The sequence below is a fragment of the Herbaspirillum sp. ST 5-3 genome, from assembly GCF_004804275.1.
In the GTDB taxonomy this organism is placed as follows: Bacteria; Pseudomonadota; Gammaproteobacteria; order Burkholderiales; family Burkholderiaceae_D; genus Noviherbaspirillum.
Genome location: NZ_STGI01000002.1, coordinates 453,919 through 569,261 on the forward strand (window position 1 = coordinate 453,919; position 115,343 = coordinate 569,261).

106 protein-coding genes and 1 tRNA gene (2 of these 107 only partly in view) are annotated in these 115,343 nt (G+C 59.0%); 75 read left to right on the plus strand and 32 right to left on the minus strand.

Annotated elements, in window-relative coordinates; genetic code table 11:
- The 5 genes from E6W33_RS05720 to E6W33_RS05740 all read right to left on the minus strand — a co-directional run.
- Positions 1-311: the beginning of a helix-turn-helix domain-containing protein gene (locus E6W33_RS05720; protein ID WP_136415741.1), read on the minus strand. 502 nt of this gene lie to the left of the window's left edge; only the first 311 of its 813 coding nucleotides appear in the window; its start codon is at positions 309-311; its stop codon lies beyond the left edge, outside the window.
- Positions 312-784: 473 nt separating this feature from the next.
- Positions 785-1,429 (minus strand): response regulator transcription factor, encoded by a 645-nt coding sequence (locus E6W33_RS05725; RefSeq protein WP_136415241.1) that lies wholly within the window; start codon positions 1,427-1,429, stop codon positions 785-787.
- The gene (locus tag E6W33_RS05730; RefSeq protein ID WP_136415242.1) at positions 1,426-2,595 is read right to left on the minus strand and encodes a PAS domain-containing protein; all 1,170 of its coding nucleotides are present in this window, start codon (positions 2,593-2,595) and stop codon (positions 1,426-1,428) included. Before E6W33_RS05730 ends, E6W33_RS05725 begins: the two co-directional genes overlap by 4 nt.
- A gap of 637 nt (positions 2,596-3,232) precedes the next feature.
- A complete protein-coding gene (locus E6W33_RS05735; protein ID WP_168798543.1) occupies positions 3,233-4,813 on the minus strand; it encodes a PAS domain-containing protein in 1,581 nt (526 codons plus the stop codon).
- A 242-nt stretch (positions 4,814-5,055) separates the two neighbouring features.
- Positions 5,056-6,750, minus strand: a complete 1,695-nt coding sequence (locus tag E6W33_RS05740) for a PAS domain-containing protein (protein ID WP_168798544.1) — start codon at positions 6,748-6,750, stop codon at positions 5,056-5,058.
- 455 nt (positions 6,751-7,205) lie between these two features.
- On the opposite strand from E6W33_RS05740, the gene E6W33_RS05745 reads away from it, so the two are divergent.
- The 18 genes from E6W33_RS05745 to E6W33_RS05830 all read left to right on the plus strand — a co-directional run bounded on the left by E6W33_RS05745 (position 7,206) and on the right by E6W33_RS05830 (position 32,775).
- Entirely contained in the window at positions 7,206-7,673 is a 468-nt protein-coding gene (locus E6W33_RS05745; RefSeq protein WP_136415245.1) for a DUF2721 domain-containing protein, read from the plus strand.
- A 233-nt stretch (positions 7,674-7,906) separates the two neighbouring features.
- Entirely contained in the window at positions 7,907-12,391 is a 4,485-nt protein-coding gene (locus tag E6W33_RS05750) for a PAS domain S-box protein (protein WP_136415246.1), read from the plus strand.
- Positions 12,392-12,454: 63 nt separating this feature from the next.
- Complete coding sequence (locus tag E6W33_RS05755) at positions 12,455-13,090, plus strand: response regulator transcription factor (RefSeq protein WP_136415247.1); 636 nt, start codon at positions 12,455-12,457, stop codon at positions 13,088-13,090.
- Between the two features lie 466 nt (positions 13,091-13,556).
- Positions 13,557-14,534: a methyl-accepting chemotaxis protein gene (locus E6W33_RS05760; protein WP_168798545.1), complete on the plus strand. Its 978-nt coding sequence runs from the start codon at positions 13,557-13,559 to the stop codon at positions 14,532-14,534.
- A 10-nt stretch (positions 14,535-14,544) separates the two neighbouring features.
- Complete coding sequence (locus tag E6W33_RS05765; protein WP_136415249.1) at positions 14,545-14,913, plus strand: response regulator; 369 nt, start codon at positions 14,545-14,547, stop codon at positions 14,911-14,913.
- Complete coding sequence (locus tag E6W33_RS05770) at positions 14,910-15,224, plus strand: STAS domain-containing protein (RefSeq protein WP_247869535.1); 315 nt, start codon at positions 14,910-14,912, stop codon at positions 15,222-15,224. The genes E6W33_RS05765 and E6W33_RS05770 overlap by 4 nt, the downstream gene beginning before the upstream one ends.
- Before the next feature lie 31 nt (positions 15,225-15,255).
- A complete protein-coding gene (locus tag E6W33_RS05775) occupies positions 15,256-17,454 on the plus strand; it encodes a chemotaxis protein CheA (RefSeq protein WP_211097238.1) in 2,199 nt (732 codons plus the stop codon).
- Between the two features lie 60 nt (positions 17,455-17,514).
- The gene (locus E6W33_RS05780) at positions 17,515-19,146 is read left to right on the plus strand and encodes a methyl-accepting chemotaxis protein (RefSeq protein ID WP_136415252.1); all 1,632 of its coding nucleotides are present in this window, start codon (positions 17,515-17,517) and stop codon (positions 19,144-19,146) included.
- Positions 19,147-19,240: 94 nt separating this feature from the next.
- Entirely contained in the window at positions 19,241-19,813 is a 573-nt protein-coding gene (locus E6W33_RS05785; RefSeq protein WP_136415254.1) for a chemotaxis protein CheW, read from the plus strand.
- 58 nt (positions 19,814-19,871) lie between these two features.
- Entirely contained in the window at positions 19,872-21,737 is a 1,866-nt protein-coding gene (locus tag E6W33_RS05790; protein ID WP_168798546.1) for a methyl-accepting chemotaxis protein, read from the plus strand.
- Between the two features lie 19 nt (positions 21,738-21,756).
- Positions 21,757-22,569, plus strand: a complete 813-nt coding sequence (locus E6W33_RS05795; protein WP_282183680.1) for a protein-glutamate O-methyltransferase CheR — start codon at positions 21,757-21,759, stop codon at positions 22,567-22,569.
- On the plus strand, positions 22,566-23,108 hold the full coding sequence (locus E6W33_RS05800) for a chemotaxis protein CheD (RefSeq protein WP_136415258.1): 543 nt from the start codon (positions 22,566-22,568) through the stop codon (positions 23,106-23,108). Before E6W33_RS05795 ends, E6W33_RS05800 begins: the two co-directional genes overlap by 4 nt.
- Positions 23,093-24,175 carry a chemotaxis response regulator protein-glutamate methylesterase gene (locus E6W33_RS05805; RefSeq protein WP_136415260.1) on the plus strand — a complete coding sequence of 361 codons (1,083 nt, stop codon included), beginning with the start codon at positions 23,093-23,095 and terminating at the stop codon, positions 24,173-24,175. The genes E6W33_RS05800 and E6W33_RS05805 overlap by 16 nt, the downstream gene beginning before the upstream one ends.
- 19 nt (positions 24,176-24,194) lie before the next feature.
- Complete coding sequence (locus tag E6W33_RS05810) at positions 24,195-26,816, plus strand: EAL domain-containing protein (protein ID WP_136415262.1); 2,622 nt, start codon at positions 24,195-24,197, stop codon at positions 26,814-26,816.
- 1 nt (position 26,817) lies between these two features.
- A complete protein-coding gene (locus E6W33_RS05815) occupies positions 26,818-27,672 on the plus strand; it encodes a PAS domain-containing protein (protein WP_136415264.1) in 855 nt (284 codons plus the stop codon).
- Between the two features lie 9 nt (positions 27,673-27,681).
- A complete protein-coding gene (locus E6W33_RS05820) occupies positions 27,682-30,693 on the plus strand; it encodes a PAS domain S-box protein (RefSeq protein ID WP_136415266.1) in 3,012 nt (1,003 codons plus the stop codon).
- A gap of 54 nt (positions 30,694-30,747) precedes the next feature.
- Entirely contained in the window at positions 30,748-31,053 is a 306-nt protein-coding gene (locus E6W33_RS05825) for an STAS domain-containing protein (RefSeq protein ID WP_136415268.1), read from the plus strand.
- 18 nt (positions 31,054-31,071) lie between these two features.
- Entirely contained in the window at positions 31,072-32,775 is a 1,704-nt protein-coding gene (locus E6W33_RS05830; protein ID WP_136415270.1) for a fused response regulator/phosphatase, read from the plus strand.
- Between the two features lie 435 nt (positions 32,776-33,210).
- Here E6W33_RS05830 and E6W33_RS05835 read toward each other — a convergent pair.
- Both E6W33_RS05835 and E6W33_RS05840 read right to left on the minus strand, forming a co-directional pair.
- Positions 33,211-33,286, minus strand: a tRNA-Asn gene (locus tag E6W33_RS05835).
- A 105-nt stretch (positions 33,287-33,391) separates the two neighbouring features.
- Positions 33,392-34,606 (minus strand): amino acid aminotransferase, encoded by a 1,215-nt coding sequence (locus E6W33_RS05840; RefSeq protein ID WP_136415272.1) that lies wholly within the window; start codon positions 34,604-34,606, stop codon positions 33,392-33,394.
- A 122-nt stretch (positions 34,607-34,728) separates the two neighbouring features.
- On the opposite strand from E6W33_RS05840, the gene uvrB reads away from it, so the two are divergent.
- The 12 genes from uvrB (at position 34,729) to iscX (ending at position 45,633) form a co-directional block, all read left to right on the plus strand.
- Positions 34,729-36,834: an excinuclease ABC subunit UvrB gene (uvrB, locus tag E6W33_RS05845; protein WP_136415274.1), complete on the plus strand. Its 2,106-nt coding sequence runs from the start codon at positions 34,729-34,731 to the stop codon at positions 36,832-36,834.
- Positions 36,835-36,902: 68 nt separating this feature from the next.
- Positions 36,903-37,694 (plus strand): uracil-DNA glycosylase, encoded by a 792-nt coding sequence (locus E6W33_RS05850; RefSeq protein WP_136415276.1) that lies wholly within the window; start codon positions 36,903-36,905, stop codon positions 37,692-37,694.
- 203 nt (positions 37,695-37,897) lie between these two features.
- Positions 37,898-38,395 carry a low molecular weight protein-tyrosine-phosphatase gene (locus tag E6W33_RS05855; protein ID WP_136415749.1) on the plus strand — a complete coding sequence of 166 codons (498 nt, stop codon included), beginning with the start codon at positions 37,898-37,900 and terminating at the stop codon, positions 38,393-38,395.
- A 334-nt stretch (positions 38,396-38,729) separates the two neighbouring features.
- Entirely contained in the window at positions 38,730-39,695 is a 966-nt protein-coding gene (locus tag E6W33_RS05860) for a hypothetical protein (protein ID WP_136415278.1), read from the plus strand.
- A 267-nt stretch (positions 39,696-39,962) separates the two neighbouring features.
- A complete protein-coding gene (gene iscR, locus E6W33_RS05865; RefSeq protein ID WP_136415280.1) occupies positions 39,963-40,436 on the plus strand; it encodes a Fe-S cluster assembly transcriptional regulator IscR in 474 nt (157 codons plus the stop codon).
- Between the two features lie 17 nt (positions 40,437-40,453).
- Positions 40,454-41,707: an IscS subfamily cysteine desulfurase gene (locus tag E6W33_RS05870; RefSeq protein WP_136415282.1), complete on the plus strand. Its 1,254-nt coding sequence runs from the start codon at positions 40,454-40,456 to the stop codon at positions 41,705-41,707.
- A gap of 36 nt (positions 41,708-41,743) precedes the next feature.
- A complete protein-coding gene (gene iscU / locus E6W33_RS05875; protein ID WP_136415284.1) occupies positions 41,744-42,145 on the plus strand; it encodes a Fe-S cluster assembly scaffold IscU in 402 nt (133 codons plus the stop codon).
- A 53-nt stretch (positions 42,146-42,198) separates the two neighbouring features.
- The gene (iscA, locus tag E6W33_RS05880; RefSeq protein ID WP_136415286.1) at positions 42,199-42,522 is read left to right on the plus strand and encodes an iron-sulfur cluster assembly protein IscA; all 324 of its coding nucleotides are present in this window, start codon (positions 42,199-42,201) and stop codon (positions 42,520-42,522) included.
- Positions 42,523-42,608: 86 nt separating this feature from the next.
- The gene (hscB, locus tag E6W33_RS05885; protein ID WP_136415288.1) at positions 42,609-43,124 is read left to right on the plus strand and encodes a Fe-S protein assembly co-chaperone HscB; all 516 of its coding nucleotides are present in this window, start codon (positions 42,609-42,611) and stop codon (positions 43,122-43,124) included.
- Between the two features lie 38 nt (positions 43,125-43,162).
- Positions 43,163-45,028 (plus strand): Fe-S protein assembly chaperone HscA, encoded by a 1,866-nt coding sequence (hscA, locus tag E6W33_RS05890; RefSeq protein WP_136415290.1) that lies wholly within the window; start codon positions 43,163-43,165, stop codon positions 45,026-45,028.
- A gap of 57 nt (positions 45,029-45,085) precedes the next feature.
- Positions 45,086-45,424: an ISC system 2Fe-2S type ferredoxin gene (gene fdx / locus E6W33_RS05895; protein ID WP_136415292.1), complete on the plus strand. Its 339-nt coding sequence runs from the start codon at positions 45,086-45,088 to the stop codon at positions 45,422-45,424.
- 14 nt (positions 45,425-45,438) lie between these two features.
- Positions 45,439-45,633 carry a Fe-S cluster assembly protein IscX gene (gene iscX, locus E6W33_RS05900; RefSeq protein ID WP_136415294.1) on the plus strand — a complete coding sequence of 65 codons (195 nt, stop codon included), beginning with the start codon at positions 45,439-45,441 and terminating at the stop codon, positions 45,631-45,633.
- A 17-nt stretch (positions 45,634-45,650) separates the two neighbouring features.
- Here iscX and E6W33_RS05905 read toward each other — a convergent pair whose 3' ends face one another.
- From E6W33_RS05905 to E6W33_RS05935, 7 genes are all read right to left on the minus strand, one after another.
- Entirely contained in the window at positions 45,651-47,216 is a 1,566-nt protein-coding gene (locus E6W33_RS05905; RefSeq protein WP_168798547.1) for a PAS domain S-box protein, read from the minus strand.
- A gap of 220 nt (positions 47,217-47,436) precedes the next feature.
- Positions 47,437-48,117 (minus strand): glycine zipper 2TM domain-containing protein, encoded by a 681-nt coding sequence (locus tag E6W33_RS05910; RefSeq protein WP_136415298.1) that lies wholly within the window; start codon positions 48,115-48,117, stop codon positions 47,437-47,439.
- A gap of 223 nt (positions 48,118-48,340) precedes the next feature.
- A complete protein-coding gene (gene lysS, locus E6W33_RS05915) occupies positions 48,341-49,873 on the minus strand; it encodes a lysine--tRNA ligase (RefSeq protein ID WP_136415300.1) in 1,533 nt (510 codons plus the stop codon).
- A 31-nt stretch (positions 49,874-49,904) separates the two neighbouring features.
- Positions 49,905-51,009, minus strand: a protein-coding gene (prfB, locus tag E6W33_RS05920) for a peptide chain release factor 2 (protein ID WP_136415302.1) whose coding sequence is annotated in 2 segments (ribosomal slippage) — positions 49,905-50,927 and positions 50,929-51,009 — 1,104 coding nt in all. Because the reading frame shifts where the segments join, the coding sequence is not laid out codon by codon here.
- Positions 51,010-51,095: 86 nt separating this feature from the next.
- A complete protein-coding gene (gene recJ, locus E6W33_RS05925; protein WP_136415304.1) occupies positions 51,096-52,790 on the minus strand; it encodes a single-stranded-DNA-specific exonuclease RecJ in 1,695 nt (564 codons plus the stop codon).
- Entirely contained in the window at positions 52,787-53,839 is a 1,053-nt protein-coding gene (locus E6W33_RS05930; RefSeq protein WP_136415306.1) for a hypothetical protein, read from the minus strand. Before E6W33_RS05930 ends, recJ begins: the two co-directional genes overlap by 4 nt.
- Before the next feature lie 73 nt (positions 53,840-53,912).
- Positions 53,913-54,770 carry an IclR family transcriptional regulator C-terminal domain-containing protein gene (locus tag E6W33_RS05935; RefSeq protein ID WP_136415308.1) on the minus strand — a complete coding sequence of 286 codons (858 nt, stop codon included), beginning with the start codon at positions 54,768-54,770 and terminating at the stop codon, positions 53,913-53,915.
- 263 nt (positions 54,771-55,033) lie between these two features.
- Between E6W33_RS05935 and E6W33_RS05940 the strand changes: the two genes are divergently transcribed.
- The 9 genes from E6W33_RS05940 to E6W33_RS05980 all read left to right on the plus strand — a co-directional run bounded on the left by E6W33_RS05940 (position 55,034) and on the right by E6W33_RS05980 (position 62,428).
- Entirely contained in the window at positions 55,034-55,705 is a 672-nt protein-coding gene (locus E6W33_RS05940; RefSeq protein WP_136415310.1) for a 3-oxoacid CoA-transferase subunit A, read from the plus strand.
- Positions 55,702-56,355: a CoA transferase subunit B gene (locus tag E6W33_RS05945; RefSeq protein ID WP_136415312.1), complete on the plus strand. Its 654-nt coding sequence runs from the start codon at positions 55,702-55,704 to the stop codon at positions 56,353-56,355. Before E6W33_RS05940 ends, E6W33_RS05945 begins: the two co-directional genes overlap by 4 nt.
- A 77-nt stretch (positions 56,356-56,432) precedes the next feature.
- Positions 56,433-57,794 carry a 3-carboxy-cis,cis-muconate cycloisomerase gene (locus E6W33_RS05950; protein ID WP_136415314.1) on the plus strand — a complete coding sequence of 454 codons (1,362 nt, stop codon included), beginning with the start codon at positions 56,433-56,435 and terminating at the stop codon, positions 57,792-57,794.
- 11 nt (positions 57,795-57,805) lie between these two features.
- A complete protein-coding gene (gene pcaD, locus E6W33_RS05955) occupies positions 57,806-58,597 on the plus strand; it encodes a 3-oxoadipate enol-lactonase (RefSeq protein WP_136415317.1) in 792 nt (263 codons plus the stop codon).
- Positions 58,590-58,979, plus strand: coding sequence for a 4-carboxymuconolactone decarboxylase (pcaC, locus tag E6W33_RS05960; protein WP_136415319.1), 390 nt, complete (start codon positions 58,590-58,592; stop codon positions 58,977-58,979). Before pcaD ends, pcaC begins: the two co-directional genes overlap by 8 nt.
- Before the next feature lie 105 nt (positions 58,980-59,084).
- A complete protein-coding gene (locus E6W33_RS05965) occupies positions 59,085-59,951 on the plus strand; it encodes a branched-chain amino acid ABC transporter permease (protein ID WP_136415322.1) in 867 nt (288 codons plus the stop codon).
- Entirely contained in the window at positions 59,948-60,973 is a 1,026-nt protein-coding gene (locus E6W33_RS05970; RefSeq protein WP_136415324.1) for a branched-chain amino acid ABC transporter permease, read from the plus strand. Before E6W33_RS05965 ends, E6W33_RS05970 begins: the two co-directional genes overlap by 4 nt.
- Positions 60,970-61,734 carry an ABC transporter ATP-binding protein gene (locus tag E6W33_RS05975; protein ID WP_136415327.1) on the plus strand — a complete coding sequence of 255 codons (765 nt, stop codon included), beginning with the start codon at positions 60,970-60,972 and terminating at the stop codon, positions 61,732-61,734. Before E6W33_RS05970 ends, E6W33_RS05975 begins: the two co-directional genes overlap by 4 nt.
- A complete protein-coding gene (locus E6W33_RS05980; protein WP_136415329.1) occupies positions 61,727-62,428 on the plus strand; it encodes an ABC transporter ATP-binding protein in 702 nt (233 codons plus the stop codon). The genes E6W33_RS05975 and E6W33_RS05980 overlap by 8 nt, the downstream gene beginning before the upstream one ends.
- Before the next feature lie 20 nt (positions 62,429-62,448).
- On the opposite strand, the gene E6W33_RS05985 is transcribed toward E6W33_RS05980, so the two are convergent.
- A complete protein-coding gene (locus E6W33_RS05985; protein ID WP_136415331.1) occupies positions 62,449-62,895 on the minus strand; it encodes a CopD family protein in 447 nt (148 codons plus the stop codon).
- A 99-nt stretch (positions 62,896-62,994) separates the two neighbouring features.
- On the opposite strand from E6W33_RS05985, the gene E6W33_RS05990 reads away from it, so the two are divergent.
- The 5 genes from E6W33_RS05990 (at position 62,995) to merP (ending at position 66,867) form a co-directional block, all read left to right on the plus strand.
- Entirely contained in the window at positions 62,995-64,251 is a 1,257-nt protein-coding gene (locus E6W33_RS05990) for a metal-dependent hydrolase (protein ID WP_136415333.1), read from the plus strand.
- Positions 64,252-64,352: 101 nt separating this feature from the next.
- Entirely contained in the window at positions 64,353-64,913 is a 561-nt protein-coding gene (locus E6W33_RS05995) for a TlpA disulfide reductase family protein (RefSeq protein WP_168798548.1), read from the plus strand.
- A gap of 241 nt (positions 64,914-65,154) precedes the next feature.
- Positions 65,155-66,114 (plus strand): transglutaminase domain-containing protein, encoded by a 960-nt coding sequence (locus E6W33_RS06000; RefSeq protein WP_348983149.1) that lies wholly within the window; start codon positions 65,155-65,157, stop codon positions 66,112-66,114.
- Positions 66,115-66,198: 84 nt separating this feature from the next.
- A complete protein-coding gene (locus E6W33_RS06005; protein ID WP_211097239.1) occupies positions 66,199-66,567 on the plus strand; it encodes a mercuric transporter MerT family protein in 369 nt (122 codons plus the stop codon).
- A gap of 6 nt (positions 66,568-66,573) precedes the next feature.
- Positions 66,574-66,867, plus strand: a complete 294-nt coding sequence (gene merP, locus E6W33_RS06010; RefSeq protein ID WP_136415339.1) for a mercury resistance system periplasmic binding protein MerP — start codon at positions 66,574-66,576, stop codon at positions 66,865-66,867.
- Between the two features lie 158 nt (positions 66,868-67,025).
- Here the strand turns inward: merP and E6W33_RS06015 are convergent, their stop codons facing one another.
- The 5 genes from E6W33_RS06015 to pcaH all read right to left on the minus strand — a co-directional run bounded on the left by E6W33_RS06015 (position 67,026) and on the right by pcaH (position 71,636).
- Positions 67,026-68,201, minus strand: a complete 1,176-nt coding sequence (locus E6W33_RS06015) for an ABC transporter substrate-binding protein (protein ID WP_136415341.1) — start codon at positions 68,199-68,201, stop codon at positions 67,026-67,028.
- 198 nt (positions 68,202-68,399) lie between these two features.
- Entirely contained in the window at positions 68,400-69,581 is a 1,182-nt protein-coding gene (gene pobA, locus E6W33_RS06020) for a 4-hydroxybenzoate 3-monooxygenase (RefSeq protein ID WP_136415343.1), read from the minus strand.
- A gap of 41 nt (positions 69,582-69,622) precedes the next feature.
- Complete coding sequence (locus E6W33_RS06025; RefSeq protein WP_136415345.1) at positions 69,623-70,219, minus strand: hemerythrin domain-containing protein; 597 nt, start codon at positions 70,217-70,219, stop codon at positions 69,623-69,625.
- Positions 70,220-70,269: 50 nt separating this feature from the next.
- Positions 70,270-70,896, minus strand: a complete 627-nt coding sequence (gene pcaG / locus E6W33_RS06030; protein WP_168798549.1) for a protocatechuate 3,4-dioxygenase subunit alpha — start codon at positions 70,894-70,896, stop codon at positions 70,270-70,272.
- Positions 70,896-71,636 carry a protocatechuate 3,4-dioxygenase subunit beta gene (gene pcaH / locus E6W33_RS06035; protein ID WP_136415349.1) on the minus strand — a complete coding sequence of 247 codons (741 nt, stop codon included), beginning with the start codon at positions 71,634-71,636 and terminating at the stop codon, positions 70,896-70,898. Before pcaH ends, pcaG begins: the two co-directional genes overlap by 1 nt.
- A 103-nt stretch (positions 71,637-71,739) precedes the next feature.
- Here pcaH and pcaQ point away from each other — a divergent pair, with 103 nt between their 5' ends.
- The 12 genes from pcaQ to ftsB all read left to right on the plus strand — a co-directional run bounded on the left by pcaQ (position 71,740) and on the right by ftsB (position 84,922).
- Positions 71,740-72,681 (plus strand): pca operon transcription factor PcaQ, encoded by a 942-nt coding sequence (pcaQ, locus tag E6W33_RS06040; protein WP_136415351.1) that lies wholly within the window; start codon positions 71,740-71,742, stop codon positions 72,679-72,681.
- Between the two features lie 186 nt (positions 72,682-72,867).
- The gene (locus tag E6W33_RS06045) at positions 72,868-74,133 is read left to right on the plus strand and encodes a lipoprotein-releasing ABC transporter permease subunit (protein ID WP_136415353.1); all 1,266 of its coding nucleotides are present in this window, start codon (positions 72,868-72,870) and stop codon (positions 74,131-74,133) included.
- Positions 74,134-74,145: 12 nt separating this feature from the next.
- Complete coding sequence (locus E6W33_RS06050; RefSeq protein ID WP_136415355.1) at positions 74,146-74,754, plus strand: glutathione S-transferase; 609 nt, start codon at positions 74,146-74,148, stop codon at positions 74,752-74,754.
- Between the two features lie 2 nt (positions 74,755-74,756).
- The gene (gene lolD, locus E6W33_RS06055) at positions 74,757-75,443 is read left to right on the plus strand and encodes a lipoprotein-releasing ABC transporter ATP-binding protein LolD (protein WP_136415357.1); all 687 of its coding nucleotides are present in this window, start codon (positions 74,757-74,759) and stop codon (positions 75,441-75,443) included.
- On the plus strand, positions 75,433-76,230 hold the full coding sequence (locus E6W33_RS06060; RefSeq protein WP_136415360.1) for a TatD family hydrolase: 798 nt from the start codon (positions 75,433-75,435) through the stop codon (positions 76,228-76,230). Before lolD ends, E6W33_RS06060 begins: the two co-directional genes overlap by 11 nt.
- Before the next feature lie 3 nt (positions 76,231-76,233).
- Positions 76,234-78,654 carry a DNA internalization-related competence protein ComEC/Rec2 gene (locus E6W33_RS06065; RefSeq protein WP_136415362.1) on the plus strand — a complete coding sequence of 807 codons (2,421 nt, stop codon included), beginning with the start codon at positions 76,234-76,236 and terminating at the stop codon, positions 78,652-78,654.
- A 110-nt stretch (positions 78,655-78,764) separates the two neighbouring features.
- Complete coding sequence (locus E6W33_RS06070) at positions 78,765-79,562, plus strand: alpha/beta hydrolase (RefSeq protein ID WP_136415364.1); 798 nt, start codon at positions 78,765-78,767, stop codon at positions 79,560-79,562.
- 7 nt (positions 79,563-79,569) lie between these two features.
- Positions 79,570-80,511: a lipid A deacylase LpxR family protein gene (locus tag E6W33_RS06075; RefSeq protein WP_136415367.1), complete on the plus strand. Its 942-nt coding sequence runs from the start codon at positions 79,570-79,572 to the stop codon at positions 80,509-80,511.
- Positions 80,512-80,633: 122 nt separating this feature from the next.
- Positions 80,634-82,292 (plus strand): CTP synthase, encoded by a 1,659-nt coding sequence (locus E6W33_RS06080; RefSeq protein ID WP_136415369.1) that lies wholly within the window; start codon positions 80,634-80,636, stop codon positions 82,290-82,292.
- Entirely contained in the window at positions 82,289-83,143 is an 855-nt protein-coding gene (gene kdsA / locus E6W33_RS06085; protein ID WP_136415371.1) for a 3-deoxy-8-phosphooctulonate synthase, read from the plus strand. Before E6W33_RS06080 ends, kdsA begins: the two co-directional genes overlap by 4 nt.
- A gap of 121 nt (positions 83,144-83,264) precedes the next feature.
- On the plus strand, positions 83,265-84,548 hold the full coding sequence (gene eno / locus E6W33_RS06090) for a phosphopyruvate hydratase (RefSeq protein WP_136415373.1): 1,284 nt from the start codon (positions 83,265-83,267) through the stop codon (positions 84,546-84,548).
- 53 nt (positions 84,549-84,601) lie between these two features.
- Positions 84,602-84,922 (plus strand): cell division protein FtsB, encoded by a 321-nt coding sequence (gene ftsB / locus E6W33_RS06095; RefSeq protein WP_136415375.1) that lies wholly within the window; start codon positions 84,602-84,604, stop codon positions 84,920-84,922.
- 39 nt (positions 84,923-84,961) lie between these two features.
- Here ftsB and hslO read toward each other — a convergent pair whose 3' ends face one another.
- Both hslO and E6W33_RS06105 read right to left on the minus strand, forming a co-directional pair.
- Positions 84,962-85,888: an Hsp33 family molecular chaperone HslO gene (hslO, locus tag E6W33_RS06100; RefSeq protein ID WP_136415377.1), complete on the minus strand. Its 927-nt coding sequence runs from the start codon at positions 85,886-85,888 to the stop codon at positions 84,962-84,964.
- 118 nt (positions 85,889-86,006) lie between these two features.
- Positions 86,007-86,534, minus strand: coding sequence for a gamma carbonic anhydrase family protein (locus tag E6W33_RS06105; RefSeq protein ID WP_136415380.1), 528 nt, complete (start codon positions 86,532-86,534; stop codon positions 86,007-86,009).
- 56 nt (positions 86,535-86,590) lie between these two features.
- Here E6W33_RS06105 and E6W33_RS06110 point away from each other — a divergent pair, with 56 nt between their 5' ends.
- The 3 genes from E6W33_RS06110 (at position 86,591) to E6W33_RS06120 (ending at position 89,100) form a co-directional block, all read left to right on the plus strand.
- Complete coding sequence (locus E6W33_RS06110) at positions 86,591-87,421, plus strand: ferritin-like domain-containing protein (RefSeq protein ID WP_136415382.1); 831 nt, start codon at positions 86,591-86,593, stop codon at positions 87,419-87,421.
- Positions 87,422-87,632: 211 nt separating this feature from the next.
- On the plus strand, positions 87,633-87,911 hold the full coding sequence (locus E6W33_RS06115; RefSeq protein WP_136415384.1) for a hypothetical protein: 279 nt from the start codon (positions 87,633-87,635) through the stop codon (positions 87,909-87,911).
- 163 nt (positions 87,912-88,074) lie between these two features.
- Positions 88,075-89,100, plus strand: a complete 1,026-nt coding sequence (locus E6W33_RS06120) for a patatin-like phospholipase family protein (protein WP_136415386.1) — start codon at positions 88,075-88,077, stop codon at positions 89,098-89,100.
- A gap of 6 nt (positions 89,101-89,106) precedes the next feature.
- Here E6W33_RS06120 and E6W33_RS06125 read toward each other — a convergent pair whose 3' ends face one another.
- Positions 89,107-90,789 (minus strand): AMP-binding protein, encoded by a 1,683-nt coding sequence (locus E6W33_RS06125; RefSeq protein ID WP_136415388.1) that lies wholly within the window; start codon positions 90,787-90,789, stop codon positions 89,107-89,109.
- A 108-nt stretch (positions 90,790-90,897) separates the two neighbouring features.
- Between E6W33_RS06125 and E6W33_RS06130 the strand changes: the two genes are divergently transcribed.
- The 10 genes from E6W33_RS06130 (at position 90,898) to E6W33_RS06175 (ending at position 99,926) form a co-directional block, all read left to right on the plus strand.
- A complete protein-coding gene (locus E6W33_RS06130) occupies positions 90,898-91,773 on the plus strand; it encodes an alpha/beta hydrolase (RefSeq protein ID WP_136415389.1) in 876 nt (291 codons plus the stop codon).
- A 103-nt stretch (positions 91,774-91,876) separates the two neighbouring features.
- Positions 91,877-92,713, plus strand: coding sequence for a 3',5'-nucleoside bisphosphate phosphatase (locus E6W33_RS06135; protein WP_136415391.1), 837 nt, complete (start codon positions 91,877-91,879; stop codon positions 92,711-92,713).
- 106 nt (positions 92,714-92,819) lie between these two features.
- On the plus strand, positions 92,820-93,701 hold the full coding sequence (gene htpX / locus E6W33_RS06140) for a protease HtpX (protein WP_136415392.1): 882 nt from the start codon (positions 92,820-92,822) through the stop codon (positions 93,699-93,701).
- A 52-nt stretch (positions 93,702-93,753) separates the two neighbouring features.
- Positions 93,754-94,377, plus strand: a complete 624-nt coding sequence (locus E6W33_RS06145) for an L-threonylcarbamoyladenylate synthase (protein ID WP_136415394.1) — start codon at positions 93,754-93,756, stop codon at positions 94,375-94,377.
- 145 nt (positions 94,378-94,522) lie between these two features.
- Complete coding sequence (locus E6W33_RS06150; protein ID WP_136415396.1) at positions 94,523-95,182, plus strand: site-2 protease family protein; 660 nt, start codon at positions 94,523-94,525, stop codon at positions 95,180-95,182.
- 6 nt (positions 95,183-95,188) lie between these two features.
- Positions 95,189-96,391 carry a tryptophan--tRNA ligase gene (locus E6W33_RS06155; protein ID WP_136415397.1) on the plus strand — a complete coding sequence of 401 codons (1,203 nt, stop codon included), beginning with the start codon at positions 95,189-95,191 and terminating at the stop codon, positions 96,389-96,391.
- Between the two features lie 19 nt (positions 96,392-96,410).
- Entirely contained in the window at positions 96,411-96,995 is a 585-nt protein-coding gene (locus tag E6W33_RS06160) for a class I SAM-dependent methyltransferase (RefSeq protein WP_247869536.1), read from the plus strand.
- A 70-nt stretch (positions 96,996-97,065) separates the two neighbouring features.
- Positions 97,066-97,944, plus strand: coding sequence for a 4-hydroxy-tetrahydrodipicolinate synthase (dapA, locus tag E6W33_RS06165; RefSeq protein ID WP_136415399.1), 879 nt, complete (start codon positions 97,066-97,068; stop codon positions 97,942-97,944).
- A gap of 52 nt (positions 97,945-97,996) precedes the next feature.
- A complete protein-coding gene (bamC, locus tag E6W33_RS06170; RefSeq protein WP_136415401.1) occupies positions 97,997-99,142 on the plus strand; it encodes an outer membrane protein assembly factor BamC in 1,146 nt (381 codons plus the stop codon).
- Positions 99,143-99,152: 10 nt separating this feature from the next.
- Positions 99,153-99,926, plus strand: coding sequence for an MBL fold metallo-hydrolase (locus E6W33_RS06175; RefSeq protein WP_136415402.1), 774 nt, complete (start codon positions 99,153-99,155; stop codon positions 99,924-99,926).
- A gap of 79 nt (positions 99,927-100,005) precedes the next feature.
- Here the strand turns inward: E6W33_RS06175 and E6W33_RS27455 are convergent, their stop codons facing one another.
- On the minus strand, positions 100,006-100,254 hold the full coding sequence (locus E6W33_RS27455) for a hypothetical protein (protein ID WP_136415404.1): 249 nt from the start codon (positions 100,252-100,254) through the stop codon (positions 100,006-100,008).
- Between the two features lie 216 nt (positions 100,255-100,470).
- Positions 100,471-101,604 (minus strand): cupin domain-containing protein, encoded by a 1,134-nt coding sequence (locus E6W33_RS06185; RefSeq protein WP_136415406.1) that lies wholly within the window; start codon positions 101,602-101,604, stop codon positions 100,471-100,473.
- A gap of 94 nt (positions 101,605-101,698) precedes the next feature.
- Here E6W33_RS06185 and E6W33_RS06190 point away from each other — a divergent pair, with 94 nt between their 5' ends.
- Positions 101,699-102,247: a peptidylprolyl isomerase gene (locus tag E6W33_RS06190; protein WP_136415408.1), complete on the plus strand. Its 549-nt coding sequence runs from the start codon at positions 101,699-101,701 to the stop codon at positions 102,245-102,247.
- Positions 102,248-102,413: 166 nt separating this feature from the next.
- On the opposite strand, the gene E6W33_RS06195 is transcribed toward E6W33_RS06190, so the two are convergent.
- From E6W33_RS06195 to E6W33_RS06215, 5 genes are all read right to left on the minus strand, one after another.
- Entirely contained in the window at positions 102,414-103,331 is a 918-nt protein-coding gene (locus tag E6W33_RS06195) for a hypothetical protein (protein ID WP_247869537.1), read from the minus strand.
- An 8-nt stretch (positions 103,332-103,339) separates the two neighbouring features.
- Positions 103,340-105,988: a DNA mismatch repair protein MutS gene (mutS, locus tag E6W33_RS06200; RefSeq protein ID WP_136415411.1), complete on the minus strand. Its 2,649-nt coding sequence runs from the start codon at positions 105,986-105,988 to the stop codon at positions 103,340-103,342.
- Between the two features lie 140 nt (positions 105,989-106,128).
- Entirely contained in the window at positions 106,129-107,856 is a 1,728-nt protein-coding gene (locus tag E6W33_RS06205) for a ClcB-like voltage-gated chloride channel protein (protein ID WP_136415412.1), read from the minus strand.
- 370 nt (positions 107,857-108,226) lie between these two features.
- Positions 108,227-109,573 (minus strand): DEAD/DEAH box helicase, encoded by a 1,347-nt coding sequence (locus tag E6W33_RS06210; protein ID WP_136415414.1) that lies wholly within the window; start codon positions 109,571-109,573, stop codon positions 108,227-108,229.
- 154 nt (positions 109,574-109,727) lie between these two features.
- Positions 109,728-110,522: an inositol monophosphatase family protein gene (locus E6W33_RS06215; RefSeq protein ID WP_136415415.1), complete on the minus strand. Its 795-nt coding sequence runs from the start codon at positions 110,520-110,522 to the stop codon at positions 109,728-109,730.
- A gap of 152 nt (positions 110,523-110,674) precedes the next feature.
- Between E6W33_RS06215 and E6W33_RS06220 the strand changes: the two genes are divergently transcribed.
- The gene (locus tag E6W33_RS06220) at positions 110,675-111,430 is read left to right on the plus strand and encodes an RNA methyltransferase (protein WP_136415417.1); all 756 of its coding nucleotides are present in this window, start codon (positions 110,675-110,677) and stop codon (positions 111,428-111,430) included.
- A 91-nt stretch (positions 111,431-111,521) separates the two neighbouring features.
- Here E6W33_RS06220 and lexA read toward each other — a convergent pair whose 3' ends face one another.
- Positions 111,522-112,184, minus strand: coding sequence for a transcriptional repressor LexA (lexA, locus tag E6W33_RS06225; RefSeq protein WP_136415418.1), 663 nt, complete (start codon positions 112,182-112,184; stop codon positions 111,522-111,524).
- Positions 112,185-112,419: 235 nt separating this feature from the next.
- Between lexA and rpsF the strand changes: the two genes are divergently transcribed.
- Genes rpsF through rplI form a run of 4 tightly spaced genes read left to right on the plus strand, consistent with a single transcriptional unit; the run spans position 112,420 to position 113,889 of the window.
- On the plus strand, positions 112,420-112,788 hold the full coding sequence (gene rpsF / locus E6W33_RS06230; RefSeq protein WP_136415420.1) for a 30S ribosomal protein S6: 369 nt from the start codon (positions 112,420-112,422) through the stop codon (positions 112,786-112,788).
- Between the two features lie 18 nt (positions 112,789-112,806).
- Positions 112,807-113,109 carry a primosomal replication protein N gene (priB, locus tag E6W33_RS06235; protein WP_136415422.1) on the plus strand — a complete coding sequence of 101 codons (303 nt, stop codon included), beginning with the start codon at positions 112,807-112,809 and terminating at the stop codon, positions 113,107-113,109.
- 15 nt (positions 113,110-113,124) lie between these two features.
- Complete coding sequence (rpsR, locus tag E6W33_RS06240; RefSeq protein WP_007882558.1) at positions 113,125-113,409, plus strand: 30S ribosomal protein S18; 285 nt, start codon at positions 113,125-113,127, stop codon at positions 113,407-113,409.
- 27 nt (positions 113,410-113,436) lie between these two features.
- Positions 113,437-113,889 (plus strand): 50S ribosomal protein L9, encoded by a 453-nt coding sequence (gene rplI, locus E6W33_RS06245; RefSeq protein WP_136415424.1) that lies wholly within the window; start codon positions 113,437-113,439, stop codon positions 113,887-113,889.
- Between the two features lie 82 nt (positions 113,890-113,971).
- On the opposite strand, the gene E6W33_RS06250 is transcribed toward rplI, so the two are convergent.
- On the minus strand, positions 113,972-115,343 hold the 3' portion of the coding sequence (locus E6W33_RS06250) for a DHA2 family efflux MFS transporter permease subunit (protein WP_136415426.1). 209 nt of this gene lie beyond the right edge of the window; only the last 1,372 of its 1,581 coding nucleotides appear in the window; its start codon lies off the right edge, out of view; the stop codon is at positions 113,972-113,974.

Below are 115,343 nucleotides of genomic sequence, written 5' to 3' on the forward strand. Positions count from 1 at the left end.
ACCGCTTCGGATGCATAGCGCTTGGTATGGATGCCATCCACGCCGAACAGATCGCCTTTCATCGGGAAACTGAGCACTTGCTCGTTACCGAATTCGTCGATCAGAACGGTTTTCAGAAAACCGGAATGAACGATATACAAGGTATCGAAGGGCTGCCCAATCGTATGGATACGCTGGCCGGTCTTGAACTGGACGTGCTGGAACAGCAACTCTTCGTCGGTATGGATCGCTGCCGAAGGAATGCGGAGGACATCACACAGTTCCTTCAGGTTCGACCAGAGTTTTCCCTGACGTTGCCATCCTGCTTCCAGAGAAGATGAATGCAGGGCAGAAGCTGATGAATCGGAACGGATGTCAGGCATTTGCGAGGACAACATGGTCATCTCCTAATTCAGATAATTCGACACATTCATCGTGCGTCAGCTCAACCTGCTCGCACGAACGTTAAATTCGTCTCCGCCGATTTTTGGAATCGCCTCCTTGGGCGTTTAAACATGCTCAGGCTAGATAGCGAGTTGCTTGCCTGGCATGCATCATGCGAAGTGCTCAGTATCGCAATCGCAACAAGCAATTGCTATCGGTGCGGGCTGAATTGGAATGTAGGGGACAGTCAGCTGTTGTAGGATTATTCCTACAGCGCGATGCTGAATTTTCCGAATTACAGTCTTTCCACGCAGGAATTATCGGAGTTAAGCATCACGTTTTTGATGCGCAGCCCAACAGCCTCTCGGCGAGGATTGCGAGAGCTCATCATAGGAGAAAGTGGGAAAAGAAACTGCTGCGCTCAGTTCTTCATTGGCCCGAGCAGGCGATGCTGTACCGCGTACTGCACCATCTCCGCCAGCGAATTCATATTCATCTTGGTGAGAATGCGCGTTTTGTGCGTACTGACGGTTTTGGCGCTCAAATGGAGGAAGTCGGCGATTTCGGTGATCGACTTTCCGCTAACCAGGAGCGTGAACACTTCAAATTCCCGGTTGGACAGCTGTTTGTGGGGCAAATCCTCATTGGCCGGCATGACATCCATCGCAAGCTGCTCGGCAACTTCGAGGCTGATATAGGGACGTCCGGAAGCCACCTTGCGGATCGCGCTGACCAGCTGCGTCCCGGCGCTTTCCTTGGTGAGGTAGCCGCGCGCGCCGGCACGAATGGCACGTACGGCGTACTGCTCTTCTTCATGCATGGTCAGAATCAGGATCGGAAGTTTTGGCACCTCGTCCTTGATCTGGCGAATCAGTTCCACGCCACTGCGCCCGGGCATCGACAGGTCGAGCATCAAGAGATCAAATCCGCCCTTGCGTACATGGGCGAGCGCCTCGAAGCCGTCGACGGCTTCACCGACGACTTCAATGTCATCGGCACCATCGAGAATGCGCTTCAAACCTTCGCGCATAATAGTGTGGTCGTCAGCGATTACGATACGGATCATAGGCGTTTCGTTGGCGTATGCGGAATAGGTTCAGAGTAAAAAATCGGTTCTATCGGAATGGTGGCGTGAATGGCGACACCGTGCGACTCAAGATTCCGGATGCTGATTGTACCGCCTAACATGAAAATCCGTTCCTGCATTGCAATCAGGCCGTAACATCCTGGTTTTCCCTCGCAGCCTGATGCCATGCCGATTCCATCATCCTGAATCATAACATCGACCTGATCGTCGCTCCGGACAAATGCGATACGGGCGTGACTGGCGTGCGCGTGGCGCTCTATGTTCGACAATCCTTCCTGAATGACGCGGAAGATCGCCGACTCGATCGGATCGCCAAGTTTTGCCATCATGCCGTGCGTTTCAACCGAGCATTTGACCTGGGTCTTTTTCTGAAAATTTTCGGCCATCCACTCGACGGCGGGCAGCAGCCCGAAGTCATCCAGCAAGGGAGGCCGCAACGCGGATGCCATGTTTTTCGTCATGGTGATCACGTTGTCGAGCAGGCCTTGCATCTGCGCCAGACGGGCGGGCAAGCCTTCGTCGGTGCTTGGCAGACTGTTCTCAAGCCAGTCGAGATCCAGTTTCAGAACGCTCAGGCGCTGGCCAATGTCATCGTATAGTTTTTTCGAGAACCGCCTTTTCTCCACTTCAGTTGCCTGCTGTGAAGAAACCGCCCATTTGCGCAGTTCGGAAGGTCTAATTGAACGCTGGCTGCCTTCGGACGAGGCTTCGGGATGCAGCCTTGAATCATGCAGGATCAGTGCGAGAAACAACTCGCCATGCACGGTAATGCGGGAAATGCTGGCGTCGAGGGACAGGTGCGCTCCGTTGGAATGCACGCCTTTCAGCTCAAGCTTGCTTCGCCGGCCGTGCATCCGTATCGCGGCCAGGCGATCCATTCGGCGCTTCTGATCGCTGCTGATACGCGGCGGCATGAGAACATCGAGTGATTGCTCCAGCAACTGCTTGGCGGGATAGCCGAACATCCGCTCCACCTTTTGATTCACCAGCACGATCTGTCGCGCCGCGTCCACAATGATGACGCCATCCATTGCGGACTGAATGATCGACAGCAATGACGGCCCGACTTTGCTGGCAGGGAATCGGGACAGCGTGGTGATGAAGTTCGGCAGCTTGCCGGTGTTGTATTCCAATTGGATGGTCATCACAATTCTCTATTGCCAGAGCCTGTTTGACGGTTACTCGTAAGCGCCCCCGGGCGCGATTCGATCGCAAGAAGCCGCAGGCAAACCTGTCTTTGCAGACAGGTCCACGGTGCTATATCGGCAGTTGATATAAAAGGGGCGCTCATACACGTGGTTTGCCGCATTTCTTAAAAAAATATTCGCATCATCTTCGTGCCCCGCCTGCACGAATCCGCCTGCTGTTGCAGTCGCCGGCGTTACCTTGGTGCGCTAGCCGCGAGAAGCGCCGGTGCTGTCTTGGGTGTCGATTGAAAAATGATCGCTATTTTCGATCGTACTGGCCGCTGTAATGGTTCGCTTTGCGCTAACCGATATCCGACGGCTTTTGCCGGTTGGCATATGGCGCGAGCTCCCGCTATTGCGAATATGCACTCTTCCGGATCTGAAATTTCATATCGAAACATCGGATGGAAGTTCATGCATACCTGCCTATGACCGTCGCAAATTCAAATTAACAGACAAAATCGAAAGCAGATTGAGAAATCACAATCGGCCCCTTGCTGAAAGACAAGTGAAGGCCTTGGCTGGAGCGAGTCACTCTGTATACGCATGGCGAGCAGTGCCGATTCAAGGTCAAGCGATCAGAAAGAGCGATGCATCAACAGGTCGGCGCAGCTTGAGCGTGGATGGGAATAACGATCTTGATCGTCGTCCCTTTTTCGTTCCCGCTCTCGATTTTCATTTCTCCGCCAAGTGCGCTCGCCCGTTCCCGCATGCCAATCAGCCCGAATGAACCAAGCTTGTGCAGGCACTCCTTCTGCAAGCCTCTTCCGTTGTCACCCACGGTCAGTGCGATGGACGTCGTGTTGCAATCGATCTGCAGCCGGACCAATGTCGCGCATGCGTGCTTGACGACATTATTGAGCGCTTCCTGCGCCATGCGAAAGAGCGCCGTCGCGACTTTCGGATCCAGCGCCGGCTCCAATCCTGAAAACTCGAGACGGCAGGTCAGCTGATGCCGTTTCTCGAAATTTCTGACCATGGCCCGCAATGCGTTGAACAGGCCAAGATCATCGACCATTTTCGGCGGAAGATCGGCGAGGATGCGCCGTACCGAGATCACCATCGTATCCACAAGGTCGTTGATACTGCCGAGATATTTGACGGCTTCGGAATCCTGGTTCGACAAATGCTGTTTGAGCGTGCACAGGTCCAGCTTCATTGCTGCCAGCAGTTGCCCGAAATCGTCATGCATTTCATGAGCCAGCCTTCGTTGCTCTTCAACGCGCAAGGTATCGAGCGCAGTGATCAGCTCTTGCAGTTCGCCATGCGACCGCTCCAGTTCTTCCTGCGCTTGCTTGCGCTCGGTGATATCGATGATGGCGCCTTGCAGAAAGAGTGGATTGCCATCGTCGTCGACGATCACGCGCCCCTCATCATGAAACCAGCGCATGCTGTTGTCGCGCCTGAATATGCGATAGTCGATCAGATAACCGCTCCTGGTTTCGACGGCGTGCCGAATTGCTTGAAGAACCCGGTCGCGGTCCGCGGGATGCAATTGCCTGATGCGCAGGTCCGGGTTGGAACACCATTGCTGCGGGCTGAAACCGAGTAGTTCTTCAATGCGCGGGCTGACGTAAATGTTTCCGTCGGCATTATTCAGTTGCGCGATGTAAGGCATGCCAGGGAGCTGTTCGACGAATGACTGCAGCCGCGCTACAGACTTGGCACGATTCAGTTCCGCTTGTCTGCGCCCGCAGTTTCTTCGCCTGCGCTCTGTAATGTCGCGCAAGACTCCGGAAAATGTGCGCCTTTGATTGCCGTTCGACATGGACTCGATATAGTCATACAGATAGCCCATGGCATTTTCGGAAGTGGCGCAGCGCGGCTCGACGTTTCTAATGTCTTTTTCGAGGATTGATTTTTGTATTTCAGCGCGGATATGCGTTTGGTCGTCAGGGTCGATGACAGCACTTGCACATGCTTCCCCGCGTAGCGCCTTGGCATGCCTGTTAGCCTTGTTGTCGCATGGCTCCTTCTCGGATGGCTTCGAAAGAATGACAGTCTTGCAGCGCGGAAGATGTAGCGAGAGATAGTCGAACAGCCTGCGTCGGCCATCCCGGTCGGGTGCGGGATTGAGCAGGAGGAGGTCTGGCTTGAGTTCGGCCAGGCTTTGCGGAGGCACAGATTTGCTGCTCGTTACGCCGACAAGTTCGACGACGGGAATATCGTCGAACATGCGCAACAAGCTACGCCTGACAGGGCCTGAGCTGGCCACGACGAAAACCCTGACAGTGTTTCTTGGAGCTTCCATAGCTGGATGCGCTGCGTTTTGCCCGGACGCGCGGTATATTCAGTCGCGCCAAGAATGGAGCATGAGTCGCATAACCGTATCAATATGGTCGCAGAAAACGGATTCGATTCCGTTGACTGTCCAAACTTTGAGCTAGCTCAAATCGCGAGCTTTAGCAGAAGGAATTGTCAGCCTGGTTCCACGGAATGGTGCGTATCGACAGGAAGCAGGATGTGTATCTTTGTACCGTCGCCTGGTTGGCTCTCGATACGAACTTCGCCATTCAGAGTGGCGACGCGCTCACGAATTCCAATCAGACCGAATGACCCGTTTTTCCGCTGCGCACTCGGCGTCATGCCTTTCCCGTTGTCCGCAATGCGCAGCCCGACACTTTCGTTTTCCACTTCAATGCTCACCGCGACCTGTGTCGCTTCGGCATGCTTCGCAACGTTATTGAGCGCCTCCTGGACCATTCGATATAGCGCCGTCGCAATCCTTTGCTCTATAACGAGCTCCTGCTCGGGCAGATCGAGGAGGCAGCCAATCTTGTATCGTTTCTGGAAGTTGGATGTCAGCAATCGAATGGCGTTGATCAGTCCGAGATCCTCGAGGATCTTGGGAGGCAGGTCCGAAATGATGCGACGTACCGAGGTAACCATTGTATTGACCAGATCGTTGATGCCCTCCAGTCTCTGAATTACCTTGGCATTGTTTTGCGGCAGGTATTGCTGCAAGTCCGACAGATCCATCTTCATTGCAGCCAGCAATTGACCCAGGTCGTCATGCATTTCCCTCGCCAATCGCTTTTGCTCTTCTTCTCTCAAGTCATCAAGGACGGAAACCAGTTTTTTCAGTTCGTAATGAGAGCGCTCCAGGTCCTGTTGCGCCAGCTTGCGTTCGGTGATGTCGAACATGACGCCTTGCAGAAACAAAGGCTCTCCGTCGGAATCCGCCACAATGCGCGCTTCATCATGAAACCAGTGCAGGGAGCCATCCTTTGCATAAATGCGATAGTCGATGCTCAGCGGCTCCCGGCTTGCAATCTGTGCAGCCAGCGTTGAAAGGACATCGTCTCTATCGTCTTCGTGCAACTGGCGCATGCGTAACTCGGGGTCCGCACACCATTCCTCGGGCGTGAAGCCGAGAAGACGCTCGATCCGATCGCTGATGTAGACGTTGGCGCCGCGTTCATCAAGACTGCTGATGTACTGCATGCCTCCCAGTTGCTCGATAAAGGTTTTATATCTTGCCGTGGATTCCAGCCGCTCGTATTCAATCAGTTTGCGTTCGGTTATATCGAATGCCTGGCCGAGGAAGATCTTTTCACCATCCGCCGTGGATGCGAACTCAAGGAAGTCGTAGATGTGTTTGATCGTGCCGTCCGAGGAGAGAATGCGGTATTCGGACACCGTGCTTTCGGCATCGCGCAGGGCCTTGCGCACAAGCGTCCTGACATTGGCACGATCTTCCGGATGCACGTAGCTGTCGATATACTCTTCCGTCGATAACGATCCGCATGCAGGGTCCCGACCGACTATCCGAAACATTTCCCGGGACCATTGAGTGGATTCATGGGCAGTGTTCATGACCACATGGATCTCATAGGTGCCGAATTGCGCGATAACCTGCGCACGGTCATACCAGGCGGCGCTCACGCGATGGGATACGGCCGAAGCCTTGATTGAGCCGGACAATCGCCTGTGCCGGGCGGCGCGCACAAGGCAAGACAATGCGATGCCGAGGACCACTCCCGCCGCGAGCGCAATCTGCAAGTCGACAGAGCTTCGCTTGTCTTCGTTCTGTCGGCCAAACGCGAAATAAGCGAGCGTCATGGCGATGATCACGATCAGAGCGGTAGCGCCGCACGCCAGGACGGCATTCATTCTCGATCGGGGCAAAGCAGGAGTCGGGAGCCGCGTTTGTCTCATAAAGTCCTTCCCCCTACGCAAGAGCGCCGATCGGCGCTGAACGAATTCATTATTAGGTAGCTTCGCTTGGTAAGCGGCAAGCTATCGCGGCGCTGTTTTGTTGCACTGCGATGGATAGATAATATTGAATATCAGACAACGTGGCAAGTGGGAAGGCGCGGCAAGCAATGCACGGCACATGGGACGATTTCCCTATGAAAACAGCCCCATGGAATCCTTGTCTTGAGCGAGTAGAGTGCAGGGGCAGGCTTTGCATGGAACCATTGGGGCTGATGCCTGCCGTTTACAATCCATTTACAATCCATTCCTTTCAATCAGGCACGAGGCGGTCTTGCCGGAGATTCTGAAAAGAATGGCCGCCTGATCGACTACCGTCGGAAGCGACACTATCATTGCGGATCACAACATCTATGGACATTCAGCTCGGCGACATCAGCCATATCATTCAGCTTGCCATCGCACCGGTCTTTCTCCTGACCGGTGTAGGCACAAACCTGACCGTGCTGACCAACCGGCTTGCCAGGATCATCGACCGTTCGCGGATACTGGAAGATCGTATCGCGGCTGCGAATGACGTCGATCATTCAGACGCTTATGAAGAGCTTGCCACGCTCTACCGACGAGCGCATCTGATCAATCGCGCCATCACACTCAGCACCTCCTGCGCGCTATTGGTCTGCATCGTCATTGCTGCACTGTTCATTGGCGATGCGCTGAATCTGGAGCTCGCAAAATTCATTGCGCTGTGTTTTGTCCTCGGCATGTTTTCACTGATTGGCGGTTTCGTTTGCCTGCTGCGCGAAATCTTCGTTGCGACAAGAAACCTTTCGATGCGCAACATCGTGGCGCCTCCGCGAAAGGGCGCGTCGGCCGAATAAGGCACTCATGCGAGCCGGCGCGAGTGCTTATGCGCGAACTTGTCGCGCTTTCGAGCCCGCCAGGGTGTGACGGAAAAGCGACCGGTGCTGTTGTTTTCGTCGACGTGCCGATGAAGGTCTGTATCAATTGCGATATGCTCTCAGTCAACAGATTTTGTGATCAGGCTGGCCAGTGAAGCTATTCACTGGCCACTCAATTTGCAACGTGGCGCCTCCGAAATAAGGTCTCCTGAATGAGTGGAAGTCCGTTCCGTGTCTTGCCTGGCGCCGCTGCGCTATTGCTGGGAGGAGGCGTGCTGATTGGGGAAAGGCTATTCTCTGACTGGCTCGATCGGCATGCTGCCGCGCTTTCCTACACTGGACTGAACGCGGCCGTGTGTTTTGTGCTGGCCGGTGTCGCGTTATTGAGTGCCGGCCAGGGGCGGCGGAGTACAAGGACGCTGCAGGCGACTCTGGGCGCCGTCATCTTGCTGCTTGCGCTTGCAGCGTTGATCCAGTGGGCCGTTGCTTACTATCCGTCGGACGCTGCGTGGCGCTATCTCCTCAACATTCAGACGGAGGGGCGGGGGCGCGTTTGGCCTGGTGTGATGGGCGTGGCGACTGCCGCGGCATTTCTGATGTGCGGGATGACGCTGATCATTCTCGCGACGGTTACTGGTGTCGCATCAGGCATTCTTGCACAATGCCTGACGGCCGGGATGATCGGCGTGGCGCTCGTTGGCATGTTCAGCGGCGTGCTAGGGAACATTCTGTTCTATCACCAGGGGGCGGGACATACTCTGATCAATTTGCCGAGCGCTGCCGGGCTCGCCGTGCTGGGCGTGGGACTACTATTCTGGCTGTCGGATACCGAGTGGTACCGTTCGTTCTACCGTGATCGGGAAGATATCAAGATTTTCGCAACGGGCATTGCGCTGTTTGCGTTGATCGCCTTGATCACCGGATTGACTGTGATCGCGATCATCGGGCGCTACGCGATGAACAGTTTTCAGGATTCTTTGCTGGCGTCGTTCAAGTCCAATGTCGAGCTGTTCCAGTCCTCCCTGGAGACGGCGGTGGACCGCAGCACCGAACTGGTCGCGATGTCGAGACTATCGCGTCTGGTGAAGGAAAAAGCTCCGGCAGCGACGCTCCGAAGCGAGATCGATCGCATCTTGAAGGTGGCCGGGGAGATGGACATCAATGCGCTGCGTGTAGTGGGGGCGCATGAAAATCTTCTCGCGGCCCGCAATGACGAAGCCTATTCGGGGGAATTCAGCACGCAGCTTGTGTCGTCTGTGCCGGCCGCGCTGTATTGGCGCGATGGATGGCGCGTGCGGATCCGCATCCCACTCATGGATGACGACAGGGAAGTCGGATCGGCGATTGTCGTCGTCGGCCTGCGCCACTTCGACAAGCAATTCGAACGGATGAATCAGCTTGGCCGTTCAGGTGAAGGCAGGGTGTGCACCGCGGAAGTCGAATGGATGCGCTGTTTCCCCTCGCGTTTTTCCCGTGACGTGACCAGTTATCCGACAGACCTGATGCCGTCGCGCAGCCGGAGTACCGCGATGGCGCTTGCCCTCGCCGGCGAGAATGGCGTTGCCGGTGTTTCCGACTTTCGCGGCAACGACGTCATTGCTGCCTATGGTCAAGTCAACCGCATGGGCCTGGGCTTGGTCCAGAAGATTGACACGGACGAGTTTTATGAACCGCTGCGGCATCAGCTATGGCTTGCCTTGCTCGGCTTGATGGTGCTGATACTGGCGGGTGCCGGCGTGCTGTACTGGCGTACCAGACCGCTGGTCAAGGGCCTGCTGCACACGAGGGCGCGCCTGGATGCGATTCTCAACAACGTACCGGCGGGCGTGGTGATTGCCGATGACCGGGGTCTGATTGAATCGGCCAACCGGACTGCCGAGCAGATGTTCGGATTCGATTCCGGCAGACTGGCCGGCAAGCATGTCGGTGAGTTGCTCCAGTCCGGCACCGACGGCATTCTGCTGCTCACCCCCGGCGTGCAAGTGCTCGACGGACGTCGCAAGGAGGGGGATTCGTTTCCTTCTGAAGTGATTGCCAGCGAATTCCTGCTGGGCAGGGCGCGGCGGCAAATTGCGATCGTTCTCGATATTACCGAGCGTCACAAGATGAGCCTGATGCTGAAGAAGTGGGCGGACATGTTCGAGAGTGTGGATTGGGGCGTCGTCGTCGGGGATGCCGAGGGCAAGCTCCTGGGCCAGATGAACCCGGCATTCGCTCGCATGCACGGCTATACCGTCGAGGAACTGACAGGGCGTGCCATTGCGGAGGTCTTTGCGCATGAGGAACGCGCTACCCTTGCCGACCGTATCCGCGAGGGCAACGAAAAGGGGCGGCATTCCTTCGAGTCCATGCATCTTCGCAAGGATGGCTCCACCTTCCCGGTATGGATCGATGTCACCGCGGTCAAGGATGAGCAGGGGCGCGTGCTGTATCGCGCGGTCAACGTGCTCGATATCAGTGAGCGCAAACGCATGGAGCAGCAGCTTCGCCAGAGTGAGCATTTGTTGCGCAAGGTGCTCGATTCCTTGCCGGTGGGGGTGTGGGTTGTCGATGCGGACGGCAAAGTCGTGATGACGAACCCGGCGGCAGGGCTCATTTGCGACAGGAGTGCGCCGGGGGCAGTGAATGCCGACAGTGAATGCAAGGGTTGGGAGCCCGAAACGGGGGCGCCGCGCACACCTTGCGACTGGAGCATTGCGCGCGCGTTGCACGATGGCGAAACCACGTTGAATGCGACCATCGAAGTCGAATGCGCTGGCGGCTACCGCAAGATCCTCAGCAGCTCGGCGGTGCCGTTGCTGGACGAGCGAGGCAGGATAAGCGGCGCCGTGGCGGTCAACCATGACATTACGCGAGAACGTAGTGCAACGGAGGCGCTGCGGAAGAGCGAGGCCAGCCTTGCCAATGCGCAGCGCATCGCCCAGCTGGGAAACTGGGACAGCGAATTTGCATCGGGGGAGTTGTATTGCTCGGACGAGGTGTTCAGGATCTTCGGTTTGGCGCCTCGGCAAGACAAGCCGCGGCTTCGCGCATACCTGGCGCGCGTGCGTCGGGATGACAAGAACAAGGTGGTGACGGCCATCCGCGATGCGCTTAACGGCAGCGCCCGGCTGGATATCACCTTCCATCTTGCCTTGCCGGATGGCGCGGAGAAAACGGTACAGGCGCAGGCGGATGTGGTGTTCGACAGCGCCGGACAGGCCGCCAGCATGAAGGGCATCGTACAGGACATCAGTGAGAAGATCGCAGCCGAGAAGTTATTGCACAAGCGGGCAGAGCAGTTCCGCGCCCTGGTCGAGAACTCGCCGGATGTGATCGCGCGATTCGACCGCGACTCACATTGTGTCTATGCCAATCCCGCCATCGAAAAGGCGGTCGGGTTGCGCTTTTGCGAGATTGCCGGCAAGGCGCCCGACGAGTTTGGCCTTCATCCGCAGGTTGCTGCCATGTGGATGACATCGATCAAGAAGGTGTTCGTGACCCGGCTCGCGGACAGCTTCGATTTTTCATTGCGCACGATGTCGGGGGAGCGCCACTTCCAGGCTCGACTGGTTCCTGAATTCGGTCCTGACGGGCGTGTCGGCAAGGTGCTGGCGGTAGCGCGCGACATTTCGGTGATCAAAGGCGGCGAGGCGGTGTTGCGAGAAAGTGAACAGCGCTTGCACGGAATCACGACCAACATCCCCGGGATGGTGTTCCAGTGCCAGTTGCGGCTGCGCGACAACGCGCTGCGCTTTACCTATGTGAGCGAAGGCTCGGTGCCGCTGCTCAATCTGCGCCCGGGCCAAGTGCAGTTCGACCGGGATGCCATTCCGAATCTGATCGTGGAACAGGACCGGGCGGCGTTTCACAACAGTCTGGAGCAGTCGGCGAGGACCATGGCGGTATGGAATTGGGAAGGCCGCGTGATGGATGGGCAGGACGAGCGCTGGATCAACTGCCGGGCCACGCCGCGTTTGAATACCAGTGACGAGGTAGTGTGGGAAGGCGTGATGTTCAACATCAGCGACAGCAAGCGCACCGAGGAAAAAATCCGGCAGTCTCGGCAGTTGCTGCGTGAGTTGTCGGCGCACATGGAAAGCGTGCGCGAAGAGGAGCGCAAGCGCATCGCGCGCGAAGTGCATGATGAACTCGGTCAGTCGCTCACGGCGCTACGCATGGATGTGTCAATGCTGCGATTGAACTTCGGCTGGCAGAATCCGCAGTTGCTGGACCGGATACAATCGATGACAGAGCTGGTGGATCGCACGATTCGGATCGTGCGGCATGTCACTTCGACGCTGCGGCCGGCTGCGCTCGACCTTGGGCTGACTGCGGCCATCGAATGGCTGGTAGAAGACTTCATCGGGCGCACCGGGATTGTCTGTATGCTCAATACGGATGGATACGAGGTCGTACTGGACGACAGCCGGGCGACTGCGCTTTTCCGGATCGTCCAGGAGTCTCTGATGAATGTGGTCAAGCACGCCGAAGCGAGCAAGGTGGAAATCTCGATAAAGGAAGAACCGGACCATGTCTGCATCGAAGTAGCCGACAATGGCAAGGGCTTCGCGTCGGAGTCCAGCCAGAAACCGGGCTCATTCGGGCTGATCGGCATACGGGAGCGGGCATTGATGATCGGAGGTACGCTGGAAATTCATAGTGTGCCGGGACAGGGCACCCGAGTCTGGATATGCATTCCGTTCGAGACGCAATGAATTGCCGGTATTGCGGGACAATTCGACACGATAACAAGATGGCAATGAGCTGGGAGACACAGAATGATCAGAATCATCATCGCAGATGATCACAAAATAGTGAGACAGGGGCTCAGGCAATTCATGGCGCTGGCTCCCGACATCACGGTCGTCGGAGAGGCTGCGACGGGACAGGAAGTGCAAGCCCTGCTCGCCGCGCATGAATGCGATCTGCTCCTGCTGGACATGACGATGCCCGGTCCGAGCGGGGTCGAGCTGATCAAGCGGATTCGGCAGACGGAGCGGGCGCCTCTGATTCTGGTATTGAGCATGCACAACGAGGGGCAACTGGTCTCGCGTGCGTTGAAAGGCGGTGCGGCCGGCTACATCACCAAGGATATCGACCCGGAAATGCTGGTGGCTGCGATTCGCAAGGTAGCGCAGGGTGGTCGATACATCGACCCGGTGCTGGTCGACGAAATGGTGTTTGATCAGGGGCTTGAGGGAAACCGTCCGCCGCATGAGCGGCTGTCGGATCGGGAGTTCCAGATCTTTCAGCTTCTGGTCTCGGGCAAGACGGTTACTGCGATTGCGGACGACCTATCACTCAGCGCAAAAACGGTCAGTACGCACAAGATACGCCTGTTGCAGAAGATGCATCTGCAAAGCATCGCGGACCTCACGCGTTACGCATTGGAACACAAGATCATCGCACTCTGACATCCACGTTCATCGATCGCCTTGCATGACTGGCAATCTTGCGTTGCATTTCCGGCAATTCAATGGTGGAAATCGCCGCATACGACACAGCATCAGCCGCCTTGATTCCTTGATGTAAGTCAATTCCTACGAGTGCCTTGGCACTTTTCTGATATCAAAATGCGGCCCCACTGATTTATTTCTTATCGGCAATATCGCCAGAATGCGTCATCAGCTTTCTGGGCGCATGCCGATGACGAACCCGCTCACCCGCTATTCAATTGCCGCAATCCCTGATCGCTTGCCGATAAGCGGTGACGGCACAGTCGCGACAGTTCTCTGCTCGGTGCTTCCCGGTGCGGCGGGAGTGTTTCTGTGCTTTATGCCGGCATCGATCGGAAGCCGCTTGCTCTGGGCGTCGGCGCTTGCATTCCTCACCGCGGTCTGCGCGTGGAGGGCAATTCGGCATCTGCGCATAGAGCGCCGGATGCAAGAACAGGCCGAGGTCGCCCAGTGCAATTTGCGCGAGCTATGCGAGAGCCTGCTGCCGATCTGGAGCCGTCAAATCGATACCGGACGTGTCCAGACTGAAGAAGCGATCACCTCCCTGGCAGGCCGCTTTTCCATGCTGAGCGAGCGGCTGCAGGCAACGGTAGACGCCTCGCGAGAGGCTACCGGCGGAGGCGACGCGCGGGGGGAGCAAGGGATTGTCGCGCTGCTGAACACGAGTCAGCACGAACTTGGGCGGATCATCGAATCACTCAAGTCGGCGCTGCAGGCGCGCGAATCGATGATGGCGCAGATCGCCCACCTGTCCGAGTTCACGGTCGAACTCAAGGACATGGCGGCCGACGTGGCGAGCATTGCAGCGCAAACCAATCTGCTGGCGCTGAACGCCGCGATCGAAGCCGCGCGCGCCGGCGAATCCGGACGTGGCTTCGCCGTCGTGGCCGGAGAAGTGCGCAAATTGTCCAGCCTGTCGGCCGAGACCGGAAAGAAGATCAGCGCCAAGGTTGAGCTGGTGAATGCCTCGATCAGCATGACGCTGGAGCGCGCGCATCAATATGCCGCCCAGGAGGCCCAGACCGTCGGCAGGTCCGAGTCCACCATCATGCAAGTGCTTGACGAGTTCGGGAACGCTGCCGAGCAGCTCGCGCACTCGACCGAGGCCTTGCAGGTGGAGAGCGCCGGCATCAAGCATGAGATCGACGACGTGCTGGTCTCGCTGCAATTCCAGGACCGGGTGGCGCAAATTTTCAGTCACGTGCAAAACGATCTGGAAAAGCTTCGCGCCCATCTGGCGAGCTGCCGGGAAAAAAGCGAGGAAGGCCAGGCCTGCCCGCCGGTGGACATCTCCCGCTGGCTCGACGAGCTGGCGCGCACTTATACCACCGCTGAGCAGCGCAGCCTTCACAGCGGTCAAACATCCACTGCAGCACAGAGTTCCGAAATCACGTTTTTTTAGGGATAAGAGAATGAAAAAAACGATCCTGATCGTCGACGACTCCGCTTCGCTGCGGCAAGTCGTCGGCATTGCACTGAAGGGTGCCGGTTACGACGTGATCGAGGCGAGCGACGGCAAGGTCGCGCTGTCGACGCTGGATGGCCGGAAGATTCACCTGGTCATCAGCGACGTGAACATGCCGAACATGGATGGCATCACCTTTGTCCAGGAGATGAAGAAACTCCCGGCCTACCGCTTCACGCCGGTCATCATGCTCACCACCGAATCGCAGGAGGCGAAGAAGCGCGAAGGGCAGGCCGCCGGTGCCAAGGCGTGGGTGGTCAAGCCGTTCCAGCCTGCGCAGATGCTGATGGCTGTTTCCAAACTGGTGCTGCCGTGATTACGCACGAAACAAGAAGCGGCGTCTGCCATGCCCGGGCGAGCGGTGAAATGACCATCTATGGCGCAGCCGAATGCAGAGACAGCTTGCGCCAGTGCCTGCTTGCAGGCGCCGAGCTGGAGATCGATCTCTCGGGCGTGACGGAGGTCGACAGTGCCGGCGTCCAGCTCCTGATCCAGGCCAAGCGCGAGGGAGCGCGGCTCGGCAAACCGGTACGCCTGGTCTCGCATAGCCCCGCGATCCAGGAAATCATCGACCTGTATCGTCTCGCCTCGGAGTTCGGCGACCTGATGATCATTTCCCCGCGATAAGCATGCTGCGCACACGCACTGGAGAATCGTCATGAACCTTGATCAGGCGCTGCAAACCTACCTCGAAGAAAGCAGGGGCTTGCTGCAGGAGATGGAAAATGCCTTGCTGGCACTGGAGCATGACCCGGGCGATGCAGATCATATCGGCGCCCTGTTTCGGGCCGCGCACACGATCAAGGGGTCGGCCGGATTGTTCGGGCTCGATGCAGTCGTGAGCTTCACGCATGTCATGGAGAGCCTGCTGGACCGATTGCGCGAGGATGAGATTGCCGCCACGGAGGAATTGATCGGAACCCTCCTTGCCTGCTGCGACCATCTTGGCGAGCTGATCGACATCACGGTCGAAGCCGGCGAGAGGCTGTCGGCGGAACAGGCCGCGAACGGCGAAGCCTTGCTCGGAAAACTGCACAAGTTCCTTGGCGGCGGCGATGCCCCTTCCGCAGCTGCTGCGCCAAGCGTCCCGGCTGAACGCGAGGAAGCGGTCGAAAGCGACGGCGGCAGCATGCTCGACCTGGATAACTGGCACATCTCGGTGCGTTTCGGGCCGGATGTGCTGCGCGACGGCATGGACCCGTCTTCGTTCCTGCGCTATCTCGGCACCATTGGCGAGATTGTCAGCCTGCAAACCCGTTGCGACGACATGCCGGGAATCGACGAGATGGATCCGGAGTCCTGCTACCTCGGCTTCGAGATCGACTTCCGCGATTGCCCCGACAAGAGAACCATCGAGGACGTGTTCGAGTTCGTGCGCGACAGCATCCGCCTGCGCATCCTGCCGCCGCCCAGCCATCTCGCCAAATACATGGACCAGATCGGGAAGCTGTCAGGCAATGTGGAACGGCTCGGCGAAATCCTGATGGAAGCCGGCATCCTGACCGATACCGAACTTGCCGAGGCGTTGGAGATGCAGGACCGTTATGCCGCAGACCGCGCTTCGACTGCGCTGGGAGAGCCTCAGCGGCTTGGCCAGATCCTGGTGGAAGAGGGCATGGTGCAGAAAGAAGTGGTCAAGGTCGCCCTCGAGAAGCAGAAACAGTTGCGCGAAACCAAGAGCCAGGAGTCGAAGTTCATTCGCGTCAACGCCGAGAAACTGGACCAGTTGATCAATCTCGTTGGCGAGCTCGTGATTGCGGGCGCCTCGGCCTCGCTGCTTGCGCGCCGCTCAGGGAATGCGAGCCTGTATGAAGCGACCACGGTGATCAGCCGGTTTGTCGAAGAGATCCGCGAAGACGCCTTGAGGCTGCGCATGGTCGAGATCGGCGAAACCTTCAATCGCTTCCAGCGCGTCGTGCGCGATGTGAGCAAGGAGATCGGCAAGGACATCGGGCTCCACATCGCCGGCGGCGACACCGAGCTGGACAAGACGGTCGTGGAAAAGATCGGCGATCCGTTGACACACCTGGTGCGCAACGCAATGGACCATGGCATCGAACCAGCCGCGGCCCGTGTTGCGCGCGGCAAACCGGAACGCGGCATGGTCAGCCTCAATGCCTACCACGACTCTGGCAGCATCGTAATCGAGGTCGCGGACGACGGCGGCGGTCTGAGTCGCGAGCGCATCCTGGCGAAGGCGATCGAGCGCGGCCTGATCAATGGCAGCGAGGTGCTTTCCGACCGCGATGTATTCAATCTCGTTTTCGAACCCGGCTTTTCCACTGCAGACAAGGTGACCAACTTGTCGGGGCGCGGTGTCGGCATGGACGTGGTCAAGCGCAACATCGAGGCGCTGCGCGGTACCGTCGACATCGACAGCAAGCCGGAACAAGGCACGACAGTGCGCATACGGCTGCCGCTGACCTTGGCAATTATCGACGGTTTCCTGGTCGGCGTCGGCAAGTCATCGTACGTGGTGCCGCTCGACATGGTGCTCGAATGCGTGGAGGTGGCGGAAGCCGATCGCCAGGCATCGAGCGAGCGCAACTATATCAACCTGCGCGGCGAAGTGCTGCCGTACATGCGGCTGCGCGAACAATTCAACGTCGACGGCAAGCCGGGGCGGCGAGAGAACATTGTCGTGGTGCAGTACGCCGGTCAGAAGGCAGGGCTGGCCGTGGACGAATTGATGGGTGAGTTCCAGACAGTCATCAAGCCGTTGGGGAAATTGTTTTCCCACGTCAGGGGCGTGTCCGGTTCGACCATCCTGGGAAGCGGCGAAGTAGCGCTGATTCTCGATGTGCCCGCACTGGTGCAGCTTGCCGCCTCGCGGGAGGCGGTGGCCCTGAACGCGTAAGGGATGGCGAAAACGCCGCTTGCAAGGTTGAAGCGGAATCTTGAAACGAGGAGAACAAGAATGCTCAAGAATATGAAGATCGGCGTCAAACTGGGGCTCGGGTTCGGTCTGGTGCTGATGCTGCTGGCATCCATCATCGGCATCGGCATCGCGCGAATGGCCGTCATGAACGAAAACACTGACCGCATCGTCAACAAGGATTGGGTGAAGGCTTCGCTCGCCAATGAGATTGGCGACCTTGCCAACGACAACGCCAAGGCCAGCATGGAGCTTTTCCTGACTTCGGACAAGCAGGCCATTACACGCGTCCAGGAGCGCATCGAGAACGGCAAGAAGAAGATGACCGATACCATCGGACAGCTCGAAGGTCTGCTCTACCTCCCGGAGGGCAAGGCCAGGCTCGCCAGGCTCAAGGAATCGCGCAAGCTTTACGTCGCCTCGTTCACCAAAGCATCGCAACTGCTGCTGGATGACGGGAAACACGATGCCGCCACTGCGGTGATGCTGAATGAGACGCTCCCCGCACTGAAGAACTTCATCGCGGACAGCGATGAGCTCGTGAACCTTCAGAAGTCGATTGTCGACAAGTCCGGCAAGGAGGCTGCGCAAACCTATGAAAGCGCGCGCTCCTTGATGGTCTCCCTGGGCATTGCGGCAATCGTGGCAGGGGTGCTGGCCGCGATCCTCGTGACCCGAGCCGTGGTGCGTCCGATATCCGAGGCGGTTCGGGTTGCGACCAGCCTCTCGGAGGGCGATCTGACGGCGCAGATCGAGGTGCGCTCGCGCGACGAAACCGGGCAGTTGCTCAGTGCAATGAAGATCATGGTCGAAAAGCTCGGCCAGATCATCGGCGAAGTGCGCGGTGCGGCCGACAACCTGTCGTCGGCGTCGGAAGAGGTGAGCGCGACCGCGCAATCGATGTCGCAAGCCACCAGCGAACAAGCCGCCAGCGTGGAAGAGACCTCGGCCACGCTGGAGCAGGCGACTGCCTCGATCAACCAGAACGCGGAAAACGCCAAGGTCACCGACGGCATGGCATCCAAGGCGGCCAAGGAAGCGAACGAAGGCGGCGAGGCGGTGGCGCAGACGGTGACGGCGATGAAGAGCATCGCGGCCAAGATCGGGATCATCGACGACATCGCGTACCAGACCAACCTGCTGGCCCTGAATGCGGCGATCGAAGCGGCGCGCGCCGGCGAGCACGGCAAGGGCTTTGCGGTGGTGGCGGCGGAAGTGCGCAAGCTGGCCGAGCGCAGCCAGGTGGCGGCGCAGGAGATCGGCGAGGTGGCATCGAGCAGCGTGCAACTGGCCGAGCGTGCGGGCAAGTTGCTGGACGAGATCGTGCCGTCGATCAGCAAGACCTCGGACCTGGTGCAGGAGATCGCGGCGGCATCGGAAGAGCAGTCGAGCGGAGTGGGGCAGATCAACACGGCGGTGGTGCAGTTGAACCAGATCACGCAGCAGAATGCGTCGAGTTCGGAGGAACTGGCGGCCACGGCGGAAGAAATGAGCAGTCAGGCGCAGCAACTGCAGCAGGCCGTCAGCTTCTTCAAGGTGGCGAGTGAACCGAAGTCCGCATCGGAGCCGGCCAGGAAAGCGCCGGCCCTGAAGAAGGTCGTGCAGCGGCATACCCGTATCGGCATGCAGCAACCGGCTGCCGCGCATGATGAACATGAATTCGTGCGTTTCTAATGAGCGTTCCTGTTTGGAGCCATGAATTCGATGTTCGTTTCCGGGGTGGCGCCTGCTGGAGCGCACTTCGCGATGCATTAAGGGGGACAAAGATATGAGCGCATTGGTGCAAGAAGGAAGGCGGCGGGCAGGCGTTGCGACAGAGGAGCCATCGACTGTCGACCATGCCCAGTATTTGACCTTCATGCTTGGCGGAGAGTCCTTCGCCATCGGGATCCTGGTCATCAAGGAGATCATCGAATACGGGAATGTGACGGTCGTGCCGATGATGCCGGAGTTCATCCGCGGGGTGATCAACCTGCGTGGCTCGGTGGTGCCGGTGGTCGACCTGTCGGCACGCTTCGGGCGCAAGCCCTCGGAAACGACGAGGCGTACCTGCATCGTGATCATCGAGGTGATGGCAGACGGCGACCGCCAGGATGTCGGGGTGATCGTCGACACGGTCAATGCGGTGCTGGAAATTCCGGGCGACCAGATCGAACCGCCACCGACCTTTGGAGCACGGATTCGCACCGACTTCATCCGCGGCATGGGCAAGGTGAACGGCAAGTTCGTGATCATCCTGAACGTGGACAAGGTCCTCTCGGTCGATGACCTCGCAATGCTGCAGCAGGCGGGCGGCAACGAACGCGAGGCGCGCCTGCTGTCCGCGCCCGGCGACGCCTGAGCGTACCCGTCATGAAGCCATCCTCACTCTCCTTGCCGATCGATACCAGGTCATTCCGATGAATATCTATAACTTCAAGATCCGGGACAAGCTTCTCTTGATGCTGGCCGTGCCAGTTGCGGCGATGGCGTACTTTGGCTGGTTGGCAATGGAGGAGAAGATGCGGGTGAGCGCGCAGATGAGGGAAATGTCCTCAGCGGTCGCTCTCTCCATCAAGCTCGGCAATCTCGCACACGAGATGCAGAAGGAGCGCGGCATGGCGTCCGGTTTCCTGGGAAGCAAAGGAAACAAATTTGCTTCCGAATTGCCGCTGCAGCAGGTCGAGACCGACAAGAAGTTGCGCGAGCTTGGCGATTTTCTTGACGGCGTCGAGACGGCGCGATTCGGCGAGGCCATCCGGACGACGATTGGGGAGGCAATGGATGGCTTCAACGCTTTGAAGGATAAACGCAGGGCGGTGCGCGCCATGGAGATCGCGGCGCCCGAGGCAGCAGGCTACTACAGCGGTCAGATCCGGCTGCTGCTCGAAGTCCCGGCGCTGGCCTCGCGCCGGACGGCAAACGCCGAGGTATCGAAGGGCGGCTCGGCGTACGCCAATCTGCTCAAGGCGAAAGAACGCGCGGGGATCGAACGCGCCATGCTGACGAATGCCTTCAATGCCGACAAGATCACGCAGAGTCTGTTCAATGATGTCATCGCGAATTCCTCGGAACTGAGGATATTCACCCAGCTCTTCGTCGCTCAGGCCGACAGGGAGCAGATCGAATTCTACAAGCGCAAGCTGGCGGGCGAGGCTATCGAGGCGACCGAGAAGATGCGCAAGGCCGCGCTGGAGAAAGGCGTCGGCCAGCCGCTAAAGACCGACCCGGAACTCTGGTTCATGTCAATGACGGAGAAGATCAATTTGCTGAAGGAAGTCGAGGACAGGCTCGCTTCGGATCTGATGAACACGGCCGACGCGTTGCAGGCCGAGGCGCAGAGGCAATTGACCGTATACGTGGCTCTTACAGCGGCATCGCTCTTGATTGGATTGCTTCTTGCCTATTTCGTCGGACGCAACATTACACGTTCGCTGGCACAGGCAGTGCAGGTTGCCACCAGCCTCTCGGAGGGCGATCTGACGGCGCAGATCGAGGTGCGCTCGCGCGACGAAACCGGGCAGTTGCTCAGTGCAATGAAGATCATGGTCGAAAAGCTCGGCCAGATCATCGGCGAAGTGCGCGGTGCGGCCGACAACCTGTCGTCGGCGTCGGAAGAGGTGAGCGCGACCGCGCAATCGATGTCGCAAGCCACCAGCGAACAAGCCGCCAGCGTGGAAGAGACCTCGGCCACGCTGGAGCAGGCGACTGCCTCGATCAACCAGAACGCGGAAAACGCCAAGGTCACCGACGGCATGGCATCCAAGGCGGCCAAGGAAGCGAACGAAGGCGGCGAGGCGGTGGCGCAGACGGTGACGGCGATGAAGAGCATCGCGGCCAAGATCGGGATCATCGACGACATCGCGTACCAGACCAACCTGCTGGCCCTGAATGCGGCGATCGAGGCGGCGCGCGCCGGCGAGCACGGCAAGGGCTTTGCGGTGGTGGCGGCGGAAGTGCGCAAGCTGGCCGAGCGCAGCCAGGTGGCGGCGCAGGAGATCGGCGAGGTGGCATCGAGCAGCGTGCAACTGGCCGAGCGTGCGGGCAAGTTGCTGGACGAGATCGTGCCGTCGATCAGCAAGACCTCGGACCTGGTGCAGGAGATCGCGGCGGCATCGGAAGAGCAGTCGCGTGGCGTAACACAGATCAACACGGCGATGGTGCAGCTGAACCAGATCACGCAGCAGAATGCGTCGAGTTCGGAGGAACTGGCGGCCACGGCGGAAGAAATGAGCAGCCAGGCGCAGCAACTGCAGCAGGCGGTCAGCTTCTTCAAGATGGCTTGACAATCCGGGAGAGGGTGCGGTGGAAGCAGCCAAGTGCATTACCGATCATGAGTTCGCCCAGTTCCAGGCAATGCTGGCGCAGATTGCCGGAATCCATCTGTCGCCGTCGAAGAAGTCATTGGTGAGCGGCCGGCTGGCGAAGCGCTTGCAGCATTTCCAGGTGAATTCCTACGGGGAGTATTTCAAACTGCTTCACAGCGACAAGCAAAAGGACGAATTGCAGATCGCACTCGACCTGCTGACCACTAACGAGACCTATTTCTTTCGTGAACCAAAGCATTTCGACCTCCTGCGCGAGCGCATCGTTCCCGAGCGACGGCCAGGCGTAATGCGGATCTGGAGCGCGGCGTGTTCGACCGGCGAGGAGCCCTACAGCATCGCGATGGTGCTGGCGGACAGGATCGGCGAGACGGGCTGGGAAATTCTCGCATCCGACCTCAGCACACGGGTGCTGGAAAAGGCGCGCAGCGGACACTATGCGATGGAACGCACGGCCAACATCCCGCGCGACTACCTCAACCGCTTCTGCCTGAAGGGAGTCGGTTCGCAGGAGGGTACTTTCCTGATCGACAAGCAATTGCGCGCACGGGTCAGCTTTTCGCAAATCAACCTCAATGCTCCCTTGCCCGGCATAGGAGAGTTCGATGTCATCTTCTTGCGCAACGTGATGATCTATTTCAATCTCGCCACCAAGCGCGACGTCGTGAGCAGGCTGCTACGCGTGCTCAAGCCCGGCGGTTACTTCATTGTCGGCCATTCCGAAAGCCTGAATGGCGTGACTGAAGAGATCAAGGCCGTAGCGCCGTCGGTTTTCCTGAAGCCGATCAAATGAAGGCGCCTGAACATGCTACGGAAATCTACCTGCAGCCGGGGGAAGTGCGCTTCGGCGACCGCCATACGCGCATCCGCACCTTGCTCGGGTCCTGTGTCTCGTTGACCGTGTGGCATCCGCGGCTGCTGATCGGCGGCATGTGCCACTACATGCTTCCCACCCGCAGCGGCGAAGCCCGCGGGGAAGTGCTGAACGGATGTTACGGCGACGAGGCAGTCGACCTGCTGCTGCGCGAGATACGCGCAGTCGGTACGCGACCGGACGAGTATCAGGTGAAGATGTTCGGTGGCGGCAACATGTTTCCGGGAATGAATCGTTCGCGCAATTGCGGTGACGTTCCTTTCAACAACGTGGGTGCCGGGCGCGCGCTGGTGCGCCGCTACGGGTTTCGTCTGGCTGGAGAGCATTTGGGAGGCACTGGTCACCGCACCATCATCTTTGACATCTGGAGCGGCGACGTCTGGCTCAAGCATCGACAGACCCAAGAAACCAATCTCTGCGAAAACTGCGACAGGAGGGCGATATGCGCAGCAGGATAACGGTCCTCATCGTCGATGATTCGGCTGTGGTACGTCAGGTGGCCGCCAGCGTGCTGTCCCGTGAACCAGGCATCGAGGTGATGGGCGCGGCAGCCGATCCGATTTTTGCCATGGAGCGCATGAAGAGCGCCTGGCCGGACGTGATTGTGCTCGATGTCGAGATGCCGCGCATGGACGGCCTCACGTTTCTGCGCAAGATCATGGCGGAGCGTCCGACGCCGGTGGTGATCTGCTCCTCGCTCACCACCAAGGGCGCGGACACCACCATGCAGGCACTCGCAGCCGGAGCGGTCGGCATCGTCATGAAGCCCGGCATTGGCGTGCGTCGCTTTCTCATCGAGGACGCGGCGGCCGACCTGGTTCACGCCGTGAAGGCTGCCGCCATGGCGAACGTGAAGCGGCTGAAGGCTGCGCCGGCCATCCTGCCCGTTGCGGCGAAGCTTTCTGCCGATGCGATCCTGGATGCCGGAATTCACGCGATGGCGCAAACCACCGAACGCATCGTGGCGATCGGCACTTCCACAGGCGGCACGCAGGCGCTGGAGCATGTGCTGACCGTCTTGCCGCGCGTATCCCCGGGCATCGTGATCGTCCAGCACATGCCGGAAAAATTCACCGCCTCGTTCGCCGAACGTCTCGATGGCTTGTGCGCGATCGAGGTGCGCGAGGCGAAGACCGGCGACCGCGTGACGCCCGGGCTGGCATTGATCGCGCCCGGTGGGCGTCACATGCTCCTCAAGCGTAGCGGAGCCCAATACCACGTCGATATCGTTGACGGGCCGCTGGTCAATCGGCATCGACCCTCCGTCGACGTGCTGTTCCGCTCGGTAGCGAAATGCGCCGGCAAGAATGCGGTGGGCGTGATCATGACGGGAATGGGGGATGATGGCGCGCGCGGACTGAAGGAGATGCATGATGCCGGAGCCTATACCGTGGCTCAGGACGAGGCGAGTTGCGTGGTGTACGGCATGCCGAGGGAAGCCGTGAAACTCGGCGCGGTCGCGTCCAGCGTACCGCTTTCCGGCATTGCGCAGGCGATTCTTGCGCACGCGCCGGTCAGCGTCTGAGACGGGTAGAGGGAGAGTCATGTACAACACGCAGCCACTGACGGAAGTAGTGCGTCGCCCTTCTGAAACCGGGTCACGAGATCCATTCCTTTTGCGGATGCGCCGGGCCGCCGCGTTCATTGCCGTGCTCGCCGGCGCGATGGTCCTGCTGATGCTGCACACGCCATCGTATTTCGTGTTGAGAAGTGACATCTATCTTCCCCTGCACATCGCCATGGAGGTGTTCGCGGTTATCGTATCGGCGATGGTGTTCGGCATCGGCTGGCATAGTTTCGACAACAGGATACCTCCGGCGATCATGGTGCTGTCTTCGGCCTTTCTTGCAGTGGGGCTGCTCGATCTCGGTCATCTGCTTTCATTTCCGGGCATGCCCGACTTCGTCAGCCCGAGCAGCGTGGCCAAGGGCATCGACTTCTGGCTGGCTGCGCGGGCGGCCGGGGCGGTGGCCTTGCTCGCCGCGGCGGTGCTCCCCTGGCGCGCAACACCACCCGGTTATCGGCACCTGATGGCGCTGGGCGCATCCGGAGGCTTTACCTGTTTGATGTTCTGGGTAACCCTGTTCCGGCCGGAGCTGCTGCCCGATACATTTGTTCCTGGTCGCGGCTTGACGACGTTCAAGATCGTTTCCGAATACGTGCTTGCTGCCACCTATCTACTTGCTGCAGCGATTCTGCTGCAGCAGGCGCTCGCCACGCGGGCCGAAAAAACGGTGCATCTTTTCAGTGCCGCTTGCATCATGGCTCTGAGCGAATTCTGCTTCACGCTCTATGTCAATGCCACCGATCTGTTCAACGTGCTCGGGCATGTCTACAAGGTACTTGCCTATCTGTATCTGTATCGCGCCATCTTCGTCGAGGGCGTGCATGAGCCGTTCCAGCGATTGAAGGCGTCCGAGCGATCCTTGAAGCTGAGCGAAAGCAAGTTCCGCAAGCTCATGGAATTCGCACCGGAGGCCATCCTGCTGATGGATCGTAGTCATCGCATCCTCATGATGAATGCGCGCGCCGAGAAGCTGTTCGGATATCGGCCCGATGCCCTGGTCGGCATGCCGGCAAGAATGGTGATGGCAAGCGATGCCGACGACAAACAGATGCGTCGGGCGGCGAAGAACAACGGCCACGCGGCAGCGACCAGTATCGAAGCGGCATGTCGCCATCGGGATGGCGAACTATTCCCGGTCGAGATCAATCTCGGCCATCTCGATACCGAGGATCTGCCGCTGGTCATCGCCTTGGTGCGCGACATTTCCGAGCGCAAGCATTTCGAAACGCTGTTGCTGGACCAGCTTACGCACGATGCGCTGACAGGGTTGCCCAACCGGCTGCTGATCCACGAGCGGTTGCGGGATGCCATCAATCGCATGCGAGAAGCAAAATGCATGCTGGCGGTGCTGTTCCTTGACATCGATCACTTCAAGCGCATCAATGACACCTTCGGGCACGCACTCGGCGACGAGGTACTGCGGCAGACGGCGCTTCGCGTGCAACAGTCGCTGCGGAATGGCGATCTGCTGGCGCGACAAGGCGGCGATGAATTCATCATTCTGCAGCAGGAGATCGCCCACGTGCAGGAAGCAGTCACACTGGCCAACCGGTTGCTCGAATGCATGCGCGAGCCGTTTCATGTCGCCGGACGCGAGATCTTCCTGAGCGTCAGTGTCGGAATCAGCCTGTTCCCGAGCGACGAGGCGACAGAGGATGGCTTGCTGCACACGGCGGATATCGCCATGAACAGCGCCAAGGAAAAAGGCCGGAACTGCTATCGCTTTCACACACGCGAGATGGACCTGGCCATTCGCGAACGGCAGGAACTGGAAGGCCATCTTCGTTATGCCGTCGAGAAAGGCGAGCTTTTGCTGCACTATCAGCCGCGCATCAGCATCGCGACCGGAGCGCAAATCGGTATGGAGGCGCTGGTCCGATGGCGTCATCCGGAATTCGGCCTGATCTCCCCGGCCCGTTTTATCCCGGTTGCGGAGGAAAGCGGCCTGATCGAACAGATCGGCTTGTGGGTGCTCAGAACCGCCTGTGCCCAGGCGAAGGAGTGGCAGAAATGCGGGTTGCCGATGATGCGCGTCTCGGTCAATCTCTCCGCGCGCCAGTTTCAGCAAGCCGCGCTGGCGCGCAACGTGCAAGCCATCCTCGATGAATTCGGCCTCGATCCGGCCTGCCTTGAGCTGGAAATTACCGAGAGCACGGTCATGAAAGACACCGAGTTGGCGATCAAAGTGTTGCGCTCGCTGAAACAACTCGGCATCGGACTGTCGATCGACGATTTCGGGACAGGCTATTCGTCGCTGAGCTATCTCAAGCTGTTCCCGATCGATGTGCTGAAGATCGATCGATCCTTTATCAAGGACGTCATTGACGATCCGAACGACGCGGCCATCACCCGCGCCATCATCGCCCTCGCACACAGTCTGGACCTCGTCGTTGTTGCGGAGGGCGTCGAGACGCTGGAACAAGCGATCTTCCTCAAGCAATGTGCCTGTGACGAGATCCAGGGCTTCTACTTCAGCCGCCCGCTGCCGGTTGAAGAAATGGCGGCGCTGCTGCACGAACAAAGAGCGATGAATATTCCGGATCGGGTTCCAATGGTGGGTACGGACTCGGGCGGCGCAAACGTGACAAGCGGGGGGTAACATGGGAAGCATAGCCGCGCCGTCGGGACAGGCCGAAGCGCAAGAGATCCAGAAACGATTCCGCCTCGCGTTCGAAAGGGCGCCGATCGGGATGCTGGTGCGGGGCGCCGACGCGCGGGCCTTGCAGGCCAACAAGGCATTGCAGGACATGCTTGGCTACAGCGTCGACGAGCTGACGCAGATGGACATCGATACATTGATTCACGAGGACGACAGATCTCTTGGCACAGCGCTGAATCGCGAACTGTTCTCCGGCCGACGCGACTCCTATCAGATCGAAAAACGCTTTCGGCACAAGGATGGCCGCGAGCTTTGGTGCAAAGTGGACGCATCGCTGGTGCGAGACAGTCTTGGCCATCCGTATTTTTCCGTCAACATGGTGGAAGACATTACCGATCGCAAGCATTTTGACGAAGCAATCAAACGCTCGGTCAGCCGGTATGAACTGATCTTGAATGCCGCGCGCTGGGGGGTGGTCGGCATCGAAGCCTCACGAACCATTGCATTTGCCAATCCGTCGGCTAACGGCATGCTGGGATGGGTGGACGACGCCCTGATCGGTGAGCCGGTTGGCGCGATTCTCCACGAGCACGGCGGAGGCCGGCTGCTGAACGAGGTGCGCAGCGCGATTTGCGGCGCCATCAGCGACGGATTGATACGCCATGCCGAGAACGGCGTCCTGTTGCGACACAGCGGGGCTTTGCTGTTCGTGGAATATACGGTGGCGCCGATCGTCGAGGAGGGCCGGGTCAGCGGGGTCGCACTGATCTTCATGGATCTGGCCGGACGTGCAGACGCGTCTGATGTGCGCGACGATCGCGGAAGGCCGGACAATACAGCGGGAAAAGATGAATAGGCAACCGTGATGCAGTTTCCGATCTCTTTTCCGAGTGCGGTATGGGCCATCTTCTCTGCGAAGCTGGGCGTGGCGCGCCGCTGCTGGCCATGCGCTGTCGATCACGCCTTGTCGAGCCTGCGAGCAAAATTGGCGATGACGATTGCGATCATTCTCCTGCCCGCTGTCGCACTGATCTGGTATCTCGGCAGCGAATTGCATCAGCACCAGATGCGCCTGGTCACGCTCAACATGGAACAGGTGCTGGACGCGATCAATGCCAGCCAGTTGCGCAGCATGGACGGCGCTGCGCAACTCCTGAAATTGATGGAACGGATTCCTTCCATTCGAGAGCGGCGCGATGGTTATTGCGCGTTCATGCGCGAGCTGCTCGAACACAATAGCCACTACGAAAATCTTGGCATGACCGATGCGAGCGGCAATATGCTTTGTACGGCGGTGCCGATGGACAAGGCGATCAATGTGTCGGATCGGTTGTGGTTCCGGCGCGCCATCGAGACGCGTGAGCTGTCGACAGGTACCTATCACATCAGCAGGCTTTCCGGTTATCGTCCGGTGACCGTGCTGTCCATGCCGATAATGGATGCACAGCAACGCATCAAGTCGGTGCTGTTCGTCACGGTCGATGTCGCTGCCAATATTGCCAAGGCGGTCGCCGAGCGGCGCTTGCCGGCTTCGACCTACGTCGTGCTGTTCCGTCCCGGCAAAGGCGGATGGGCGACGGCGATGGTGCCGATGGTCTGGAGCTCGATGTCGCCCGCGGAAATGGCAAACCTCCCGGTAACGCCGGAGTCGCGTGAGAGCACATGGCCTGACGATGAACGGCGTCTGTGGGCGTTTTCCGCTTTGCCTCGCGCGGTCGACAAGGGGCCGACTACGCTTGGAGTCGGCATACCTGCCGGCGAATTCGCAAAGATGAATGGCATGTTCTTTACCATGGTTACCGCCATCTGCATGAGCGGTGCGGTCGTGCTGTTGCTGGCGTGGGTGAGCTACCGGCGTTTCATTCTGCACAAGACCGACAGATTGGTCGAGGCGGCGCGCCGTATCGGCGAAGGGGATTGGGATGCCAGAAGCGGCATCGGTCATGGCAGCGGCGAATTCGGAATCCTGGCGCGCGCTCTGGACGAGATGGCGGAAGCGGTCCGCAGGCGCGAGCAGGAAATCACCTGGCGCCAGTATGCGCTAGACCAGCATGCGATTGTCAGCATCAGCGATGTCGAGGGAAGAATCACGTTCATTAACGACAAGTTCTGCGAGATCAGCGGCTACTCACGCGAGGAGCTGATCGGTCAAAATCATCGGATACTGAATTCGGGGCGCAATCCGACCGGACTCTTTGAAGACATGTGGCACACCATATCTGCAGGGAAGGTATGGCAAGGCGTCATTTGCAACCTGCACAAGGGAGGAGGCCATTATTGGGTCACCTCCACCATCGTGCCTCGCCTGGACGAATCGGGAATGCCGTTCGGCTACATCTCGATCCGTACCGAGATCACACCACTGGTGAAGGCTGAAGAGGCGCTGAAACGCAGTGAAGAAATGTATCGTCTGCTCGCGGAAAATACGCAGGATGTGGTTTCCTTGCACGACCGGGCAGGGGCGCTGGTCTACGTCAGCCCTGCCTGCGCTCGGGTGCTCGGCTACGACTACCCGGAGATGCGCGGCGCCGTCCCCTGGCCCCTGATTCACCCGAAGGACATCGATACCGTCATGCAGGAGCTGTTCGACCCGGTCCTCAATGGCGCCCACCACGCATCCGCCGTATTCCGGATGCGACATTGCAGCGGCAATTACCTCTGGACCGAAGTGACAGCGACGCCCGTGCTCGACGCTGATGGCCGCCTGACACATGTTCAGTCCACGCTGCGCGACATCACGTTGCGCAAGGAGGCGGAGGACAACCTTCGGCTGCACGACATGGCGATCCAATCCAGCCTGACAGGAATCATGTTGTTCTCGTCCGAGCGCGGCAATCCGATCGTCTACGTCAACCCCGCTTGTGAAACGATCACGGGACGCAGCGCCGAGGACTTTGCCGGCGGTAATGTGCAATGTCTGTTCGATCAGATCGAAGGCGGAGAGAACCTTGCGAAGATCCGCGCCGCGCTGGATCGCGGCATGGAAGGGCGTGCCCTGATCCGGTTCCTGCGCAGGGACGGGACCGCGCGCTGGGCCGATTGCTCCGTCGCCCCCGTGCGCGACGGCGACGAAACCGTCACGCACTTCGTGCTGGCCTTCAATGACATGACCGAGCGCATGCTGGTCCTGGAAGACATGCAGCGGGCGAAAGAAGAGTCCGACAAGGCGAACCGGGCGAAGTCGGACTTCCTGTCGCGCATGACGCACGAATTGCGCACACCGCTGAACTTCATACTTGGCTTTGCACAGCTGCTGGAAACACGGCCCGAGCAACTCACCGAAATGCAATTGGATGGCGTCCGACGCATCATCCGGTCCGGCTGGCATTTGCGCGAGCTGATCGATGAAATACTCGACTTGTCCCGGATCGACGCCGGCAAACTGGAAATTCAACCCGAAGACGTGGAGATTGCCCCGCTTCTGTGCGAGTGCATCAGCGTGGTGGAGCTGATGGCGACCGAGCGATGCATCCGGATCGAGCCGGTATCGGCACAAAGCGGCGCAACTCTTGTCAAGGCCGACCGCACGCGCTTGAAGCAGGTCTTGCTGAATCTGTTGTCGAACGCGATCAAGTTCAACTGCGAAGGCGGCCTTGTGCGCGTCGAGTACCTCCATGCCGCGTCCGGCGCCGTGAGGATCACGGTCTCCGATACCGGACCGGGCATCGACCTTGCGCGCCAGGGAGAATTGTTCCAACCGTTCAGCCGTCTGGATGCCGACCGGGCGGAAATTCCGGGAACGGGAATCGGACTCGCCATCAGCCAGCGCTTCATGCAGCTCATGGGCGGCCGCATCGGCGTGCGCAGCGAGCGCGGAAAGGGCAGCGCATTCTGGATTGAATTGCCGTCGGCGGAAAATGCCTGCCTCCTGATATGACGGCATGCATTGGCAAAAGAACACATATATCGAGGAAACCGAAAGGAAATCAGCATGAAAATCAATGTCAACATCAGCGGCAGCAAAGCCGTCATCGCCTTGAACGGACGCTTCGATTTCAGCACCCATAGCGAATTCAGCGACTGTTATTCGTCGACGATCGCAAATCCACTCGTGACCGACATCGATGTCGATCTGGCCAGTGTCGACTATCTCGACAGCTCCGCACTCGGCATGCTGCTCCTGCTCAGCGAACGCGCGAAGATCGCCAACAAGTCGGTCGCGCTCGTCAATCCGAACGAGATGGTGGCGCAGGTGCTTGAACGCGTCAGTTTCAGCCGGATCTTCACGATCCGGTAACCGGCACAAGGGGGGGACATGGGGCAGAGGCTGAAGATACTCGTCGTTGACGATGAAGAAAACGCACGCGTCATGCTGCAGCACATGGCATCCTATATGGGGCACGAGGCCGTGCTGGCGCGGAACGGATTGGAAGCGGTCCAGCTCTTCAAGAGCGAGGAGCCCGACATTGTCCTGATGGACGTCATGATGCCGGAGCTCGACGGCTTTCAGGCCACCGCCCGCATTCGCCAGATCCAGGGCGAGAAATGGGTGCCGGTGGTGTACCTGAGCGCTCTCCCGCAAAGCGGCAATCTGATGAAAGGCCTCGACGCAGGAGGCGATGATTACCTTGTGAAGCCGGTCAACATGACGGAACTGCGGGCAAAGATCAGGGCGTTGCAGCGGGTCGCCATGATGCAGCGGCATCTGGCAGCCAAGCGTGCCGAGCTTGAATACTATTACCGGCAGGCCGAAGAGGAAGCACGCATCGGCAGTCATTTGATGGCGAGCCTGACAAACATGGCAGGACTGCGGGATGACGCATTGCGGTACTGGAGCCGTCCGGTGCGCCGTTTCAGCGGCGATCTCGTCGCGGCAGCGCGTACGCCTGGCAACGTGTTGCATCTGATGGTGGCTGATGCGGTGGGGCATGGGCTGCCTGCGGCCCTGAACGTCCTGCCGCTTGCCGACACTTTCTACAGCATGACAGCGGAAGGTTTCTCCCTCGCCCGGATCGTGGAGGAGCTCAACAGAAAAATTGCAAACCTCCTGCCTGTGGACCGCTTTGTCGCCGCAACCCTGGTATCGGTAGATGCATACAAGAAGGAAATCCAGGTCTGGAACGGTGGCAATCCACTGCCTTTATTTGTATCGGCGTCCGGCGAGGTGCGTGAATTCGGAACGACCAGACAGTTGCCGCTTGGCCTGCTGCGTGATCCGGACATAGAAGTTCAAGTGGACGTACTGGTGTACCCGGGGCCAGGGCAGCTCGTGATTTTTACCGACGGATTATGCGAGGCTCAGGATGCCGGAGGGTCGTACTGGGGCAGTGCCGGCATCAGTCGCGCCCTGGCAGATGCTCCCATGCAGCAACGATTCCAGCAATTGGTGGATGGTTTCAGTCGGCACGTAGGCGAGGGGCCGTTGCAGGACGATGCTTCGTTCATGCTGGTTGATCTCTCTTGCATATCGACGCAGCTGGCGCACGGGCATGCCGATGCCGTGGGCGCGGCGCATGCAGATACAGAGAGCAAGCCCGGCTGGAAAGTAAAGTTCCACCTCGGCGTCCGGGAACTCAAGGCGCTTGACACGATTCCCTTCCTCACATCCGTGGTGGAGAAGCTGGAGTCAAGCAGGGAACATCGGCGACAGATTTTCATCATTCTGTCCGAACTATTCAACAATGCGGTCGAACACGGCCTGCTGCATCTGGAATCTGCGACGAAATCGAGCTTTGACGGTTTTGAACGCTACATGCGAGAGCGAAAGGAGCGGTTGAGCAAGCTGCAAGACGGTTGCATCGATGTCGCCCTGGAGCGTACGGAAATCGAGGGAAAACCGGCGATCCGTATTCACATCAAGGACAGCGGCAAGGGCTTCGATCACAAGGCGGTCAATGCCCAGGACCCGGAACCCGACATCAAGCTGTACGGCAGGGGAATCATGCTGGTGAATAGTCTATGCCATTCGTTGCAATTCCTCGGCGACGGCAATGAGGTAATCAGTTATTACTGTTTGTAGGCGATGCGCGACATGTCAGAAACAACATGTCGCCGATACGATCCGGTCGTGCAGCGAAGTAACCTCACCGTGCAAGTTTGCACAAGGAATATGGCAAGAGTGGAATCAGTCTTTTTGCGCTTGAGGAAATTCAGGACTGTGCATGCGAAGGGCAGAATCAGCGAGCAAGTTGCACTACCTGCGCGCCGACTTAAGATTGGTGGGCTGGCATTTTTGCTGCCGGCGGTCCGCGGTCGGCCTTAACGGCGCGAGGAAAGGTCACGTTGATCGAATTGATCGTCGGAAGTAACCTTCCAATCAGCGGAAAAGTGATTTGCCGTGGTCAGGATATCCACAGGGGGCAAAATAGGGGTAGCGGCGATTAGCCACTTCTTCTATTGAACAAAAGAAAGAAAAAAGCGGCTGCCTCGCAAGAAGCAGCCGCTTTGAATTCTTTGGCTCCCCGACCTGGACTCGAACCAGGGACCTGCGGATTAACAGTCCGTCGCTCTACCGACTGAGCTATCAGGGAACAGAACCGCTATTATAGGACGATTTTTCTGTCCGTGTCAAAACTTTGCTTGGGGTTTGCCGCCTTTATCAATGAGCCCGAAGGCTCATTGAGGGGTGCGTGTACTTACAGCACTTTGGCAATGGCATCGACGACATTGTCGATATTGCGCGAGTTGAGCGCAGCGACGCAGATGCGGCCGGTATCGACAGCATAGATCGAGAATTCGTCGCGCAGACGCCCGACTTGCTCCTTCGTCAGGCCGGAATAGGAGAACATGCCGCGCTGCTTGATCACAAAGTCGAAGTTGTGTCCCGGCGCTTTTTCCTTCAGCTTCTGCACCAGTGCCTGGCGCATTTCGCGAATGCGAACACGCATGCCTGCGAGTTCATCTTCCCACAGCTTGCGCAGTTCGGGCGTTGCCAGGGCAGTCGCGACCACTTGCCCGCCATGCGTCGGCGGGTTCGAGTAGTTGGTGCGGATCACGCGCTTCAACTGCGACAGCACGCGCGCGGCTTCTTCCGCGCTGGTGGCAACGATGCTCAATGCGCCGACGCGTTCGCCGTACAGGGAGAAGGATTTCGAGAACGAATTCGATACGAACAGCGGGCCGCCGGCTTGCGCGAATTGACGTACAACCTTGCCGTCAGCATCGATGCCGTCGCCAAAACCCTGGTAGGCCATGTCGAGGAATGGCACCAGGCCGCGCTCGGTGACGACCTTGATGATATCGGTCCATTGCGCGTCGGTGAGATCGGCGCCGGTTGGGTTGTGGCAGCAGGCATGCAGCACGACGATGGAGCCTGCCGGCATGGTCTTCAATGCATTCAGCATGCCGTCGAAGTTCACGCCACGCGTTGCCACATCGTAGTACGGATAGTTGTTGACGACGAAGCCGGCGGATTCAAACAGCGCACGGTGGTTTTCCCAGCTCGGATCGCTGATCCACACCTGCGCGTTCGGCGCAAAGCGCTTCAGGAAATCCGCGCCGAGCTTCAGCGCGCCGGTGCCGCCGAGGGCTTGCGCCGTGACAGCACGCTTTTCTTGAATTACGGCGCTGTCGGCACCAAATACCAGTTCCTGCACCGCCTTGTCGTAGGCCGCCAGGCCTTCGATCGGCAGGTAGGTGCGTGGAGTTGCCTTTTCCATCAGTTGCGCTTCCGCCTTGCGCACGCATTCGAGCAGCGGCACCTTGCCGTTGTCATCGTAATAAACGCCGACGCCGAGATTCACTTTGTTCGGGTTCTTGTCAGCGTTGAAGGCTTCGGTGATGCCCAGAATCGGGTCGCGCGGCGCCATGTCGATGGCGCTGAAGAGGGGGGCAGGATGGGATTGGCTCATCGTGATAACATGAAAAGTTGACTGCGGAAGATCGTTCCTGGCAGCGGGTTGTGAGCAGTCTTGAAGGCCGGAAAGCCTCCGACTGACGTGCAACTAATTATTTTACCAAAGGTCGAATCGAGATGGCAGATTTATCCCAGGTTTCCAGCGCGCTTGACGAATCGAAGATCGTCACCTTCCCCGGTTCGCCTTATCGTCTTTACCAGCCTTTCCCCCCTGCCGGCGATCAGCCGGTTGCTATTTCGAAGCTGGTTGAAGGCATCGAGGATGGCTTGTCTTACCAGACCTTGCTGGGCGTGACCGGTTCCGGAAAGACCTACACGATGGCCAATGTGATTGCCCGCCTTGGGCGGCCGGCCATTGTCTTTGCGCCGAACAAGACGCTTGCGGCCCAGTTGTACAGCGAATTCCGCGAATTTTTCCCGCAGAACGCGGTGGAATATTTCGTCAGCTACTACGACTACTATCAGCCGGAAGCCTACGTCCCGCAGCGCGATTTGTTTATCGAGAAGGATTCCTCGATCAACGAGCACATCGAGCAGATGCGTCTGTCGTGCACCAAATCCCTGATGGAGCGGCGCGATGTGGTCATCGTGGCAACGGTTTCCGCGATTTACGGTATCGGTAATCCGAACGAATACCATCAGATGATCCTGACCTTGCGCGCCAAGGACAAGGTCAGCCAGCGCGATGTGATCGCGCGCCTGATCCAGATGCAGTACACGCGCAATGAAGTGGATTTTGCGCGAGGCACGTTCCGCGTGCGCGGCGATACCATCGACGTCTTCCCGGCCGAACATGCCGAGCTGGCGGTGCGCATCGAGATGTTCGACGACGAGATCGACAGCCTGCAACTGTTTGATCCGCTGACCGGCCGCGTGCGGCAGAAGATTCCGCGCTTTACCGTCTATCCCGGATCGCATTACGTGACGCCGCGCTCCACGGTTCTGCGCGCGATTGAAACCATCAAGGAAGAGTTGCGCGACCGGCTGGAGTGGTTCCGCAAGGAGGGCAAGCTGGTCGAGGAGCAGCGGCTGGAACAGCGCACGCGCTTCGATCTCGAAATGATGCAGGAAATCGGTTTCACCAAGGGCATCGAGAACTATTCGCGCCACCTGAGCGGCGCCAAGCCGGGTGAGCCGCCGCCGACGCTGGTCGATTATCTTCCGCAGGATGCAGTCATGTTCCTCGACGAATCGCACGTTCTGCTTGGACAGCTCAACGGTATGTACAACGGTGACCGTGCGCGCAAGACGAATCTGGTGGATTACGGTTTCCGTCTGCCGTCTGCACTCGACAACCGTCCGTTGAAGTTCGAGGAATTCGAAAGCAAGATGCGGCAAACGGTCTTCGTGTCCGCAACGCCGGCAGAATATGAAAACACGCATGCCGGGCAGGTGGTGGAGCAGGTGGTCCGCCCGACCGGTTTGGTTGATCCGGCGATTTTGGTGCGGCCGGCCAGCACGCAGGTGGACGACCTGATGTCGGAGATCACCGAACGCGTGAAAAAGAACGAGCGCGTGCTGGTCACCACGCTGACCAAGCGCATGGCCGAGCAGTTGACGGAATTCCTCGGCGACAATGGCATCAAGGTACGCTATCTGCACAGCGATATCGATACCGTCGAGCGCGTGGAAATCATTCGCGACCTGCGTCTGGGCACATTCGATGTGCTGGTGGGCATCAACCTCTTGCGGGAGGGCCTGGACATCCCGGAAGTGTCATTGGTCGCGATCCTCGACGCCGACAAGGAAGGCTTCCTGCGTTCCGAGCGAAGTCTCATTCAAACCATCGGCCGCGCTGCGCGCAATCTCAATGGCATGGCGATTCTGTATGCCGACAGGATGACCGATTCGATGAAACGCGCCATCGGCGAGACCGACCGGCGCCGCACCAAGCAGATCGCGTTCAACAAGGCGAACAACATTACGCCGGCGGGTATCAAGAAGGAAGTGCGAGAGCTCATCGACGGCGTGTACAGTCCGCAGGAAGCGCGCGAGGAATTGCAGGTCGCGCAGGAGCAGGCGCGATATGAATCGATGTCGGAGAAGCAGGTCAGCAAGGAAATCAAGCGCCTGGAAAAACTGATGGTCGAGCATGCGAAGAATCTGGAATTCGAAAAGGCGGCGCAGGTGCGCGATCAGTTGCACATATTGAAACAGCAGTTGTTCGGGGCGCCGGGCCTGGACAACGTCGTATCCTTAACGGGTAAGCAAGATTCACGCTAATCACGCATGACGCGTTGTCGTGCCGGGCTTGGACAGCGGTACAATCCCGGTTTTTATTCTGATCCGCCATGTCCTCGTCCATTCCAGTAGCCATCCTCGACACGCTTGCATCGGCGGATCCATCCTGGCGCCCGATCCTGCTTCGGGGGCTGGAGGCTATCGCCGAGGCGGACCCGGAATATCTACCTTCACTCGCGATCGATAACTTTCTGCCGACCAACGGCCGCCTGTTCGCAGCGTTTTCGTTGCCGCTGAATGCGGTTCGCTATGTACTGGTCGGCGAGGGGCCATATCCACGCGAGAGGAGTGCCACGGGAGTCTGTTTCATGGATGGCGCCGTCGAATCCCTGTGGTCTGAAAAGGGCTTGTCCAAGGAAGTGAACCGGGCAACGTCGCTACGCAACTTCATGAAGATGCTGCTTGTCGCCGATGGCATGCTGTCGCCGGAAAATGCATCGGGTGACGCCGTTGCGCATATTTCATTGAGAGCGCGGGCGATAGGATCCTCGTTCATTCAGACATTGACCGAACTGCAGGCCAACCTGACCCGGCACGGCTTTCTTCTGCTGAACGCTACGCTGGTCTACCGTCCGGACGTGCCTCCGCTCAAGGATGCAAAAGCATGGCGTCCGTTTTTGCAGGTTGTCCTGAAGGCGCTTGCCGATCACGCCGAGCGGAACACGAGTTCGCCGCCGACCCTGGTGCTTTGGGGGAAGGTCGCCGAGCAACTGAATGCACTGGATGTAACGGCCCGGTTCCCGCGTGCCGTGTCCGAACATCCGTACAATCTGTCCTTCATCGCAAACCGTAGCATGCAAGGTCTGTTCGGACCGATGCGCCTCCTGCAACAGCAAAGCTGAAACGCGGAAAGCCGGCTCAACCCACGTTTGGCAACCAAGGCGGCCATTTCCTCGCATCGCGACAAATCGTTTCCCGGAAAAAAGTCGACGAGCTGTTGCGTCATATCAGGATGCTCGACCGGAAACTTCGTGAAGATGGGATGGATGAGCGGATGGGGTGGAACGCCACTCCCTCGGCTATTCGAATTGCAACGGAAATGGTGATGAAAACAAGTCGTGTGCTATTCGTTTGCATGGGAAATATCTGTCGATCGCCCACTGCTGAAGGGGTGATGCGCAAACTCGTGGCGGACGCGAAGCTGCAGGATCAGGTGATTGTCGATTCGGCTGCCACGCATGATTATCACGTCGGCGAACCACCCGATCCTCGCGCACAGGCCGCGGCGCGAAGACGCGGCTATGATCTTTCTTCCTTGCGCGCTCGCCATCTCGTGGCGGCGGATTTTGATGTTTTCGACCTGGTTCTCGGAATGGATTTCAATAATCTTGAAGTCATGCAGAATCTGTGTCCGCCCGAACATCAATCCAAAATCGGTTTGCTGATGAGCTATGCAGGCAAGCGGAGGGCAACCATCGTCCATGATCCCTACTATCGCGGCGCGAAGGACTTCGATGTCGTGTTTGATTACATCGAGGATGCGTGCCAAGGGCTGCTTCGCTCGATCTCTCAGGGAATCCTGATTCTGGAGCGTGGCGCTTGATCATTGAAGGGAGTGAATAATCATTCCAAATGACCATCGCCGCTTGAACGCCTGCCGCCTGTCGTGTCCTTCAAGCAAGGAGGCGTTCGCCTCGAAGTAAAGCTTGCAGGCGCATGTAAAAATTACGCTTGATGCGGTGACAGGGCTTGCTTTGAAGGCTTGTCGACCGGTTTTTGAAAGGGAACGAATCCCGGCGACAGCGCCCGTTCACGAAGAGGCGTTGCTCGGACGGAATATTGGTGCAAGCTGCGTGTCTTGGTATGGAGATTGCGTGACTTAAGCTGTTGGTGTTTGATGCGTCAATAACCAGATGATGGCACCTTTAACAGCGGCAATGGCATCTGCGGGTTGGTTGATCGCCTGCTCGGCATGCGCGCAGGCGCATCCTGCCGACGTGGAAAACGAATTGACGCCGTCGACGCCTCACTTGGTTGCCAAGGGCGCCGGCGATGTCGAGCAAGCGCGCATCGCGGCCGAGAACACCGGGCCTGATTCTGAATTCACCGATGGCAAGGTTCCATTTCATTTCCGTGCGGGCGAGCGCCATGAGGTATTCGGCTATGCCGATCTTCCGGGCGTATCCTCACTATGGCCGCCTGTTTCCTCTCTGCGCAGTTTCTTCGGATCTGAGCTCTCCGGCCCTGGCGCGCTCAATTACTGGCTGGACGCTGCAAATAACCGCGCTGCGGGGCTTACGCTCGGTTATGCATGGCGCGGGCTGAAGTTGGAAGGCACGGCTGCGTCCGAAGCCTTGAAAGATGAGCGGAAACCGGTAGAAACCGAAGCTCTTCACCTCGATGCCAGATCCACCCGATTGTCCTTCCATCCCTCGGATCACTGGACATTCCAGATCAGCCGCGGCACGCTCGTCGGGCTGGATCAGATCGTGCCGAGCGGAGACGCGCGCCGCGCGACAATCTCGGCAAGCTACTACCGGCCATTTCGCGACGGCGACTGGCAAACGACCATGGCATGGGGCCGCACTGCCAGGAAATATCGCGAGGCCACAACGGGCTATCTGCTTGAGTCGGCGCTCCGATTCGACGTTGTCCATACGGTTTTCAGCCGCCTGGAGCAGGTGGGAAGTGACGACCTTCTGTATGAAAACGGATCACCTCAGCGGATGTTCAAGATGAACAAGCTGACTCTGGGGTACTACAAGGACGTGCAAACCAGCGGCCCGCTCAAATTCGATGTTGGTGCGCTCGTGAGCAAGCACTTCATTCCTGTTGGTGCCATACCGACTTATGGCGCCGAGCCTGTTTCCTACATGTTGTTCGTGCGCCTGAAGCTTCAGTAGCGGCGCTCGGCGGGCACAAATGAAATATGAAATAATAGCGTCCGTTTAAGTTGCAATGCAGCAATGCTGCTTGCCCGTGGCCTTCGGGCGGTCGTCACAGTCCGGGCAACGCTCCGAAGTGCTGAATCATTTCCTGAAAACGATGTAATTCCCTATTTCATTAATACCTGACGAAATCACTCAACTTTGATATACTTGACCAAAATATTCGGGAATCCGGGATATTCGATAGAACTTGGATAAAGTTTCATATTGGAGTTGATGGTTATGCGTCTGACTACTAAAGGCCGTTTTGCGGTGACTGCGATGATTGATTTGGCACTGCGCCAGGACAAGGGACCGGTCACCTTGTCCGCGATCAGCCAGCGGCAGGAGATTTCCCTTTCCTATCTGGAGCAGTTGTTCGGCAAGTTGCGCCGTCACGAGATCGTCGACTCCGTGCGCGGGCCTGGCGGCGGATACACCTTGGCCCGTCGTCCCGAGGACGTGACGGTCGCTGACATCATCATTGCGGTCGACGAGCCTCTTGACGCGACGCAATGCGGCGGCAAGGAAAACTGTCACAGCCCCGGCCATGAGCACGGAACCCGTTGCATGACGCACGACCTGTGGTCCACCTTGAATGCCAAGATGGTGGAGTATCTGGATTCCGTGTCCTTGAAGGATTTGGTGGATCAGCAGCGACAGAGAACTGCTGACCATAACGTGGTGCTGATGCCCCGCACCCACGCTACAGCTTGATTGGAGTTATTTATAGTATGAACGCCCCATTGGAAAAAACACTGATCGATACCATCAAGGCTCCGCATTTTCCGATTTACATGGATTATTCGGCGACGACGCCTGTCGATCCGCGTGTGGCGGACAAGATGATCCCGTATTTGCGCGAGCAATTCGGCAACCCGGCTTCGCGCAGCCATATGTATGGCTGGTCTGCGGAAAAGGCAGTGGAAGAGGCGCGTGCGCAAGTCGCCGCACTGGTGAACGCCGATCCGCGCGAGATCATCTGGACTTCGGGCGCGACCGAAGGCAACAACCTTGCGCTCAAGGGCGCGGCGCACTTTTACAAAACCAAGGGCAAGCACATCATCACCGTCAAGACCGAGCACAAGGCTGTGCTGGACACGGTGCGTGAACTGGAGCGCCAGGGTTTTGAGGCAACCTATCTTCAGCCGCAGGACAACGGCCTGATCACCATCGAACAATTGCAGGAAGCGATTCGCCCGGACACGATCCTGGTTTCCGTGATGCTGGTCAACAATGAAATCGGCGTGATCCAGCCGATTCCGGAAATCGGCGAGCTGTGCCGCTCCAAGGGCATCATTTTCCATTGCGATGCTGCGCAGGCTACCGGCAAGGTGCATATCGACCTGGAAAAATGGAAGGTCGACCTGATGACGTTCACCGCGCACAAGACCTACGGTCCGAAAGGTATCGGCGCCTTGTACGTGCGTCGCAAACCGCGCGTACGCATCGAGGCCCAGATGCATGGCGGCGGTCATGAGCGCGGCTTGCGTTCCGGTACATTGCCAACGCATCAGATCGTCGGCATGGGCGAAGCTTTCCGCATCGCCAGGGAAGAAATGGATACCGAGATCGTCCGCATCAAGGCATTGCGCGACCGCCTCGCCAAGGGCCTGACCGAGATGGAAGAGGTGTACATCAATGGCGACATGGAACACCGCGTGCCGCACAACCTGAACGTCAGCTTCAATTTCGTTGAAGGCGAGTCGTTGATCATGGCGATCAAGGACATCGCGGTATCGTCCGGTTCGGCTTGTACTTCGGCCAGCCTGGAACCATCTTATGTGCTGCGCGCGCTGGGTCGCAGCGATGAGCTGGCGCACAGCTCGATCCGTTTCACCATCGGCCGCTTTACGACCGAAGAGGACATCGACTTCACGATCAACCTCATCAAGACCAAGGTCGCCAAGCTGCGCGAACTGTCGCCGCTATGGGAAATGTACAAGGACGGGGTCGATCTCAATTCGATCCAGTGGGCTGCCCACTAAGCCGTCCCGCACTGTCAAAGTTAAAGGAGCATCAAGATGTCTTATTCGGAAAAAGTTCTCGATCATTACGAAAACCCGCGCAATGTCGGGTCCTTCGAGAAGGGCGATGAAACCGTCGGTACCGGCATGGTCGGCGCCCCGGCGTGCGGCGACGTGATGAAGCTGCAGATCAAGGTGGGTGCCAATGGCGTGATCGAGGATGCGAAATTCAAGACCTATGGCTGCGGCTCCGCAATCGCCTCGTCATCGCTGGTGACCGAATGGGTGAAAGGCAAGACGCTGGACGAAGCGATGTCGATCAAGAATACCCAGATCGCCGAAGAACTTGCGTTGCCCCCGGTGAAGATTCACTGCTCTATCCTCGCTGAAGATGCGATCAAGGCGGCAGTGCAGGATTACAAGACCAAGCACGCAAGCGAATCGAAGGAAGCAGCCTGATTTATTGTCACTCCGGCGCTGGCCGGGTAGAACTGTGAAAGAGATTGAGTATCATGGCAATCACACTAACGGAAAAAGCGGCAAAACACATTTCTCGCTACATTGAGCGGCGCGGCAAGGGAGCTGGCGTACGCATCGGTGTTCGTACCAGCGGATGCTCCGGCCTGGCGTACAAGCTGGAGTATGTGGACGAACGCGTGCCGGAAGACGAAGTGTTCGAGTCGCATGGCGTACGGGTATTCGTCGATCCGAAGAGCCTTCCCTACATCGACGGCACCGAGCTGGACTTTGCGCGCGAAGGCTTGAACGAGGGCTTCAAATTCAATAATCCGAATGTGAAGGACGCGTGCGGCTGCGGCGAAAGCTTCCGTATCTGATCAATACCGCTGCTCCTTCCTGACGAGGGAGCAAATCGCATTATCAAGCCTGTTGATGTACGAACAGGCTTTTGTTTTACATAGTCATGCAAAACCACTTCGAGCTTTTCCAGTTGCCGCAACGTTTCACCATCGACCTGACGGCCTTGGACCAGGCTTTTCGTGAAGTGCAGAGCCGCGTTCACCCCGATAAATTCAGCCAGGCCACCGACGCCGAGAAGCGTGTAGCCATGCAATGGGCCACACGGGCCAACGAGGCATACCAGACGCTCAAGAGTCCCTTCAAACGCGCGGCATACTTGTGCGAACTGAACGGGATAGACCTCCAGATTGAATCCAACACGGCCATGCCGCGCGAATTCCTGATGCAGCAGATGGAGTGGCGCGAAGAGCTGGAGGACGCGAAGCATGACAAGGATATGAATGCGCTGGAAGCCCTGGATGCCGAATTGCAGGTGGTGCGCAAGGCCAAGGTGGCGCATATCGGCACGCTGCTCGATGCACACAATTTCACGGATGCGGCGCTTGGCGTGCGGCAGCTGATGTTTCTCGAAAAATTCGGGGAAGAAGTGCAGGCCGTTTTTGAAAAGCTTGAAGGCTGAGTATTTTGGCAGCCGCTCCCATCGTCTGACAACATAATATGGCTCTACTCCAAATCTCCGAACCCGGCATGTCTACCGCGCCGCACCAGCATCGGCTGGCGGTGGGCATCGACCTTGGCACGACCAATTCGCTCGTTGCGACAGTACGCAACAGTATTCCCGAAGTGCTCAACGATGAAGAAGGGCGGCCGCTGCTGCCGTCCATCGTGCGTTATCTCCCGACTGGCAATGCGCATATCGGCTACAAGGCGCAGGCCGCGCAGACCACTGATCCGAAGAACACCATCGTGTCGGTCAAGCGCTTCATGGGCCGTGGTCTGAAAGATATCGCCTACGCCGAAAACCTGCCCTATGATTTTGTCGACGCACCGGGCATGGTGCAGCTCAAGACCATCGCGGGCGTGAAAAGCCCGGTCGAGGTTTCCGCCGAAATCCTGGCGACTCTGCGGCAACGCGCGGAAGACATGCTGGGCGATGATCTGGTTGGTGCCGTGATTACCGTCCCGGCCTACTTCGACGATGCACAGCGCCAGGCGACCAAGGACGCCGCCAAGCTTGCTGGCTTGAACGTCTTGCGCCTGCTCAACGAGCCGACGGCGGCGGCGATCGCATATGGCCTGGACAACGCTTCGGAGGGTATCTATGCCGTGTATGACCTGGGCGGCGGTACCTTCGATATTTCCATCCTCAAACTCACCAAAGGCGTCTTCGAAGTACTCGCCACCGGCGGTGATTCCGCGCTCGGGGGCGATGACTTCGATCATCGCCTGCTGTGCTGGATCATCGAGCAGGCCAAGCTGGCGCCGCTGTCCGACAAGGACACACGCATCCTGATGGTGAAGGCGCGCGAGGCAAAGGAGTTGTTGTCTTCGCAGGCCGAGACGCACATCGATGCTGCACTGAATTCCGGCGAGGAAGTGCATCTCACCCTGGACGCAGCCACGTTTGCACAGATCACCCAGCACTTGGTGGCGAAGACCATCACTCCTACACGCAAAGCCTTGCGGGATGCTGCACTGACAGTCGATGATGTCGACGGCGTGGTGCTGGTCGGCGGTGCAACGCGCATGCCGCATATTCGCAAGGCCGTCGGCGAGTTCTTCAAGACCATGCCGCTGGCGAATATCGATCCCGACAAAGTGGTAGCGCTGGGGGCGGCGATTCAAGCAAACCTGCTGGCAGGCAATCGTGCGGCCGGCGACGAATGGCTGCTGCTGGATGTGATCCCCTTGTCGCTCGGTATTGAAACGATGGGCGGCCTTGTCGAAAAAGTCATCCCGCGCAACTCGACGATTCCGTGCGCGCGCGCTCAGGAATTCACTACGTTCAAGGACGGCCAGACCGCGATGGCGATCCATGTGGTGCAGGGCGAGCGTGAACTGGTCAGCGATTGCCGCTCTCTCGCAAAATTCGAATTGCGCGGTATTCCGCCGATGGCGGCGGGCGCGGCACGCATTCGTGTGACCTATCAGGTAGACGCCGACGGTCTTTTGTCCGTATCTGCACGCGAGCAGCGCTCCGGCGTGGAAGCATCGATCTCGGTGAAACCCTCGTACGGGCTGGCCGATGAGGAGATCGCGAAGATGCTGCAGGACTCCTACAACTCGGCCGATATCGACATGAAACTGCGCGCCCTGCGCGAGGAACAGGTCGAGGCCGAGCGGATTCTCCTGGCAACGCAGTCGGCGCTCGATGCGGATGGCGATTTGCTGTCGGAGGCGGAGAGGTCGGATGTGGCTGCACTGATGGAAGCGGTGCGGGAGAAAGTGCGGGGTGAAGACCATTCCGCCATCAAGGCGGCGGTTGACGCCCTTGCGCAAGGTACAGAAGAATTCGCGGCTCGCCGCATGGATCGCAGTGTACGGACGGCGCTGGCGGGCAAGAAGCTCGACCAGATCGCATAAAGACAATCGCTGCAACTACAGCAGAATCGACTGCAATTACACATCGAGGTAAACCAAGTGCCCCAAATCGTTGTTCTCCCTCATGCGACTCTTTGCCCGGAAGGCGCCGTCATTGAAGCGCCGGCGGGCATGTCGGTCTGCGATGCCTTGCTTGAAAACGATATCGAGATCGAGCACGCCTGCGAAAAGTCCTGCGCGTGCACGACCTGCCACGTGATCGTTCGCGAGGGGTTCGAGTCGCTCAACGAACCGGAAGAGAAGGAAGAAGACCTGCTCGACCGGGCATGGGGACTGGAAGCGACATCACGCCTGTCCTGTCAGGCCATTCTCGACAAGGAAGACCTTGTGGTCGAAATCCCGAAATACACCATCAATCAGGTCAGCGAAAATCATTGATCGGGAGGCGCATAATGAAATGGAACGAGATCACACGCATTGCCGAAGAGCTTAACGACAAATACCCCGATGTCGATCCCATGGTCGTGCGGTTCACCGATCTGCACAACTGGGTCTGCGAACTGGACGGTTTTGACGACGATCCCAGGCGCGGTGGAGAGAAAGTGCTTGAGGCGATCCAGATGGCGTGGATTGAAGAAGCGAAGTAATCGCCGACGTATACGCTTTATGCAAGCGGTTCGCCGCGAGACATCGGAAGTGAAACGATCAGGGTTGTGCCCTTGTTCCGGTCGGTATCGATCACCAGTTCCCCGCCGAGCGCATTGATCCGCTCCTGAATCCCGACCAGACCGAAGGAGTTCGCCTTCCTTCGGCAATCGGGATAGATGCCGATGCCATTGTCGGCGATCTTCATGATCAGCTTGTTATTTTCGCGATACAAGTCGATCCCTACCTGGCTTGCCTGTGCGTGCCGGATGACGTTGTTGAGCGATTCCTGCAGGATGCGAAACAACGCGGTAGCACGCGTGTCATCCACGCTGATGTCGTCGTCCGTGTTCAATTCGCAGGCAATCCCGCTGCGTCGCTGGAAATCCTGTACCTGCCATTCGATTGCGGCATTCAAACCCAAGTCGAGCACGGTCGGGCGCAGATTGTTGATCGCCGCGCGCACAGCCTTGATGGTCGCATCGATATGACCGAGAGCTGTTTTTACGCGTTCATTGAGCTTGGGATGTGCGGTCCCGGTGCGGGTATGGAGCATGGATACGTCGATGCGCAGTGCGAGCAGGTTCTGCCCCAGGTCATCGTGAATCTCACGCGCGATACGCTTGCGCTCATCCTCCCTTACCCGCTCCTGGTAGGAAACAAGGTGACGGAGAATCTGCCGCGAATGCTGCAGTTCTTCTTCCAGTTTCTTGTGGTCAGAAATATCGGTGCAACTTCCGATATAGCCGAGGAAGCGCCCGGACGGCGAGTGACGCGGCACGCCATGCGCCAGCACATAATGATAGTCTCCCTGGCGACTGCGCAGACGATACTCGATGCTGAAACGCCGGCGTGCCCGGAACGCTGCGGACTGGGTGTCCATGCAGGACCGGACATCATCCGGGTGGATGCCTTCGGTCCAGCCCGTGCCCAATTCCTCCTCCAGTGAACGGCCGGTAAAGCTCAACCAGACCTGGTTGAACCACAGATATTGCTGATCTGGACCGGTGACCCATATCAGCACAGGCGCCGAATCCGCCATGAGCCGGAATCGCTCCTCGCTTTCGATTAACGCGAGTTCCGCCTGCTTGCGTTCGTTGATATCGCAAACGACCATGCGGCAGAGGTTGCTTTTATGGTCGACATTGGCTTCGACATGGGTGAAAAAGATGCGGTCCTGGGCGTGAAGGAAGGGAATCTCCCGGGCTTCCTTGGCCGGGCTGTGGAAAACTCGCTCCAGAAAATCATCGAAGGCGTCGCGCGTTTCCGCCGGAACGAATTCCACCATGCGGCGACCGATCAGCGCCGAGAGGTCCAGTCCCAGCAGGCCGGCCCCCGTAAGATTGGCCTCGTGGATGATGCCGTCACGTCCGAGCGTGAAATAACCCACGGGTGCAAAGTCATAGAGGTCGGCATAGCGTGCGAGCCGCGCTTCATACTCGGTGCGGACCTGTCTGAGCAGTAGGTTCTCGGCCTCAAGCTTGGTTTGATAGAGCTGCAGGTTCGAGGTCGGCTGCCCGGAATCGGCGACGGTCATGCCATCGGACGAGCGGCTATCAAGTTGTTTGATTATGCGCTTACGCATCCACGCTGATGTCAGTTTTCCATTCATATTTCCCGCAACCTGCATTTCCCAAAATGGCTGGAAGTCCGTGGCATGGTGCCAAAAAAACAAGTATGCGGTGCCAGGGGCGCCAAGGCAAGCGGGAATTGCTGGTTCGAGAAAGCGTGGCAGCGCGGAAATCAAAAAAGGCGGCAAACTTGCCGCCTTTGTCGCTGCCATAATTGATTCCAGAAGGAATCGATTATGCGCGTGAGGTGAGATGACCGTTCACGACTCGGACGCGATCGCCCACGCTCCAGCCTGGTTGCTGCGAATACGGGAAGGTGCGAATCTGGCCGTTTTCCATGCGTACTCGAACCTGATATGTGGTCGTTCCGCGCGTGCGCTTCTCGATCTCATTGCCGGCATAGCCGCCGCCGACGGCGCCGGCCACGGTAGCGACCTTGCGTCCGTTTCCGCCACCCACCTGGTTGCCCAGAACACCACCGAGCAGTGCGCCAGCGACCATGCCGACGCCGCTCGCTTGTGCCTGCTGCTGAACGGCGTGCACCGATTCGACACTGCCGCAGCTGGAACAGATCGCCGGTGCTTGTGCCACCGCATAAGAAGCGCCGCTTGTCGCGTGATGCGTTTGCGCGTGGCCGGTATGCGCCGGACGCGGTGCGGCGGCATGTCTTTCAGGTGCAGGAGCCTGAGCGGGCGCATCTGATTCAGGTCTGGATTCCACAAGCGCGGCCGGCGTTGTCGCGGTTGCCGTCGCTGGGCTTGCAGCCGTGGCAGCGGCGGCCGGTGCTGCATTGCTGTAGGAACTCGGAATCAGCCCGGTAATTGCCGCAACACCTGTCAGGCTCACCAGCATCACCGAAACGGCGGCACCTGCGACCAGCGGATGAATTCGTTTGAGCGGGTTATTGTTTTCCATTGTTACCTCCTGTGTCATGGACAACGTGCATTCAATTGCATGAAACGATTATCGAAGGTAACTTCAGCCCAAAAAAGCCGATTAGTGTGTCAGCTGTAAGCCTTTGTAACGCCGCTGATCTTGCTCAAGACAGTGCTGTGAATTGTCACAAAATGCCGTTCAAAACAAACAAAAACGGGACCGTATCGCGGTCCCGTTTTGTCGGTCTGGATAGATTTGGCGATCACTCTTCCCGGCGCAGGTGCGGGAACAGGATGACGTCGCGAATGTTTGGCGAGTCGGTAATCAACATCATCAGACGATCGATGCCGATTCCGCAACCTCCGGTCGGCGGCAAGCCGTATTCCAGCGCGCGAATATAGTCGGCGTCGTAATACATCGCTTCCTCGTCGCCGGCGTCCTTGGCGGCAACTTGCGCCTGGAAGCGTGCGGCCTGGTCTTCGGGGTCGTTCAGCTCGGAGAATCCATTGGCGATTTCGCGGCCGGTGATGAAGAGTTCGAAACGCTCGGTGATGCCGGGCACGCTGTCGGATGCGCGGGCCAGCGGCGACACTTCGATCGGGTAGTCGATGATGTAGGTTGGCTCCCACAGTTGTGCTTCGGCAGTCTCCTCGAACAGCGACAATTGCAGCGCTCCGAGGCCGGAAATGATGTGCGGCTCGACGCCGAACTTCTTCAATTCCTGCTTCAGGAAGGCTGCGTCGTTCAGTTGCGCGTCGGTGTACTGCGGCGCGTATTTCTTGATCGCGTCGATGATGGTCAATCGATGGAAGGGCTTGGAGAGATCCAGTTCGCGACCCTGGTAGGTGAGTGTCGCGGTGCCATGCGCATCGATTGCGGCTTGCCGGATGACTGCTTCGGTGAAATCCATCAGCCACTTGTAATCCACGTAGGCGGCATAGAACTCCATCATCGTGAATTCAGGATTGTGGCGGGGCGAAACGCCTTCGTTGCGGAAGTTGCGGTTGACTTCGAAGACGCGATCGAAACCGCCGACCACCAGGCGCTTCAGATAGAGCTCGGGTGCAATGCGCAGGAACATCTGCATGTCGAGCGCGTTGTGATGCGTGATGAAGGGCTTGGCCGCGGCGCCGCCGGGAATCGGATGCAGCATCGGCGTTTCCACTTCCATGAAGCCGTTGTCGCTCATGAAGCGGCGGATCGAGGACATGGCGGCAGTACGTGCCTTGAAGGCGCGCCGGGTGTCCTCGCTCATGATGAGGTCGACGTAGCGCTGGCGATATTTCATTTCCTGATCGGCCAGTCCGTGGAACTTGTCGGGCAGGGGGCGCAGTGACTTGGTCAGCAGGCGCAGGGCGGTGACCTTGACGGACAACTCGCCAGTCTTGGTCTTGAACAGCAAGCCTTCCGCGCCAAGAATGTCTCCCATGTCGTAATGCTTGAATGCCGCATGCGTGGCTTCGCCGGCATTGTCGTTGGTAATGTAGAGCTGGATGCGCCCATCCGCATTGCGGCCGGACGCATCCTGGATGGTGGCGAACGACGCCTTGCCCATCACGCGCTTGAGCATCATGCGGCCCGCGACCGATACGGGGATCGGTTGCGCCTCCAGTTGTTCGTTGTCCAGCGCGTCGTAGCGCTCGTGCAGGTCGGCGGCCTTGTGCTCCGGGCGGAAATCATTCGGGAAGGCGATGCCTTGCTCGCGAATCGAAGCGAGCTTCGCGCGACGCTCCGCAATGATGGAATTCTCGTCTTGGGCCGGGGCCGCTTGTTCGTTTTGGTTGGTTGTGGACATGGGCGATTTTGAATGGGATGGCGATGAGCGTTTACACACCTTGCTTGAGCGATGCAGCGATGAATTCGTCCAGGTCGCCGTCGAGGACAGCCTTGGTGTTGCCGACTTCGTAATTGGTGCGCAGGTCCTTGATGCGTGACTGGTCAAGCACATAGGAGCGGATCTGGTGGCCCCAGCCGACGTCGGTCTTGGAGTCTTCCAGTTTTTGTTGTTCGCTCATGCGCTTGCGCAATTCCTGTTCATACAGGCGCGATTTCAGCATTTCCCACGCTTCGGCACGGTTGCGATGCTGGCTGCGGTCGTTCTGGCATTGAACGACGATGCCGGATGGCGCGTGGGTCAGGCGCACGGCGGAATCGGTCTTGTTGATGTGCTGGCCGCCCGCGCCGGATGCGCGGTAGGTATCGACGCGTACGTCGGCCGGATTGATTTCGATGTCGATTGACTCATCCACTTCCGGATAGACAAAGATGCTCGAGAACGAGGTATGGCGGCCGTTGGCGGAATCGAAGGGCGATTTTCTGACCAGGCGGTGCACCCCGGTCTCTGTGCGCAGGAAACCGTAGGCATAATCGCCTTCGACTTTGAGGGTCGCGGTTTTGATACCGGCGACTTCACCGTCTGATTGTTCCAGGATTTCCACCTTGAATCCCTTGCGTTCGCAGTAGCGCAGATACTGGCGCAGCAGCATCGAGGCCCAGTCCTGCGCTTCGGTGCCGCCGGCGCCTGCCTGGATGTCGATGAAGCAATTGTTTGGGTCCATCGGATTGGAAAACATCCGGCGGAACTCCATGCCTTCGACGAGTTTCTTCAGTGCTTCGGTGTCGGTTTCGATGGCGAGAAGAGTGTCTTCATCCTGCTCTTCGCGCGCCATCTCGAACAGGTCGCGGGCGTCCGCGAGGTCGGTGTCGATCTTGCTGAGCGTGAGGACAATCGCTTCCAGCGATTTCTTTTCCCGGCCGAGGTCCTGGGCACGCTTCGGATCGTTCCAGACGTTGGGGTCTTCCAGTTCGGCGTTGACTTGTTCCAGCTTCTCTGACTTCACATCGAAGTCAAAGATACCTCCGTAGTTCGGCTGCGCGGGTGGAAAGATCCGCGAGCAGTGAGGAGAGGGTATTGAGGCGTTCGGCTTCCATGGCGGTTTCTATTGCAATCAAACCCTACATTATACTCGACTGCAGGGCTTTCCAGTCGCCGGGAGGGGCTCGCGCGCCGCGCAAGCTCAGGCGGGCTGCGCGTGCTCCACCATCAATTGCACACGCGTCACGCCGTTGTATTCGTTCGCGTCCAGCCGGTAGGCAATCAGGGCGCGTTCCGGCAAGTCGTCGACATGACCGAACCAGATGGCGTCGTAGCGGCGGCCGTTTCTTTCGAGCATCAGCTTCAGGTGTTTTTCCTTGAGGATGCGCTGGTTCAGCACACGGAATTCGTCGCAGAAAACCGGCGGTGCAAAGCCCTGTCCCCACACCTGTTCGTCGATCAGTTCGATGAACTGGGTTGTGAAATAGGCATCCTCCAGCGTTCCGTCAGTTTCGATCACGCGTTCCAGTTGGTTCTGGGTCAGCCACTCGCGGCCGACTGCCTCGAATGCCCTGGAAAAAGCTTCGAAGTTGTCAGCGCCGATCGTCAGGCCGGCGGCCATGGCGTGGCCACCGAACTTTTGAATCAGCGTCGGGGCATGCTTGGACACCAGATCCAGCGCGTCGCGCAGATGGAAGCCCGCGATTGAACGGCCGGATCCCTTGATCAGGCCTTCGCCGCCCGGTGCGAAGGTAATCGTCGGCCGGTAGAACTTGTCCTTCAGGCGCGAAGCGACAATGCCGATCACGCCCTGGTGCCAGGTCTCGTCAAAAACCGAGATGGTGGTGTTGTTGTGTGGATCGAAGCTGTCCAGCAATGCCAGCGCCGTGTCCTGCATGTCCGCTTCGATGTCGCGCCGCTCGCGGTTGATGGTGTCGAGTTGCTGCGCGATCGCCCACGCGCGGCCTTCGTCATCGGTGGTCAGGCATTCGATGCCCAGCGACATATCCGCCAGCCTTCCCGCCGCGTTCAGGCGCGGGCCAAGAGCAAAGCCAAGATCGAAGGGGGTGGCGCGCCGCGCTTCCCGGCCTGCAGCGCGGAACAGGGCGGCAATACCGGGATGCATGCGGCCGGCACGCATGCGCTTCAAGCCCTGCGCGACCAGAATGCGATTGTTCGCATCCAGCTTGACCACGTCGGCAACTGTGCCAAGCGCGACCAGGTCAAGCAGCGTGTCGAGCTTGGGTTGATTCTGTGCATCGAAGACGCCGCGCCTGCGCAGTTCGGCGCGCAACGCAAGCAACACGTAGAACATGACCCCGACGCCGGCGAGATTCTTGCTGGGAAATCCACAGGATGGCTGGTTCGGATTCACGATGACGCGCGCGTCCGGCAGCGCGTCGCCGGGCAGGTGATGATCGGTTACGACCACTTCGATGCCAAGCCGTTTTGCTTCGGCGACGCCGTCGATGCTGGCGATGCCGTTGTCGACGGTAACGATGATGTCCGGCGCCTTTTCTCGCACAGTCAGTGCGACGATTTCCGGCGTGAGGCCGTAGCCGTATTCAAAACGGTTGGGGACGATGAAATCGACATTGGCGCCGAGCGCGCGCAAGCCGCGCAAGGCGACTGCGCAGGCGGTTGCGCCGTCGCAATCGTAGTCGGCGACGATGACCAGCTTCTTGCCGGCCCCGATCGCATCGGCGAGAAACGCTGCAGCGACGTCAATGTGGAGCAGGCCGGAGGGAGCTATCAGCGCGGCGAATTCACTCGACAGTTCACGCATGTCGGCGAGGCCGCGCGCGGCGTAAAGACGAGCCAGTACGGGATGCACGCCTTGCTGACGCAGCATTTCGGCATTGCGGAACGGGTAGGAGCGTGTCGTGATTCTGGTCATGGACGCAATGCTTCCAGGGATGGCTTGACCCAGAATTTTCGCAGGGACGGCCTGGTTGTCGTGGAGTGCGCAATGCGCTTGTCGTTGGTCAGGATCAAGCTCAGTCGATCGAGCGAGCCGGACTTGATCGCGTCGTGCAGAGGAGCAAACCATGCTTTTTCAAGCACGTGCATTGCTTCCAGCCAGCGGCCCCAATCATTGGCCAGTGCATGTTCCTGCAAGGCATCGAGCGCGAGCAGCGCTCTTGCGGGTTTCGCCGCGATCAACGCGTTCGCCGTCGGCGCATGCGCGGTGCGCGTCACCGCGTGCGCAAACGCTTGCAGCCAGCCGGCGAGATTGAACGCATCGGTGTATTCGTTCGGCAGCGGGGAGGGCATCGCTCCGCCCCACAGCCAGACGGAATTGACCGGCTTCGCACTTTGCATTTCGCGTGCTTCATTGATCGGATGGTTAAACCAGTGCATCTGTATCTCATTCTGCAGCTTGCGCCAGTCGCGCTCGCCTTTGCCCGTGGGCATCCAGATATCGATGTTGTGTCCGGATGCCGCGTCCGGGCTGGACGTTTGCAGCGCGTTCCAGTCATCCGCGCGCAGGAACCAGGTGCCGGGATTGCCAAACACGAGGCGCTTGCCGACTTCATCGCAGAGTGCTGCGGCGATGTCGAACAGCGTGCGCGATTCTTCCTCGGACAACATCAATTGACGCGGGTCGGTGAGCACGAGATGGTCGCGTGCGACGTGAATGTGCACGGGTTGCAGAACGAACCAGGTCCCTTCGCCGGGATCGAGCCCGAGCGATTGCATCAATGCATGGGCGATGGGTGGGCTTCCAGTGCCGTCCAGCGCGGCCGCCACGCCGAATTGGCGTGTAATCCAGATTTCGTGCGGAAGTGCCCTGGTGAAACCGGTGAAATCCTCGCGCGAACAGGTCCCCGAGCTGGCGCGGGAAGTCAACATGGCGAGTGCGGGGGATTGCAGTTCCTTCAACAGGTCGGCGGACAGTTCCGCTGGCGGCAAACCGAAGGGAATGAGAATGTCGAGATGAGTCATGCCCGCGATTGTAGGCCAAACGACGCAAGGCCTCCACGCTCATTCGGCGCTACCGCACTGACATGAGGGGCATTCAGGGCAGCAGGACGGCAAGCTCCTGTGCGCCGCGCAACAGCACTGGCAGGAATTGTTCCTTCATCTGCTTGCTGGTCACGCGGGTCGCCTGTGCGCCGACGTTGAGGGCGGCAACGACGTTTCCCGAGGCGCCGCGCACCGGCACCGCGATCGAGCGCAGTCCGACTTCCAGTTCTTCCTCGACGATCACATAGCCGTTTTCGCGCACGCCTTCGAGGATTTCCTTCAGCCGTTCGGCGGAAACGACGGTGCGGTGCGTGTAGGCCTTCAGTTCGACTTTTGCGAGGTAGGCATCAAGGGCGTCGGCCGGCATGTGGGCCAGCATGACCCTGCCGAGCGAGGTGCAATAGGCCGGCAAGCGGCTGCCGGTATTGAGCGCCACCGACATGATGCGCGAGGTCGCCGAGCGCGCCACGTAGAGGACTTCGTTTTCATCGAGTACGGCCAGCGAGCAGGACTCGTTCAGCGCGCGGCTGATCTGGTTGAGATAAGGGAGCGCGGACACCGTCAGCGGCGTCGACGACAGGTAGGAATAGCCGAGCGTCAGGACTTTGGGCTTGAGGGAAAAATTGTTGGAGTCGGAATCGGCATACCCGAGCTGCTTGAGCGTATGCAGGCAACGCCTGACCGCCGCACGCGGGATTCCGGTCTTGTGGCTGATCTGGGCGATGGTGAGACTGCGCCGCTGATCGCTGAATGCCCGGATCACGGCGAGGCCGCGCGCGAGCGAGGTCATGAAGCTCGGATCGGTCAGCGCGTCGATTTCTTCGGCGATGGTCAGGGATTTCTTTGCTGCTGCCGGTACCGTACCGGTTTCATCGGCCGGATTTTCCGTTTTGTTATCGGTTGTCGCCATGAGTTCTCAAAAAGGAAAGTTTGCGCAAGGATCTGCTCCGCTCACGCCGTTTCGGTCTCTGTGCAATGTGTTCGGCATTCGCACACATTTCAAATGGCCGCCTTGACGTCCGGTTTTGCACGTCGATACACTCAATCATGTTCTATAGGCAGACATTAGTTCGTTTATCGAACGAAGTCAAATGGGAATGGCCGGTGTGCCGGCAGCCAAGTCCGGGCAACAAGGCCATCCGTATCCCGAGAAATGCAGAAGAGAGAAACGAAGTGATCGACAAGACATGCGAGTCGCTCGAGGCAGCGGTGGCGGATGTGCATGACGGGGCGACAGTGATGATCGGCGGCTTTGGCAATGCCGGCATGCCGGCCGCCCTGATCGACGCGCTCATCGCGCAGGGGGCGCGTGAGCTCACGATCGTCAACAACAACGCCGGCAACGGTGACACCGGGCTGGCGGCGCTGCTCAAGGCGAAGCGCGTGCGCAAGATCATCTGCTCGTTCCCGCGGCAGTCCGATTCGCATGTATTCGATGCGCTTTATCGCGCCGGCGAGATCGAGCTGGAACTCGCTCCGCAGGGCAATCTCGCGGAACGCATCCGTGCCGCGGGCGCCGGCATCGGCGGATTCTTCACCCCGACCGGCTACGGCACGTTGTTGGCGGAAGGCAAGGAGACACGCCTGATCGATGGCCGCCACTATGTGCTGGAGTCGCCGATCCATGCCGACTTCGCCTTGATCAAGGCACTGCGCGGCGATCGCTGGGGCAACCTGGTGTATCGCAAGGCCGCGCGCAATTTCGGCCCCATCATGGCGACGGCGGCCAAATGCACGATTGCTCAAGTGGCTGAGATCGTTCCGCTCGGCGCGCTCGATCCCGAGGTGATCGTCACGCCCGGCATCTTCGTTCAGCGGGTGGTGCTACAAGGGAATGGGAAATGAAGCGACTGACGCGAGAACAGATTGCCGCGCGTGTGGCGCGCGACATCCCCGAGGGCGCTTATGTCAACCTCGGCATCGGCCTGCCGACGATGGTAGCGAACCACCTGCCGCGCGATCGCGATATCTTCCTGCATAGCGAGAACGGCCTGCTCGGCATGGGCCCCGCACCCAAACCCGGCGAGGAAGATGAAGACCTCATCAACGCCGGCAAGCAAGCGGTCACCCTGTTGACAGGCGGCAGCTTCTTCCATCATGGCGATTCGTTTGCGATGATGCGGGGCGGCCATCTCGACATCTGCGTGCTGGGCGCATTCCAGGTGTCGGCCGGCGGAGACCTCGCCAACTGGCATACCGGCGCACCGGACGCCATCCCGGCCGTCGGCGGCGCGATGGATCTGGCGATCGGTGCCAAGCGCGTCTTCGTCATGATGGAACACCAGACCAGGAACGGCGAGAGCAAGATCGTCGCTCAATGCAGCTATCCCTTGACCGGCATCGGCTGCGTCGATCGCATCTATACCGATCTCGCGGTGATCGACGTGACGCCGCAGGGGCTGGTGGTGCGCGAAATCGTCGACGGACTGGGCTTCGATGCATTGCAGGAGATCACCGGCGTGCCGCTGGTCTATCAACCATTTTCCAAATCATGAATGCGCTGCGTCACAGGTGCAGGGATCGGGTAAAGGGTGTTAAATAGCGCCATGTCAACAACCGGGATGCTGACGCGATGACTTCCAGGCTCACTTCTTCGATGTTTTCTTCCGGAGACATGCTGAATGTGTTTTCGGATCAGGCGGCCATTCAGCGCATGCTCGATGTCGAAGCCGCGTTGACGCGCGCCGAGGCGCAGCACGGCGTCATTCCCGCCACTGCCGTGCACGCGATTTGCGGCTGCTGCGACGCCGCGCTGATCGATTTGCCGGCATTGATGAAAGCCGCCGGACCTGCGGGCAATCTGGCGATTCCGCTCGTCAAGCAACTGACGGCTCTTGTTGCGGCGCGCGATGCGGAAGCGGCCAAGTATGTGCATTGGGGCACGACCAGTCAGGACATCATCGATACCGGTCTGGTTCTGCAGCTACGCGAAGCATTCCGACTCTTCGACGCTGATCTTGGCAAGCTGGCCGGCGTGCTGGCGCATCTCGCCGAGCAGCACCGACACACTCCGATGGTGGGACGAACCTGGATGCAGCATGCACTGCCGATCACCTTCGGCCTGAAGGCGGCCGGATGGCTCGATGCGATTGTGCGGCACATGGATCGGCTCGACGGACTGCGCGCGCGTTCGCTGGCGCTGCAATTCGGCGGCGCTGCCGGAACGCTTGCCAGCCTTGGCGGCAAGGGATTGCAGGTCGCCGCCACACTCGCCGGAGAACTCGGCCTGACGCTGCCGGACACGCCGTGGCATACGCAGCGCGACCGCGTGGTCGAAGCGGCAACCGTCATCGGCATGCTGACCGGCACACTGGGCAAGATGGCGCGCGATATTTCACTCCAGATGCAGACCGACGTGGCGGAAGTGTCCGAGCCGCTTGCCGAAGGGCGGGGCGGCTCATCGACCATGCCGCACAAGCGCAATCCGGTTGGTTGCGCCGCCGCATTGACGGCCGCGATGCGTGTGCCCGCACTCGTGTCGACCATGCTCTCGGCGATGGTGCAGGAACATGAACGCGCCCTCGGCGGCTGGCAGGCAGAGTGGGACACGCTGCCGGAGATCATGCAGCTCGCGTCCGGCGCGCTGGAACAGATGCGCTCGGTCGTATCCGGCCTGGCGGTCGATGCCGCGCGCATGCGAATCAATCTGGATGCAACGCAGGGGCAGATCATGGCGGAAGCGGTCGCCTTGGCACTTGGCGGTCGCATCGGGCGCATGCAGGCGCATCAGGCGGTCGAGCGGGCATGCCATCTCGCGGCCGGGTCGGGACGGCATCTGGGCGATGTGCTGAAAGCGGATCCCGCGATCCGTGCCGAGTTGCAGGAGGCGGACATCGACAAGCTGCTCGATCCCGCCGGCTATACCGGTGAAGCGGAAGCTTTCATCGAGCGCGTCCTGCACACCTATCGCGAACGCGATGCAAACAAACACTGACGGAGACAACAATGCCATTCATGGATGCTGCGAATCTGCGCCTGCATTACCGGATCGACGGGCGCGACGACGCACCCTGCCTCGTGCTGTCGAATTCGCTCGGCACAAACTTCGATATGTGGACGCCGCAAATGCCGGCGCTGATCGAGCATTTCCGCGTCATCCGCTATGACACGCGCGGGCACGGAAAATCGAGCGTGCCGGGCGGCCCGTATTCCATCGAGCAGCTCGGCAATGATGTGGTGGCGCTGCTGGATCACCTGGAGATCGAACGCACGCATTTTTGCGGACTGTCGATGGGCGGCATGACGGGAATCTGGCTCGGCATTCATCGACCGGAGCGCATCGACCGCCTTGTCCTGTGCAATACCTCTGCGCAGATCGGCTCCGCGGAATTGTGGAACGCGCGCATCGACAAGGTGAAGCAGGAAGGCATGGCGTCCATCGTTCCCGCCGTGATCGACCGCTGGTTTACGAGCGACTTTCAGCGCACTGCGCCGGTGCAGGTCAATCTGGTGCGCGACATGCTGCTGGGCGCTTCTCCGGAAGGCTATGTTGGCAACTGCGCGGCGGTGCGGGACATGGACGAGCGAGCCAATGTTCATCGCATCTCGGCGCCGACACTGGTGATTGCCGGCAGGTTCGATCTCGCGACGCCAGCCGCAGAGGGCAAGCGGGTCGCAGACAGCATCGCGGGCGCGCGCTATGTCGAGCTGAATGCCGCGCATTTGTCGAACTGGGAAGCGGCGCAGGCTTTCACGACCCAGGTAGTCGACTTCCTCAGGCAGGGCAGCCATGGATGAAAAACAGCGCCACGACAAGGGAATGGTAGTGCGACGCGCGGTGCTCGGCGACGCGCATGTCGATCGCGCCCAGGCAAATCGCACTGAACTGACGTCGGAATTCCAGGACCTCATCACGCGTTACGCTTGGGGCGAAATATGGACGCGGCCGGGACTGCCGCGCCATACCCGCAGCCTGCTAACGATCATGGCGATGATCGCGCTCAACCGCGAGGAGGAGCTGGCCTTGCATCTGCGCGCCGCAGCCAATAACGGCGTGACGCGCGACGAGATCAAGGAAGTGTTGCTGCAGGCGGCGATATATTGCGGCGTGCCGGCAGCGAATTCGGCCTTCCGCCTCGCGCAGGAAGTGTTTCAGAAAATCGATCAGGAACAATCCTGAAACGGCCATGCAGCGTCCACGCAACATGACGAAAGAAAAACAGGTTTTGGAAGGAGCAGGCATCATGCATCACCACCCGCGCGCAGCCTCGTACCGGAGGTCGCCATGCTAGGCAATCTCGTCGGTGTTCTCTTCGACGGAATTGCTTACGGAAGCCTGCTGTTCCTGATCAGCGTCGGCCTGTCGGTCACCATGGGCCTGATGAATTTCGTCAATCTCGCGCACGGCGCGTTCGCGATGCTCGGCGGCTATGTCAGCGTGGTGCTGATGAACCGGATGGGCGTGCCTTTCCTCCTGTCGCTGCCGTTGGCATTTCTCGCAAGTGCCACGATGGGATTCGTGCTGGAGCGCCTGCTGTACCGTCGTCTGTACAAGGCAAATCATCTGGACCAGGTGCTGTTTTCGATCGGACTGACATTTGTCTCGGTTGCTGCAGCCACCTACATCTGGGGACCGACGCAACAACCGGTGACGTTGCCGGACTGGCTGCGTGGACAGGTATCGCTGCTGGGGCTGGATGTCGGCGCGTACCGGCTCTTCCTGATCGGCGTGGTGGTGGTGATTACCTTCGCGCTGGGCTACCTGATCGAGCGCACGCGTTTCGGCGCACAGATTCGCGCCTCGGTGGACAACCAGCAGGCATCGGCTGGCCTGGGCATCAACGTCAGCCGCGTGTTCAGTTTGACCTTCGCATTGGGTTCCGGGCTGGCGGGTCTGGGGGGCGGACTGGGCATCGATGTGCTTGGCCTCGACCCGACCTTCCCGATCAAGTACATGGTGTACTTCCTGCTGGTGGTCGCAGTCGGCGGTGCCGGCACCATCAAGGGGCCGCTGGTCGCCGCGCTGATCCTTGGCGTATTCGATGTCGCGGGCAAGTATTACGTGCCGGAAGTCGGCGCATTCGTGATCTACGGACTGATGGTCGTGCTGCTGATCCTGTTTCCGTCCGGCCTGCTCGGGAGGCGCGCATGAAACCTTCAACCTTGTCCACCGTGCTCGCCGCTCCGCCCACTCCGGTTCCCCGCGCACGCTTGCCGCATGACCGCTGGCGGCCGCTTGAAATCGTGTTCTGGCTGACGCCGCTGGCCGCATACTTCCTGTTTCCGAATTATCTGGTGCTGATCAGCCAGATCATGATCGTCGGTCTGTTCGCGCTGTCGCTCGATCTGATTCTCGGCTACGCGGGCATGGTATCGCTCGGACATGCGGCCTTCTTCGGTCTTGGCGCCTATACCGCCGGCCTGTTGTCGGTGCACGGCTGGAGCGAGCCCTTCAGCGGTTTGCTGGCGGCGGGACTGGTTGCCGGCTTGCTTGGCTACTGCGTCAGTTTTCTCGTGGTGCGCGGACAGGATCTGACGCGCCTGATGGTCACGCTCGGCATCGGCCTGATGACGTTCGAGGCGGCCAACAAGGCAGCCTTCATTACCGGCGGAGTGGACGGCCTGCAGGGCATGGTTGTCGGCAAACTGTTCGGCATGTTCGAATTCGACCTCTATGGAAAGACAGCCTTCTTCTACAGCTTCGCGGTGCTGTTCCTGTTGTTTGTCTTCCTGCGCAGGCTGGTCAATTCACCGTTTGGTCTCAGCCTGGTCGGCATCCGTGAGGGAGGCAAGCGCATGCCCGCGATCGGCGCCAACGTCAACCAGCGCCTGACAGTGGTGTTCACCATCGGCGCAGTGGTGGCGGGCATCGCTGGCGGCTTGCTCGCGCAAACCACGCAGTTCGTCGGCCTCGACAGCCTGAGCTTCGCGCGCTCGGCGGAGTTGCTTATTATGCTGGTGCTGGGCGGCACCGGGCGACTCTACGGCGCACTGGTCGGCGCCGCGATTTTCATGCTGGCGCAGGACTATATCTCCGGGTTGAATCCGGCCTATTGGCAGTTCTGGATCGGCCTGCTGCTGATGGTGATCGTGCTGTTTGCGCGCGGGGGCATTCTCGGCGGGCTGGAAAAAATTCGAGACCGGTTCAAACCGGCACGAGGAGGAAAGCGATGAGTGCGATGAAAGCGACCACGCTGCGCACCGACGCCCTGTGCAAGAACTGGGGCGGATTTCGCGCCAACAGCGACATCAGCCTGTCGTTCGCGCCGGGTGCGCGCCACGCGCTGATCGGTCCTAACGGCGCAGGCAAGACCACCTTCATCAATCTGTTGACCGGTTCCCTTGCACCGAGCAGCGGCAAGGTGTATTTCGGCGATGAAGATATCACCGCGCTGCCGCAGCATCAGCGCGTCAAGCGTGGCATGACGCGCACCTTCCAGATCAATACCTTGTTCGCCGGCTTGACCGTGCTGGAATCCGTCGTGCTGACCATCTGCGAACGCAAGGGATTGCAATACGTCTGGTACAAGACCGTGGCGCAGCAACACGATGAGATCGAAGAGGCACTGGCCTTGCTCGCGTCGCTCAAGCTCGACCGTGATGCCGATACCGTCACGCGCAGCCTTCCCTACGGCAAGCAGCGCCTCGTCGAGATTGCACTAGCGCTGGCAACCCGGCCGAAAGTGCTCTTGCTCGACGAACCGGCTGCCGGCATCCCCTCGGCCGAAAGCGCCGAACTGTTTGAAGTCATCGCACGCCTGCCGCGCGATGTGACAATTGTCTTCATCGAGCACGACATGGGACTGGTATTCCGCTTTGCGGAGCGGATCACCGTGCTGGTCGGCGGCAAGGTGCTGACCGAAGGCACGCCGGCAGAGATCGCCGCCGATCCGCGCGTCAAGGAAGTTTATCTGGGAGAAGCCGAACATGGCTGAATTGCTCGCACTCGAAAACGTGACCGCGGGCTATGGTGACTCGGTCGTGCTGGAAGATATTTCGCTCGCGATGCAGGAGGGCGACAGCCTGGCGCTGCTGGGCCGCAATGGCGTTGGTAAGACCAGTCTGCTGGTGACTCTCATGGGCCTGACGCAAATGCACCATGGCAGGATTCGATGGCAGGGCGGCGACATTGCACGTGTGCCGACGCATGCGCGTGCGCACGCAGGTCTTGGCTGGGTGCCGCAGGAGCGCTTCATGTTCCCGTCGCTGACGGTGGAGGAGCATCTGACCGTGGTGGCCCGGCCAGGCGATTGGACGGTGCCGAAGGTGTATGAGATCTTTCCTCGCCTGAAGGAGCGTCGCGCCAACATGGGCAACCAGTTGTCGGGCGGCGAGCAGCAAATGCTGGCCATCGCACGCGCGCTGATGGTCAATCCGAAACTGCTGTTGCTGGATGAGCCGATGGAGGGGCTGGCGCCGATCATCGTGCAGGAATTGATGCGCGTGATCCGCAAGCTGGTGCTCGACGGCGGCATGTCGGTGATCGTGGTCGAGCAGCATGCGCGTCTCGCCTTGTCGCTGACCAAACGCGCGATCGTGCTCGACCGCGGCCGGATCGTGCATCAGTCGGACAGTGAAAGCCTGATGAAGGACCCGGAAACCTTGAACCGGCTGGTTGCAGTTGCCTGATCGCCGTTCTGCCGCGTCAGTCAGAGTGTCAGCTGCCCAAGCGCTCCGACACAAACGGTGACGAGTCCGAGAATCAGGTTGGTGCCGATCAGCTTGCGGATCTGCCCCAGCGCCGCCCCGGCAGCCGGCCAGTCATGTTGCGCGACGGTGTCCCTGAGGCGCTTGTAGGGCGCAAAGAAGATGTGTGCGTAAATCAGCATCATCGCAATCCCGATCACGAACATGATGATGACATGCAGCGGCGGCTTGCCCATTCTTGCCATCATGAAGAGGCCGCTCAGAAGCAGCAAGGCGACTGCTACCCATACCCAAGGGAAGAACTTCTGAAACACGCCTTCCCATAATGGCAGCCTTTGTTCCGGCGCGAGCCGCGATGCGGCGACCGGCCGCAAGGCCATGTAGGCGAAGAACATGCCACCGACCCAAACGGTGAAGCCGAGGATGTGAAGGAATTTTGCGAAGATCATTCGAGCTCCTGTTGAGATGGTGTCGCCGAGATTGTAAGGCCGAATGCGATTGTCGTCCGATGGCGCGATGCAATCATGGAAAGCCGGTAAGATCGCGCCATGGATAATCTCAGTCACTCTGTCGTCGGTCTCGCCGCCGGCGAACTGCTGCACCGCTGTCTGCCGCCGGAACCGGATTCGCTGCGCCAAGGCTTGCGGCGCCGCTTTCTTCTGCTTGCCTGCTGGCTTGCCAGCAACTTCCCCGACCTGGATATCGTACTGTCGCCGTTGCTGCCCGCGCCGCTCGGTTACCTGCTGCACCACCGCGGCCACACGCACACTGTGCTGTATGCATTTCCGCAGGCTGTCCTGCTGGCCGGGCTGATGTGGCTCTTGTGGCCTGCCGCGCGTCGCCTGCTGCGCGAAAGCCGAAGCGCGCGTATCGGATTCGGTGTGGCGCTGCTTGTTGGCTTCGGGTTGCATCTGCTGATGGATTACCTCAACTCCTATGGCATTCATCCTTTCCATCCCTTCGATTCGCACTGGCTGTATGGCGACATGGTGTTCATCCTGGAGCCGGGATTCTGGGTCGCGTTCGGCGTCACGATGGCGATGACGGTCAGGCGTCCGGCGTGGCGAATTCTGTTCGTCGCCCTGTTGCTCGGTGCGCCCCTGTACTTCACGATCCACGAGTTCCTGACCTGGACGGGATACGCTGTACTGTGCCTGATCGCCATCGTACTCGGTCTGATGCAGCATCGCGCCGGAACGCATGGCACGAGGGCCCTGGTCCTTGCATTTATGCTGGGCCTCGGCTTCGTGGGTGTGCAGGGCGCCGCGTCGCGGACAGCCAGGCACGCCGTCACGGCGATACTGCAATCAAAGGATCCCGCCAGCCATGTCGCCGATATATCACTTTCCTCGTTCCCGACCAATCCTGTCTGCTGGGCCTTCGTATCAGTCGAGAGCAATGCGGCGGAAGGAAGTTATCGATTGCGTCGCGGAACTGTCAGCGTGCTGCCGGACTTGGTACCGGTTGCTGCCTGTCCCGCCAATTTCCTGGACGGCGCGGTGCCGGAGCAAGGGGAGAGGACAATAGCCTTTGCGCAGGAGGTGCACGGCAGTCTCGCTTTGTTGCGGGACCTGAAAGAGCGCAACTGCCATTTCCGCGCATGGATGCGTTTTGCGCGCGCCCCGATGGTCAGCGACAACGTGGCGAGCGATTTGCGCTTTTCGGCCAGCCCGAGGGGAAATTTCACCGCGCTGGATTTTGAGGAATTCAGGCAGAAGGAATGCCCGAAGCATGTTCCTCGGTGGGATTTTCCGCGCGCAGATTTATTGGACGTGCCGTGGCAATCAACCGCTCGTCGCCACTAACAGGGAACTCGAGGCTTTTCCCGCAGACCAGGAGAGCAAAACCATCCGGGTGCATCTGCTATCATTCGGGTTTCCCGCGTCAAATCCGTGTAAAAAGTGCCATGTCAGCAGGAACCATACGTGGTCGCCGCTTCGTCTTTGCCTTGATGTTCGCAGCGGCTGCGATAACATGGCAGTCCTCATGGGCCGGAGAACCCTCGTTGCGACGCTGGCCGGATCGTTTTCCAACGCCTCAGTTGAGTGCAATCGATCCTGATGGCCGGCAATGGGACATTCATAGCTTGCGCGGCAAGGTTGTTGTGCTGAATTTCTGGGCTAGCTGGTGCGCGCCGTGCGTCGACGAGATTCCGTTCCTGAACGATTTGGCGCACAGTGCGTCGATGGCAGAAGAGGTGGTCGTTCTCGGCGTCAATTTCAAGGAATCTGCCTCGACGGTCCAGCGTTTCGCCGCCGAGCACCGGTTCGACTATCCGATACTGCTGGATAAATCCGGAGAACACTTCAAAAAGTGGACCAATGGTATTTTGCCGACCACAGTGCTGATTGATCGTCACGGGCGGGCTCGCTGGCGTGTTGTCGGAGAGCTGGACCGCAAGGATGGCAGCGTAAAGCAAGCCATTGAAAAGATGCTGGAAGAGCACATGCCGGCCAAGGCGAAATGACGCGCACCATCGTGTACCACCGGATACGCAACAACAAGATGAACAGATCATGGACGATCTAACGATAGGAAAGAAAATGCAAGACAGCAAATCAAAAAACTGGACCCGACGGTCCTTGTTGAAGGCAGCCTCGGGCGCATTGCTCCTTGCCTCGGTCCCGAAGGCCGTGTTGGCCCAACAGAAAGAACGACGCTTTGAGCCTCGTCCAGGCGACTGGCGGAGTCTGGAAGTTGTCACCCGCGTGAATCTGCAAAAAACAGGTGTGCCATCGACTGTCTGGGTTCCGCTGCCGTCCGTGGAAGCCGATTGGCAACGCTCGCTGTCGGACAACTGGTCCGGCAATGCCAAAGCCATGCGCGTCGGAACGGATGCCAAATATGGTGCCAGGTATCTGATCGCGGAATTCGACGGTTCGGCGCAGCCTGTCCTGGAAGTGACATCGCGCATACAGACCAGGGACCGCGCCACTGACTGGTCAACATCGACCGCTTCGCATGAAATTCCGGACGACTTGCGCCAATGGATGAAGCCGACCGACTTGATTCCGCTCGACGGCATCGTTCGTCATACCGCACGGCAGATTGTCGCCGGCGCCAGGTCGGATGTGGAAAAGGTTCAGCGCATTTACGACTGGATCATCGTCACCACGTATCGCGAACCCAAGGTACGCGGCTGCGGCACCGGCGACATCAAGGCGATGCTGGAAACCGGGAATTTCGGTGGCAAGTGCGGCGACATCAACGGTTTGTTCGTTGGTCTTTGCCGCGCCGCCGGCGTGCCGGCGCGCGATGCATACGGCATTCGCCTTGTTCCCAGCGCATTCGGCTACAGGGAACTGGGTGGCAATCCGGCATCGCTCAAGAGCGCCCAGCACTGTCGCGCAGAGGTGTATCTGCGCAAGCATGGCTGGGTCGCCATGGACCCGGCCGATGTCGGCAAGGTGATGCGTCTCGAAACCGGCAACTGGATCAAGGATCCGGATCACCCCGTGGTTGCGCCGGTCCGGAAGGCATTGTTCGGCGGCTGGGAAGGCAACTGGATGGCGTACAATTTCGCCCACGATGTCAGCCTGCCTGGGGCGAAGACGGGAACACTCGGATTCTTCATGTATCCGCAGGCCGAAGTCCAAGGTGAGGCGCTTGATCCGCTGGATCCGGATGCCTTCAAATATGCGATCAGCGCGCGCAGCATTTCCGTCTGATGAAAGGGCGCGCAAGGCTGCATGCAGTGCGCGCTGCGATTTCCGCCAGCCGTATGTGAACCGATGTATAGCAAATCTTCTTCCATGAAACCGAGTGGGATCGCGTCTCGAAAGAACCTGAGCATGGGCCTGATGGGCCTCGCCGTGGCATCGTCGATGATTGCGTCGACCTGCTGCCTGCTCCCGCTTGTGCTGGTCCTGGTCGGCATCACCGGGGCCTGGATGGTGAATCTGACGGCATTGCGCCCGTTGACGCCGGTCTTTACGGGAATCGCGCTCGTCGCGCTCGCATGGGCCGGGGCGCTCATTTTCCGACCGTCGGCGGCGTGTTCCTACACCGAAGGTACCGACTGCGAGAAGACGCGTCCGGTCACAAAAACGATCTTCCTGGTCTGTGCCGTCTTTATCGCGCTGCTCATGCTGTTTCCCTTGATTGCTCCCTATTTTTACTGAACTGTCATGCTGAAAATCCTGGCTTCACCGCTGCTTGCCGCGCTCCTGTGCCTGCCTCAATTCGCATCGGCGAAATCCCGGACGGTGTCGCTCAACGTGCCGACCATGGATTGCGCGACCTGCCCGATCACCATCAAGGCAGCACTGCTCAAAGTCCCCGGCGTATCGCGGGCAAAGGTCAGCTATGAACGGCGCGAAGCGGTGGTTGTTTTCGATGACGACAAGGCGACCGTGGCCGATCTCAAGAACGCCACCGAGAACGCGGGTTACCCGTCGATGCTGAAAGAACCATTGAAATAGGCGGGCCTCTGCGTGGCGTGCTATCCATGCCCAACATGAAAAAAGGCCAACCGAAAAACCGGTTGGCCTTTGATGTTTCATCGGCACGGAGAGCGAGGCAACGCAGGTATCTGCTCAGCTTCCTCTACGACACACTGCCTGCCTGATTCCGCTGTCACTCACTTGCCGGTGTCCTTCATCTCCGGGAACTTGTCGAACTCGACGTTGTACACCTCGCCATCGCGCTTTTCCACCTTGCGCACATACACCGTTTGGATGATGTCGCGCGTGGCGGGATCGATTGCAATCGGGCCGCGCGGACTGACGAACTTCATGGTCTTGAGCACCGCCATCGCCTTGTCGCCATCGATCTTGCCGTTCAGCTTTTTCGCCGTTTCGTAAATCGCGTTGATGCCATCGTAAGCCGCCACGGCCATGAAGTTCGGCCGGCCGGCGCCCGGATTGGCTTCCTTGAAGCTCTTCAGGAAAGCCTTGTTCTCGGGCGAATCATGCGCGGCCGAGTAGTGGAAGGTGGTGATGACGCCGAGCACCGCGTCGCCCATGGCAGGCAGCACATGATCGTCGGTCAGGTCGCCGGTGGCGATCACCTTGATGCCGGCTTCAGCCAGTCCGCGCTCGCGGTATCCCTTCATGAACGCGATGCCTTGTTCGCCGGCCGGAACGAAGATGAAGACAGCTTCCGGCCTGGCATCCTTGATGCGCTGGATGAAGGGCGCGAATTCCGGATTGCGCAGCGGTACGCGGATCGATTCCATCACCTGTCCGCCGCCGCCCAGGAAATTGGTCTTGAACGCGGTTTCCGCGTCGATGCCGGGACCATAATCCGCGACCAGGGTCACGACTTTCTTGATGCCGTTCTTCACCGCCCAGGTCGCCATCGGGCCGGACACCTGCGGCAGGGTCATCGAAAAGCGCGCGATGTAATTGGACTTGGTGGTGATGATCGATGTCGCCGCGTTCATGATGATCATCGGTTTCTTCGCCTGCTCCGCGATCGGCGCCACGGCCAATGCTTCCGGGGTCAGGCCGAAGCCGGCGAGGAAATCCACCTTGTCGCGCACGACCAGCTCTTGTGCGAGGCGTTTCGCCACTTCCGGCACCGGGCCGGTGGTGTCCTTGATGATGATTTCCACTTTCTTGCCGGCGACCTTGTCGCCGTGCTGCTTCATGTAAGCCTTGATGCCGCCTTCCATCTGCTTGCCGTAGTCGGCAAAGGGGCCGGAGAAGGGGGCGATCAGGCCGACCTTGATGGTCTCTTCCGCCAGGGCGCCAGCCGAGCTCAGCGCTAGTGCACCGAGCGCGGCGAGGGATGCCACGATTCTTGTCAGCTTCATGTTTTGTCTCCTATGGTGTCCGGGAAGGCGTGTTCCCGTTTGCTTGTCGACCTTCAGGTCGTGCAATCGATCATAGCGTATAAAAAGTTCGGTAAGCAGATAATCGTGCGGTAATCGAACGGTTTGTATGCTGCAATCTCACATGAAAAACGCCTGCCCGGGTAAGGAGACAGGCGCCATGGTCAATGAAGCGCGTGCCTATTCTATGCGTTCGTACGGTAGCCCGACGTAGTTCTCCGCAATGGTTGTGCGCCCGGCCAGCGAGCCAGTGAAATAGTCGAGATCGGCAAGCTGCATGCGTTGCCCGAAGGGATCGTCGGACAGCTTGTGCAGCAGGGTCGTCATCCACCAGGAGAAGCGCTCGGCCTTCCAGATGCGGCGCAGGCAGATTTCCGAATACCGGTCGAGCAGGTCGCTGCGCCCGTCATGGTAAGCCTTGCGCAGCAGATGATAGAGCGTGTACACGTCGCTGGCGGCAAGGTTGAGGCCTTTTGCGCCGGTCGGCGGCACGATGTGCGCGGCATCACCGACCAAAAACAGGCGGCCGAATTTCATCGGCTCGGCAACAAAGCTGCGCAGCGGAGCGATGCTCTTCTCGATCGACGGGCCTGTCACGAGGCTGGCCGCCACGTCTTCCGGCAGGCGCTTTCTCAACTCATTCCAGAACCGTTCGTCGGACCAGTCCTCGACCTTGTCTTCGTGCGTGACCTGCACATAGTAGCGGCTCAGGTTGTCGGAGCGCATGCTGCACAGTGCGAAGCCGCGGTCATGGTTGGCATAGATCAGCTCTGGCGTCACCGGCGGGGTATGCGACAGCACGCCGAGCCAGCCGAAAGGATAGACGCGCTCGAAATTCCTGATGGCGCTTTCCGGCACCGATTTGCGCGAGATGCCGTGGAAGCCGTCGCAGCCGGCAATGTAATCGCATTCCAGTTCGATGGTTTCGCCGTCCTTGACGAAGCTGACGTGCGGCTTGTCGCCATAGAAATCATGCAGCTGCACGTCGTGTGCTTCATAAATGCTGAGCGCGCCGCTTTCCTTGCGTGCATTCATCAGGTCGCGCGTGACCTCGGTCTGGCCATACACCATCACCGTCTTGCCGTCGGTCAGGGATTTGAGGTCGATGCGCTCGCGCCGTCCGGCGAATGCAATCGTGAAGCCTTCGTGGACATGGCCTTCACGGTCCATGCGCGCGCCCGCGCCCGCTTCGCGCAGGACGTCTACCGCACCTTGTTCCAGCACGCCCGCCCGGATGCGGCTGAGGACATATTCCGGACTCTTCGCTTCGAGAATGACCGTATCGATTCCCTGCAGGTGCAGCAACTGGCCGAGCAGCAATCCGGACGGCCCGGCACCGACGATCGCGACCTGTGTTTTCATGGTTGTCTCCAGTATTCTTGTCATGCGTTTTCCACAGCTGCTCAGGCTTCGGGGCCGAGGCCTACCGGCGGCGGTGCGATATTCGCGATGAGCGAAAACAGCTCCTGCATGTCTTTCTTGTAGTCCGTCCCGGCGAGCGGATTGTCATTGGCGAGGAAGGCAGCATTGATTTCTTCCCAGTCGAAGGAGGTGAGGTATTGCACCGCTGCAGGCAGCACGATGTCCTCCTCAAGGCGCATATGCCCGTGGTAGAACTGGGCGTAGCGCTGCACCTGGTTCTTGAAGTCGCCGAATGCCGAGGCGCCGTGCAGTTCGAGCCGTGTCAATGCATTCTGCAACTGCAGCACCAGGCGGTCGCCGAGTCTGTGTTCCGATTCCAGCGTGTCCAGCACATCGTCGACCGCATTGCTGCGTTCTCGCAAGCGGGCAAACAGGTAGTGGTCTTCCTTCGGATGGTGGACGCGGTCGGGGTATTCGGTGATATACAGCAGCATCGCCCGGAACACCTTGGACTCCGGCGCCTTTCCGCCTTCGGCGACGGTGCGGACGAAATACTCCATCCCGCGGATCATGGCGCTGAGCAGATCGTGCTCTTCCTGGATCACGCGGATCGCAGCTTGGGTTGGAGGCAGTCGCATAATGTGTTCCTTCCGGAAGACGGCCCTTGCGCGACGCGCTGGCCGGACATTCAGATGTCAAAGAAGACCGTCTCGTCCTCGCCCTGTATGCGGATGTCGAAGCGATACACGACTTCATCGTTCAGCTCTTCGCGCTGTGCTACGAGGGTTTTGCGGCGCACTTCCCATTCGATCAGATTGAGCACCGGATCCTTGGCATTTCGTTCCGCTTCATCGGAAAAATACATGCGCGTGTTCAGTCCGATATTGATCCCGCGCGCCACGATCCACAAGTTGATGTGCGGCGCCATTTCGCGTCCGTTGCGGCCGGTGACGGGGCCCGGCTTGATGGTGTCGAACCGGTACACGCCCGTTTCGAAATCCGAGCAGGCTCGCCCCCAGCCACGGAAGTCCTCATCCACGTCTTTGGCTTGCAGGTCTGCCGGATGCTGGTAGCGTCCCGCTGCATTGGCCTGCCAGATCTCCAGCAGCACATCGCGCAGCGGCGTGCCTGAACCATCGATCACACGGCCTTCAATCCGGATGCGTTCGCCTTTGGTAGCGGGGCCGGTCAGCACATTCGCGAAATTCTTCTCGAAGATGTCGAAACCCGCCTGGTTCGGCGCGAGGCCGATATGCACATACGGGCCGGCGGTTTGCGACGCGGTTTCTTTCAAGTGATTGAGTTGATTGAGCATCACTGGGCTCCCTGCAAATGGTTTTCGAACAGCGTGGCGCGCGAGCCTCTCAGGACCATATCGAAACGGTAGGCCAGCGCGTCGAACTGGACCGCGGCGTGCCGGTCGAGCGGCGCGATCAGGCCGCGTATTGCTTCCTCGTTGTTGATCGACCTGAGGATGGGGCAGGTGGCGATCAGCGGGTCGCCTTCGAAATACATCTGCGTGATCAGCCGCTGCGCCCAGCCGGAACCGGACAACGAGTAGTGAATATGCGAGGGACGCCAGTCGTTGACGCGATTGCGCCAGGGGTAGGGGCCGGGCTTGATCGTGCGGTAGAAGTAATAGCCGTTGTCGTCGGTGAGCATGCGTCCGCAGCCGCCGAAGTTGGGATCGATGGGCGCGATGTACTGATCCTTCTTGTGCCGGTAGCGACCGCCGGCATTCGCTTGCCACACTTCGACCAGCGCATTGCGGACCGGGCGGCCGGCTTCGTCACGCACATAGCCGTGCACGATGATGCGTTCGCCGATCGGCAGTCCGTCCTTCGCATAGTTGCGGATCAGGTCGTTGTCGAGCGGGCCGAGTTCATCCCGACGGAAGACCGGGCCGGTGATTTCGGACAGGGAGTTCTGCAGCGAGATCAACGCGTTCTTCGGTGAACGCAGCACGCTGGTCTTGTAATCCGGTGTATAGGCCGGCGGATGCACGCTGCGGTCACGCTGCAGGAACTCGGCGGGCCGTTCGTTCGTTTTTTCCATTTCGTCTCCTCATGGATTTTTTGGAAAGTGATGAAGCCTAATTTAAGTCGTAAAAATATTCATGTAAATTGAATTTAAGAACCGACGGTGATAACCTGTGGTTATGAATAAAGATCTGTTCCAGAGCCGGATACGCTTGCGGCACTTGCATTGTTTCCTTGCGGTTGCACAGGAGCGCAATCTGCGCAAGGCGGCCGACAGGTTGCGTCTGAGCCAGCCAGCCGTCTCGAAAACGCTGGTTGAGCTGGAGGAAATCGTCGGCGCGCGCTTGTTCGAAAGAAACCGGCTCGGCGCGCAGCTCACCCGTGAGGGCGAGACCTTTCTCGCGCGCGCCGTGCCTGCGGTGGAGGCGCTGGATGCAGTCGGCAATGCGTTGTCGGCGTCCAATGCGCCGATGAATGAATCGGTCGTCATCGGCGCGCTCCCGAGTGTCGCACCCGACCTGTTGCCGATCGTTCTGGAGGAATACCGGCGCGATCATCCGGATGTGCGCATCACGATCCGGACCTCCGCCAACGCCGCCTTGCTGCAAATGCTCAAGGCGGGTGAAATGGATTGCGTATTGGGACGCATGGCGGACCCGCAGATGATGGTCGGGCTCGTCTTTGAACTGCTCTACGTCGACCCGCTGATGCTCGTCGTCAGGTCCGGCCATCCGCTGGCCGGCCGGACATTCCCGTCGCTGACCGAAGTAATGGGCTTTCCTTTCATTGTGCCCTTGAAGGGAACGATTCCCCGGCACAACGTCGAGAGCTTGCTGCAATCGCACGGCATGGACCTGCCGCGCAACTGCATTGAAACGATTTCGGTATCCGTGGCCCGGGCAATCACTCTGCGCTCCGATGCAGTCTGGTTCATTTCGGCCGGCGCAATTCGCGATGAACTTGAAGGCCGCAAACTTGTTCAATTGGGTGTGCGCACGGAAGGAACGGAGGAACCAGTCGGATTGCTGCACCGAAGCGAAGGCGCACTGACACCGGCGGTACGTGATTTCATGAAGCTCTTGCGAGCGGTCGGGCGTCGCCGTTCCGTGAAAGCCGACTGATGCAGCATCAGGCCGGACACGCGAAGCAATTAACGAAACGCTTGTTCCCCGTGGCATGACTATGGCACACTGCGCGCTGCACACGAAGTTGCCAATCAGGCTATAAAACAGGCTATAAAGCCGGGCCTCGGCCCGGATCGCGCCGCGCGCGGCTAAAATTGGGCGACTTCATCCAGGAGCATTCTTTTGAGCCTTACGAAAAACATGCCGTTCGAATGGCTGGTCGGCATGCGCTATACGCGCGCCGGCCGCCGCGGCGGCCGAAACAGTTTCATTTCCTTCATTTCGCTGATTTCCATGGCTGGCATCGCGCTCGGCGTTGCGGCACTCATCGTCGTGCTTTCCGTGATGAACGGTTTCCAGAAGGAAGTGCGCGACCGGATGCTGTCGGTGCTGTCGCATATCGAGGTGTTTGACGCGTCAGGCAGCATGCCTGACTGGAAAGCCACCGCAAAGGAAGCCTTCCAGCTCAAGGAAGTGAAGGGCGCAGCGCCGTATGTCGCCGCGCAGGCCATGCTGATTCGCGAGGACACTGTGCGCGGCGTCGTGATTCGCGGCATTCTTCCAGAAGAAGAACCCAAGGTTTCCGACGTGGCGTCGCAGATCCGCGAAGGCAGTTTCACCAGCCTGGCGCCGGGGGAATTCAACATCATCCTCGGCAAGGAGCTGGCGCGCGGCTTGCGCGTCCATGTCGGTGACAAGGTGACGATGGTGGCGCCGCAAGGGCAGAGCACGCCGGCCGGCGTATTGCCGCGCCTGAAGCAGTTCACGGTCGGCGCTATCTTCGAGGCGGGGCACAACGAGTACGATTCCGGACTTGCCTTCATTCACATCGATGACGCAATGCGCATGTTCAAGCTGGACGCGCCGACCGGCCTGCGCCTGCGCGTCGAGGACATGCAGCGCGCACCGGAAGTCGCGATGGAACTGTCGCATGTCCTGACCGGCAACCTGCTGATCCTCGACTGGTCGAAACAGAATCGCACCTGGTTCGCCGCGGTGCAGACCGAGAAGCGCATGATGTTCATCATCCTGACTCTGATCATCGCAGTCGCCGCATTCAACCTCGTCTCGACGCTGGTCATGACGGTGACCGACAAGCAGGCCGATATCGCGATCCTGCGTACCCTGGGCGCATCGCCGGGATCGATCATGAAAATCTTCATCATCCAGGGCGCGCTGGTCGGCTTGTTCGGCACGGCGATCGGCGTCGGCCTGGGCGTGACCGTGGCGCTCAACATCGATGTGATCGTGCCCTTCATCGAACACCTTCTGGGCGTGCAATTCCTGTCCAAGGATATCTACCTGATTACCGCGCTGCCTTCGGATTTGCGATGGCCGGATGTATGGACGATCGGCAGCGTCGCGGTGGTGCTGGCTTTCTTCGCCACCTTGTATCCGAGCTGGCGTGCCGCCAACGTGCGGCCGGCAGAAGCCTTGCGTTACGAATAAAAAGGAGAAACCATGAAACTCGTCGGCTTGTTTGATTCCCTCTATGTGCGCCGCGTCGCCGTCTCCCTGCGTTTGTACGGTTTCGAGTTCGAGCATGTGGCGCTTTCCGTTTTCCGTCATCAGGACGAGATGCGCAAGATCAACCCGCTGCTGAAAGTGCCGATGCTGATCCTCGACAGTGGCGAGAAGCTGATGGAAAGCAGCTTCATCCTCGATTTCCTCGATGGTGAAGTCGCACCTGAAAAACGCTTGATGCCGTCGGCAGGCCCCGCACGCCGCAAGGTGCAACAGCAGTGCGCAACCGCCTTGCTCGCCGGTGAAAAGGCGGTGCAGATTGTCTACGAGACCACGCTGCGCCCGAAAGAATTCTGCTACACCCCTTGGGTGACCCGTTGCACCGAGCAGATGCACACCGCATTCGGCATGCTTGAAGCTCTGCCGCCATCGCCCGCCCTGTCCGGCGCGCCTCTCACTCAGGCGGACGTGACCAGCGCGGTGGTCATGCGCTTTGCGCAGTTCGTGCTGCCGACCGAATTCCCGACAGGCCGTTATCCGCAGCTGGAACGTTTGTCCGCCTATTGCGAAGCCTTGCCGGCATTCGCACAGACTCCCTTGGAATGACGATGGACCAGATCGTATTGTCTTGCCGCGGCCTGGCGAAAACATTCACCCAGGGAAAATACTCGGTCAATGTTCTCAAGGGCGTCGATTTCAGCGTTTCCAGAGGCGAGCGGGTTGCCATCGTCGGCGCATCCGGCTCCGGCAAGTCGACCTTGCTGCATCTGCTCGGCGGACTGGATGTGCCATCCGCCGGCAACGTGATGCTGCTCGGGCAGGATTTCGCCAGTCTCAACGAAAAAGCGCGCGGAGAGCTGCGCAACAAGTCGCTCGGTTTTGTGTATCAGTTCCACCATTTGCTGCCGGAGTTTTCCGCGCTCGACAACGTTGCGATGCCCCTGATGATCCGCAGGCAAAGCCGCGATGACGCGCATGAAGCTGCGCAACAAGTCCTCGCGCGTGTCGGGCTCGCCAATCGGGTGACGCACGTGCCGGGCGAACTGTCCGGTGGCGAACGGCAGCGGGTAGCGCTGGCGCGCGCGCTGGTGACCCAGCCTGCCTGTGTTCTGGCCGACGAGCCGACAGGCAATCTCGACCGCGCGACCGCACACAAGACCTTCGACCTGATGCTCGAGTTGTCGCGCACGCTCGGCACCGCCTTTGTCATCGTCACCCACGATATCGAACTTGCGCGGCATTGCGACCGCGTCTTGCGCCTGACCGAGGATGGTTTGCATCCCTATGTGGATTGACACGCATTGCCATCTCGATGCGAGCGAGTTCGCGGGTGAGTCCGACGCGGTGGCAGCGCGTGCTGCGAGACAGAATGTTTCGCAGATCGTGATCCCGGCGGTCGCCTGCAGCAACTTCGCAGCCGTGCAAGATCTGGCGCGGCAAAACACCAACTGCACCTACGCGCTCGGCATTCATCCCATCTTCGTGCCGCAGGCGACTGAGAGCGACCTGGAAGCCGTGCGCGAGGCCGTCCGGCAAGCGATGGATGATGCGCACTTCGTTGCCGTTGGCGAAATTGGCCTCGATTTCTTCCTGCCGGATCTGAGCTCAGGGCCGATGCGGGAAAAGCAGGAGTTTTTCTATAGCGAACAACTGAAAATCGCACGCGACTTTGATCTTCCCGTGCTGCTGCATATTCGCCGCTCGCAAGACACCATCCTCAAATATTTGCGCCGGATCACGGTTCCCGGCGGCATCGCGCATGCGTTCAACGGCAGTTTCCAGCAGGCCGACACTTTCATCGGATTGGGTTTCAAGCTCGGTTTCGGCGGCGCGATGACTTTTCCGCGTGCATTGCAGATCCGGCGTCTTGCCGCAGAGCTGCCGCAGGAAGCGCTGGTTCTGGAGACAGATGCGCCCGATATTCCTCCCGCCTGGATTCATCGCATGCGTAACAGCCCGGAGGAATTGCCGCGCATCGGCCAGGTCCTTGCGGAGCTGCGCGGCATCGCCGCCGAGTCGGTCGCGCAAATCACCTCGGAAAATGCGCGCGAAGTGTTGCCGCGCCTCATCCATGTAGCCTAGCGAATGCGCAGCATCGTCATCGGTTTCGTCGCCGGCGCTGCCGTATTGCAGAATCAGGCCGCATTGCCGTCATCGACTCTTCTGGCGCTGCTGCTCGCGCTTGCGATATTGTCCGCATTGCGTTCGCGCAGCGTGCAGAGAAAAGCCGTACGCATTCCATTGCTCGCGAGCTGCGGCGCCATTGCCGGCTTCGCCTGGGCCGGATTGTTCGCGCAGCACTATCTCGGGAACGCATTGCCCAGGGATTGGGAAGGGCGTGACATCACGGTGGTCGGAACGATCGACAGTCTTCCTTACCGCTTTGACCAAGGTGTCCGATTCAATTTTGCGGTCGAACGCATCCTCGCCGCGGATGATGCAGCGCCGGTTGTGCCGCCGCGGCTTGCCTTGTCCTGGTATTCCGCATTTCACGGCGAAGATCTGCAGGGCGTCGGCGACGTGCAGCCCGGCGAACGTTGGCAACTGACGGTTCGCCTGCGACGCCCGCACGGCAACGCCAATCCCGATGGTTTTGACTATGAAGTATGGTTGCTGGAGCAGAACCTGCGCGCGACCGGCTATGTGCGTCCCGATCGTCGCTCGTCGCTGAAAAACGAGCGGCTGGATGCCTTTGTCCCGCGCTTCGGCAATGCCGTCGAACGATGCCGGGCCTGGCTGCGCGACCGCATACTCGCCGCCTTGCCGGGCAAGGAATATGCAGGTGTGATCGTGGCACTGGTCATCGGCGATCAGCGCGCGATCAATCAGTCTGACTGGAAGGTGTTCAACCGCACGGGTATCGGACATCTGGTCTCGATCTCCGGTCTGCACATCACGATGATTGCCGGGCTGTTCGCTGCTGCCGCGTTCGCACTATGGCGCCGCTCCTTCTTCACGCGGGCACAGTTGCCGCTGATTCTGCCGGCGCAAAAGTTCGCTGCGCTGGTCGGCGCCGCGACCGCATTGCTGTATGTGCTGCTTGCCGGATTCGGCGTGCCCGCACAGCGCACGCTCTACATGCTGTCCGTGGTGGCCGCCGCACTCTGGCTCGGGCGCATCACCAGCGTCTCCCACGTGTTGTGCGCGGCACTGGGCATCGTTGTGCTGCTCGATCCCTGGGCAGTCCTGTGGCCGGGGTTCTGGTTGTCCTTCGGCGCTGTGGCCATCATCCTGTACGCATCGACCGGGCGCGGGTATGCGCCAACAAGCGGCCTGACGACGAAGGAAAAACTGTTGGCGACGCTCGCGAGTGCGAGCCGGACACAATATGTCGTTACGCTGGGCCTGGTACCTTTGACGATGTTATTATTCGGCCAGATTTCGTTGATCAGCCCGCTCGCCAACGCGATCGCAATTCCCTTGGTCAGCTTTCTCGTGACACCGCTCGCACTCGCCGGCAGCGTATTGCCGGCGCCCCTGGCAAACTGGGTACTGGGCTTTGCGCATCTGCTGGTCGATTGGCTGGCACAATCCCTTCAGTGGATGAGTGCGTTTCCCGCCGCGGTCTGGGCCGCGCCGATTCCCCCATGGTGGGCCTTCCTCGCAGCGCTGATCGGCACCTTGTGGCTGCTCGCTCCTGCCGGCTGGCCTGCTCGCTGGCTGGGCATCGTGGGCTTGTTTCCGATCTTCCTGAACAAGGCGGCACATCCTTCCGAAGGCGAAATGTGGGTCACCGCGTTTGATGTCGGACAGGGCATGGCACTGCTGGTGGAGACGCCGCATCGACGCTTGCTGTATGACACCGGTCCAGCGTATTCCACGGAATCGGACGGTGGAAATCGCGTCATCTTGCCCTATCTGAAAGCGCGTGGCATTACTAGCCTGGATTTGGTAATTGTTTCCCATACCGACAACGATCATTCTGGCGGTGCCTTGTCGATTCTCGACGAGCTTGAGGTCGCCTCGGTCTCGTCCTCGCTTCCGTCGGGGCATGCCGTCGTCACCCGCGCGCGCAATCATCAACGCTGCGAGGCAGGGCAGTCGTGGAGTTGGGACGATATCCGCTTCGACATGCTGCATCCGACCGCCGACAGCTATGATGTGGCGAGATTGAAGCCGAATGCGCGCAGCTGTACGCTGAAGATCACTATCGGCACGCACGCTATCCTGCTGCCGGGGGATATCGAAGCCGGTCAGGAAGCGGAACTGCTCGACAAGGATCGAGAGCAATTGCGCGCGTCGGTGCTGCTCGCACCGCATCATGGCAGCGGCACTTCATCGACCGCACGTTTCCTCCAGGCGGTGCAACCGGATATCGCGCTGTTCCAGGTCGGTTATCGTAACCGCTACCATCATCCGAAAGCCGAAGTCTTCGCGCGCTACGGCGAGATGGGAATCAAGCGCATACGTAGCGACGATTCCGGGGCGATTACGCTGCGCTTCGGCCCGGCGCTCGATGTCAGGGAATATCGCACTGATCATGCACGCTACTGGTATGAGCGCTAGGCGAACCGCTATTTCCGCCGGCCTGCGCGTGGGCTTTGCCCCAATCGAATTACAATGCAGGACAATTTTTGATTGCTCGACGTAGCAAGGATTGCAACGAATACAAGACAATGAGCCGACCAATCATCCACTTTGCGCACGCAAACAGTTTTCCGGCGGGGACCTACCGCGTGTTTTTCGATCACCTGAAGAAGCATTACGACGTGCAGGCACTTGCCATGCATGCGCACGATCCTGCCTACCCGGTAAGCAATGGCTGGGCGGCACTGGCGCAGGAACTATGCGATACGCTGGCGGCGCGTTATGCCGAACCGGTCATACTCGCCGGACATTCGATGGGCGGCATGCTTTGCCTGATGGCCGCCAGGGCGAGGCCCGATCTCGTGCGCTGCGTGATTTTGCTGGACTCGCCTGTCGTTGCGGGCTGGCGTGCATTCCTGTTGCGGATAGCGAAGCGAATGGGCGTCGACAACAAGTTCTCTCCTGCGCGGTTTTCGGAAAAGCGTCGCAACGTCTGGCCGGACGCGGAGGCCGCCTATGCGCACTTCGCATCCAAGCCGATGTTCGCCGTGTGGCCGCCCGAGGTCTTGCGCGACTATATCGAACATGGACTTGCGCCGCACCGGGATGGCGTCACCTTGCGTTTCAGGCGGGAGACGGAGACCGCCGTCTATCGCACGCTACCGCACGACTTGGGCGCCCTTGCGCATCGTGGCTTTCCCGTCCCGGTCGGCTTTGTCGGCGGCGAGCATTCGGTCGAATGCCGCCAGGCCGGACTTGGCGCTACACGGCGACTGGTCGGCCGGCATTTCGCCCAGGTGCCCGGCGGCCACCTGTTTCCCATGGAGTCGCCTGCAGTGGCAGCCAATGCGGTGCACGCGATGATCAAATCACTCATTCGTTCCTGAAATCACCATGCGCGATTCGTACCGTCAATACATCGCCGGCTGCATTTTGCTCGCTGTCAGCAACTGGGCCGGCGCCGGCACACTGAGCGGTCTGCTCGCCGATTATCAAACCGTTCGCGCCGAGGGCAGGAGTGCGCATGTCGTTGACATCGACAATGACACCTTGTTGCTCAACCGGAATGACGGGTTTTATACCAGCGGCATGCGCTACGCTTATACACAGACCCTGGAAAGAGGGAGTCAAGCGACGACATTCGGCTGGAGAGTCGGCCAGGAGCTGTACACTGCTTCTGACATCAAATTGCCGCCCGCGCTGATCGGCCCACCCAATCATCCCTATGCCGGTTGGCTGTACGGCGGCTTTTTCAAGGAAGTCGCCAACGCGGATGGCACGCATACCCGCATCGGCATCGACCTCGGCTGTCTTGGTCCGTGCGCGGGTGGCGACTGGACACAGACGACATTCCATCGCATTTTGCATCAGCCGTTGCCCCAGGCCTGGAGCAAGCAGGTACGAAACGAGGCCGGCGTCGTCCTGTATGCGGATGTTGCGCCCATACGCTGGTCGCCTGCCTCACACATGGATGTGACGCCCAGTCTGAACGGACGCTTCGGAAACATATTTGCGGATGTCGGCGCCGGCCTTCTCGTCCGTGCCGGGCAATTGAGCAATTTGCCGACGAAGTCGACGTTTTACGGTTTTTTGCGTACCGATGCGCGCGCGGTCGGTTACAACGCGACATTGCAGGGCGGGTATTTTTCCAGAAACAATCCGCACACCGTGGACCCGAAACGTTTCGTCGGTGAAGCGGAAGCCGGTGTCGTCTGGAATCGCGGGGTATTCGGGGCGCGCATGTCCCTGGTCCGGCGCAGCAACGAAATACGGGAATTGGCGAATTCGATCGGCGCCCAGAGCTACCTTCATCTGCAATTTTCCTACACGCCGTGAGCGTGCGCTGTTTCAGAATGCGGGATGTGACAAAGGCATAAAAATCCGGAAAGAGGGCGATCGAAAACCGGTTTGAGGTATAATTTGAATTTCCCGCACGTGCCGTCCGGCACATCTCAGCAATGACCAAGTTTGTATTCGTCACTGGCGGCGTTGTTTCATCCCTCGGTAAAGGGATTGCAGCCGCTTCTCTCGCGGCGATCCTCGAATCGCGCGGCATCAAAGTCACCCTCATCAAGCTCGATCCCTACATCAATGTGGATCCCGGCACGATGAGCCCATTCCAGCACGGCGAAGTGTTCGTCACCGACGACGGTGCCGAGACCGACCTCGACCTTGGACACTATGAGCGCTTCATCACCGCCAGGATGAAGAAGCTCAACAATTTCACCACCGGCCAGATTTACGAGTCCGTGATCCGCAAGGAGCGTCGCGGCGAGTATCTCGGCAAGACGGTGCAGGTGATTCCGCACATCACCAATGAAATCCAGGATTACATTCATCGCGGCGCGGAAGGTTTCGATGTCGCGCTGGTTGAAATCGGCGGCACCGTCGGCGACATCGAGTCGCTGCCCTTCCTCGAGGCCGCGCGTCAGTTGAGCCTGCGCGCCGGGCGCAACGAGACCGCATTCGTGCACCTGACGCTGGTGCCGTACATCGCATCCGCCGGCGAGCTCAAGACCAAGCCGACCCAGCACAGCGTCCAGAAATTGCGTGAAATCGGTATTTCGCCGGATGCGCTGCTGTGCCGTGCCGATCGTCCCATTCCGGATGACGAGCGTGCCAAGATTTCGTTGTTCTCCAATGTGCCGGAAGAGGCCGTCATCTCCGTTTGGGATGCCGACACGATCTACAAGATTCCCCAGATGCTGCACGACCAGGGGCTCGACAAGATCATCTGCGACAAGCTCGGCCTGTCCCCGAAGCCCGCAGACCTGTCCGTCTGGAACAAGCTGGTGTATGCCCTGGAACATCCGAAGGCGGAAGTCACCATCGGCATGGTCGGCAAATACGTCGACCTGACCGAGTCGTACAAATCGCTGACGGAAGCATTGCGTCACGCCGGCATTCATACCGAAAGCCGCGTCAATATCGAATACATCGATTCCGAAGAAATCGAGGCGAACGGCGTCGGCAGTCTCGCGAAATATGATGCGATCCTGGTGCCGGGCGGCTTCGGCAAGCGCGGCGTGGAAGGCAAGATTGCTGCCGCGCGTTATGCGCGCGAGAACAAGATTCCCTACCTCGGCATCTGCCTTGGCATGCAAGTCGCACTGATCGAATATGCACGTAACAAGGCCGGGCTGACAAGCGCCAACTCGACCGAGTTCGATACCGAAACAGTACATCCCGTGGTCGCATTGATCACGGAATGGCAGAACCACGACGGCAAGATCGAAAAGCGTGATGTCAACTCCGACCTTGGCGGCACCATGCGTCTTGGTGCGCAAACCTGTGCGGTAAAACCGGGCACGCTTGCAGCCGAGATCTATGGCGACAAGGTTACGGAACGCCATCGTCACCGCTATGAAGCGAACAACCATTACCTCGGTCGCGTCGAGGAAGCCGGTTTGATTGTTTCCGCCCGCACGCCGACCGAAGGTCTGTGCGAGATCATGGAATTGCCGCGCTCGGGCGAGAATGCGCATCCGTGGTTCGTCGGCGTGCAATACCATCCTGAATTCAAATCGACACCGCGTGACGGCCATCCCTTGTTCATTTCCTTCATCAAGGCTGCGCTTGCGCACAAGCGGGCGTCATCCGAGAGGAAAGCAGCATGAAGCTGTGCGGTTTTGAAGCCGGACTCGACCGGCCGTTTTTCCTGATTGCCGGTCCCTGCGTGATCGAGTCGCCGCAAATGGCGCTCGATACTGCCGGCCGCCTGAAGGAAATGACGACCGAACTTGGCATCCCGTTCATCTACAAGTCATCGTTCGACAAGGCCAATCGCTCGTCAGGCACGTCGTTCCGCGGCCTTGGCATGGACAAGGGCCTGGAAATCCTGGCGCAAGTGAAGAAGCAGATCGGCGTGCCGGTTCTTACCGACGTGCACGAAATCAACGAAATCAAGCCGGTTGCGGCAGTCGTCGACGTGCTGCAGACGCCGGCATTCCTGTGTCGCCAGACCGATTTCATCCGCGCTTGCGCACAGTCGGGCAGGCCGGTCAATATCAAGAAGGGCCAGTTCCTCGCACCGGGCGACATGAAGAATGTCATCGACAAGGCACGCGAGGCCGCGCGCGAAGCGGGGCTGGAGCAGGACAACTTCATGGCCTGCGAACGCGGCGTCTCGTTCGGTTACAACAATCTCGTATCAGACATGCGTTCGCTGGCTATCATGCGTGAGACCGGATGCCCCGTCGTGTTCGATGCAACCCATTCGGTACAGTTGCCGGGCGGGCAGGGCACGTCATCGGGTGGTCAACGCGAATTCGTGCCGGTGCTGGCACGGGCGGCGGTCGCCGTGGGTATTTCCGGCCTGTTCATGGAAACCCATCCGAATCCGGCCGAAGCGAAGTCCGACGGCCCCAACGCGGTTCCGCTCGGGCGCATGAAGGAACTGTTGTCTACGTTGATTGAACTCGATCGCGTGGTGAAAAAGGCAGGCTTCCTGGAAACCGATTTTTCTTGATCGGTCTTGCGGTATTCGGGTGTGCGCGACACACCCTCCATGATAATGATGCTGAATCGGTGCGCGGGATCGTTGCACGTTACGCCGCCTACGGAATTTTCTTTTGATTTGGGAGATTTGAATGAGTGCCATCGTTGATATCATCGGCCGCGAAGTGATCGACTCGCGCGGCAATCCGACCGTCGAATGCGACGTGCTGCTGGAGTCCGGCGTGATGGGCCGCGCCGCCGTGCCCTCGGGCGCGTCCACCGGCTCGCGCGAAGCCATCGAGCTGCGCGACGGCGACAAGAGCCGCTACCTCGGCAAGGGCGTGCTCAAGGCCTGTGAAAACATCAATACCGAAATTTCCGAAGCCATCATGGGCCTCGATGCCAACGAGCAAGCCTTCCTCGACCGCACCCTGATCGACCTCGACGGCACCGACAACAAGGCACGCCTTGGCGCCAATGCAACGCTGGCCGTATCGATGGCTGTCGCCAAGGCTGCTGCCGAGGAATCCGGCCTGCCGCTGTACCGCTACTTTGGCGGTTCCGGCGCCATGCAGATGCCGGTACCGATGATGAACGTCATCAATGGCGGCGCGCATGCCGACAACAATCTCGACCTGCAGGAATTCATGATCATCCCGGTGGGCGCACCGAGCTTCCGTGAAGCGATCCGCTACGGCGCGGAAGTGTTCCACACGCTGAAGAAGATCCTGCACGACAAGAAGCTCACCACCGCAGTGGGCGACGAAGGCGGTTTCGCGCCGTCCGTCGACAACCATGAAGCCGCCATCAAGCTGATCCTGCAAGCCATCGAGCAGGCCGGCTACGAGCCGGGCACGCAGATCGCGCTCGGCCTGGATTGCGCCGCCTCGGAGTTCTACAAGGACGGCAAGTACCACCTGGATGGCGAAGGCCTGGTGCTGACCTCGGGCGACTTCACCAACCTGCTGTCGACCTGGTGCGACAAGTACCCGATCATCTCGATCGAGGACGGCATGGCGGAGAATGACTGGGAAGGCTGGGCGACGCTGACCAATGCGCTGGGCAAGAAGGTGCAGCTGGTGGGCGACGACCTGTTCGTGACCAATACCAAGATTCTGCGCGAAGGCATCCAGAAGAACATCGCCAATTCGATTCTCATCAAGATCAACCAGATCGGCACGCTGACGGAAACCTTCGCAGCGATCGAGATGGCCAAGCGCGCCGGCTACACTGCGGTGATTTCGCATCGTTCGGGCGAGACCGAGGATGCGACGATTGCCGACATCGCGGTCGGCACCAATGCCTTGCAGATCAAGACCGGTTCGATGTCGCGTTCCGACCGCATGGCCAAGTACAACCAGTTGCTGCGCATCGAGGAAGACCTGGGCGATATCGCCAGCTATCCCGGCCGTAGCGCGTTCTACAACCTGCGCTAAGGTCAACGAAAAATTTGGGGGCGAAAGCCCCCAAATTCGTAGAGAATACCGGGATGCGCCTGATCACTCTCAGCCTTGCCGTTTTGCTTCTGCTGATCCAGTACCCCTTGTGGCTGGGCAAAGGCGGTTGGCTGCGCGTCTGGGACCTCGACAATCAGGTGGCTGCCGCGCGAAAGAAGAACGACGAGCTGAAGGCGCGCAATGCCAAGCTCAATTCGGAAGTGAACGATTTGCGCGAAGGGACCGGCGCCGTCGAGGAACGTGCCCGCTATGAACTGGGCATGATCAAGGATGGTGAAATCTTCATCCAGATCCTGGAACCCAGCGGAAAGCCGGTCGCGTCTTCCGCCCAGCCCAAGCAGAAACAGGACTGACGTCAGTGGGCGAGCCGTAGCCCGCACCCCGCTGACAGCTCAGTGCCTGATCCTGCCCGCCTGCTGAATCGCGTCGCTCGTGTTTTCAATTGCGAACAGCTGCGCACAATCCACCTTGTCGAATTCGTAATGCTGACCGCAAAAGTCGCAATTGATCGACAACTTCCCGAGTTCATCCAGCGCTGAATCGACTTCCGGCTTGCCGAGCATCTTGAGCATGTTGGCGACCTTCTCGCGCGTGCAACTGCAGTGAAAGCTCGGATGCCGCGGCTCGAATATGCGTATCGTTTCTTCCCAGAACAGGCGGCGCATCAAGGTATTGATGTCGGTCGACAGCAACTCTTCCTGGCGCACCGTCGATGCCAATGCCACGGTCCGATCCCATGCATCCGCATCTTCCGTGGCAGAGGCGCCAAGGCCGCCCTCGTTTGGCAGCTTTTGCAGGAGCAGCCCGCGCGACACCTTCGTGTCCGCAGCGAGCCAGAGCTTGGTGTCGAGCTGCTCGGAGCGCAGCATGTAGTTTTCAATCACCGCCGCGACCGAGTCGCCATCCAGCGGGACAATGCCCTGGTATGGTTGCTGGCCCGGCATTTTATCCATCGGGTCGAGCGTGATCACGAAGCGCCCGCGACCATGGATATTGACCAGTTGCGTGAGGCCGGCATCGTCCGGGATTTCCACCTCATGCCCCAGCTTTGCGGTCGCTCGCAGGCGCAGGTCCGAATCGCACTCGACCACCAGCAGTTTTACCGGACCGTCGCCATGCATTTGCATTACGATCATGCCGTTGAATTTCAGATTGGCGGAAAGGAGCGCGGCAGCGGCCAGCATCTCGCCCAGCAGCGTTCTGACAGCAGCCGGGTAGTCGCGGCGCGCCTGCACCTGAGCCCAGGTGTCGGAAATCTCGACCAGCTCGCCGCGCACGGCGGAGTTTTCAAAAATAAAGCGTTGTAACGTATCCATCATGTTGAGCTTTGCAAAACAGAGTAGCGGCGAGCAAAGCCCGGCCCTCAGCCCTGAACCCCTCATATGCATGGGAGAGGGGAGTAATGAGACGGGAACGGCTGAGCCATTCCCCTGAAAATCAGCGGTCGATCCGTTTCAGCTCACGCTTGAACAGTTGACCGCGCTTGACGTAATTCGCCGTATTGCTTTGCGTGCGGGCGATATCCTCTGCGCTCAAGGTACGCACCACCTTTGCCGGCGAGCCGATAATCAGCGAGTTGTCCGGAAATTCCTTGCCTTCCGTGACCAGCGCGCCGGCGCCGACCAGACAGTTCTTGCCGATCTTCGCGCCATTCAGGATGACCGCCTGAATGCCGATCAGCGAGCCCTCGCCGATCGTGCAGCCATGCAGCATTGCCTGATGGCCGACGGTCACGTTCTTTCCGATGGTGAGCGGATAGCCCGGATCGGTATGCAAGACGCAAGCTTCCTGGACGTTGCTGTTTTCCCCCACAGTGATCAACTCATTGTCGCCGCGGATCGTCACGTTGAACCAGACGCTCGCATTTGCTTCGATTCGTACCTTGCCGATAACGTTCGCCGAATCGCTTACATAAGCGGAGGCATCGACTTCGGGGACCTGTTCGCCTAATTGGTAGATGGCCATGGATTTCCGTAAAATAATCTGTTCGTGGTCGAAACCGCCATTTTACCGCCGCCGGCATGAACCCATCTTCAGATCCGAATTCCCTTGCCCAAATGACAGAGTTGCGCGGCACTGCCTTGCACTGGCTCTGCGTGGCCGACCCGACACGCAAGGCACAGGGCGTCCAAACCTTGCTGGAAGAATGGCACAGCGGCGCCGTGCGTCTTGATGCAAGCCGCACTCTGATCCCGCAGCATCCCGTACCGGGGCGTCCTGCCCGCCCGGAGCTTGTCTCGCCCTTGTCGGTCAAGCATCGCTCCATGCGCACGCTCGAGGGCCGGGCGGCGATGGTTCATGCGCTGGCGCATATCGAGTTCAACGCGATCAATCTGGCGCTCGATGCCATCTGGCGATTCGAAGGCATGCCGGACGACTATTATGCTGACTGGTTGAAGGTTGCCGCAGAAGAGGCGGTGCATTTCTCCCTGTTGGCGGATCACTTGCGGGTTCTGGGCTACGCCTACGGAGATTTCCCGGCGCATAACAGCTTGTGGGACATGGCCGAAAAAACCAGTGGCGATGTGCTGGCGCGTATCGCACTGGTTCCTCGCACCATGGAAGCGCGCGGACTTGACGCCTCGCCGCCGGTCCGGGCGAAGCTGGCGCAGGCCGGCGATCTTGCCGCAGCCGAAATTCTCGACATCATCCTGCGCGATGAAATCGGCCACGTCGCCATTGGCAATCGCTGGTTTGGCTGGCTATGCGCTTCGCGCGGGCTCGACCCGATTGCAAGCTATGCCGTACTTGCAGAGCAATACCGCGCGCCGGCATTGCGCGGGCCATTCAACCTGGAGGCGCGGAAGGCCGCTGGCTTCAGCGACGCGGAACTGATCCTGTTAGGTTCATGATATCCAGAGCGCGAATGATCGCCGCATGCCATTACGAAATTTCCAACACGTAATGGCTTTGGAACCTTCAGTCTTCGGCACTGGTCTTTATTGATGTCGCATTTGTCTCTTGGCATTGATTGAGGGAGTCGTTTCCCATAAGGATTTCGGAAACGTCCCGTTCTGATGCGGTCAAGAGGTCGTGACCTTGTATAGGGAAGGAGTTACACAAATGAAGAACTCAGCGAAATCCGCCGCGACCTTGATGGCAATCGGGGTGCTGATGCTCAGTCTATCCGCGTGTCAGAAAAAAGAGGTTGCCGAGGAAAAAGGACCGGCCGAGAAAGCCGGCCAGCAAATCGATCAAGCCGCTGCTCGCGCCGGAACTGAGCTAAACAAGGCAACCGAGAAAGCCGGACAAGCCATGCAGCAACTCGGACAGAAACTGCAAGACGAAGCGCAGGACATGCAGAAGGCAGAGGGCGGACAGGACAAGCAGAAGAAAGAATAATCTTCTGTTCCGTCGCTCCAGCGAAACTTGCCGCCACCGGCTAAAGCAAGTCGGGACAGCGCAGCGTTGCCCACTGCGGTAACGTCTCCCAATAACACTCGGATTCGCGTCCCGGCACGGATGTGCCGGTCGCGTCTTCACGCCTGATTTCGAAAGAGATGCCATGGAGAGAAAACGCATTACATTGGCGCTGCAGGGCGGCGGATCGCACGGCGCATTCACGTGGGGTGTACTTGATCGCCTGCTGGAAGACGAGCGCATCGAAATCGAGGGAATCAGCGGGGCGAGCGCCGGTGCGATGAATGCCGTCGTTCTTGCACATGGGCTCACCACGGGCGGGCGGGACGGTGCCCGGCAGGCGTTGAAGGAATTCTGGGGAAGTGTCGCCAGAAGCGCGCCTTTCAGCACCAGCACGGAAAGCATCGCCGCGCCGGCCAAGCTCGCGGCGCAATCCGATATTCCCGCTGCCTACAAGGCGCTCATGCCCTTGCTGCGGTTTTTTTCGCCGTACCAGCTCAACCCTTTCGACATCAACCCGCTACGCGACATTCTCACCAGACAGATCGATTTCGAACGACTGCGCGCGGAATGCAGGACGCGGCTCTTCATTGCAACCACGCAGGTCAGTACCGGCACCCTGAAACTGTTTCGCAACAAGCAGCTGACGCTCGACGTGTTGCTGGCGTCGGCGTGCCTGCCCCTGCTGCACAGGGCAGTGGAAATCGATGGCGAGGCTTATTGGGATGGCGGCCTGACTGCAAACCCGCCGCTGTTCCCGCTGGTGCACAAGTGCACGTCGCGCGACATCATGGTGGTATTGCTGCACCCGCAGCCGCACAGCCGGACGCCGATCACGGCCGACGACATCTGGCACAGACTCACGGAAATGGGCTTCAGCTCGACCTTTTTTACAGAGCTGCAGGGACTGATGCTCGCGCAGCGCGAGGCCCGGCGCAGCTGGTTTTCATTCGGCCGGTTGGAGCGCAGGCTGCGTCAGCTCAACATGCACAGGATCGAATCCCGGGAGCTGATGAGCCAGTTGGGGCGCCACAGCAAGCTCAACGCGCATCCGGCTTTCATCAATGGTCTGCATGACGAAGGCCGGGTGCGCGCCGGAGAGTGGCTGGAGCAGAACTTTCAGCAACTCGGCGTGCGCTCATCGTTCAGGTTGGCACGCCTGTTCGGCTAAGGAAACTTACTGCCCGCTTGCCGACCGTTCTTGCTCCTTCAGTCGCAGAATACGTCGCTGGACCTTTCCGGTGGTTGTCATCGGCAATTCGGAGATGAACTCGATTTCCTTCGGATATTCGTAAGGCGCGAGCTTGCCGCGCACATGCGTTTGCAGCTCGGCGATCAGTTTCTCGTCGGCTTCCTTGCTGCGCTCGACGTCCGGCGTGAGCACGACGAAGGCCTTGACGATGTTGCCGCGTTCAGGATCCGGCTTGGGCACGACGGCGACATTGGCGACGGCAGGGTGCTTGACCAGGCAGTTTTCAATCTCGGACGGGCCGATGCGATAGCCGGCAGCCTTGAACATGTCGTCGGCACGGCCCTGATACCAGAGATAGCCATCCTCGTCGACAGATGCCAGGTCGCCGGTGCGGCACCAGTCGCCGCTGTACTTGCAGCGCGTGGCTTCCGGGTTTTTCCAGTATTCGATGAAAAAGATCGGATCGGGATCGCCGTGGATGTCGATACGGTTGAGGGCGACTTCGCCGGTCTCGCCGGCTTTGACGGGCATGCCTTCATCGTCGATGACCGCCACGCGATGGCCGGGATAGGGGCGACCCATGCTGCCAGGCTTCGCCGGCCAGCGTTGCGCACTGTTGCCGACGATGTAGTTCATCTCCGTCTGTCCGAACATTTCATTGGGTGTGACGCCAAGCGCCGACTGGCACCAGTTGAATACCGTATCGCCAACCGCCTCGCCCGCACTCATGATCGCGCGCAGCCGGAGCGCATACTTTTCGCGCGGCGCCGGGCAGGCTTTCATCATCATTTTCAGCGCGGTCGGAAACAGGAAGGTATTCGTCACGCCGTATTTCTCAAGGAGATAGAACGCGGTGTCCGGCGAGAAGCGTCCACGAAAGCCGACGATCGGCTTGCCGAAGTACAGCGTCGGCAGCAGGGCGTCCCATAATCCGCCGGTCCAGGCCCAGTCGGCGGGCGACCAGAACACGTCGCCATCCTGCGGGAACCAGTTTTGCGAGGCGACAAAACCGGTCAGGTTGCCGATGATGGCCGATTGCGGGATCAAGGCGCCTTTCGGCGCGCCGGTGGTGCCGCTGGTATAAATGAGGACGGCAGGGTCGGTGGCAAGCGTGCGCACCGGGTCGAAAATGGTGCTGGCACGTGCGAGTTCATTGTGCCAGTCCAGCGCATCCACTGCCTCGCAATCAATCGCGACGACGTGCTGCAATGCCGGGCAGCTGGCGCGGATTTCCTGCAGGTTCTGGTGGCCGGTCTGGTCCACGATGGCGACACCCGCTTCGCTATTTTGCAGGCGGTATTCCAAGGCTTCAGGGCCGAACAGGATGGACAGCGGCATGGCGATTGCGCCAAGACGGTAGCATGCCATATGGATAATCGCGGTTTCGGGACGCTGCGGGAGCACGATGGCCACGCGATCGTCTTTTTTCACGCCGAGTGCTCGCAGCACATTGGCCAGCCGGTTTGCCTGCTCATGCAGCGCCGCGTAGGTCAGGGTAGAGGTCTCTCCCGACTCATCCTCGTGATAGATTGCGATACGTGCCGGGTCTGTCGCCCAGCGCGCGCAACAAACTTCAGCGATATTCAGTTCAGTGGGAACACTCCAGCGGAACTCGTTGTAAAGAACATCGTAGTCATCCGGCTGGGAAGTGCGTTCAGCAGAAGTCATGGCCTCTCCAGTATAATTATCGAACGGTCGTGCTATAAATCTGTCGCTTCTGAAGCTGCCTATTATGCCGATTTATTCGAAAACCTCCTTTGACCCGGCTTACCAGACATGAAATTTTCTCGTTCCGAATTCATCCCTGTCCGCGGGCTCCAGTACCATGTGCGTCACTGGGGCAATGAAGATGCGCCCAAGTTGTTCATGGTGCACGGCTGGATGGATGTGTCCGCTTCCTTCCAGTTCGTGGTCGACTGCCTGAAGCGTGACTGGCACGTCATTGCCCCGGATTGGCGCGGTTTTGGTCTGACCAAGAATCCGGGTGTGGATTCCTACTGGTTCGCGGATTATCTCGGCGATCTGGATGCGATTCTCAACCACTATTCCCCGGATGCCCCGGTCGATTTGCTCGGGCACAGCATGGGCGGCAATGTGGTGTGCATCTATTCCGGCGTGCGTCCCGAACGCATCAGGAAGCTGATCAACCTGGAGGGATTCGGCTTGCCGTCCACGCATCCGGAGCAAGCTCCCAAACGGTACGCAAAATGGCTGGACGAGTTGCGCAATCCGCCCGGCATGCGCGCGTATTCGACCCAGGCCGAGGTTGCCGCACGACTGCAAAAAACCAATCCGCGCCTGACCGATGAGCGTGCCGCTTTCCTGGCCGGTCATTGGTCGGCGCAGAATGCGCGCGGCGAATGGGAAATCCTGGGCGATCCCGCCCACAAGCTCAGCAGTCCGATTCTGTATCGCGTGGATGAAGTGCTGGCCTGCTGGCAGGCGATCACGGCACCGGTTTTGTGGGTCGAAGCGGACGACACCGAAGCGTGGCGCTGGATGGGGCCAAAGGAAAAGGCGCGTGTCGAGATTGATCGCCGGATCAAGTTCATTCCGAATGTCACTACGGCGATGATCAATGATGCCGGACATATGCTGCATCATGACCAGCCGGAGGCGCTGGCGACCTTGATCGAGCAATTTCTGGACTGACAGCGCAAGAGACGGCACTGCTTCTGCTGGAGGCGTGCGGCAGGGAAGGGCTGGTCGGCGTACAATGATCGATGTTTCATTGCCGCCTTTGGACTCTTTCTTCATGCTGAACGTCGATCTTCATTGTCATTCCAGGGTTTCCGACGGTGCGCTCGCGCCATCGGATGTTGCCGCTCGCGCCAAGGCCGGCGGTGTCGACGTCTGGGCGCTGACCGATCATGACGAAATCGATGGCATTCCGGAAGCACGCGAGGCGGCAAACGCGCTTGGCATGCATTACGTCACGGGTGTCGAGATCTCGGTCACCTGGGCTGCGCGCACGGTGCATATCGTCGGCCTGAGATTCGATGAAAAAAATCAGGATCTGGCCGAGGGTTTGAAGAACACGCGTTCAGGACGCGAGCGGCGCGCTCGTGAAATGGCGGCCCAGCTTGCCGAAGCCGGAATTCCGAATGCATTTGAAGGTGCGCTCAAACACGTCGGCAACCCCGACCTGATCTCCCGCACGCATTTCGCACGCTACATTGTCGAACTTGGCGTCTGCAAGGACGTCAGCGAAGTCTTCAGCAACTATCTGATCGAAGGCAAGCCGGGCTTTGTCCCACATCGCTGGGCCACGCTGAAGAACGCGGTGGACTGGATTCGCGGGGCCGGCGGCATCGCCGTGGTTGCCCATCCCGGTCGCTACGACTTCGACGATCTGGAACTGGACGTGTTTTTGTCGGAATTCAAGCGCCATGGCGGCGTCGGCGTCGAAGTGGTGACTGGCAGCCACACGGAACAAGAATACGCACGCTTTGCCACAGTTGCAAAGAACTACAACTTGCTTGCGTCGCGGGGATCGGATTTCCACGGGCCTGGCGAATCGCATACCGAACTCGGGGCGCTGCCGCCCTTGCCTGCCTCCGTCGTGCCGGTCTGGCATGACTGGCGCCTGTAAGGCCGGAGCGGTTGCTAATGCTCTGCTTGTGCGGCTGGCATCATGACATCTTGAATTTCTAGCAAACAACCCAATCTATGCATCGCTTGAACCAGGAGATCCTTGAATGAAGCGAATCATACTTTTTCTTGCCACCAATCTTGCCGTCATGCTCGTCATGTCGGTTGTACTTTCCTTGCTGGGCGTAAACCGTTATCTCACGGCGAACGGGTTGAACCTCGGTAACCTGATGGTGTATTCGCTGGTGGTCGGTTTCACCGGCGCATTCATTTCGCTGCTGATGAGCAAGCAGATGGCGAAATGGTCAACCGGCGCGCACGTCATCGACGCACCATCATCGTCAACAGAATTATGGCTGGTTGATACCGTCAAAAAACTGGCCGAGCGTGCCGGTATCGCCATGCCGGAAGTCGCCGTCTACGAAGGCGAGCCGAATGCCTTTGCTACCGGCGCGTTCAAGAATTCCGCGCTGGTTGCCGTGTCGACCGGCTTGCTGGAAGGCATGACGAGAGATGAGGTGGAAGCCGTCCTGGGCCATGAGATCGCCCACGTCGCCAATGGCGACATGGTGACGCTGACCTTGATTCAAGGCGTGGTCAATACCTTTGTAGTCTTCCTTGCGCGCGTCGTCGGCTACATGATCGACAAGGCGGTGTTCCGCAACAACGACGATCGCGGACCCGGCATTGGTTATGTCGTCACTGTATTCGTTTGTGAGATCGTGTTCGGCATCCTGGCCTCGATCATCGTTGCCTGGTTTTCGCGCTACAGGGAATTTCGCGCGGATGCCGGTTCGGCGAAATTGCTCGGCACTCCCCAACCCATGGTGAAGGCATTGGCTCGCCTGGGTGGATTGGAACCGCCGGAGCACATGCCGGAGGCCTTCAAGTCGTTCGGTATTAACGGCGGCGGATCAGGGTTTGGAGCCCTGTTCGCGACCCATCCGCCGATCGAGGAGCGGATCGCCGCATTGCGTGGCACGCGCTGATTAACAAAAAGAACCGTAACGGCGGACGTCCGCGGACTTCCGCCGTTCTTTTATGAGCCAATTTTTTCAAATTCATCCCGACAATCCGCAACTGCGGCTTATCAAGCAGGCGGCGCAAATCATTCACAGCGGGGGCATCGTCGCCGTGCCGACCGATTCCTGCTATGCCCTTGTTTGCCACCTGGACGACAAGGCCGCGGTCGAACGTATCCGGCGTATCCGCGGCATCGACGACAAGCATCACCTGACGCTGTTGTGCCGCGATCTGAGCGAGATTGCGCAGTACGCGCGCGTCGACAACCGCCAATACCGCCTGCTCAAGACCGCAACTCCCGGCCCGTACACATTCATCCTTGAGGCCACCAAGGAAGTACCGCGCCGCCTGAGCCATCCATCACGCAAGACCATCGGCCTGCGGGTTCCGGAGAACCAGATAGTCCAGGCCTTGCTGGAAGATCTCGGCCAGCCGCTACTGGGTACGACGCTGATCCTGCCGGGCGAAAACGAGCCTCTGACCGATCCGGAGGAAGTGCGTGATCAACTTGCGCGCCAGGTTGAACTGGTGATTGATGGCGGTGCCTGCAGCCTGGTGCCCACCACCGTGATCGATCTTACGGCGGACGAGCCGGTCCTGCTGCGGCAAGGAAGCGGTGATCCGGCTCCATTCGGGCTGTAGTTTTCCGTGCCAGTCGCCCCCGGCACTTTAGGTGTGTGGCCCAACTTGTCCGGATCGGCCCGCCCGCCATGGCAAAAGAAGCATGTTTCAGGCTTTTCCCGGTCGCACCCTTGGCCGTGGTGGCCCTCTGTTAGAATCTCACCCCATGGATGACCTTATTCAAACGATGGCAGTGTACGCACTGCCAGTGCTCTTTGCGATTACGCTGCACGAAGCCGCTCACGCCTACGCGGCACGCTATTTCGGCGACTCGACCGCTTACCTGCAAGGGCGCATGAGCCTGAACCCGCTCAAGCATATTGACCCCTTCGGCACGATTGTCATTCCGATCTTGTTGTACATCGCCACGTCCGGGGCCTTTCTGTTCGGCTATGCCAAGCCGGTTCCCATCGATTACGGCAACTTGCGCAAGCCCAAGCGCGATATGGCGTGGGTTGCGCTGGCGGGACCCGCATCCAATTTTGTCATGGCCTTGATATGGATGATATTTGCGATCGTTCTTGCGGTCGCCGGTGTCGAAGAGGAATTCTTCAGTCGCATGGCCCAGGCGGGCGTGTTGAGCAATCTGGTCATGCTGGCGTTTAACCTGTTCCCGATCCCGCCGCTTGACGGTGGTCGCGTGCTGACCAGCATATTGCCGCATCGCTATGCCTACAAATTCGCGCAGATCGAGCCCTACGGCTTTTTCATTGTGATGGCACTGGTCATGCTGAAGGTGTTGTATTTCTGGATGGTGCCTGTCATGACCATTGCCCACGCAGCGCTAAAACTGATTCTTTCCCCACTGACCATTTTTCTGAGCTGAACCACTATGTACCCCGATCGTGTTGTTTCCGGCATGCGTCCGACTGGTGCGATGCACCTTGGCCATTATCACGGCGCCCTCAAGAACTGGATCAAGATGCAATCCGAATTGCCTTGCCTGTTCTTTGTCGCCGACTGGCACGCGTTGACCACGCATTACGACGACCCCAGCATTATTGAAACGAGTGTTTGGGACATGGTGGTCGACTGGCTCGCCGCCGGCATCGACCCGGCGCAGGCAACACTGTTCATCCAGTCGCGCGTGCCGGAACATGCGGAACTGCATCTGCTGCTGTCGATGGCGACGCCGCTCGGCTGGCTGGAACGCGTGCCGACCTACAAGGATCAGCAGGAGAAACTCGCCGACCGCGATCTCGCCACCTACGGCTTCCTCGGTTATCCCCTGCTGCAGGCGGCTGACGTGCTGATTTATCGCGCGAGTCTGGTTCCCGTCGGCGAAGACCAGATCCCGCACATCGAAATGATGCGCGAACTGGCACGTCGCTTTAACCACCTGTACGGCAAGGAAAAGGGTTTCGAGGAAAAGGCGCAGGAAGCGGTCAAGAAGCTCGGCAGCAAGCGCGCACGGATCTATACGGAGTTGCGCACCGAGTTTCAGCAGCAAGGCAAAGCGGACGCTCTGGCGCAAGCCAAGGCCATGCTCGACGAAGCGCAGAACCTGTCGATGATCGATCGCGAGCGCCTGTTCGGCTACCTGGAAGGCAGTCGCAAGCTGATCCTGGTCGAACCGCAGGCGCGCCTGACGGAAGCGTCGCGGCTGCCCGGCCTGGATGGTCAGAAAATGTCGAAGAGCTATGGCAATGCCATCACGCTGCGCGAAGACAAGGAATCGGTCACCAAGAAGATCCGCACCATGCCTACCGATCCCGCACGCGTACGTCGCACCGATCCGGGCGATCCGGAGAAGTGCCCGGTCTGGCAGCTGCATCAGGTCTACTCCGACGACGAGACGAAAGACTGGGTCGTGAAGGGCTGCAAATCGGCCGGCATCGGTTGCCTCGAATGCAAGCAACCGGTTGTCGATGCAATCCTCAAGGAACAGGAACCCATGCGCGAGCGTGCGCAGAAGTACCTCGACGATCCGTCCCTGGTGCGCGCTATCGTCGCCGACGGCTGCGACAAGGCGCGTAAGCTGGCGCAGGAAACCATGCGCGACGTGCGCGAGGCGATGGGCCTCAACTACAGCTGATCAAGGAAGCAGGCGCCAATTGCAAATTCCATCGTCACCGCACAACTTGCTGGATCAGCCCTCGGCGTGGGTCACGCGCTTTGCTCCGCTGATCCTGGATGGCGACGTGCTCGATCTGGCCTGCGGGGGCGGGCGGCATACACGTCTGCTGACCGGCTTGGGGCATGCGCTGCTGGCCGTTGATCGTGACCCGGTCGCCCTCAAGCACACCGCGGGTCTGAACGTCACGACACAGCAGCTCGACCTTGAAGACGCGGGTTTTGCGTGGCCGTTTGCCGAGGAGCGTTTCGCCGGCATTGTAGTCACCAACTACCTCCATCGCCCTCTCTTTCCGCATATTTTCCGCAGTCTGAGGCCGGGTGGAATGCTCATCTACGAAACCTTCGCGCAAGGGAATGAGCATTTTGGCAAGCCTTCCAATCCCTCGTTCCTCCTGCAACCGGGTGAACTGCTCAAGTTTGTCGCCGCGGAGCAGCGCTGCGCCTTGCGCGTCCTGGCCTTTGAAGACGGTTACCTCGAAAATCCGAGGCCGGCGATGGTTCAGCGGATATGCGCCATACGGGCGGAATCGGCCGTCGCCCCGGAGCGTTTGCGCCTGAATTGAAAGGCATGATTGCCCCACGGGAGCAGCCTATCCGCTACAATCATCGTTTTACCCTTTACCGAATAACATCATGATTCAGGGCAGCATTGTCGCAATCGTCACCCCCATGCACGCAGACGGCAGTCTCGACTTGCCTGGTTTGCGCAAACTGATCGACTGGCACATCGCCGAAGGCACCGACGGCATCGTCATCGTCGGAACGACCGGTGAGTCGCCTACGGTCTCCGTGGAAGAGCACTGCGAGTTGATCAAGGTCGCCGTCGAGCATACCGCGAAGCGCATTCCCATCATTGCTGGCACGGGCGGGAATTCGACCACAGAAGCGATCGAACTGACGCAGTATGCGAAGAACGTCGGCGCTGATGCCTCGCTCCTGGTGGTGCCTTACTACAATCGTCCGACGCAGGAAGGCATGTATCAGCACTTCAAGAAGATCGCTGAAGCAGTCGATCTGCCAGCGATTCTTTACAATGTCCCCGGCCGCACTGTCGCCGACATGTCGAACGAAACCATCCTGCGACTGGCGCAGGTGCGTGGCATCATTGGCGTCAAGGACGCAACCGGCAACATCGCGCGCGGCAGCGATCTGATCCGCCTCGCGCCGAAATCCTTCTCGGTTTTCTCGGGCGACGATCCGACCGCGATGGCGCTGATGTTCTGTGGCGCGAAGGGGAACATCTCCGTGACTGCCAATGTTGCGCCGCGCGGCATGCATGAACTGTGTGTCGCCGCAATGAGCGGCAAGGTCGCCGAAGCGGTTGCCATCAACAACAAACTGCTGCCTTTGCATAACAAGCTCTTCGTCGAACCGAATCCGGTGCCCGTGAAGTGGGCCATGGCCGAAATGGGTCTGATCCCGTCGGGGATTCGTTTGCCGCTGGTGTCGCTCGGCGCGGATTTCCACGAGACCGTACGCGCCGCGTTGCGCGAGTCCGGTGTATTACAATAAGCGCCGCTCCTGGTCCGGTAGATAAACAGAACCCATCTCATTCAGCATCGACATGACTATTCGCAAGAACGCACACTTGGCTCAACGTGGACTTATTTATGCACTGGCGCTGGCCGGTCTCGCCGGCTGCGGCTCGATAGACTCGGTGCTGGAACCGGATCGCGTGGATTACAAGAGTGCAGGGAAAGCGCCTTCCCTGGAAGTGCCTCCCGATTTGACCCAGTTGCAGCGCGAGAACCGTTATGCGATTCCGGAAGTCCGGGGCACTGCGACCGCGTCCGGCTACAACCTGCAGCAGGGCGTCAAGCCGACTTCTACCGCAGTTGTTGCTCCCAACGCGAACGCCGACGTGCACATCGAGCGCGCCGGCAACCAGCGTTGGCTCGTGGTCAAGCAGAGTCCTGAAGTGCTGTGGCCGCAGATCAAGGATTTCTGGCAGGATTCCGGCTTTCTCCTGACCATGGAATCGCCGCAGACCGGCGTGATGGAAACCGACTGGGCCGAAAATCGCGCCAAAATTCCGCAGGATTTCATTCGTAACGCGCTGGGCAAAGCGCTCGACTCGATGTACTCGACCGGCGAGCGTGACAAGTTCCGTACGCGGCTTGAACGCACGGCCAACGGCGGGACCGAAATTTATATCAGCCACCGCGGCATGCAGGAAGTCCTGGTCGGTCAGCAAAAAGACAGCACCATGTGGACGCCGCGTCCTTCCGACCCGGAACTCGAAGCTGAATTCCTGTCGAAGCTGATGGCACGCCTCGGCGTGGAAAGCGTGAGGGCCAAGGAAACTGTCGTCAATGCCGGTGTGCAACCACTGCGCGCCAAGCTGGTCAAAGGTAACAAGGGCGAATACGTCGAAGTGGATGAAGGCTTCGACCGCGCATGGCGTCGAGTCGGCCTGGCGCTGGACCGTGTCGGATTCACGGTGGAAGACCGTGACCGCGCCCAGGGCGTCTACTACGTGCGCTATGTCGACCCTGAGAAAGACAAGGCGAAGGCATCCGAAAAGGGATTCTTCTCGCGGCTGTTCACATTCGGTAGTGACGACAAGGCGAAGTCCGCTCTGCGCTACCGTGTATCGGTCAAGGGGACTGGTGCGGTCAGTCAAGTCGCTGTCCTCGATAGCGAAGGTCGTGAAGACTCGTCGCAAACCGCTGACAAGATTCTCTCTTTGCTGAACGAGCAACTCAAATAACTGAAGACGATTGAAATTTGCAAGTCTAGGAAGCGGCAGCGAGGGAAATGCGCTGCTGATCTCCGCCGCATCGGGACTAACCCGCACGACAGTCATGCTGGATTGCGGGTTTGCCATCAGGGAAACGGAGCGCCGTTTGCAGAAGTTGGACATGCAGCCGGCCGATCTCTCCGGGATTGTCGTCACGCATGAACACCAGGATCATGTCGGCGGTGTATTCAAATTTGCTCGCCGCCATCGGTTGCCCGTGTGGCTCAGCTTCGGCACCTATCAGGCGGTGCAAAAGGCATGTGAGGGTGTTGATTTGCATTTTTGCCGCGACAGCGAACGCCTGTCCATCGGCGACCTTGAACTGATCCCCTACACTGTTCCGCATGATGCACGGGAACCAATACAGTACGTTGCCAGCGACGGCCGTTACAAGCTCGGTGTGTTGACTGATGCCGGGCAGTCCACGCCGCATCTGGTCGACGCACTCGGCAAATGCGATGCTCTGATGCTGGAATGTAATCATGATCGCCAGATGCTGGCGAATTCGGCTTATCCGCCATCGCTCAGGCAGCGAATCGGCGGTGCGTTCGGGCATTTGTCGAACGATACCAGCGCTGAAATTCTTGCTGCCATCGACAGAACCCGCTTGAAGATGGTTGTCGGCGCCCATTTGAGCCAGCAAAACAATACACCGGAGCTGGCGCGCGCGGCCTTATGCAGCGTAGTCGATGCAGCGCAAGTAAGGATCGCTTGTCAGGAAGAGGGATTTGACTGGATCGATTTAAATATGTGATCGCTTTCGCTCGCCGACCGGCCCGTTGAAACGAAAAAAAGCCGACCCGAGGGTCGGCTTTTGCACAAGCAATCGAAGATTACTTGGAAGCAGATGCGCTGGCAGCAGCAGCCGGAGCGGAAGCAGCCGGAGCAGCAGCGTCAGCGGAAGCAGCCGGAGCAGCAGCAGCCGGAGCGGCTTCAGCGGAAGCGGCCGGAGCGGCAGCAGCCGGAGCAGCAGCAGGAGCTTCAGCAGCAGGAGCCGGTGCCGGAGCAGCAGCTTCTTCTTTCTTGCCGCAAGCAGCCAGAGCAACAGCCAACAGGGAAGCGATCAGCAGAGTCTTTTTCATGGATTATTTCCTTCAAAGATTATTATCAAAAATCAAATCATGCGATGAATAATTACCGGTAATTATCGCTCGATAGGGGTTTTCGCAGGCTTTACGCATTAAATGCTGCATCGCCACACATTGAAAACTTCCTAACTCACAATTATAACGGGTTTTTTTACAACAAGACATATCGCTTTTTCTTTTTAGTAAGCGCTTTGTAAGCGGACAACATGCTTAATTATTATTTTGTCCGAGCTCGATCCATCCGTCCTCGTACCAGGTATGAAGGGCTTCCAGCACGTCTTGCGACACTCCTGCCACTTCGGTATTGCTGAGCTTGCGCGCGTTCGCGAGCGATGCGAGCACTATCTTGTCTTCACGACGAACTGTGAATGACTCACCGTTGATAAATACGTACTTGCCTCGATATAACATTCTTGTCTTTCGGGACAGGCAAACGCCTTGCTTGGAAGCGGCTTGCGCGAAGCGGTGCAAAGAGAGCGGTCGCGTCGGTGACTCGAAAAAGACATTTGGTTTCGGTTCCGACAGATACTCTCCGAGAAAGATGGCGATGTCGCTCTTGTGGAAACGGATCTTGGCGATTTCTTCTGCGACACGGTGCAGCATCACGTTGCTGATTTCCGCAGGGTGTTTGCTTGGTGCCAAATCGGGGTCGGCATAGCGGCCTGGCAGTTCAATTGAATCGGCCATGAATTGCAGAAAGGCCTCGCCAAGCTCTTGATAAGCGGGGGCACGAAAGCCGACCGAATAGGTCATGCATTCGCCGACGGCAATCCCGTCATGCGCATAGTGGGGCGGCAAATAAAGCATGTCGCCCGGTTCCAGCACGAACTCCTGCTCGGCCTGAAAATTCTTCAGGATTTTCAGCGGCATACCCTCCACGAGAGACAGATCCTTTTGTGCGCCGATGCGCCAGCGTCGTTGCCCATGTGCCTGCAGCAGGAAAACATCGTAGGAGTCGAAATGCGGACCCACGCCGCCAGTATCGGTGGCGTAGCTGATCATCACGTCATCGAGCCTCGCATCTGGAATGAAACGGAATTGCTGCATTAGCGCATCTGCCGCGTCGTTATGCAAATTGACACCTTGAACCAGCATGGTCCAAGGTTTTTTCCTGAATGAAGGAAGTGTGTCGAACGGTCCCTTGCGCATTGCCCAGTGTGCGCCGAAGTGAGAAATCAGGCGCGATTCCACGTCGTCACGTGCCGCAAGTTCACAAAGTTCTTCCCGCGTCATGATCGGTGTGAAGCCCGGGAAAGCCTGGCGAATCAACAGTGGCTTCTTGTGCCAGTAGTCACGCAGGAACTGTTGTGGCGAGAGGCCGCCGAGAAGTGAGGTATTTTTCATAGGCCCAGATTATATAGGCATGCCTATTGCTGAGAGGCCAAGGGCTTGTGCTGCCGGGTATAATCGCGTGAACATCTTTTTGAAAGGTTTGGCCATGAAGATTGCCAAGAATACGGTAGTGACAGTGCACTATAAATTGTCGGATGCGCAGGGCAATCTGATTGAGGAAAGCAGAGAGCCGATGGTCTATCTGCACGGCGGTTACGAGAATACCTTGCCGAAGATCGAAGAGGCTCTGGAAGGGAAGGATGCCGGTTATGAAACCACCATCCAGGTCGAGCCTGATGATGCGTTCGGTGAATACGACCCGAGCCTGATCAAGATCGAGCCGCGCAATCGACTACCGGAGCCGATTGAAGTCGGTATGCAGTTCGAGGGCACGCCGGATGGCGGAGAGGATGGCGACGAGCCGCTTATTTTCACGGTGACGGATATCGCGGACGACAAGGTTGTCCTGGATGGAAATCACCCTCTGGCCGGCATGGCGCTGCGCTTTACCCTGAATGTCGCAGAGGTGCGCACGGCCTCCGACGAAGAAATCGCACATCAGCATGTGCACGGCGAACATGGTCATCACCACGGCGACGTTGAGGATGACGAAGGCGATGAGGGCGATCAGTTCCGCAGTTATCCGCTGCAATAAGAACAAAGACCTCTCGTTTTGCCCGCAGTGCAGGTATTACAAAGCCTGAGTGAATACTACATACTAGCGCTGCGGGTTTCTGCTCCGGCAGGCGCCGGATTTCGGGTGCCTTGTCCCGCAATCATTCGTCGCTCCGGAGTTGCGGTACGCATTCTTCGCGCCGGTCTCAGTGATGATTGTTCCTTGCCTGTGCGGGCTCGACAGCAACGGAGAACAGTGAAGGGTCGGATTGGTTGACGGAGAGTTTGACCCAGCCCGGCCCTGTGGCCAGTTCGCCGAGCTTGCCCTGCCAGTTGATGCGCCTCGAAGGGGAGGGGGCAGCAGCCGCGCCGTGAATGATAAGGACTTTCCCCGTAAACTGCGCCGCGAGGCTACTGATCTGGCGCCTCATCTCTGCGAATCCGTCACGCTTGCGCCCTGACACGCCCGGTTTGGCAAGCGGATTGCCATCGCAGAACAGTACGATTCCATTGAGCTCGTCGCGTGCTGCGTGCATGAAGATGCGTTGCAGCCAGTCGCGATTGGCCACCAGCCGATCTTCGAATTCGCCATTGCGGCCGGCATCGAATACATAGTGGTTGTTATTGGCAGGCAAGTTAAGGGTGGCAAACATGATGCCGCCTATTTCCCAGCGTGCATTTTCCGGAAAGTTGCGAAACTTCGCGGTTGTCGATTGGCGAATGACCGGAATCCGGCTTTCGCCTATCGAGAACTCGTCGCTGAAGAACAGATCGCGCAGGCGATTCAATTTCCCGTTCGCCACCGACCTGCCGTTTTCATTTTTGCACTCGGCCCAATCGCTTGCGGCGAGCGATACGATCAATCCGTTTTTTGCCGTCTGCAAGAGGGATTCTTTTTGACCGTACACTGTGTCGGTGCACGGTTCATCGACAGCCTTGATGCCATTGGCGACGACAAAGGCGAGGTTTTCGGCGTCGGTTGATTCGATCGCGTTGCGCAATTCGGCATCATCCGAGGATGGCTTGTGCGGATGTGAAATCACCGCGAAACTGAATTCTCCCGATTCGGCGGCGAATGCGCAAGCCTGCGCCAAGGCGGCGCACACCAGCACGGACTGCAGCACGATTCTTCTCATTGTTGTTTGGCAGCCAGATTCTTCAACCGATACAGCACATCCAGTGCTTCACGCGGAGAAAGCGCGTCCGGATCGGTTTCGGCCAGCGCTTCCATCACTGCTGTGACCTCGATCGAGTTCTCCGGTTCTGGTATATCGGGCGACTCTTGGATTTCCGCAATGCTGTTCGCAAACAAGTCGAACTGAGGCGTCGCCTGCACTGAATGGGCTTCTAGCGCGGCCAGATGTTTGCGCGCTGCCCTGATGACCGGCTGCGGCACGCCTGCCAACTGAGCAACCTGCAAGCCGTAACTCTGCGAGGCGGGGCCTGGCTGGACTGCGTGCAGGAAAACGATGCTGTCCTTGTGCTCAACCGCGGAAAGGTGGACGTTCGCGGCCGCAGGATGCGTTTCGGGCAGTTGAGTGAGTTCGAAGTAATGCGTCGCGAACAGGGTGAAGCTGCGCGTCGTTTCGAGCAAATGACGCGCGATCGCCCAGGCCAATGCCAATCCGTCAAAGGTGGACGTGCCGCGGCCAACCTCGTCCATCAGCACGAGCGAATGCTCCGTGGCGCCATTCAGAATCGCTGCCGACTCGGTCATCTCCACCATGAAGGTCGAACGGCCGCCGGCGAGGTCATCGGCCGCTCCGATGCGGGTGAAGATGCGATCGATCGGTCCAATTGTTGCGCGGCTGGCCGGAACAAAACTGCCGACATAGGCGAGCAGCGTAATCAGCGCTACCTGACGCATGTAGGTCGATTTGCCGCCCATGTTCGGGCCGGTGATCAGGAGAAGCTTGCGCTCGCTGTGCAATTCGCAATCGTTGGCGATGAAGCGTTCGATCTGGTTTTCCACGACAGGATGGCGGCCCTGTTCGATCTGAATGGTCGGTTCACTGACAAGCTGTGGCGCGCACCAGTTGTTACGCATCGCATGATCGGCAAGTGCTACCAGCGTATCCAGCTCGGCCAATGCGTGTGCGATGCCTTGCAAGGTACCGATATGCGGCGCAAGGTCATTCAGCAGTTTTTCGTACAGGTATTTTTCGCGCGCCAGTGCGCGTTCCTGCGCCGACAACGCCTTGTCTTCGAAGGCCTTCAGCTCGGGCGTGATATAGCGTTCGGCATTTTTCAGGGTTTGCCGGCGGCGGTAATCGTCCGGGACCTTGTCCGTCTGCCCGTGCGTGACTTCGATATAGAAACCATGCACCTTGTTGAATTCCACGCGCAGGTTGGAGATGCCGGTGCGTGCCCGCTCGCGCGTTTCGAGGTCGACGAGGAACTGGCCGGCGTTTTCCGAGAGTGCGCGCAGTTCGTCAAGTTCGCCGTCGAATCCGCGTGCGATCACGCCACCGTCCCGCACCATTGCCGCCGGTTCCAGGGAGATGCTGCGTTCCATCAGGTCGAGGCATTCCGACGGTGTCGCCAGCGCATCCTGAATCGATCTCAGCAGGGGCGCATCCGCGTCCTTGTTGCACATCGCCACATACGCTCGCAGCGACGGCAATTGCTGCAACCCGCTGCGCAAGCCAGCCAGGTCGCGCGGGCGCGCGGAGAGCAGCGCAATGCGGGTGGTGATCCGTTCAATATCGGGAACAGCCGCCAAGGTGGCCGACAGACCTGAGGATGCGTCAGCGCGCATCAATGCATTGAGCGCTGCATGGCGCGACTTGGAGACTGCCTGATCACGTCTGGCGTGGTGCAGCCAATGACGCAACAGGCGCGAACCCATCGCGGTCCGGCAGTGATCAAGCTGAGAGAACAACGTCGGGGAGGCCGCGGAACCATCCTGCCCGCGTATCGTCTCGGTGAGTTCGAGGTTGCGGCGCGTCGGGGCATCCAGGCCGATGAATTCGTTTTCCGATTCGACCGTCAGCGTCCGCACATGCTGCAGTCCCTTGCCTTGCGTGGACTGTGCGTACCGGAGCAGTGCTCCCGCCGCGCCGACGGCGGCAGTCAACCCGTCGGCGCCGAATCCCGAAAGCGTTGCCACGGCAAGCTGTTCCAGCAAGGCCTTTTTGCCCGAGGTCGAGTCGAAATGCCAGGACGGTACGGAAGTGAATTTGCCCGCGATGCCCTGCATCGTGATGAGTCCGATCTCGTCGGCCAGCAGGATTTCCGCTGGCGCGACGCGCTCCAGTTCCTGCCGCAGGCGGACCTCGAAGGACTTCGCATCACCGGAAAATTCCATCAAGCGCAGTGCGCCACTGGCCATTGACAGCCATGCCAATCCTGCCGTCACGGTCTTGCGTTGCGTCACGGTACATAGCGCCAGCAGTGGCCGATCCGATTTTTCGGGAAGCAGATCGGAATCGGTGAGGGTACCGGGCGTGATAACGCGCACGACCTTTCTTTCGACGGGACCCTTGCTGGTAGCGGGGTCGCCGATTTGTTCGCAGATCGCGACCGATTCGCCAAGCTTGATCAGTTTCGCCAGGTATTGTTCGACCGAGTGGAAGGGTACGCCGGCCATCTTGATCGGCGAGCCGTTGGAGGCGCCGCGCTGGGTCAGGGTAATCCCCAGCATGCGCGCGGCTTTTTCGGCGTCATCGAAAAACAGCTCGTAGAAATCGCCCATCCGGTAAAACACGAGTGTGTCCGGATGATCGGCTTTGATGCGCAGATACTGCTGCATCATGGGTGTGTGTTTTTCCAGGTCGTTCATGAAACGCAATGCTGAATCTGCTCAATGGTTAGAACACTATTGTTTCGATGCGGGCCGAAGTTCGGCGTGGCCTGCGAGCAATAAAACCAGCCATTTTACTCTGCGGCGACGGCCGCTAGCGTAGGATTCGACTGATGCGTTCACCTGTTCAAGCGGAAATACGTGTCGAGCAAGCTTGTCTTGAAGACGACGCCAAGCAGCACGGGATCGTTCAGGTCTTGCACCACTGGCAGGCGTTCGCCCTGGTGTGTCAGAAATCGCTGCAAGGCCTCGCTCAAGGACATGTCGGGCGTGATGACGGCCAGGAAATCGCGGCGCAGAAAATCACGCGCTTGTCGTGAGCTCGCTGCAGCAGCATCGGGCAATACCGGCGCCAGATCCTGAAGGGCGACCACGCCTTGATAGCGATTCGATGCATCGACGATATAAATGTATTTCACCGGGTATTGAAGAAACAGGCGGGTCAGTTCATGGAGCGGTGCGTCAAGCGGCAGCACGGTTTCAGCCGCCTTGATGAAATCCTGCATTCGCGTTTCACGCAGGCGCAGTCGTGCTTTCTCGGCTTTCTCGCGCTTGGTTGTGATTTCATACATGGCAGTGCCTTCCATGCTGCGCGCAATGAAATACGAGACGACGCAGGACAGCATGAGCGGCAGCATGACCTGGTAGCTTAAGGTCATCTCGAAAATCATGAGAATCGCCATCAGTGGCGCGCTGGTTGCCGCGGCGAGAAAGGCACCCATGCCGACCATCGCGTAAGTGAACGGGGCGGAGACGGCATGTGGCCATAATTCATGCATGCCCTGGCCGAACAGGAATCCGAATGCGGCACCGACGAACAGGGTCGGTGTGAAAATGCCGCCAACCGCTCCCGAACCGACAGTTGCCGCGGTGGCGATCACTTTGAATACCAGCACGAGCAACACAGCCTGCCATGCCCAGGGTTCATGCAACAAGGAGTTCACAACGCTGTAGCCGTTGCCCCACACTTGGGGCACCCAAACGGAAAGAATGCCGACAATCAGTCCGCCGACGCCAAGTCGGAGCGGGAGTGGCAGCTTTGTTTTTTGAAATGCACGTTTGATGATATCGAGCAGACGCAGAAATTGCGGCGCGAAGAAGCCGGCCAGCAGACCGAGGCCGACGAACAGGATCACTTCCATGTTCGCGATCGGCGGAAAAACCGGCATCTCGTAGGTCGGCTGATAGCCTGGAAAGCGTCGCATGGTGATGTTGGCGACTACCGACGCGACCATCACCGGCCCGAGGCTATCCATGGCGATCACGCCCAACACGATTTCGGTAATGAAAAATGCGCTGGCAATTGGCGCGTTGTAGGCTGCCGTAATACCGGCAGCAGCCCCGCATGCGACCAGCAAGCGCAATCGTGAAGGATCAAGATGGGTGACGCGGCCGACCAGCGAAGCACTCAGTGCGGCAAGCTGCACCATCGAACCCTCGCGCCCGATCGATCCGCCGGAGGCAATGGTGCAAAGGGATGACAGACTGCGCAGGATGGTCTGTGAGAACGACACATGACCTTCGCCCAGAGCGATCGATTCCATGTAGTCCGACCCGCCGTCGGATTTGCGTCGTTTCGCCAGCACGAGGAAGCCGCCGGCAACGAGCCCGCCCAGCATTGGCAGCACGATGCGCGCCTGCCAGGGCATGGATTCCGCGATTTCGACGAATGAGCCGCTTCGTCCAAGAAACAGCCATTGGAGCCCGCGCAAGGCATCACGAAAGATGATCGTTGCCAGTGCGCCGACGAAGCCGACAGCCGCCGCCCAAGGCAGCATCGACGGCGCTTCCGAGGCATCGAACAGGCGTTGAAGGCGGAGCTTTATTTTTAGAAGAAGGGCTAACACGATCGCAGTATCTTCGGTGAGGAGCGCATTACTGCCTCTCATCGCACGGCATTTGTCCAAAGGCGCTTCGGTCAGGCTAGACGGGAATGATGACTAGTCCGCGAATGGTCGCATTCAAAAAAACTGCGTCAAATTAACGAGAGATGAGTGGCGGCTTGCCAAATTGGCGCTTGCGCCGACATGTTATATCACACGCGGCGTCGTTCAGAAACCGTGGGGGCAATGCCGGGCTGCAGGGCGTACGTCTGCCGGATAGGAGCGCTTGCCAGATGGGTAAGGGGCATGCCCGGGCCGTTGGCACAGGTCGATTGACGATTGGATTAAAGCATGCAGACGGATCGACCGGCCTGGACCGGTCGATCCGATGAGATCAGGCGAGTTCCTTGCTTCGACCGCTGAAGCGCTGCCGTCCCGAGGGCACGCCGGAACGCGGTTTGCCTGCGGGTTTTTGCGGTGCTCCGCTCTTTGGCGAGGATGCCGGCCGTGCATTGCCATTGGCTGGCTTGCTCTGTTTGGATTGAGTGCGGCCACCGGCATTTCCGCTGCGCAGTTGAATCGGCTGCGGGCGCGCGTTGGGGTCGGGTTCGAAGCCCGAGATCACCTCTTGCGGAATGCTGCGCTTGATGAGCTTTTCTATGCCCTTCAGCATATCGTGTTCATCGACGCAGACCAGCGATACTGCTTCGCCCGCCGCGCCCGCGCGGCCGGTGCGGCCGATCCGGTGGACATAGTCTTCCGGGACGTTCGGCAGATCATAGTTCACGACGTGAGGCAATTGGTCGATATCGATACCGCGCGCCGCGATATCCGTCGCAACGAGGACTTGCAGGCTTCCGCTCTTGAATTCTGCCAGCGCGCGGGTTCTCGCCGTCTGGCTCTTGTTGCCATGGATTGCGAGCGCGGTAATTCCGTCCTTGCCCAATTGCTCCACCAGTTTGTTCGCGCCATGCTTGGTGCGGGTAAACACCAGCACTTGCGACCACTGATGGGCTTTGATCAGGTGGCTTAGCAGCGGGTGCTTGCGATTGCGGTCAACGGGATGCACTTTCTGTGCAATGACCTCGACGGTTGAATTGCGGCGTGCGACTTCAATCATTGCCGGCGCATTCAGCAGCCCGTCGGCAAGCGCCTTGATCTCGTCGGAGAAGGTGGCGGAGAACAGCAGGTTTTGCCGCTGCGGCGGAAGGGCTGCAAGCACTCGGCGAATGTCGCGGATGAATCCCATATCCAGCATGCGATCGGCTTCGTCCAGGACCAGTATTTCGATATGCGTAAGGTCTACGGTGCCTTGCTGCATGTGGTCCAGCAATCGGCCCGGAGTCGCCACCAGGATGTCGACTCCCTGGCTCAGCAGCTTGATCTGCGGATGAATGCCCACTCCGCCAAAGATGACAGTTGAGCTCAGTTTCAGGTATTTTCCATAGACGCGAACGCTTTCCTCGACTTGGGCCGCAAGCTCGCGTGTCGGAGTCAGGATCAGCGCTCGGATCGGTTTGCGGCCGTTGCCGGTGTGGCGTTTGTGACTGGCAAGACGCTGCAGGATAGGCAGCGTGAAGCCAGCGGTCTTTCCGGTGCCGGTCTGCGCACCGGCCAGCAAATCGCCCCCGCGCAATACGGCGGGAATCGCCTGGGATTGAATCGGGGTAGGAGTGCTATAACCTTGTTCGGTAACGGCGCGGAGAATTTCATCGGACAAGCCGAGTTCAGTAAATGACATGACAACTTTATGAAAGTATCTGCCTGCCGCGTTTGAGGGCGCCAGTCGCGGGCAAATTGGAGGGCGGAAGATCTGGAAGGATGGAGGACTAGTCTCACCACCGTGCGGGCCGCATCATTTCGAGGCCCGCGCCGGTAACATCAATCAGAGGGAATTATTTTGAAAACGGCGATAGCAGGTTGACCATTTGTGCGAAGATTTTCGGCGTACCTGCGATGACGTTCCCCTTGTACAGGTAGTCGGACTCACCCGAGAAATTGCCGACAATACCGCCGGACTCAGTGATCAGCAGCGAACCTGCTGCCATATCCCAGGTTTGCAAGCCTTTCTCAAAAAAGCCGTCGAGACGGCCAGCTGCGACGTAGGCAAGATCCAGAGCGGCAGCGCCCGGGCGACGCAGGCCGGCACATCTTTCTGTCATGACCTTGAACATCTTCATGTATTCGTCCAGACCTTCGGTGCCGCGGAACGGGAATCCCGTGCCGATCAGCGCGTCGGCCATCTTGTCGCGGCGGCTGACTCGAATGCGCTTTTCATTCAGATAGGCGCCAGCGCCCTTGGTGGCGGTAAACAGGTCGTTGCGAGTCGGATCATACACGACAGCCTGGGTGATCTGGCCGCGCTGCTGCAGCGCGATCGATACGCAGTACTGGGGAAAGCCGTGAATGAAGTTGGTGGTGCCGTCGATCGGATCAATGATCCAGACGTTATCGTTTTCGTCGTGCAGGTTGGATGAGGCTCCGGATTCCTCCGCCAGGATCGCATGATCGGGATAAGCGGTTTTCAGGACTTCGATGATGGCCTGCTCAGCCGCCTGATCGACTTCGGTAACGAAATCGTTGTGGCTCTTTTGGGTGACTTTGACGCGGTCGATGTCAAAGGAAGCGCGGTTGATGATCGAAGCGGCGCGGCGCGCGGCCTTGACCGCCGTGTTCAGCATGGGATGCATAGGAGGTTCCGTTAAAATTGCGGTACCGTCGCATACCGCGTTCGGAACCACATTGAATAAGATTAATGAGCGATGCGGCAACCCGGCTGAGAATCCGGAGCAATTCCGAACAATCCTGAACAAACGTTTACCGCGCAATGCCGCTATTTTAAATGAACCAGCCTCAAATCAGTACTTCTCTTTTCAAACGCCTGCGTTTCGTACTGGTTGATACGAGCCATCCTGGCAATATCGGCGCCGTGGCGCGTGCCATGAAGACGATGGGATTTTCACAACTCGTGCTGGTCAATCCCCGCTTTCCGGGTGCGCTTGTGCATGAGGATGCCATTGCCTTCGCGAGCGGCGCGCAGGATGTCCTGGCTGCGGCGAAAATCGTCGGTTCGATCGACGAAGCGCTGGATGGATGCAACTTCGCTGCGGCCTTGAGCGCCCGACTGAGGGAATACTCCCCGCCGGTGATCACACCGCGAAGCCTGGCCGCCCAACTGGTTGCAAGCGAGGGTTTGAACGCAGCGCTGGTGTTTGGCAGTGAGCGCTATGGTTTGCCTAATGACATCATCGAAAAGTGCAACGTCCTGATTAATATTCCCGCGAATCCGGATTATTCGTCATTGAATCTGGCACAGGCTGTTCAGTTGCTGGCCTATGAGGCGCGCCTTGCGAGCGGGGGTGATGTCATTCCTGCGACTCCAATAGGATTTCAGGGTGAGTCGGCCAGCCTTGCGCAAATCGACGGCATGTACGCACACCTGGAAGACGCCTTGGTGGCGATCGAATTTCTCGATCCCGCTAATCCGAAAAAGCTGATGCCACGCCTCAAACGCTTGTTTTCCAGAACGCAACTGGAAACCGAGGAGGTCAATATCTTGCGCGGGATTGCGCGGCAGATTTTGAAAAAGCTGAAATGACAAGCTGCTGGCGGAAAGTGTTTTGCGGTTGCTGTGAACTGACTAGCGTCTGATAACGGCAATACCTCACGGCAGCATGGTTGGTTAGCGATCAACCCCACGCCCGCAACAACCCCACCGCCAGTCCCTCCAGGGCAAAATCTTGCGTCGAATCGACCCGAATCGGCTCAAAGTCCGGATTTTCGGGCAGGAGTTCAATGACCGAGCCGGACTTCTTGTAGCGCTTGACGGTCACGTCATCACCGAGCCGGGCGACGACGATCTGTCCGTTCTTTGCGCTGTCCGTCTTTTTCACTGCAAGCAGGTCGCCGTCGAGAATGCCGACGTCGCGCATGGAGAGGCCGCGCACCTTCAGCAGGTAATCCGGCTTGGCCGAGAACAGGGACGGATCGACGCTGTAGGTCGCTTCGATATGTTCCTGGGCGAGGATAGGTGAGCCGGCCGCAACGCGACCGACCAAAGGCAGGCTCAACTGCATCAGTGATGGATGGGGGAGAGCCATCTGCCGAGAACCCGGCTTTCCCAATCCGGTATTCGCCACCGCTTCACGCAACCTGATGCCGCGTGAGGTGCCGGGCGATATTTCGATTGCCCCCTTGCGCGCCAGTGCCTGCAAGTGTTCTTCCGCAGCATTGGCGGAGCGAAATCCGAGCTCCGCGGCGATCTCGGCACGAGTGGGAGGGAAACCAGTATTTTCAATGGCTTCCCTGATCAGGTTCAGGATCTGTTCCTGGCGTGCAGTCAATTTGATCATGGCAGGTTGCGGGCGTCTGTGAACGCTGTGCATAAAGACAGCCTGTATTTTTATACAGTCCTTATTGAAATGCAAGCGCATTTGGTGCGTAAATTCGCGAAAACACCAAGGATGAGGCTTAAGAGCTTGAATGCATTGAATTTTTTTTGCATTCAGGTTATCATTTCGGGCTTTCCTCTTCCCACACTCGTCTTGACGCCGGGGTGGGCGTAACTATCGACCACAAGGAGATTACATGCGTCATTATGAAATCGTATTTATCGTGCATCCGGATCAGAGCGAGCAAGTGCCTGCAATGATCGAGCGCTACAAGGGCATTGTTACCGCCCGCAACGGCAAGGTTCACCGTGTCGAAGACTGGGGCCGCCGCCAAATGGCTTACATGATCCAGAAGCTGGCGAAAGCGCACTATGTCTGCATCAACATTGAGTGCGACAACGAAACCCTGGCTGAACTCGAAACCGGCTTCAAATTCAATGACGCCGTCCTGCGCCACCTCACCGTCAAGATGAAGAAGGCCGAGACCGCGCCGTCGCCGATGATGAAGGCAGTGCAGAAGGAAGATGCTGCCAAGAGCCAGCGCGCAGAGGCATCTGCTGCGTAATTGCAGTCGTCGAGGAGTGTGAACCAGCTTCAGTTAGTAGCCAGCATTGCCGAGCGCGACGTCATGCGTTATACCCCGGCAGGCATTCCGATTGTGTCCGCCAGACTGGCGCACGGTTCGGAGCAAATCGAAGCAGGTGTCCCGCGCCAGGTTGAGTTTGAAATCACCGCCATCGCTGCAGGCGAAATTTCAGGAAGATTCAATCAGGCAGAGTTGGGAGCAGCCTTCCGGTTCACCGGATTCCTGGCACGCAAGAACCGCAATAGCAAAAGCCTCGTGTTCCATGTTACGGATTTCGAGGCATATACACCAGATCACTAGATACAGGAGCCAAACATGGCATTCGGTAAAAAATTTGACAAGAGCAAACTCAAGCAAAAGCGCCAGCAGCAAAACCCGCTGTTCAAGCGCAAGAAATTCTGCCGCTTCACGGCCGCCGGCGTTGAGCAAGTGGATTACAAGGACGTCGACACGCTGAAGGACTTCGTTCAGGAAAACGGCAAGATTATGCCGGCACGTCTGACCGGCACCAAGGCACACTATCAGCGTCAGGTCGACACAGCGATCAAGCGCGCACGTTACCTCGCGTTGCTGCCGTACACCGATCTGCACAACGCCTGATTGACGACTGAAGAATAGGAGAAAAACATGCAAGTCATTCTGTTGGAAAAAGTCGTTAACCTGGGCAACCTCGGGGAAGTCGTGAAGGTCAAGGACGGTTATGCACGTAACTTCCTGATCCCGCAGCGCAAGGCACGTCGTGCTACCGCCAATGCGGTTGCTGAATTCGAAGCAAAGCGTGCCGAGCTGGAAAAAGCAGCAGGTGAAAAGCTGGCGGCTGCACAAGCCCAAGGCGAGAAGCTGAACGGCATGACCGTACAGATCGCACAGAAGGCCGGCGTTGACGGCCGTCTGTTTGGTTCCGTGACCAATGCCGATATTGCTGAAGCCGTGTCCAAGCAAGGCTTCCCGGTTGAAAAGGCGCAGATCCGCATGCCGCAAGGTCCGCTGAAGACGGTTGGCGATCACCCCATTTCCGTTGCGTTGCATACGGACGTTGTCGTGGAAATCACCGTTTCCGTGCTGGGCGAGCAAGCTTAAGAGCTGCAGTTCAAGCATAAAAAAAGCCGGGATGTATTCCCGGCTTTTTTATTGGGCTCGCCAACCGCGCCTTAGTGCCGCCTTAGTGCCCGAGACTCGCAACCACATTCTTCTTCGGCCTGGTGAGCCATACCAGTCCGGTCAGTAGGAAAAACGCGACCGCGCTATACAGAAAGAACTCATTGGTCGCGAGCATGTAACTCTGCGCATTGATCATGCGCTCGACAACCGCATACGCTTGATCTGTGGACAAACCGCCGGCGCGCAATGTGCCGAGGTATTCCGAGCTGGCTGAAGAATAACGCGAGACGTTTTCGACCAGGCGAGCGTGGTGATCGATGGAGAGATGCTCCCACATGGTCACGCTGATCGCGGTTCCCATTGCCGCTCCAAGTGTCCGCAGAAAGTTCGACAGGCCGGTTGCGCCAGCCATATGATCCGGCGTGATATTGGACAGCATCAGCGCCTGTACCGGCAGGAAGAAGCACGACATGCCGATTCCCTGTACCAGACGCGGATTGACGATGTCCCAGAAGCCGACGTCGAGCGACATTTGTGTATTCCAGAGCGACACCGCGCCCATCACGGTAAAGGCGAACGTTGCAAGCGCGCGCAGGTTAAGCCGTGCAATGTTGCGGGCGATGATGGGAGACAGGATCAGCATGAAAATGCCGATGGGGGCCATCGCCAGCCCTGCCTGTGCGGACGTGTATCCCATCACCATTTGCAGCCAGAGGGGAAAGATCACGACGGAGCCGAAGTAGGTCATGAAGCCGACGGACAGCAGGATCACGCCGTAGCGGAAGTTCTTGTCGCCGAACAGTTGCAGTTCGACGATGGGGTGATCGGCAGTCAGCGCCCAGGCAATGAAAAAAGTGAGGGTCACAACGGCGATCAAGCCAAGCGACGTGATGAACGACGATGCAAACCAGTCATAGTCTTTCCCGATCTCCAGCATCAGTTGCAGGCTGCCGACGCCGACCACCAGCAGCAGCAATCCGACAGTATCGAGCGGCACTTTGACGACGGGCGATTCGCGCTTGCGCATCAGCGTCCATATCGTGATGCCGCCAAACAGTCCGATCGGGATGTTGATAAGGAAAATCCACGACCAATGAAAATTGTCGCTGATATAACCACCCAAAAGAGGACCGGCAATCGGGGCCAGAATGATCGTCATTGCCCAAAGGCCCATCGCCGCGCCGCGTTTTTCAGGCGGGAAGTTCCGAACCAATAGCGTTTGCGACAAGGGCACCATCGGACCGGATACCAGACCTTGCAGCAGGCGGAATACCACCAGCATCTGCAGGTTGACCGAAAATGCCGCCAATGCCGACATCAGCGTAAATGCCAGCACCGATATGGAGAACAGCTTCACTTCACCAATGCGCCTGGCGAGCCAGCCGGTCAGCGGCACGGCGATGGCGGCGGCAACCGAATAGGAACTGATGATC

Excerpts from the sequence above, each read along its gene's own strand:
- E6W33_RS05735 (WP_168798543.1), bottom strand. The coding sequence starts at position 4,813 with ATGTTCGACGATATTCCCGTCGTCGAACTTGTCGGCGTAACGAGCAGC.
- bamC (WP_136415401.1), top strand. The coding sequence starts at position 97,997 with ATGACTATTCGCAAGAACGCACACTTGGCTCAACGTGGACTTATTTAT.
- E6W33_RS05945 (WP_136415312.1), top strand. The coding sequence starts at position 55,702 with ATGAAGCGACTGACGCGAGAACAGATTGCCGCGCGTGTGGCGCGCGAC.
- E6W33_RS05740 (WP_168798544.1), bottom strand. The coding sequence starts at position 6,750 with ATGAATGCCGTCCTGGCGTGCGGCGCTACCGCTCTGATCGTGATCATC.
- lexA (WP_136415418.1), bottom strand. The coding sequence starts at position 112,184 with ATGATCAAATTGACTGCACGCCAGGAACAGATCCTGAACCTGATCAGG.
- htpX (WP_136415392.1), top strand. The coding sequence starts at position 92,820 with ATGAAGCGAATCATACTTTTTCTTGCCACCAATCTTGCCGTCATGCTC.
- E6W33_RS05810 (WP_136415262.1), top strand. The coding sequence starts at position 24,195 with ATGTACAACACGCAGCCACTGACGGAAGTAGTGCGTCGCCCTTCTGAA.
- E6W33_RS05860 (WP_136415278.1), top strand. The coding sequence starts at position 38,730 with ATGGCATCTGCGGGTTGGTTGATCGCCTGCTCGGCATGCGCGCAGGCG.
- hscA (WP_136415290.1), top strand. The coding sequence starts at position 43,163 with ATGGCTCTACTCCAAATCTCCGAACCCGGCATGTCTACCGCGCCGCAC.
- E6W33_RS06125 (WP_136415388.1), bottom strand. The coding sequence starts at position 90,789 with ATGACTTCTGCTGAACGCACTTCCCAGCCGGATGACTACGATGTTCTT.
- E6W33_RS06130 (WP_136415389.1), top strand. The coding sequence starts at position 90,898 with ATGAAATTTTCTCGTTCCGAATTCATCCCTGTCCGCGGGCTCCAGTAC.
- iscU (WP_136415284.1), top strand. The coding sequence starts at position 41,744 with ATGTCTTATTCGGAAAAAGTTCTCGATCATTACGAAAACCCGCGCAAT.
- merP (WP_136415339.1), top strand. The coding sequence starts at position 66,574 with ATGCTGAAAATCCTGGCTTCACCGCTGCTTGCCGCGCTCCTGTGCCTG.
- hslO (WP_136415377.1), bottom strand. The coding sequence starts at position 85,888 with ATGATGGATACGTTACAACGCTTTATTTTTGAAAACTCCGCCGTGCGC.
- E6W33_RS06150 (WP_136415396.1), top strand. The coding sequence starts at position 94,523 with ATGGATGACCTTATTCAAACGATGGCAGTGTACGCACTGCCAGTGCTC.
- E6W33_RS05985 (WP_136415331.1), bottom strand. The coding sequence starts at position 62,895 with ATGATCTTCGCAAAATTCCTTCACATCCTCGGCTTCACCGTTTGGGTC.
- pcaQ (WP_136415351.1), top strand. The coding sequence starts at position 71,740 with ATGAATAAAGATCTGTTCCAGAGCCGGATACGCTTGCGGCACTTGCAT.
- E6W33_RS05755 (WP_136415247.1), top strand. The coding sequence starts at position 12,455 with ATGATCAGAATCATCATCGCAGATGATCACAAAATAGTGAGACAGGGG.
- E6W33_RS05805 (WP_136415260.1), top strand. The coding sequence starts at position 23,093 with ATGCGCAGCAGGATAACGGTCCTCATCGTCGATGATTCGGCTGTGGTA.
- eno (WP_136415373.1), top strand. The coding sequence starts at position 83,265 with ATGAGTGCCATCGTTGATATCATCGGCCGCGAAGTGATCGACTCGCGC.
- E6W33_RS06025 (WP_136415345.1), bottom strand. The coding sequence starts at position 70,219 with ATGCGACTGCCTCCAACCCAAGCTGCGATCCGCGTGATCCAGGAAGAG.
- E6W33_RS06135 (WP_136415391.1), top strand. The coding sequence starts at position 91,877 with ATGCTGAACGTCGATCTTCATTGTCATTCCAGGGTTTCCGACGGTGCG.
- rpsR (WP_007882558.1), top strand. The coding sequence starts at position 113,125 with ATGGCATTCGGTAAAAAATTTGACAAGAGCAAACTCAAGCAAAAGCGC.
- E6W33_RS05785 (WP_136415254.1), top strand. The coding sequence starts at position 19,241 with ATGAGCGCATTGGTGCAAGAAGGAAGGCGGCGGGCAGGCGTTGCGACA.
- dapA (WP_136415399.1), top strand. The coding sequence starts at position 97,066 with ATGATTCAGGGCAGCATTGTCGCAATCGTCACCCCCATGCACGCAGAC.
- E6W33_RS05855 (WP_136415749.1), top strand. The coding sequence starts at position 37,898 with ATGAAAACAAGTCGTGTGCTATTCGTTTGCATGGGAAATATCTGTCGA.
- E6W33_RS05950 (WP_136415314.1), top strand. The coding sequence starts at position 56,433 with ATGACTTCCAGGCTCACTTCTTCGATGTTTTCTTCCGGAGACATGCTG.
- E6W33_RS06060 (WP_136415360.1), top strand. The coding sequence starts at position 75,433 with ATGTGGATTGACACGCATTGCCATCTCGATGCGAGCGAGTTCGCGGGT.
- E6W33_RS06005 (WP_211097239.1), top strand. The coding sequence starts at position 66,199 with ATGAAACCGAGTGGGATCGCGTCTCGAAAGAACCTGAGCATGGGCCTG.
- E6W33_RS05870 (WP_136415282.1), top strand. The coding sequence starts at position 40,454 with ATGAACGCCCCATTGGAAAAAACACTGATCGATACCATCAAGGCTCCG.
- E6W33_RS05850 (WP_136415276.1), top strand. The coding sequence starts at position 36,903 with ATGTCCTCGTCCATTCCAGTAGCCATCCTCGACACGCTTGCATCGGCG.
- E6W33_RS06220 (WP_136415417.1), top strand. The coding sequence starts at position 110,675 with ATGAACCAGCCTCAAATCAGTACTTCTCTTTTCAAACGCCTGCGTTTC.
- uvrB (WP_136415274.1), top strand. The coding sequence starts at position 34,729 with ATGGCAGATTTATCCCAGGTTTCCAGCGCGCTTGACGAATCGAAGATC.
- E6W33_RS05930 (WP_136415306.1), bottom strand. The coding sequence starts at position 53,839 with ATGACTCATCTCGACATTCTCATTCCCTTCGGTTTGCCGCCAGCGGAA.
- lysS (WP_136415300.1), bottom strand. The coding sequence starts at position 49,873 with ATGTCCACAACCAACCAAAACGAACAAGCGGCCCCGGCCCAAGACGAG.
- iscX (WP_136415294.1), top strand. The coding sequence starts at position 45,439 with ATGAAATGGAACGAGATCACACGCATTGCCGAAGAGCTTAACGACAAA.
- E6W33_RS05725 (WP_136415241.1), bottom strand. The coding sequence starts at position 1,429 with ATGATCCGTATCGTAATCGCTGACGACCACACTATTATGCGCGAAGGT.
- E6W33_RS06190 (WP_136415408.1), top strand. The coding sequence starts at position 101,699 with ATGAAGATTGCCAAGAATACGGTAGTGACAGTGCACTATAAATTGTCG.
- E6W33_RS05965 (WP_136415322.1), top strand. The coding sequence starts at position 59,085 with ATGCTAGGCAATCTCGTCGGTGTTCTCTTCGACGGAATTGCTTACGGA.
- E6W33_RS05980 (WP_136415329.1), top strand. The coding sequence starts at position 61,727 with ATGGCTGAATTGCTCGCACTCGAAAACGTGACCGCGGGCTATGGTGAC.
- E6W33_RS06065 (WP_136415362.1), top strand. The coding sequence starts at position 76,234 with ATGCGCAGCATCGTCATCGGTTTCGTCGCCGGCGCTGCCGTATTGCAG.
- mutS (WP_136415411.1), bottom strand. The coding sequence starts at position 105,988 with ATGAACGACCTGGAAAAACACACACCCATGATGCAGCAGTATCTGCGC.
- pcaC (WP_136415319.1), top strand. The coding sequence starts at position 58,590 with ATGGATGAAAAACAGCGCCACGACAAGGGAATGGTAGTGCGACGCGCG.
- E6W33_RS05830 (WP_136415270.1), top strand. The coding sequence starts at position 31,072 with ATGGGGCAGAGGCTGAAGATACTCGTCGTTGACGATGAAGAAAACGCA.
- E6W33_RS05780 (WP_136415252.1), top strand. The coding sequence starts at position 17,515 with ATGCTCAAGAATATGAAGATCGGCGTCAAACTGGGGCTCGGGTTCGGT.
- E6W33_RS06215 (WP_136415415.1), bottom strand. The coding sequence starts at position 110,522 with ATGCATCCCATGCTGAACACGGCGGTCAAGGCCGCGCGCCGCGCCGCT.
- lolD (WP_136415357.1), top strand. The coding sequence starts at position 74,757 with ATGGACCAGATCGTATTGTCTTGCCGCGGCCTGGCGAAAACATTCACC.
- pobA (WP_136415343.1), bottom strand. The coding sequence starts at position 69,581 with ATGAAAACACAGGTCGCGATCGTCGGTGCCGGGCCGTCCGGATTGCTG.
- rpsF (WP_136415420.1), top strand. The coding sequence starts at position 112,420 with ATGCGTCATTATGAAATCGTATTTATCGTGCATCCGGATCAGAGCGAG.
- E6W33_RS06120 (WP_136415386.1), top strand. The coding sequence starts at position 88,075 with ATGGAGAGAAAACGCATTACATTGGCGCTGCAGGGCGGCGGATCGCAC.
- E6W33_RS05995 (WP_168798548.1), top strand. The coding sequence starts at position 64,353 with ATGTCAGCAGGAACCATACGTGGTCGCCGCTTCGTCTTTGCCTTGATG.
- E6W33_RS06070 (WP_136415364.1), top strand. The coding sequence starts at position 78,765 with ATGAGCCGACCAATCATCCACTTTGCGCACGCAAACAGTTTTCCGGCG.
- kdsA (WP_136415371.1), top strand. The coding sequence starts at position 82,289 with ATGAAGCTGTGCGGTTTTGAAGCCGGACTCGACCGGCCGTTTTTCCTG.
- E6W33_RS05730 (WP_136415242.1), bottom strand. The coding sequence starts at position 2,595 with ATGACCATCCAATTGGAATACAACACCGGCAAGCTGCCGAACTTCATC.
- iscA (WP_136415286.1), top strand. The coding sequence starts at position 42,199 with ATGGCAATCACACTAACGGAAAAAGCGGCAAAACACATTTCTCGCTAC.
- pcaG (WP_168798549.1), bottom strand. The coding sequence starts at position 70,896 with ATGCTCAATCAACTCAATCACTTGAAAGAAACCGCGTCGCAAACCGCC.
- E6W33_RS06050 (WP_136415355.1), top strand. The coding sequence starts at position 74,146 with ATGAAACTCGTCGGCTTGTTTGATTCCCTCTATGTGCGCCGCGTCGCC.
- ftsB (WP_136415375.1), top strand. The coding sequence starts at position 84,602 with ATGCGCCTGATCACTCTCAGCCTTGCCGTTTTGCTTCTGCTGATCCAG.
- E6W33_RS06075 (WP_136415367.1), top strand. The coding sequence starts at position 79,570 with ATGCGCGATTCGTACCGTCAATACATCGCCGGCTGCATTTTGCTCGCT.
- E6W33_RS05935 (WP_136415308.1), bottom strand. The coding sequence starts at position 54,770 with ATGGCGACAACCGATAACAAAACGGAAAATCCGGCCGATGAAACCGGT.
- E6W33_RS06110 (WP_136415382.1), top strand. The coding sequence starts at position 86,591 with ATGAACCCATCTTCAGATCCGAATTCCCTTGCCCAAATGACAGAGTTG.
- E6W33_RS05910 (WP_136415298.1), bottom strand. The coding sequence starts at position 48,117 with ATGGAAAACAATAACCCGCTCAAACGAATTCATCCGCTGGTCGCAGGT.
- E6W33_RS06155 (WP_136415397.1), top strand. The coding sequence starts at position 95,189 with ATGTACCCCGATCGTGTTGTTTCCGGCATGCGTCCGACTGGTGCGATG.
- E6W33_RS05765 (WP_136415249.1), top strand. The coding sequence starts at position 14,545 with ATGAAAAAAACGATCCTGATCGTCGACGACTCCGCTTCGCTGCGGCAA.
- E6W33_RS06105 (WP_136415380.1), bottom strand. The coding sequence starts at position 86,534 with ATGGCCATCTACCAATTAGGCGAACAGGTCCCCGAAGTCGATGCCTCC.
- E6W33_RS05825 (WP_136415268.1), top strand. The coding sequence starts at position 30,748 with ATGAAAATCAATGTCAACATCAGCGGCAGCAAAGCCGTCATCGCCTTG.
- rplI (WP_136415424.1), top strand. The coding sequence starts at position 113,437 with ATGCAAGTCATTCTGTTGGAAAAAGTCGTTAACCTGGGCAACCTCGGG.
- pcaH (WP_136415349.1), bottom strand. The coding sequence starts at position 71,636 with ATGGAAAAAACGAACGAACGGCCCGCCGAGTTCCTGCAGCGTGACCGC.
- E6W33_RS05760 (WP_168798545.1), top strand. The coding sequence starts at position 13,557 with ATGCAAGAACAGGCCGAGGTCGCCCAGTGCAATTTGCGCGAGCTATGC.
- hscB (WP_136415288.1), top strand. The coding sequence starts at position 42,609 with ATGCAAAACCACTTCGAGCTTTTCCAGTTGCCGCAACGTTTCACCATC.
- E6W33_RS05975 (WP_136415327.1), top strand. The coding sequence starts at position 60,970 with ATGAGTGCGATGAAAGCGACCACGCTGCGCACCGACGCCCTGTGCAAG.
- E6W33_RS06185 (WP_136415406.1), bottom strand. The coding sequence starts at position 101,604 with ATGAAAAATACCTCACTTCTCGGCGGCCTCTCGCCACAACAGTTCCTG.
- E6W33_RS06080 (WP_136415369.1), top strand. The coding sequence starts at position 80,634 with ATGACCAAGTTTGTATTCGTCACTGGCGGCGTTGTTTCATCCCTCGGT.
- E6W33_RS05745 (WP_136415245.1), top strand. The coding sequence starts at position 7,206 with ATGGACATTCAGCTCGGCGACATCAGCCATATCATTCAGCTTGCCATC.
- E6W33_RS05815 (WP_136415264.1), top strand. The coding sequence starts at position 26,818 with ATGGGAAGCATAGCCGCGCCGTCGGGACAGGCCGAAGCGCAAGAGATC.
- E6W33_RS05990 (WP_136415333.1), top strand. The coding sequence starts at position 62,995 with ATGGATAATCTCAGTCACTCTGTCGTCGGTCTCGCCGCCGGCGAACTG.
- E6W33_RS05905 (WP_168798547.1), bottom strand. The coding sequence starts at position 47,216 with ATGCGTAAGCGCATAATCAAACAACTTGATAGCCGCTCGTCCGATGGC.
- E6W33_RS06210 (WP_136415414.1), bottom strand. The coding sequence starts at position 109,573 with ATGTCATTTACTGAACTCGGCTTGTCCGATGAAATTCTCCGCGCCGTT.
- recJ (WP_136415304.1), bottom strand. The coding sequence starts at position 52,790 with ATGACCAGAATCACGACACGCTCCTACCCGTTCCGCAATGCCGAAATG.
- E6W33_RS05750 (WP_136415246.1), top strand. The coding sequence starts at position 7,907 with ATGAGTGGAAGTCCGTTCCGTGTCTTGCCTGGCGCCGCTGCGCTATTG.
- pcaD (WP_136415317.1), top strand. The coding sequence starts at position 57,806 with ATGCCATTCATGGATGCTGCGAATCTGCGCCTGCATTACCGGATCGAC.
- E6W33_RS05800 (WP_136415258.1), top strand. The coding sequence starts at position 22,566 with ATGAAGGCGCCTGAACATGCTACGGAAATCTACCTGCAGCCGGGGGAA.
- E6W33_RS06115 (WP_136415384.1), top strand. The coding sequence starts at position 87,633 with ATGAAGAACTCAGCGAAATCCGCCGCGACCTTGATGGCAATCGGGGTG.
- iscR (WP_136415280.1), top strand. The coding sequence starts at position 39,963 with ATGCGTCTGACTACTAAAGGCCGTTTTGCGGTGACTGCGATGATTGAT.
- E6W33_RS06145 (WP_136415394.1), top strand. The coding sequence starts at position 93,754 with ATGAGCCAATTTTTTCAAATTCATCCCGACAATCCGCAACTGCGGCTT.
- E6W33_RS27455 (WP_136415404.1), bottom strand. The coding sequence starts at position 100,254 with ATGAAAAAGACTCTGCTGATCGCTTCCCTGTTGGCTGTTGCTCTGGCT.
- E6W33_RS05775 (WP_211097238.1), top strand. The coding sequence starts at position 15,256 with ATGAACCTTGATCAGGCGCTGCAAACCTACCTCGAAGAAAGCAGGGGC.
- E6W33_RS05840 (WP_136415272.1), bottom strand. The coding sequence starts at position 34,606 with ATGAGCCAATCCCATCCTGCCCCCCTCTTCAGCGCCATCGACATGGCG.
- E6W33_RS06015 (WP_136415341.1), bottom strand. The coding sequence starts at position 68,201 with ATGAAGCTGACAAGAATCGTGGCATCCCTCGCCGCGCTCGGTGCACTA.
- E6W33_RS05970 (WP_136415324.1), top strand. The coding sequence starts at position 59,948 with ATGAAACCTTCAACCTTGTCCACCGTGCTCGCCGCTCCGCCCACTCCG.
- E6W33_RS05820 (WP_136415266.1), top strand. The coding sequence starts at position 27,682 with ATGCAGTTTCCGATCTCTTTTCCGAGTGCGGTATGGGCCATCTTCTCT.
- E6W33_RS05790 (WP_168798546.1), top strand. The coding sequence starts at position 19,872 with ATGAATATCTATAACTTCAAGATCCGGGACAAGCTTCTCTTGATGCTG.